Source organism: Luteimonas sp. J29 (genome assembly GCF_000472505.1).
Taxonomy (GTDB): domain Bacteria; phylum Pseudomonadota; class Gammaproteobacteria; order Xanthomonadales; family Xanthomonadaceae; genus Luteimonas.
This window is the reverse complement of sequence record NZ_AWZR01000004.1, coordinates 1-111223: the sequence shown is the minus strand read 5'-3', so window position 1 is coordinate 111223 and position 111223 is coordinate 1. Positions and strand designations below refer to the sequence as shown.

At 73.2% G+C, this 111223-nt stretch carries 104 protein-coding genes, 1 tRNA gene and 3 pseudogenes (1 of these 108 cut by a window edge); 30 read left to right on the top strand and 78 right to left on the bottom strand.

Features of this window, described 5'->3' with window-relative positions; genetic code table 11:
• Window positions 1-207: the 3' portion of a YceI family protein gene (locus LUTJ29_RS0107505; protein WP_051322817.1), read on the top strand. It extends 387 nt beyond the left edge of the window; the window shows 207 of its 594 coding nt (coding positions 388-594); the start codon falls outside the window, past its left edge; its stop codon occupies window positions 205-207.
• 12 nt (window positions 208-219) lie between these two features.
• Here the strand turns inward: LUTJ29_RS0107505 and LUTJ29_RS0107500 are convergent, their stop codons facing one another.
• From LUTJ29_RS0107500 to LUTJ29_RS0107480, 4 genes are all read right to left on the bottom strand, one after another.
• Complete coding sequence (locus LUTJ29_RS0107500; protein WP_027071986.1) at window positions 220-1479, bottom strand: RNA polymerase sigma factor; 1260 nt, start codon at window positions 1477-1479, stop codon at window positions 220-222.
• Between the two features lie 577 nt (window positions 1480-2056).
• Complete coding sequence (locus LUTJ29_RS0107490; protein ID WP_027071985.1) at window positions 2057-2671, bottom strand: YbhB/YbcL family Raf kinase inhibitor-like protein; 615 nt, start codon at window positions 2669-2671, stop codon at window positions 2057-2059.
• 56 nt (window positions 2672-2727) lie between these two features.
• Entirely contained in the window at window positions 2728-3726 is a 999-nt protein-coding gene (locus LUTJ29_RS0107485) for an alpha/beta fold hydrolase (RefSeq protein WP_027071984.1), read from the bottom strand.
• Window positions 3723-4469, bottom strand: a complete 747-nt coding sequence (locus tag LUTJ29_RS0107480; RefSeq protein ID WP_043740942.1) for a lysophospholipid acyltransferase family protein — start codon at window positions 4467-4469, stop codon at window positions 3723-3725. Before LUTJ29_RS0107480 ends, LUTJ29_RS0107485 begins: the two co-directional genes overlap by 4 nt.
• 145 nt (window positions 4470-4614) lie before the next feature.
• On the opposite strand from LUTJ29_RS0107480, the gene LUTJ29_RS0107475 reads away from it, so the two are divergent.
• A complete protein-coding gene (locus LUTJ29_RS0107475) occupies window positions 4615-6795 on the top strand; it encodes a tetratricopeptide repeat protein (protein ID WP_027071982.1) in 2181 nt (726 codons plus the stop codon).
• Window positions 6796-6801: 6 nt separating this feature from the next.
• On the opposite strand, the gene LUTJ29_RS0107470 is transcribed toward LUTJ29_RS0107475, so the two are convergent.
• The 7 genes from LUTJ29_RS0107470 to LUTJ29_RS0107440 all read right to left on the bottom strand — a co-directional run bounded on the left by LUTJ29_RS0107470 (window position 6802) and on the right by LUTJ29_RS0107440 (window position 12056).
• The gene (locus LUTJ29_RS0107470; protein WP_027071981.1) at window positions 6802-7218 is read right to left on the bottom strand and encodes a hotdog fold thioesterase; all 417 of its coding nucleotides are present in this window, start codon (window positions 7216-7218) and stop codon (window positions 6802-6804) included.
• A 17-nt stretch (window positions 7219-7235) separates the two neighbouring features.
• The gene (locus LUTJ29_RS16630; RefSeq protein ID WP_051322816.1) at window positions 7236-7853 is read right to left on the bottom strand and encodes a YkvA family protein; all 618 of its coding nucleotides are present in this window, start codon (window positions 7851-7853) and stop codon (window positions 7236-7238) included.
• A gap of 111 nt (window positions 7854-7964) precedes the next feature.
• On the bottom strand, window positions 7965-8141 hold the full coding sequence (locus LUTJ29_RS18625; protein ID WP_156911551.1) for a hypothetical protein: 177 nt from the start codon (window positions 8139-8141) through the stop codon (window positions 7965-7967).
• 241 nt (window positions 8142-8382) lie between these two features.
• Window positions 8383-10326, bottom strand: coding sequence for a phospholipase D family protein (locus LUTJ29_RS0107455; RefSeq protein ID WP_027071980.1), 1944 nt, complete (start codon window positions 10324-10326; stop codon window positions 8383-8385).
• Window positions 10323-10928 (bottom strand): YceI family protein, encoded by a 606-nt coding sequence (locus LUTJ29_RS0107450; RefSeq protein WP_043740940.1) that lies wholly within the window; start codon window positions 10926-10928, stop codon window positions 10323-10325. The genes LUTJ29_RS0107455 and LUTJ29_RS0107450 overlap by 4 nt, the downstream gene beginning before the upstream one ends.
• Window positions 10928-11404, bottom strand: coding sequence for a histidine phosphatase family protein (locus tag LUTJ29_RS0107445; protein WP_027071978.1), 477 nt, complete (start codon window positions 11402-11404; stop codon window positions 10928-10930). Before LUTJ29_RS0107445 ends, LUTJ29_RS0107450 begins: the two co-directional genes overlap by 1 nt.
• 16 nt (window positions 11405-11420) lie before the next feature.
• Window positions 11421-12056, bottom strand: a complete 636-nt coding sequence (locus tag LUTJ29_RS0107440; RefSeq protein ID WP_027071977.1) for a ParA family protein — start codon at window positions 12054-12056, stop codon at window positions 11421-11423.
• A 201-nt stretch (window positions 12057-12257) separates the two neighbouring features.
• Here LUTJ29_RS0107440 and LUTJ29_RS0107435 point away from each other — a divergent pair, with 201 nt between their 5' ends.
• Window positions 12258-13748, top strand: a complete 1491-nt coding sequence (locus LUTJ29_RS0107435; RefSeq protein WP_027071976.1) for an AAA family ATPase — start codon at window positions 12258-12260, stop codon at window positions 13746-13748.
• Between the two features lie 14 nt (window positions 13749-13762).
• Here the strand turns inward: LUTJ29_RS0107435 and ggt are convergent, their stop codons facing one another.
• The 3 genes from ggt to aceB all read right to left on the bottom strand — a co-directional run bounded on the left by ggt (window position 13763) and on the right by aceB (window position 18818).
• The gene (gene ggt / locus LUTJ29_RS0107430; protein ID WP_232221187.1) at window positions 13763-15466 is read right to left on the bottom strand and encodes a gamma-glutamyltransferase; all 1704 of its coding nucleotides are present in this window, start codon (window positions 15464-15466) and stop codon (window positions 13763-13765) included.
• 336 nt (window positions 15467-15802) lie between these two features.
• Window positions 15803-17131: an isocitrate lyase gene (aceA, locus tag LUTJ29_RS0107425; RefSeq protein ID WP_027071974.1), complete on the bottom strand. Its 1329-nt coding sequence runs from the start codon at window positions 17129-17131 to the stop codon at window positions 15803-15805.
• Window positions 17132-17207: 76 nt separating this feature from the next.
• A complete protein-coding gene (gene aceB / locus LUTJ29_RS16625; protein WP_051322815.1) occupies window positions 17208-18818 on the bottom strand; it encodes a malate synthase A in 1611 nt (536 codons plus the stop codon).
• A 114-nt stretch (window positions 18819-18932) separates the two neighbouring features.
• Between aceB and LUTJ29_RS0107415 the strand changes: the two genes are divergently transcribed.
• Window positions 18933-19925, top strand: a complete 993-nt coding sequence (locus LUTJ29_RS0107415; protein WP_027071973.1) for a LysR family transcriptional regulator — start codon at window positions 18933-18935, stop codon at window positions 19923-19925.
• A 31-nt stretch (window positions 19926-19956) separates the two neighbouring features.
• Here LUTJ29_RS0107415 and LUTJ29_RS19130 read toward each other — a convergent pair whose 3' ends face one another.
• The 7 genes from LUTJ29_RS19130 to LUTJ29_RS0107380 all read right to left on the bottom strand — a co-directional run bounded on the left by LUTJ29_RS19130 (window position 19957) and on the right by LUTJ29_RS0107380 (window position 26417).
• Window positions 19957-21327: a DUF2235 domain-containing protein gene (locus LUTJ29_RS19130; RefSeq protein WP_084524762.1), complete on the bottom strand. Its 1371-nt coding sequence runs from the start codon at window positions 21325-21327 to the stop codon at window positions 19957-19959.
• A 24-nt stretch (window positions 21328-21351) separates the two neighbouring features.
• Window positions 21352-21999, bottom strand: a complete 648-nt coding sequence (locus LUTJ29_RS0107405; RefSeq protein WP_144774531.1) for a hypothetical protein — start codon at window positions 21997-21999, stop codon at window positions 21352-21354.
• A gap of 91 nt (window positions 22000-22090) precedes the next feature.
• Entirely contained in the window at window positions 22091-23128 is a 1038-nt protein-coding gene (locus tag LUTJ29_RS0107400) for an isoaspartyl peptidase/L-asparaginase (protein WP_027071971.1), read from the bottom strand.
• 89 nt (window positions 23129-23217) lie between these two features.
• Window positions 23218-23820: a lysophospholipid acyltransferase family protein gene (locus LUTJ29_RS0107395; protein WP_027071970.1), complete on the bottom strand. Its 603-nt coding sequence runs from the start codon at window positions 23818-23820 to the stop codon at window positions 23218-23220.
• Between the two features lie 31 nt (window positions 23821-23851).
• Complete coding sequence (gene arfB, locus LUTJ29_RS0107390) at window positions 23852-24256, bottom strand: alternative ribosome rescue aminoacyl-tRNA hydrolase ArfB (protein WP_027071969.1); 405 nt, start codon at window positions 24254-24256, stop codon at window positions 23852-23854.
• Between the two features lie 137 nt (window positions 24257-24393).
• Window positions 24394-25161, bottom strand: a complete 768-nt coding sequence (locus tag LUTJ29_RS16615) for a pseudouridine synthase (RefSeq protein ID WP_051322812.1) — start codon at window positions 25159-25161, stop codon at window positions 24394-24396.
• Window positions 25158-26417, bottom strand: a complete 1260-nt coding sequence (locus tag LUTJ29_RS0107380) for a sialidase family protein (protein WP_232221172.1) — start codon at window positions 26415-26417, stop codon at window positions 25158-25160. The genes LUTJ29_RS16615 and LUTJ29_RS0107380 overlap by 4 nt, the downstream gene beginning before the upstream one ends.
• A gap of 130 nt (window positions 26418-26547) precedes the next feature.
• Here LUTJ29_RS0107380 and LUTJ29_RS18040 point away from each other — a divergent pair, with 130 nt between their 5' ends.
• From LUTJ29_RS18040 to LUTJ29_RS0107365, 3 genes are all read left to right on the top strand, one after another.
• Window positions 26548-26898, top strand: coding sequence for a DUF2007 domain-containing protein (locus LUTJ29_RS18040; RefSeq protein WP_051322811.1), 351 nt, complete (start codon window positions 26548-26550; stop codon window positions 26896-26898).
• A 109-nt stretch (window positions 26899-27007) separates the two neighbouring features.
• Window positions 27008-27463: a bacteriohemerythrin gene (locus LUTJ29_RS0107370; protein ID WP_043740933.1), complete on the top strand. Its 456-nt coding sequence runs from the start codon at window positions 27008-27010 to the stop codon at window positions 27461-27463.
• Between the two features lie 115 nt (window positions 27464-27578).
• Complete coding sequence (locus tag LUTJ29_RS0107365; RefSeq protein WP_027071966.1) at window positions 27579-29930, top strand: Tex family protein; 2352 nt, start codon at window positions 27579-27581, stop codon at window positions 29928-29930.
• A 21-nt stretch (window positions 29931-29951) separates the two neighbouring features.
• Here LUTJ29_RS0107365 and LUTJ29_RS0107360 read toward each other — a convergent pair whose 3' ends face one another.
• Window positions 29952-30302: a carboxymuconolactone decarboxylase family protein gene (locus LUTJ29_RS0107360; RefSeq protein WP_027071965.1), complete on the bottom strand. Its 351-nt coding sequence runs from the start codon at window positions 30300-30302 to the stop codon at window positions 29952-29954.
• 74 nt (window positions 30303-30376) lie between these two features.
• On the opposite strand from LUTJ29_RS0107360, the gene LUTJ29_RS0107355 reads away from it, so the two are divergent.
• Window positions 30377-30694, top strand: a complete 318-nt coding sequence (locus LUTJ29_RS0107355) for a metalloregulator ArsR/SmtB family transcription factor (RefSeq protein ID WP_027071964.1) — start codon at window positions 30377-30379, stop codon at window positions 30692-30694.
• 10 nt (window positions 30695-30704) lie between these two features.
• Window positions 30705-31235 (top strand): rhodanese-like domain-containing protein, encoded by a 531-nt coding sequence (locus tag LUTJ29_RS0107350; protein WP_027071963.1) that lies wholly within the window; start codon window positions 30705-30707, stop codon window positions 31233-31235.
• Here LUTJ29_RS0107350 and LUTJ29_RS16605 read toward each other — a convergent pair.
• Window positions 31225-34209, bottom strand: coding sequence for a ligand-binding sensor domain-containing diguanylate cyclase (locus tag LUTJ29_RS16605; protein WP_156911550.1), 2985 nt, complete (start codon window positions 34207-34209; stop codon window positions 31225-31227). The genes LUTJ29_RS0107350 and LUTJ29_RS16605 overlap by 11 nt on opposite strands.
• An 86-nt stretch (window positions 34210-34295) precedes the next feature.
• On the opposite strand from LUTJ29_RS16605, the gene LUTJ29_RS0107340 reads away from it, so the two are divergent.
• Window positions 34296-34499 carry an oxidoreductase-like domain-containing protein gene (locus LUTJ29_RS0107340; protein WP_027071962.1) on the top strand — a complete coding sequence of 68 codons (204 nt, stop codon included), beginning with the start codon at window positions 34296-34298 and terminating at the stop codon, window positions 34497-34499.
• Between the two features lie 16 nt (window positions 34500-34515).
• On the opposite strand, the gene mnmG is transcribed toward LUTJ29_RS0107340, so the two are convergent.
• Together mnmG and LUTJ29_RS0107330 are read right to left on the bottom strand one after the other, a co-directional pair.
• Window positions 34516-36420, bottom strand: coding sequence for a tRNA uridine-5-carboxymethylaminomethyl(34) synthesis enzyme MnmG (mnmG, locus tag LUTJ29_RS0107335; protein WP_027071961.1), 1905 nt, complete (start codon window positions 36418-36420; stop codon window positions 34516-34518).
• Between the two features lie 548 nt (window positions 36421-36968).
• Window positions 36969-37853, bottom strand: coding sequence for a hypothetical protein (locus LUTJ29_RS0107330; RefSeq protein WP_027071960.1), 885 nt, complete (start codon window positions 37851-37853; stop codon window positions 36969-36971).
• A gap of 126 nt (window positions 37854-37979) precedes the next feature.
• On the opposite strand from LUTJ29_RS0107330, the gene LUTJ29_RS0107325 reads away from it, so the two are divergent.
• From LUTJ29_RS0107325 to LUTJ29_RS16600, 4 genes are all read left to right on the top strand, one after another.
• Window positions 37980-38945, top strand: a complete 966-nt coding sequence (locus LUTJ29_RS0107325; RefSeq protein WP_027071959.1) for a pyridoxal-phosphate dependent enzyme — start codon at window positions 37980-37982, stop codon at window positions 38943-38945.
• Window positions 38942-39553: a YdcF family protein gene (locus LUTJ29_RS0107320; RefSeq protein WP_027071958.1), complete on the top strand. Its 612-nt coding sequence runs from the start codon at window positions 38942-38944 to the stop codon at window positions 39551-39553. The genes LUTJ29_RS0107325 and LUTJ29_RS0107320 overlap by 4 nt, the downstream gene beginning before the upstream one ends.
• Before the next feature lie 61 nt (window positions 39554-39614).
• Window positions 39615-40040: a ketosteroid isomerase-related protein gene (locus LUTJ29_RS0107315; protein ID WP_027071957.1), complete on the top strand. Its 426-nt coding sequence runs from the start codon at window positions 39615-39617 to the stop codon at window positions 40038-40040.
• A 74-nt stretch (window positions 40041-40114) separates the two neighbouring features.
• Window positions 40115-41224: a glycoside hydrolase family 16 protein gene (locus LUTJ29_RS16600; RefSeq protein WP_084524760.1), complete on the top strand. Its 1110-nt coding sequence runs from the start codon at window positions 40115-40117 to the stop codon at window positions 41222-41224.
• 39 nt (window positions 41225-41263) lie between these two features.
• Here LUTJ29_RS16600 and LUTJ29_RS0107305 read toward each other — a convergent pair whose 3' ends face one another.
• From LUTJ29_RS0107305 to bioB, 6 genes are all read right to left on the bottom strand, one after another.
• Complete coding sequence (locus LUTJ29_RS0107305; RefSeq protein WP_144774649.1) at window positions 41264-41860, bottom strand: hypothetical protein; 597 nt, start codon at window positions 41858-41860, stop codon at window positions 41264-41266.
• Between the two features lie 89 nt (window positions 41861-41949).
• Window positions 41950-42894 carry a methyltransferase domain-containing protein gene (locus LUTJ29_RS0107300; protein WP_027071955.1) on the bottom strand — a complete coding sequence of 315 codons (945 nt, stop codon included), beginning with the start codon at window positions 42892-42894 and terminating at the stop codon, window positions 41950-41952.
• A complete protein-coding gene (gene bioH, locus LUTJ29_RS0107295; RefSeq protein WP_027071954.1) occupies window positions 42891-43667 on the bottom strand; it encodes a pimeloyl-ACP methyl ester esterase BioH in 777 nt (258 codons plus the stop codon). Before bioH ends, LUTJ29_RS0107300 begins: the two co-directional genes overlap by 4 nt.
• Before the next feature lie 11 nt (window positions 43668-43678).
• Complete coding sequence (locus LUTJ29_RS0107290; RefSeq protein ID WP_232221171.1) at window positions 43679-44680, bottom strand: multidrug resistance efflux transporter family protein; 1002 nt, start codon at window positions 44678-44680, stop codon at window positions 43679-43681.
• A complete protein-coding gene (gene bioF, locus LUTJ29_RS0107285; RefSeq protein ID WP_027071952.1) occupies window positions 44677-45894 on the bottom strand; it encodes an 8-amino-7-oxononanoate synthase in 1218 nt (405 codons plus the stop codon). Before bioF ends, LUTJ29_RS0107290 begins: the two co-directional genes overlap by 4 nt.
• Window positions 45895-45915: 21 nt before the next feature.
• Window positions 45916-47028: a biotin synthase BioB gene (bioB, locus tag LUTJ29_RS16595; RefSeq protein ID WP_051322808.1), complete on the bottom strand. Its 1113-nt coding sequence runs from the start codon at window positions 47026-47028 to the stop codon at window positions 45916-45918.
• 49 nt (window positions 47029-47077) lie between these two features.
• On the opposite strand from bioB, the gene LUTJ29_RS0107275 reads away from it, so the two are divergent.
• Window positions 47078-47806 carry a ComF family protein gene (locus LUTJ29_RS0107275; RefSeq protein WP_051322807.1) on the top strand — a complete coding sequence of 243 codons (729 nt, stop codon included), beginning with the start codon at window positions 47078-47080 and terminating at the stop codon, window positions 47804-47806.
• A 58-nt stretch (window positions 47807-47864) separates the two neighbouring features.
• Here LUTJ29_RS0107275 and ubiA read toward each other — a convergent pair whose 3' ends face one another.
• On the bottom strand, window positions 47865-48773 hold the full coding sequence (gene ubiA, locus LUTJ29_RS0107270; protein WP_027071950.1) for a 4-hydroxybenzoate octaprenyltransferase: 909 nt from the start codon (window positions 48771-48773) through the stop codon (window positions 47865-47867).
• A gap of 231 nt (window positions 48774-49004) precedes the next feature.
• Here ubiA and LUTJ29_RS0107265 point away from each other — a divergent pair.
• Window positions 49005-49081: transfer RNA gene (locus tag LUTJ29_RS0107265), tRNA-Arg, on the top strand.
• A gap of 134 nt (window positions 49082-49215) precedes the next feature.
• Window positions 49216-50715, top strand: coding sequence for a catalase (locus LUTJ29_RS0107260; protein ID WP_027071949.1), 1500 nt, complete (start codon window positions 49216-49218; stop codon window positions 50713-50715).
• Between the two features lie 51 nt (window positions 50716-50766).
• On the opposite strand, the gene LUTJ29_RS0107255 is transcribed toward LUTJ29_RS0107260, so the two are convergent.
• The 3 genes from LUTJ29_RS0107255 to LUTJ29_RS16590 form a co-directional block, all read right to left on the bottom strand.
• Window positions 50767-51351, bottom strand: a complete 585-nt coding sequence (locus tag LUTJ29_RS0107255; protein ID WP_027071948.1) for a copper chaperone PCu(A)C — start codon at window positions 51349-51351, stop codon at window positions 50767-50769.
• A gap of 81 nt (window positions 51352-51432) precedes the next feature.
• A complete protein-coding gene (locus tag LUTJ29_RS0107250; protein ID WP_027071947.1) occupies window positions 51433-53574 on the bottom strand; it encodes a TonB-dependent receptor in 2142 nt (713 codons plus the stop codon).
• Window positions 53575-53638: 64 nt separating this feature from the next.
• Window positions 53639-54040: a DUF2946 family protein gene (locus LUTJ29_RS16590; RefSeq protein WP_043740824.1), complete on the bottom strand. Its 402-nt coding sequence runs from the start codon at window positions 54038-54040 to the stop codon at window positions 53639-53641.
• A gap of 112 nt (window positions 54041-54152) precedes the next feature.
• Here LUTJ29_RS16590 and LUTJ29_RS0107240 point away from each other — a divergent pair, with 112 nt between their 5' ends.
• A complete protein-coding gene (locus tag LUTJ29_RS0107240) occupies window positions 54153-55100 on the top strand; it encodes a glutathione S-transferase family protein (RefSeq protein WP_027071946.1) in 948 nt (315 codons plus the stop codon).
• A gap of 177 nt (window positions 55101-55277) precedes the next feature.
• Here the strand turns inward: LUTJ29_RS0107240 and LUTJ29_RS18035 are convergent, their stop codons facing one another.
• The 3 genes and pseudogenes from LUTJ29_RS18035 to LUTJ29_RS16575 all read right to left on the bottom strand — a co-directional run.
• Entirely contained in the window at window positions 55278-55805 is a 528-nt protein-coding gene (locus tag LUTJ29_RS18035; RefSeq protein ID WP_051322806.1) for an outer membrane beta-barrel protein, read from the bottom strand.
• A gap of 345 nt (window positions 55806-56150) precedes the next feature.
• On the bottom strand, window positions 56151-56786 hold the full coding sequence (pdeM, locus tag LUTJ29_RS16580) for a ligase-associated DNA damage response endonuclease PdeM (RefSeq protein ID WP_051322805.1): 636 nt from the start codon (window positions 56784-56786) through the stop codon (window positions 56151-56153).
• Window positions 56779-57792, bottom strand: a pseudogene (locus LUTJ29_RS16575) (DNA ligase-associated DEXH box helicase); the annotation flags it as partial. The gene pdeM and the pseudogene LUTJ29_RS16575, both read right to left, overlap by 8 nt.
• Window positions 57793-57953: 161 nt before the next feature.
• Between LUTJ29_RS16575 and putP the strand changes: the two are divergent.
• Both putP and LUTJ29_RS0107215 read left to right on the top strand, forming a co-directional pair.
• Window positions 57954-59441 carry a sodium/proline symporter PutP gene (putP, locus tag LUTJ29_RS0107220; protein WP_027071945.1) on the top strand — a complete coding sequence of 496 codons (1488 nt, stop codon included), beginning with the start codon at window positions 57954-57956 and terminating at the stop codon, window positions 59439-59441.
• 51 nt (window positions 59442-59492) lie between these two features.
• Window positions 59493-59840, top strand: coding sequence for a DUF488 family protein (locus LUTJ29_RS0107215; protein WP_027071944.1), 348 nt, complete (start codon window positions 59493-59495; stop codon window positions 59838-59840).
• A gap of 9 nt (window positions 59841-59849) precedes the next feature.
• Here LUTJ29_RS0107215 and LUTJ29_RS16570 read toward each other — a convergent pair whose 3' ends face one another.
• Complete coding sequence (locus tag LUTJ29_RS16570) at window positions 59850-60920, bottom strand: DUF5694 domain-containing protein (RefSeq protein WP_084524758.1); 1071 nt, start codon at window positions 60918-60920, stop codon at window positions 59850-59852.
• A gap of 224 nt (window positions 60921-61144) precedes the next feature.
• On the bottom strand, window positions 61145-62314 hold the full coding sequence (locus tag LUTJ29_RS0107205; protein WP_027071943.1) for a class I SAM-dependent rRNA methyltransferase: 1170 nt from the start codon (window positions 62312-62314) through the stop codon (window positions 61145-61147).
• A gap of 179 nt (window positions 62315-62493) precedes the next feature.
• Between LUTJ29_RS0107205 and LUTJ29_RS0107200 the strand changes: the two genes are divergently transcribed.
• Window positions 62494-63276: a rhomboid family intramembrane serine protease gene (locus LUTJ29_RS0107200; RefSeq protein WP_027071942.1), complete on the top strand. Its 783-nt coding sequence runs from the start codon at window positions 62494-62496 to the stop codon at window positions 63274-63276.
• 106 nt (window positions 63277-63382) lie between these two features.
• On the opposite strand, the gene LUTJ29_RS0107195 is transcribed toward LUTJ29_RS0107200, so the two are convergent.
• The 15 genes from LUTJ29_RS0107195 to LUTJ29_RS16555 all read right to left on the bottom strand — a co-directional run bounded on the left by LUTJ29_RS0107195 (window position 63383) and on the right by LUTJ29_RS16555 (window position 83594).
• Window positions 63383-64204, bottom strand: a complete 822-nt coding sequence (locus LUTJ29_RS0107195) for a hypothetical protein (RefSeq protein ID WP_027071941.1) — start codon at window positions 64202-64204, stop codon at window positions 63383-63385.
• A complete protein-coding gene (locus LUTJ29_RS0107190) occupies window positions 64201-65709 on the bottom strand; it encodes a hypothetical protein (protein ID WP_051322803.1) in 1509 nt (502 codons plus the stop codon). The genes LUTJ29_RS0107195 and LUTJ29_RS0107190 overlap by 4 nt, the downstream gene beginning before the upstream one ends.
• A gap of 52 nt (window positions 65710-65761) precedes the next feature.
• A complete protein-coding gene (locus LUTJ29_RS0107185) occupies window positions 65762-67900 on the bottom strand; it encodes a TonB-dependent receptor (RefSeq protein ID WP_051322802.1) in 2139 nt (712 codons plus the stop codon).
• Between the two features lie 197 nt (window positions 67901-68097).
• The gene (locus LUTJ29_RS0107180; protein WP_027071938.1) at window positions 68098-68571 is read right to left on the bottom strand and encodes a MarR family winged helix-turn-helix transcriptional regulator; all 474 of its coding nucleotides are present in this window, start codon (window positions 68569-68571) and stop codon (window positions 68098-68100) included.
• Window positions 68572-68670: 99 nt separating this feature from the next.
• The gene (locus tag LUTJ29_RS0107175) at window positions 68671-70191 is read right to left on the bottom strand and encodes a thymidine phosphorylase family protein (protein WP_027071937.1); all 1521 of its coding nucleotides are present in this window, start codon (window positions 70189-70191) and stop codon (window positions 68671-68673) included.
• On the bottom strand, window positions 70188-72563 hold the full coding sequence (locus tag LUTJ29_RS0107170) for a xylulose 5-phosphate 3-epimerase (RefSeq protein WP_027071936.1): 2376 nt from the start codon (window positions 72561-72563) through the stop codon (window positions 70188-70190). The genes LUTJ29_RS0107175 and LUTJ29_RS0107170 overlap by 4 nt, the downstream gene beginning before the upstream one ends.
• Window positions 72564-72608: 45 nt before the next feature.
• Window positions 72609-73496, bottom strand: coding sequence for a ribose-phosphate pyrophosphokinase (locus LUTJ29_RS0107165; protein WP_027071935.1), 888 nt, complete (start codon window positions 73494-73496; stop codon window positions 72609-72611).
• Between the two features lie 28 nt (window positions 73497-73524).
• Window positions 73525-73719, bottom strand: coding sequence for a hypothetical protein (locus tag LUTJ29_RS0107160; protein ID WP_027071934.1), 195 nt, complete (start codon window positions 73717-73719; stop codon window positions 73525-73527).
• 34 nt (window positions 73720-73753) lie between these two features.
• Window positions 73754-74974 (bottom strand): acetate/propionate family kinase, encoded by a 1221-nt coding sequence (locus LUTJ29_RS0107155; RefSeq protein ID WP_027071933.1) that lies wholly within the window; start codon window positions 74972-74974, stop codon window positions 73754-73756.
• The gene (locus tag LUTJ29_RS16565) at window positions 74971-77469 is read right to left on the bottom strand and encodes a heavy metal translocating P-type ATPase (protein ID WP_255327201.1); all 2499 of its coding nucleotides are present in this window, start codon (window positions 77467-77469) and stop codon (window positions 74971-74973) included. The genes LUTJ29_RS0107155 and LUTJ29_RS16565 overlap by 4 nt, the downstream gene beginning before the upstream one ends.
• Window positions 77466-77861 carry a heavy metal-responsive transcriptional regulator gene (locus LUTJ29_RS0107145; protein ID WP_027071932.1) on the bottom strand — a complete coding sequence of 132 codons (396 nt, stop codon included), beginning with the start codon at window positions 77859-77861 and terminating at the stop codon, window positions 77466-77468. The genes LUTJ29_RS16565 and LUTJ29_RS0107145 overlap by 4 nt, the downstream gene beginning before the upstream one ends.
• A gap of 190 nt (window positions 77862-78051) precedes the next feature.
• Window positions 78052-79476, bottom strand: coding sequence for a bifunctional enoyl-CoA hydratase/phosphate acetyltransferase (locus tag LUTJ29_RS0107140; RefSeq protein ID WP_027071931.1), 1425 nt, complete (start codon window positions 79474-79476; stop codon window positions 78052-78054).
• Window positions 79473-80351 (bottom strand): universal stress protein, encoded by an 879-nt coding sequence (locus LUTJ29_RS0107135; protein ID WP_051322801.1) that lies wholly within the window; start codon window positions 80349-80351, stop codon window positions 79473-79475. The genes LUTJ29_RS0107140 and LUTJ29_RS0107135 overlap by 4 nt, the downstream gene beginning before the upstream one ends.
• A complete protein-coding gene (locus tag LUTJ29_RS16560) occupies window positions 80348-83116 on the bottom strand; it encodes an HAD-IC family P-type ATPase (RefSeq protein ID WP_051322800.1) in 2769 nt (922 codons plus the stop codon). The genes LUTJ29_RS0107135 and LUTJ29_RS16560 overlap by 4 nt, the downstream gene beginning before the upstream one ends.
• Window positions 83109-83594, bottom strand: a complete 486-nt coding sequence (locus LUTJ29_RS16555; RefSeq protein ID WP_051322799.1) for a phasin family protein — start codon at window positions 83592-83594, stop codon at window positions 83109-83111. Before LUTJ29_RS16555 ends, LUTJ29_RS16560 begins: the two co-directional genes overlap by 8 nt.
• A gap of 241 nt (window positions 83595-83835) precedes the next feature.
• Here LUTJ29_RS16555 and LUTJ29_RS16550 point away from each other — a divergent pair, with 241 nt between their 5' ends.
• Entirely contained in the window at window positions 83836-85515 is a 1680-nt protein-coding gene (locus LUTJ29_RS16550) for a M28 family metallopeptidase (protein WP_043740821.1), read from the top strand.
• 199 nt (window positions 85516-85714) lie between these two features.
• On the opposite strand, the gene prpF is transcribed toward LUTJ29_RS16550, so the two are convergent.
• Together prpF and LUTJ29_RS19015 are read right to left on the bottom strand one after the other, a co-directional pair.
• Window positions 85715-86899: a 2-methylaconitate cis-trans isomerase PrpF gene (prpF, locus tag LUTJ29_RS0107115; RefSeq protein ID WP_027071929.1), complete on the bottom strand. Its 1185-nt coding sequence runs from the start codon at window positions 86897-86899 to the stop codon at window positions 85715-85717.
• A 63-nt stretch (window positions 86900-86962) separates the two neighbouring features.
• Window positions 86963-87316, bottom strand: a pseudogene (locus LUTJ29_RS19015) (rhodanese-like domain-containing protein); the annotation flags it as partial.
• A gap of 191 nt (window positions 87317-87507) precedes the next feature.
• Between LUTJ29_RS19015 and LUTJ29_RS0107110 the strand changes: the two are divergent.
• Window positions 87508-88434: an SOS response-associated peptidase family protein gene (locus LUTJ29_RS0107110; RefSeq protein WP_027071928.1), complete on the top strand. Its 927-nt coding sequence runs from the start codon at window positions 87508-87510 to the stop codon at window positions 88432-88434.
• A 3-nt stretch (window positions 88435-88437) separates the two neighbouring features.
• Here the strand turns inward: LUTJ29_RS0107110 and LUTJ29_RS0107105 are convergent, their stop codons facing one another.
• From LUTJ29_RS0107105 to prpB, 4 genes are all read right to left on the bottom strand, one after another.
• Window positions 88438-88905 carry an SRPBCC family protein gene (locus LUTJ29_RS0107105; RefSeq protein WP_027071927.1) on the bottom strand — a complete coding sequence of 156 codons (468 nt, stop codon included), beginning with the start codon at window positions 88903-88905 and terminating at the stop codon, window positions 88438-88440.
• Window positions 88906-88983: 78 nt separating this feature from the next.
• Complete coding sequence (gene acnD / locus LUTJ29_RS0107100; protein ID WP_027071926.1) at window positions 88984-91602, bottom strand: Fe/S-dependent 2-methylisocitrate dehydratase AcnD; 2619 nt, start codon at window positions 91600-91602, stop codon at window positions 88984-88986.
• A 227-nt stretch (window positions 91603-91829) separates the two neighbouring features.
• Entirely contained in the window at window positions 91830-92987 is a 1158-nt protein-coding gene (prpC, locus tag LUTJ29_RS0107095) for a 2-methylcitrate synthase (RefSeq protein WP_027071925.1), read from the bottom strand.
• Between the two features lie 181 nt (window positions 92988-93168).
• A complete protein-coding gene (prpB, locus tag LUTJ29_RS0107090; RefSeq protein WP_027071924.1) occupies window positions 93169-94062 on the bottom strand; it encodes a methylisocitrate lyase in 894 nt (297 codons plus the stop codon).
• 95 nt (window positions 94063-94157) lie between these two features.
• Between prpB and LUTJ29_RS16545 the strand changes: the two genes are divergently transcribed.
• From LUTJ29_RS16545 to LUTJ29_RS0107055, 7 genes are all read left to right on the top strand, one after another.
• Entirely contained in the window at window positions 94158-95435 is a 1278-nt protein-coding gene (locus LUTJ29_RS16545; protein WP_051322798.1) for a citrate synthase family protein, read from the top strand.
• A 434-nt stretch (window positions 95436-95869) separates the two neighbouring features.
• Window positions 95870-96661 (top strand): ATP-binding cassette domain-containing protein, encoded by a 792-nt coding sequence (locus LUTJ29_RS0107080; protein ID WP_027071923.1) that lies wholly within the window; start codon window positions 95870-95872, stop codon window positions 96659-96661.
• A 211-nt stretch (window positions 96662-96872) separates the two neighbouring features.
• Window positions 96873-97622 (top strand): MlaE family lipid ABC transporter permease subunit, encoded by a 750-nt coding sequence (locus tag LUTJ29_RS0107075; protein ID WP_027071922.1) that lies wholly within the window; start codon window positions 96873-96875, stop codon window positions 97620-97622.
• Window positions 97623-97695: 73 nt separating this feature from the next.
• On the top strand, window positions 97696-98208 hold the full coding sequence (gene mlaD, locus LUTJ29_RS0107070) for an outer membrane lipid asymmetry maintenance protein MlaD (protein WP_027071921.1): 513 nt from the start codon (window positions 97696-97698) through the stop codon (window positions 98206-98208).
• Window positions 98205-98870: an ABC transporter substrate-binding protein gene (locus LUTJ29_RS0107065; protein ID WP_043740816.1), complete on the top strand. Its 666-nt coding sequence runs from the start codon at window positions 98205-98207 to the stop codon at window positions 98868-98870. Before mlaD ends, LUTJ29_RS0107065 begins: the two co-directional genes overlap by 4 nt.
• Window positions 98870-99157 (top strand): STAS domain-containing protein, encoded by a 288-nt coding sequence (locus LUTJ29_RS0107060; protein ID WP_027071919.1) that lies wholly within the window; start codon window positions 98870-98872, stop codon window positions 99155-99157. Before LUTJ29_RS0107065 ends, LUTJ29_RS0107060 begins: the two co-directional genes overlap by 1 nt.
• Before the next feature lie 184 nt (window positions 99158-99341).
• On the top strand, window positions 99342-100277 hold the full coding sequence (locus LUTJ29_RS0107055) for a VacJ family lipoprotein (RefSeq protein WP_232221186.1): 936 nt from the start codon (window positions 99342-99344) through the stop codon (window positions 100275-100277).
• Window positions 100278-100301: 24 nt separating this feature from the next.
• On the opposite strand, the gene rmuC is transcribed toward LUTJ29_RS0107055, so the two are convergent.
• From rmuC to LUTJ29_RS18370, 17 genes and pseudogenes are all read right to left on the bottom strand, one after another.
• Window positions 100302-101870, bottom strand: a complete 1569-nt coding sequence (gene rmuC, locus LUTJ29_RS0107050) for a DNA recombination protein RmuC (protein WP_027071917.1) — start codon at window positions 101868-101870, stop codon at window positions 100302-100304.
• Between the two features lie 56 nt (window positions 101871-101926).
• A complete protein-coding gene (locus LUTJ29_RS0107045) occupies window positions 101927-102331 on the bottom strand; it encodes a GFA family protein (RefSeq protein ID WP_027071916.1) in 405 nt (134 codons plus the stop codon).
• Window positions 102332-102735: 404 nt separating this feature from the next.
• Window positions 102736-103128 carry a DUF1801 domain-containing protein gene (locus LUTJ29_RS0107040; protein ID WP_027071915.1) on the bottom strand — a complete coding sequence of 131 codons (393 nt, stop codon included), beginning with the start codon at window positions 103126-103128 and terminating at the stop codon, window positions 102736-102738.
• A 71-nt stretch (window positions 103129-103199) separates the two neighbouring features.
• Window positions 103200-103589 carry a VOC family protein gene (locus LUTJ29_RS0107035; RefSeq protein ID WP_027071914.1) on the bottom strand — a complete coding sequence of 130 codons (390 nt, stop codon included), beginning with the start codon at window positions 103587-103589 and terminating at the stop codon, window positions 103200-103202.
• Between the two features lie 58 nt (window positions 103590-103647).
• Window positions 103648-103968, bottom strand: a complete 321-nt coding sequence (locus LUTJ29_RS19010; RefSeq protein ID WP_232221185.1) for a YnfA family protein — start codon at window positions 103966-103968, stop codon at window positions 103648-103650.
• 61 nt (window positions 103969-104029) lie between these two features.
• On the bottom strand, window positions 104030-104434 hold the full coding sequence (locus tag LUTJ29_RS0107025; RefSeq protein ID WP_027071912.1) for a VOC family protein: 405 nt from the start codon (window positions 104432-104434) through the stop codon (window positions 104030-104032).
• Window positions 104435-104517: 83 nt separating this feature from the next.
• On the bottom strand, window positions 104518-105054 hold the full coding sequence (locus tag LUTJ29_RS18030) for a hypothetical protein (protein ID WP_144774269.1): 537 nt from the start codon (window positions 105052-105054) through the stop codon (window positions 104518-104520).
• 71 nt (window positions 105055-105125) lie between these two features.
• The gene (locus LUTJ29_RS0107015; RefSeq protein ID WP_027071911.1) at window positions 105126-105464 is read right to left on the bottom strand and encodes a PH domain-containing protein; all 339 of its coding nucleotides are present in this window, start codon (window positions 105462-105464) and stop codon (window positions 105126-105128) included.
• A gap of 252 nt (window positions 105465-105716) precedes the next feature.
• Window positions 105717-106442, bottom strand: coding sequence for an enhanced serine sensitivity protein SseB C-terminal domain-containing protein (locus LUTJ29_RS16535; RefSeq protein ID WP_051322796.1), 726 nt, complete (start codon window positions 106440-106442; stop codon window positions 105717-105719).
• A gap of 339 nt (window positions 106443-106781) precedes the next feature.
• Window positions 106782-107195: an MAPEG family protein gene (locus LUTJ29_RS0107000; RefSeq protein WP_027071910.1), complete on the bottom strand. Its 414-nt coding sequence runs from the start codon at window positions 107193-107195 to the stop codon at window positions 106782-106784.
• Window positions 107196-107333: 138 nt separating this feature from the next.
• Window positions 107334-107669, bottom strand: coding sequence for an MmcQ/YjbR family DNA-binding protein (locus tag LUTJ29_RS18025; RefSeq protein ID WP_051322795.1), 336 nt, complete (start codon window positions 107667-107669; stop codon window positions 107334-107336).
• A gap of 338 nt (window positions 107670-108007) precedes the next feature.
• A complete protein-coding gene (locus tag LUTJ29_RS0106990) occupies window positions 108008-108535 on the bottom strand; it encodes a GNAT family N-acetyltransferase (RefSeq protein ID WP_043740909.1) in 528 nt (175 codons plus the stop codon).
• Entirely contained in the window at window positions 108525-109109 is a 585-nt protein-coding gene (locus LUTJ29_RS16525; protein WP_051322794.1) for a dihydrofolate reductase family protein, read from the bottom strand. The genes LUTJ29_RS0106990 and LUTJ29_RS16525 overlap by 11 nt, the downstream gene beginning before the upstream one ends.
• Before the next feature lie 92 nt (window positions 109110-109201).
• Window positions 109202-109573, bottom strand: a complete 372-nt coding sequence (locus tag LUTJ29_RS0106980) for a nuclear transport factor 2 family protein (protein ID WP_027071908.1) — start codon at window positions 109571-109573, stop codon at window positions 109202-109204.
• Window positions 109574-109803: 230 nt separating this feature from the next.
• Window positions 109804-110202 (bottom strand): DUF1330 domain-containing protein, encoded by a 399-nt coding sequence (locus LUTJ29_RS0106975; RefSeq protein WP_027071907.1) that lies wholly within the window; start codon window positions 110200-110202, stop codon window positions 109804-109806.
• Between the two features lie 123 nt (window positions 110203-110325).
• A complete protein-coding gene (locus LUTJ29_RS0106970) occupies window positions 110326-110754 on the bottom strand; it encodes a hypothetical protein (protein ID WP_027071906.1) in 429 nt (142 codons plus the stop codon).
• A 210-nt stretch (window positions 110755-110964) separates the two neighbouring features.
• Window positions 110965-111223 (bottom strand): annotated as a pseudogene (locus tag LUTJ29_RS18370) (integrase core domain-containing protein); the annotation flags it as partial.

Genomic DNA, 111223 nt, shown 5'->3' with positions numbered 1-111223 from the left:
ACCCTGCGCGGCGTGACGCAACCGCTCGTGCTGGAGATCCGCAGCTTCAAGTGCATGCCGCACCCGATGCACGGACGCGAGCTGTGCGGGGCCGACGCCCTCGCGCGCTTCCAGCGCGACGCGTTCGGCATCGACGCCGGCAAGGACTACGGCTTCGACATGACCGTGGTGCTGCGCATCCAGGCCGAGGCGGTGGCCGCGGAGTAGCCGCCGCCCGGCTCAGCCCGCGGCGGCTTCGGCGCGCGCGAGCAGCAGTCCGCGCTCGCGCGCGTTGCGGGTCATCCCGGCCGCGCGCACGAACTCGGCGCGTGCCTCGGCGCCGCGACCGAGCCGCTGCAGCAGGTCGCCGCGCACCGCCGGCAGCAGGTGGTAGCCGCGCAGCGCCGGTTCGCCGGCGAGCGCGTCGACGATCGCCAGGCCGTCGGCCGGTCCGCGGTGCATGGACACCGCGACCGCGCGGTTGAGCGCCACCACCGGCGACGGCGCCACCGCCTGCAGCGCGTCGTAGAGGGCGACGATCCGCGCCCAGTCGGTGTCCTCGGCACGGGCGGCGCGCGCATGGCAGGCGGCGATGGCGGCCTGCAGCGCATAGGGCCCGGGCGCGGGCGCCAGCCGCAGCGCGCGCGCCAGCGCCTCCAGCCCGCGTTCGATCGCGGCGTGGTCCCAGCGCGAGCGGTCCTGGTCGGGCAACAGCACGGGCGCGCCGTCGGGACCGGTGCGCGCGGCGGTGCGCGAAGCCTGCAGCTCCATCAGCGCCAGCAGGCCGAAGGCCTCGGCCTCCTTCGGCGCCAGCTCCACCAGCAGCCGGCCCAGGCGCAACGCCTCGGCGCACAGCGCCGGCCGCATCCAGTCCTCGCCCGCGGTCGCCGAGTAGCCCTCGTTGAACACCAGGTAGACCACGCCCAGCACCGCCGACAGTCGATCGGGCAACTCGTCGCGGCGCGGCACTTCGAACGGCACGTCGGCCTCGCCCAGGGTGCGCTTGGCGCGCACGATGCGCTGCGCGACCGTGGCTTCGGGCACCAGGAACGCGCGCGCGATCTCGTCCGTGGTCAGGCCGCACAGCAGGCGCAGGGTCAGCGCCACCTGCGCGTCGCGCGAGAGCAGCGGGTGGCAGGCGACGAAGATCAGCCGCAGCAGGTCGTCGCCGATGTCGTCGTCGAGCGCGGCCTCGCGCGCGGCGTGCAGCTCGTCGTGGACGCCGTCGAGCTCCTGCGCGATCTGCGCGTGCTTGCGCGCGAGCATGGCATCGCGGCGGAGGTGGTCCAGCGCACGGTTCTTCGCGGCGGCCATGAGCCATGCGCCCGGGTTGTCAGGGACGCCGCCTTCCGGCCAGCGCTCGAGCGCGGTGACGAGCGTGTCCTGCGCCAGCTCCTCGGCCAGGTCGAGGTTGCGCACCAGGCGCATCAGCGCCGCGATGATCCGCGGCGACTCTTCGCGCCAGACGGCGTCGATGCGGCGGTGCAGGTCGACGGGCATGGGCCTGCATCAGACCACCGCGCGGCTGTGGCGCGCAAGCGGCCATGGTCAGTCCCGCTGCCGGCGCGCAGGCGTGGCCGCGCGCTGCCGCGGGGCCGCGTGCGCCTTGCCGCCATCGGCCGCCCGCGTCGTCCCGGGCGGCGCGGACGCGGGCCTGGGGCCGGCCGCGCGCCGCACCAGCAGGGCGAGCGCGCTCATCGTGCGCGCTCCGCGCGGCGGCGCGTTCCGGGGCCAATGGAACGCGGCCGGTCGGAACCAATGCCCGGCGCGCGCGGGAAGGTGCGCGGCGCGGGCAGGGTCCGGACCGGGAAGTCGACTGTCCGTGGGGGCATGGTGGCTCCTGCGGGGGAAGACGTGGACGGGAGCGCGACAGCGGCGCGCGCCCGTCGTGTCGACGACGAGTGGTGGTGGCGGGGATCGACATCCGGCGCGCCGTCGCCTCAGGCGCGACGACGCGATCTGCGGCGCGAGCCTGCCGGCGGCGGGCCGGCGCGTATTGCACGCAAGCGCAACCGCCGGCCGTCGGCGCCGGACGTGGAGAGCCTCGGGGATGCGGGTGCGCGGACCGCGCCGGCGCTCAGCCGGCCGCCTTCGGATTGAGCGTGTAGGTCCCGTACACCGCGGCTTCGGCCAGCACATGGCCCTGGATCGCGCGCAGCACGTCGCCGGCGCCGAATCGCTGCGGCAGCCCGAGCGTCTCCACGTCGAGCGCGAACACCCGGAAGAAGTAGCGGTGCACGCGCAGGTCGTTGGGCGGCGGGTACGGGCCGTCGTAGCCGAAGTAGTCGCCCCCGAGCCCGGGGTCGCCGGCGAACCAGCCGGTGTAGTCGTTCAAGCCCTGCCGCGCACTCGCCGGCCCCGGCGGCTGCCGCTTGCCGCCCTTGGTGACGCCGTCGCTGCAGCTGCCCGCCGCGATCTCGCGCACGCCGGCCGGGATGTCGGCCATCGCCCAGTGTACGAAGTCGCCGCGCGGATGGGCGACCGGGATCTCGACGCCTTCCCTGCCCGCGAGCGAGGGATCGGTGGGAGCGTCGGTGTCGATGCAGAGCAGGGCGAACGAGCGCGTGCCGCCCGGCGCGCCATCCCAGGCCAGGTGCGGGTTGCGATTGCCGCCGAAGCCGTCCGGCGCGCCCATGGCGAACTCGACGGGGATCGGGCCCCGCGGCTGGAAGCTGTCGCTGCGGATCTCCATGTCCTGGCTCCCTGTGGTTCGGTGCCGCCACAGGATAGCCGAGCGCCGCCGCCGGCTCAGCCTCCCGCGAGCCGCTCGGCGACCCAGCGTTCGGCGTAGCCTGCCGCGCCGGTGCCGTCGAGGAAGGCGCAGTGGCCGCCCCAGGGCAGGATCTCCAGCCGCGCGTGCTCCGGCAGCGCCACCTGGTGGAACGCGTCGAGCGGGATCACCGGATCGTCGGCCGCCATCAGGATGTGCGCCGGCACCGGCAGCGCGGCGAGCCGGTCGCCGGCGACGCTGTAGCCGTCGAAGTAGCGGTCGAGCGAGCCCAGCGACGTGTGGTTGCGCACCAGCCAGTCGGTGAGCTCGCGCATGCGCAGCCGCAGGACCTTGCGGTCGAAGCCGACCCGGTCGGGGAACAGCGCGCGCTTGCGCGCCAGCGAGCTGCGCCACTTGCGTTCGAAGTAGTGCATGTAGAACCACGGCCCCTGCTCCATGCGCTGCATGGTGCCGGCCGGATCGAGGACCGGGCACACCGCGGCCACCCGCGCCAGCGGCAGCCCGGCCTGGCGCGCGCGCAGCGCCACCCGCAGGGCGAAGTTGCCGCCCAGCGAGTAGCCCGCCGCCACCATCGGCCGCGCGCCGAAGCGGTCGGCCACGTCGCGGGCGGCGTGCACCACTTCGTCGATGCGGCAGGAGTGGAAGATGTCGGGGTTGAGGTGGTGGGTCCCGCCGTGGTCGCGGAAGTTGAGCCGGAACACCTCGAAGCCGCGTTCGAGCAGCTGGGCGGCGGCCAGCTGCATGTAGCTCGATTCGGCGCTGCCCTCCCAGCCGTGCATCAGCAGCGCCAGCCCGCGCGGCTCGACCCCCGGGACCGCGCTGTGCAGTCCGTGCAGGCGCACGCCGTCGCCGCCGTCGAGCAGGTGTTCGCGGGTGACCGCGCCGGTCCGGGCCAGTACCGCGGCCGCCGCGCGCCGGCGCCAGGGGCTGCTGCCGAGCACGGTCTGCACGTGCGGGTTGCGCAGCCAGGGCGGCGGCGCGTACTGGGCCTGCGGCCGGCCGGCGCCCGCGCTCATCGCGTCATCGCCGCCACGATCCGCTCGCGCGCGGCCTCCGCGATGCGGCGCCGGCCGTCGGCGTCGCCGGGCAGGATCGGTTCCAGGAACACCACCTCGACCGGGCGCGCGGGCTCGCCGAGCAGGCGCAGGAAGTTGCCGAAGAAGCTCTCGCCGGGCTGGAACGCGACCACGGTCTGCGCGTTGCCGCCCTCGCCGTAGCGCAGCGCCACCGGCTGCACCGGCACGCCCGCCTCGACCGCGGCGAGGAAGATGCGGGCGTGGAACGGCCCGACCTCGCGGCCGTCGCGGGTGCGCCCTTCCGGGAAGACTCCGACCGCGCGCCCGTCGCGCAGCCGCGCCAGCATCTCGTGCAGGACCCCGCCCAGCGATTCCTGGCTGCCGCGCTGGTGGTAGATGGTCTCGGCGCGCGAGGCCAGCCAGCCGACCACCGGCCAGCCGGCGATCTCGCGCTTGGCGACGAAGCCCATCATCCGCTGGCTGTGCAGGGCGACGATGTCGACCCAGCTCACGTGGTTGGCCACGAACATCACCGCGCCCGCCATGGGCTGGCCGATGCGCCGCACCCGCATCCCGAACACGCGCAGCAGGCCGCCCGACCACCACCGCACCGTGCGGTGGTAGAGCGAACCTTCGGCCGTCGCGATCCGGCCCAGCGGCGGCGCCATCAGCAGCAGCGCGACCGGCAGGTCGACGAAGACGTGCCAGGCCAGCATCGGCAGTCGGACCAGGTAACGAAGCAGGCGCACGGAAGCTCGGGGGAGGTGCAGGAGGACCCGCGCACGATACCGGGCCGGCCCGCGGCCGCCAACGCATGGCGTGCGTGGCGCGGAGAATGGTGCTTCAATCCCGTCCGGAGGGCACCGGAACGCGGTCGGGGAGCGTCGCATGAAGGGGCTGCTGCGCGAGATGCGCCGCCGCAACGTGTGGCGGGCCATGCTGCTGTACCTCGGCGCCACCTGGGCCCTGGCCCAGGGGATCTCGGAACTCGCGCCCGCGATCGGCCTGCCCGACTGGGCACCCCGCGCCTTCCTCATCGCGGCGGCACTCGGCTTCCCGTTCTGGGTCGCCTTCGCCTGGCTCTACGAGTTCACGCCCGAAGGCTTCAAGCGCGAGCGCGACGTGCCGGAAGGCGAGTCCATCGCCCGGCAGACCGGGCGCAAGCTCGACTACTGGATCATCGCCGTGCTCGCCCTCGCGGTCGTGCTGCTGCTCACCGACCGGCTCATGCCCGGCCACGACGCGGCGGTGGAAGCCGGGCCGGACGACCCCCGTTCGATCGCGGTGCTGCCGCTCTCCAATGCAGGAGGCGACGACGACGGCTACTTCGCCGACGGCCTGACCGAAGAGATGATCTCGCGGCTGTCGCGCATCGACGGCCTGCGCGTGATCGCCCGCACCTCCGCGTTCGAGTTCAAGGACAGCAGGCTGCCGCGGCGGGAGATCGCCGAACGCCTGGGCGTGGCGCACCTGCTGGAGGGGACGGTGCGCCGCCACGGCGACCAGCTGCGGATCGTGGTCGACCTCGTGCGCCCGGACGACGGCACCAGCCTCTGGTCGGAGAGCTACAACCGCCGGCTGCAGGACGTGTTCGCGGTGCAGGCCGACATCGCCCAGGCGGTGGCGCGCGCGCTCGAACTGCAGCTGGGCACGCGCGACCGGGTGGACCACGAGCGCCCCCCGAACGGGAACATGGCCGCCTACGAGGCGCTGCTGCGCGGGCGCGCCAAGTACCAGGCCCTGATCATCGACGACTTCCCGGAGGCCGCCCGGCTGTACCGGGAGGCGATCCGGCTGGAGCCGGACTACGCCATGGCCTACGCCGAGCTGGCCGGCGTGCTGGCCAACCTGGCCCGCTTCCGCAGCGGCGCCGAACGCCAGTCGACCGTGGACGAGCTGCGCGACGTGGCGCACCGGGTGATGGCGCTGGCGCCCGACTTCCACGGCAGCCACCTCGCGCAGGGGTTCGTGCATGCCGCCCTGGGCGAACACGAGCGGGCGCTGGCCGCGTACCGCCGGGCGCTGGACCTGGCGCCCAACGATCCCCGCACCCTCCACAACGTCGCGATGAAGCTGGGCGAGCTGGGCCGGGAGGAAGAGGCGATCCCGCTGTCGCGGCGCGCAGTCGAGCTGGATCCGCTCAACGTCAACCTCAGGGTCACCCTCGCCGACCTCTACCAGTGGAACGGCCAGCGCGACATGGCCGGGGAGACGTTGCGCGAGGCGCTCGGGATCGCCCCGGACCACCCCAACGCGCTGGTCGGACTCGGATGGCTGTACTACACCACCGGGCAGTACGACCTGGCCGAGTCCCACATCCGGCGCGCGCTCGAGGTGGATCCGGGGCGCGAAGCCTGGAAGACCTTCCTGGCCCATGCGGTGGTCGGCGCGCGGGGCCTGGAGGCCGGCTGGCGGGTGCTCGAGGAGGCGCTGGCCGCCCAACCCGGGCATCCCGCGATCCTGGCCACCATGGCCGAGCAGCAGCTGGCCCACGGAAACACCGCGGCGGCGCTCGAATACGCCCGCCGCGGCCTCGACGCCGATCCCAACCAGTCGACCGCGGCGATCATGCTGGCGAGTGCCCTGTCCATGCTCGGCCACCTGGACGAGGCCGAGCAGGTGGCGCGGAACTTCCTCGCCCGGCGCCCCGCGGCCATGGGCCTGCATGCCGCCCTGGCCGAGGTGGCGGCGCTGCGGGGAGACGCCGATGCCGCCCTTGCCGCCGCCGAAGCCGAGCCCGAGGCGGATTCCCGGCGCTATGCGCTGGCCCTGGCCGCCGCCACCGCCGGCGAGCGCGCGGCCACCGACCGCGCGCTCGCGACGATGCGGGAGGAATGCAACGGCTACGACCTGTGTCTGGCGAACATCGCTGCCGTCCACGCCTGCCTCGGCGACACGGCGCGTCTGCACGCGACGCTGGAGGAGGCCGAGACGACCCGGTCCTACCGGCCGTTCCTTGGGTTTCCCTGCCTCGACCGCTACTACGACGACCCGCGCTTCATCGCGCACCTGGCGAAGTACGGGATGACCCCGCCGGCGCGGCTGTCGCCGCCGCGCCGCGCGCACTGAGGCGAGTCAGGGATCCGCGACCACCGCCAGGGTCAGGCGCGAGATGCAGACGAGGCGGGCGGCCTCGTCCTCGATCCGGATCTCCCAGACCTGGGTGCTGCGCCCGACGTGCAGCGGGCGCGCGGTGCCGGTCACCGTGCCGCTGCGCACGCCGCGCAGGTGGTTGGCGTTGATCTCGATGCCCACCACCCGGCGATCCTCGGGCACGCACATGCCGCCGGCGGTGCTGCCCAGGGTCTCGGCCAGCAGGACCGAGGCCCCGCCGTGCAGCAGGCCGTGCGGCTGGTGGGTGCGCGCGTCCACGGGCATGGTGCCGCGCAGGTAGTCCGGCCCGATCTCGGTGAACACGATGCCGAGCGGCTCCATCGCGGTGCCGCGCGCCATCGCGTTGAGCAGATCGACCGTGACCTCGGGCCGGAACATCGGCCGCGCCCGCGGGGTCAGCGGAAGCGGAACAGGCTCGGGCGCCAGGCGCGGGTGTAGCCGGGACGGCCGTAGCCGCTGCTGTCGCCGTAGCCGATGCCGAAGCCGCCGCCCTCGCGCTGGCGCCGGCTGTGCATGCGCTCGACCAGCTCGTCGCGGCGGGCGTCCAGCCACTCGGTGCGGCCGACCGCGGAGGGCTCCACGCCGCGCTTGCGCGCCTCGCGCTCGCGGTACTCACAGAACTCGTCGTAGGCCTCGAGCTCGTGGCGCAGCTCGCGCACGCACAGTTCCACCATGATCGCGTCGTCGAGGAAGCCCAGCACCTCGACGTGGTCCGGGATCACGTCCTTCGGGTCGGCGAAGTACACCAGCGCGGACAGGACGTGCCGACGATCCTCGTCGTCGAGGTGCCAGCCTTCGTCGCGGACCATCGCGATCATGTCGTCCAGGCGCTCGAGGCGCTCGCGGATGAAGTCCGGCAGGCGCACCTTCTGCGCATTTTCGAGCAGGGCGGCCGCGGCCGAGACGATCTCATCCGGGCTGCGGTCGCCCGCTGCCTTGTGGGCGGCCTCCAGCGCGCTCTTGAAATGCGCCAGGTCCTGGTCGTTGAGTTCGATCGTCAGCGAAAGCGACATGGGGAGCACCGGAGATGGAAAAGGACGTGCAGCCTAGGGCCGGTGCGCCGAGTGCGTCAATGCGCGGGCGCGGCCGGCGCCGCGGGGACGGCCACCGGCCGCGACGTGGTTTCAGGTGACGCGGAAGCGCGGCGCACCGGCGGGCGCATAGCGACGGCCGCTGGCATAGCCGCTGCTGTTGCCGTAGCCGACGCCGAAGTCGCGCTCGCGGCGCTCGCGCACGGGCAGGGGGCGCAGGGTGCGCGGAAGGCTGGACTGGCGGACGGGGGTGTGGGAGCTGGCGTACATGGCGTTGCCTCGTGGGGTCTGTGTCTTGGTGTGTTGGTAGACTAATACACCACATCGGTCCCGGCATGGGCCGGAAGTCACGACTCCGTCCGGAGCCGGGGTGTTCGGCCGGAACCTGTTGATCTGGATGGGGAAAGTGCCCGGATCGTCGCAGCCGCCAGGCATGACCGATGGCAGGGGCTCCGGTCGGCGACGGGCCCGGCAGGCATCCGGCGGCGCCGGGGGACGGGCGGCCGCGGCGCTAGAGGATGGGCGCCAGGCCGGCCCCGAAGGCGGTGAAGATCCGGGTCAGCAGGGTGCGGAAACCGATGTTGACCTCGGGGAAGTCGCCAACCGGCTCGTGGCAGGCGCGGAATCCGGGGTCGAACGGCGGCAGCGGCGCGGGGCATTCCGGGCCCGGCCGGAACTCGTAGCTGGTGGCGTAGCGCATCGGCCACAGGTCGAACACCGGCAGGTGCTCGGACACCTTGGCCAGCGAGTACTCGAGACCGGAAAGTACACGCGGCTTGTCGCGGCGCGCGATCACCCATGCGTTGGCCGGCGCGGTGTCGCGGCGGATGCTCGCGGCGAGCGCGCGCGCGAACGCCTCGTCCTCGATCACCACCGCGCTCTCGGTGTTGTAGGTGTCGCCGCGCGGGTCGAAGTTGTGGGTACCGACCACGCCCACGCGGTTGTCGACCACCATCGACTTGGCGTGCAGGCCGAAGCGCACGCCGGCGCGCTTGAGCGGCACGCGCTGGTGCACGCCCACGCCGGCGTAGCGCAGCGCGGCGTACTCGCGGCTGAGCGGGGGCTCGCGGCGCGCGCCGTCGTCGTCGCGCCGCGGCACCGCGGCGGCGGGCTTGCGCGGCGGACCGATCTCGACGCTGCCGTCCTCGTTCCAGGAGATCGCGACCGCGCCGGTGGCGTCCAGGTCGATCGGCGCGTCCTCCGGGAACGGCTTGAACTCGTGGATCTCGAAGCCGAAGTCGCGCAGGTAGCGGCGCTTGTACTTGTAGGACAGCGCGTAGGTGATGAAGGAGTCGGTCGCGGCGAGGCTGTTGGTCGAGACCACCACCCGCGGCCGCGGCTCGCGCTGGCGCAGGCGGCGGAACATGTCCTGGGCCTGGTCCGACAGCACCAGGTAGGGGGTCTGCAGCAGCACCTCCTCGCGCGCCGACTCGATCAGCCCCATCAGCCGCGGCGAGGCGTGCACCGCGCTGGCGGCGACCTCGGGGTCGCGGCGGTGCTTCTGCGGCTGGTCGGCGATGAACAGCACCTCGCCCACCGGGATCGCCTCGTCCGCCAGGCGCTCGCGCACCAGGTCCGGATCGTCGGCGGCGCGCGACACCGCCTCCACCCGGCCGGGGTCGGCGTACGGCCATTCCGGCAGCGGGGGCGCGCCGTTGCGCAGCAGGTAGCGGCCGACGTCGGTGAGCCGCTCCACCGGCACGCTCAGGCGCGCGTTCCAGAACGCCTCGAAGTTGGCCGCCATCTCCGCGACCACCGGGCCGCTCACCAGCACGTCGCGGTCGCGGAAGTTGTACTCGGGGTTCCAGTCGTAATAGTCGTCCTGGTAGTTGCGGCCGCCGGTCACGGCGACCAGGCCGTCGACCACCAGCAGCTTGCTGTGCATGCGCTGGTTGAGCCGGCGCCAGCAGCAGGCCGCGGCCCAGGCGTACATCGGATAGGTGATCCGGGCGCGGTCGAGCACCGGGTTGTAGATGCGCAGCTCGAAATTGACGTGCGACGACGCCAGCGCGGCCAGGGTCTCGACCTGGCGCAACGCCGAGAGCTGGTCCACCAGCACCCGCACCCGCACGCCGCGGCGCACCGCGGCCATGAGCTCGTCGAGCACGAGGTGGCCGGCGTCGTCCTCGTCGAAGATGTAGGTCTGCAGGTCGATGCTGTGGCGCGCGCCGCGGATCAGGTCCAGGCGCGAGACCAGTGCGTCCTGGCCGTAGTCCAGCAGCAGCGCGTAGTGGCGCGGCTGGCCGGGCGCGCTCTCGGCCAGCGCGCGCTCGCCCAGCTCCCGCAGCGGCGAGGCCCGGTCGCAGGCGGCGACGGCGTCGCAGGCGCTGACCCGTTCCGAGCGCGCCTGGTGCGCGATGGCCGCGGCGCGATCGCGTTCGAGGGCCGACAGGCTGGTGCAACCGCCGCAGGCCAGGACCAGCAGCGCCAGCAGGGCACGCACCGCTGCGGTCATGGCGCCCCGGAAGGACGGGTGCGCAGGTGCAGGGCGAACACCACCCGGTCGGCGAGGGCGAAGGCCCAGCGGTCCATCGCGTAGTCGCTGCGGTAGACCACGCCGGTGGCCACCACGTCGCATTCGATGGTCGGGCGTTCGCAGGCGGACGGTTCGACGCTGAACACCTCGCGCCGGCGCACGCCGCGGATGGTCAGCTGGCCACCGAGCAGGCCGCCCTCGCGCAGCAGCGCGTCGTCGTAGGGATCGGACACGAACTCCACCCAGGGATGGTGCTCGGCGTCGAAGAACCCCTTGCCGCGGGTGATCCTGGAGTACTGGGGATGCTCGAGGATCTCGACCTCGCTGGTCGGCAGCTGCAGTCGCACCCGGCGCCGCTGCGGCGTCACCTGTTCGATCACCCCGCGCCACTGCGGGAAACGGCCCTCGAGCTCCTGGCCCCAGCGGGTCCTGAGGGTGAAGCCGATCCGCGAGCGCGCGGTGTCGATCTCGGTCGTCGCCGGCGGCTCGGGCGTGCCCGCCACGGCCGGCGCCAGCGAGCCCATGCACAGCAGCACCAGCCACCACGACCGGCGCGGCTGCCATGTCGCCAGCCCGGCCATCACGGCCACCAGAACGCGGTGAGGGTGGCGACGCCCGGCTCGAGCGCGGCGTCGTCGGGCAGCGACAGCACCGCCACCGCGCCCGGCGGCATGCCGCGGTAGTCGCCCGACTGCCCGCTGTGCAGCAGCGCGACCAGCCGCTCCAGTCCCGGGTTGTGGCCGACCAGGAGCACGCGCCCGGCGTCGCGGTGGGCGTCGAGCAGCCCGGCCAGGGTGCCGGGCATGGCTTCGTAGATGGACGGCTCGAGCTGCTTGTCGAGGCAGCCGACCACCTCCATCACCGCGTCGAGGGTCTCGCGGGTGCGGCGCGCCGGCGAGCACAGCACCCGGTCGGGGACCAGGGACTTCTCCTGCAGCCAGCGCGCCACCGCCGCGGCCTCGGCCAGGCCTTCGGCCGAGAGCGGACGATCCAGGTCGGCCTGCCCCGGCCGGGGCGGTTCGGCATGGGCGTGCCGCAGCAGGATCAGTTCGCGCATCGGTGCTTCCGTCCGTTCAGGCCTTGCGCAGCCACTTGAGCAGCGGCTGCCAGTCCGCCTGGTGCTCGCGCACCTGGGCCGAGTGGTAGTCGAACAGGCTCTTGCCGAAGCCGACCAGCATCACGTAGGCCTGGCTGTCGCGCAGTTCGGCCACCAGCGGGTAGGGCCACTGCCGCAGCATGTCCATGGCCTGCTGCGAGGCGTTGGTCCACGGGCGCAGGCGGTTGCCGACCATGCCCACGCGCAGCGCGCCGCTGCGCACGCGCGGGTGCCTGGCCAGGGCGTTGAGGAAGGGCACGGTGGCGTCGATGTCCAGCGCCGAGGGCAGCACCGGCAGGACCAGCGCGTCGGCGTGCTCCAGGTACACCTCGAGGCTGTCGGGGTGGGCGCCGGCGGGGGCGTCGACCACCACCCGTTCGGTGTCCTCCGGGATCGAGCGCCAGGCGCTGCGATGGCGGCTGGCGCCGTCGATCGGCAGCACCGCGCTGTCCATGGTGGAACGGCGTTCGGCCCAACGCGTGGACGACCCCTGTGGATCGGCATCGACCAGGACGGTCTTGCGGCCCGCGAGGGCGGACTCCGCCGCCAGGTGGGTCGCGATCGTCGTCTTGCCCACACCCCCCTTGGAACTGGCCACCAGCACAGTCTTCATCCACTGCCTCCGCCATGGGAACGAGCCGCGAGCGTACACCGGCCGCGTGACGGGGGCGAAACGCGGGACGCACGCGGGGTCCGGTCTTTACGGGATCTTTACGCGGCGTCCCGGAAGCGCGGCAACGACGGCGGGCGCCATGGGCGGTCCGCGCCTGCTATCGTCGCAGGCCGCCTTCCCATCCCGACCCGCTCCTCGTCGATGAGTGACCTGCAGGACCTCGTGGCGCTGATCCGCGCCGACACCCCGCTGATCGTGGTCGAGACCCCCGACGAGATGCGCGTGGTGGAGCTGTTCCGGCAGTCGCTGACCCGGATCTGGCGGGCGCTCTACCGCTGGTCGATCACCGAGGGCCTGCGCCGGCTCGACCTCGACCGGGAGGACCCGGCCCAGGCCCCGCCCGACGCCGGCACCACCCTGGCCGCGATCCGCGACGCCGACCAGCGCGGCGTGTACCTGCTGCTCGATTTCCACCCCTACCTGGGCTACGCCGCCACCCAGCGCCAGCTGCGCGAGATCCTGCAGCGGCGCGGCTGCCTGCCGCACACCATCGTCCTGGTCGGGCACCGGGTGGAGCTGCCCGGCGAGCTCGAGGCCAGGGCCGCGCGCCTGCGCCTGCGCCTGCCCGACGGCAACGCCCTGCTCAGGATCGTGCGCGAGGAAATCGCCGCCTTCCAGCGCGAGAACCAGGGCGCGCGGGTGGTCGCCGACGACGCCGTGGTGCGCCGGATCGTGCGCAACCTGCAGGGCCTGGACGCGATGGACGCGCGCCGCATCGTGCGCCACCTGGTCCACGACGACGGAGTGCTCGGCCCCGGAGACCTGCCCGAGCTGACCCGGCTGAAGTTCGAACTGCTCAACAAGAGCGGCCACCTGCACTACGAGTACGACACCGCGCGCTTCGCCGACGTGGCCGGGGCGCGCCGGCTCAAGCGCTGGATCGACCTGCGCCGGCGCGTGTTCACCGGCGACGGCGAGCCGCCGCCGGGCCTGGACCCGCCGCGCGGCATCCTGCTGCTGGGCGTGCAGGGCTGCGGCAAGTCGCTGCTGGCCAAGGCGGTGGCCGGCGGCTTCGGCGTGCCGCTGGTGCGGCTGGACTTCGGCACCCTCTACGCCAAGTACCACGGCGAGACCGAGGCCAACCTGCGCCAGGCGCTGGAATCGACCGAGCGGCTTGCGCCGTGCGTGCTGTGGATCGACGAGATCGAGAAGGGCCTGGCCGCCAGCGGCGCCGACGGCGACGGCGGCGTGTCGAGGCGCGTGCTCGGCTACCTGCTGACCTGGATGGCCGAACGCAAGGCGCCGGTGTTCCTGGTCGCCACCGCCAACCAGGTCCACGAACTGCCGGCCGAACTGCTGCGCAAGGGCCGCTTCGACGAGATCTTCTTCGTCGACCTGCCCGACGCCGACACCCGCGCCCACGTGTTCGAGCTGCACCTGCGCCGGCGCCAGCTCCCGGCCGAACGCTTCGACCAGGCCGCGCTGGCGGCGGCCACCGAGGGCTTCTCCGGCGCCGAGATCGAGCAGGCCATCGTCTCGGCGATGTACGCGGCGCTGGCCGGCGGGCGCACGGTCGATACCGGCCTGCTGCTGGAGGAGATCCGCGCCACCCGCCCGCTGTCGGTGGTGATGCGCGAGCAGGTGCAGGCGCTGCGCGCCTGGGCGCGGGACCGTACCGTGCCGGCGGACTGACCCGCGCGCGTGCCTCAGTAGCCCGCCGCCTGCCCGTCCTTGCGCGATTCGCTGGCGCCGGTCCAGCCGCCGTGCGGGTTGCGCATGATCGCCTGGTAGCCGCCGTAGGGGCCGTCGGCGAAGCGCACGCTGTGGCCCTTGCGCATCAGTTCGCGCACGGTTTCGTACGGGAAGCCGGTCTCCAGTTCGACCCGCCCGCCGTCGGCCATCGGCGTGGCCTGCCCCGCCGGCTCGGTGGAGCCGTCGTGCTGGATGCGCGGCGCGTCACCGGCCTCCTGCAGGTTCATGCCGAAGTCGATCAGGTTGAGCAGGATCTGCACGTGGCCCTGCGGCTGCATCGCGCCACCCATCACGCCGAAGCTCAGCCACGGCTCGCCGTCCCTGGTCACGAACGCCGGGATGATGGTGTGGAACGGGCGCTTGCCCGGCGCGTAGCTGTTGGGATGGCCTTCCTTCAGCACGAACTGCTCGCCGCGGTCCTGGAGGATGAAGCCCAGCCCCGGCGGCGCCATGCCGCTGCCCATGCCGCGGTAGTTGGACTGGATCAGCGACACCATCATGCCGTCTGCGTCGGCGGTGGTGAGGTAGATGGTGTCGCCCTCGTTGAGCTGCGGGATCACGCCCGGCTCGGCCGCCGGCATCGCCCGGTCCATGGAGATCAGCCGGCCGCGCTCGCGCGCGTACTCCTTCGAGACCAGGCGCTCGACCGGAATGCGGTGGAAGTCCGGATCGGCGTAGCTCGCCGCGCGGTCGGCGAAGGCCAGCTTCTTGGCCTCGACGAACAGGTGCACGTGCTCGGGGCTGCCGAAGCCGTAGGACTTGAGGTCGTAGGGTTCGAGCAGGTTGAGAATCTGCAGCGCGGCGATGCCCTGCCCGTTGGGCGGCAGTTCCCACACGTCGTAGCCGCGGTAGCGGGTCGACACCGGTTCGACCCATTCGCCCGCGTGCGCGGCCAGGTCCTCGTAGGACAGGAAGCCGTCGTTGGCCTTGAAATAGGCGTCGATGGTGCGCGCGATCTCGCCGTTGTAGAACGCGTCGCGGCCGCCGTCGGCGATCTTCTGCAGGGTGTCGGCGAGGTTCGGGTTGCGCCAGGTCTCGCCGGTGCGCGGGGCGCGGCCGTCGATGGTGAACTGCTCGCTGAAGCCCGGCCACTTCGACAGCCGCGGCACCGAGCGCTCCCAGTAGTAGGCGATCACCTCGTGCACGGGGTGGCCCTCGCGCGCGTAGCGGATCGCCGGCTCCAGGTTGCGCGCCATCGGCAGGCGGCCGAAGCGGCCGTGCAGGGCGAACCAGGCGTCGACCGTTCCGGGCACGGTGACCGGCAGCGGCCCGTGCGACGGCACCTCCTCCAGCCCGCGGCGCCGGAACTCCTCCAGGGTCAGCGAACGCGGCGAGCGGCCCGAGCCGTTGTAGCCGTACAGGCGGCGCGTCTTCGGGTCCCACACGATCGCGAACAGGTCGCCGCCGATGCCGTTGCCGGTGGGCTCCATCAGCCCGAGCGCGGCGTTGGCCGCGATCGCGGCATCGACCGCGCTGCCGCCGGCCTTCATCACGTCCAGCGCGACCTGGGTGGCGAGCGGGTGCGAGGTGGCCGCCATCGCGTGCGGCGCGTGGACCTCGCTGCGGGTGGCGAACGGCTTGCCGGTGATGCGGTCGGCGGCAGCAGTGGTGCCGGCGACGCACGCGGCCAGCGCGACGGCCGCGACGAAACTGTGGATCCTGCGCACGCAAGGGGCCCCTGGTCCAATGGTGGGGCCCACCTTATCCCCTCGGCCCGATGCGCGCGACATCGCGCGCCGGAGCCTGGCGCGGACGACGGCAGTAAGGCGCCCACCCCGGCCCTCCGCGCGATGCGGCGGAAGGCGCCTCTCTCCCGGTTGCGGCGTCGGGCCGGCCCGGCGCCACCGCGCGCCGCGCCGCCCTGCCCGCCGCCTCCGCGCTCCGCACGGAGGACCGGGGTGGTGCCTGCTGCAGCCATGCAGGGCCGGGTGCCCCGGCGCCTCCCCGCCCCGACCGGCGGGGAGGCGCCAGGTCCCCTTCCCCCTCCCGGGCCGTCAGGCGGCCGCGTCGAACTGCGCTTCCTCGGTCGAGCCGGTCAGCGCGGTCACGCTCGAGGCGCCGCCCTGGATCACGGTGGTCACGTCGTCGAAGTAGCCGGCGCCCACTTCCTGCTGGTGCGAGACGAAGGTGTAGCCCTTCTCGCGCGCGGCGAACTCCGGCTCCTGCACCTGCTCCACGTAGTGCTTCATGCCCTGGCCGCGCGCGTAGTCGTAGGCGAAGCGGAAGGTGTTGAACCAGTTGATGTGGATGCCCGCCAGGGTGATGAACTGGAAGCGGTAACCCAGCGCCGCCAGCTCGTCCTGGAAGCGGGCGATGGTGGCGTCGTCGAGGTTCTTCTTCCAGTTGAAGCTCGGCGAGCAGTTGTAGGCCAGCAGCTTGCCCGGCTGCCTGGCGTGCACGGCCTGGGCGAACTCGCGGGCGAAGCCCAGGTCCGGGGTGCCGGTCTCGCACCACACCAGGTCGGCGTAGGGCGCGTAGGCCACGCCGCGGCTGATCGCCTGCTCCAGGCCATTGCGGACCTTGTAGAAGCCCTCGCTGGTGCGCTCGCCGGTGACGAACGGGCGATCGTTGGCGTCGAAGTCCGAGGTCAGCAGGTTCGCGGCCTCGGCGTCGGTGCGCGCCAGCACGATGGTCGGCACGCCCAGCACGTCGGCGGCCAGGCGCGCGGCCACCAGCTTCTGGATCGCCTCCTGGGTCGGCACCAGCACCTTGCCGCCCATGTGGCCGCACTTCTTCACCGCCGCCAGCTGGTCCTCGAAGTGCACCGCCGCGGCGCCGGCGATGATCATGTTCTTCATCAGTTCGTAGGCGTTGAGCACGCCGCCGAAGCCGGCTTCGCCGTCGGCCACGATCGGCAGGAAGAAGTCGATCGCGTCCTCTTCCTTCATCTTGCCGTCGCAGATGTTCTTCCACTGGATCTCGTCGGCGCGCTGGAAGGTGTTGTTGATCCGGCGGACCATCGTCGGCACCGAGTCGTAGGCGTACAGCGACTGGTCGGGATACATGGTCTCGGAGGTGTTGCCGTCGGCGGCGACCTGCCAGCCCGACAGGTACACCGCTTCCAGCCCGGCCTTGGCCTGCTGCATCGCCTGGCCGCCGCTGATCGCGCCGAAGGCGTTGACGTAGCCCTTCTTCGCCTCGCCGTTGACCAGCTTCCACAGCTTCTCGGCGCCGCGGCGGGCCAGGGTGTGCTCGGGCTGCAGGCTGCCGCGCAGGCGGACCACGTCGGCGGCCGAGTACGGGCGCTCGATCCCGGTCCAGCGCGGGTCGTTCTTCCACTGCTGCTGCAGGGCGTCGATCTGTCGGGTGCGTTCGTTGTTCATGTGCGTTCTCCGGGGGCCGGCGCCGTGCGCGGCCCGTGTGCATGGATGCGGGTGGACGGGTGCGGGAAGCGGGGCGTCAGAGGCGCTCGTACGCCGGCAGGGTGAGGAACTCCTCGAGCGTGTCGCGCAGGGTGAGTTCCTCGAGCATCGCGATCGCCTCGGGGATGCGTGCCGCGCCCGGCATCGGATGCCCGGCCAGGCGCGACGGCAGCCCCAGCAGCACGCGGTCGAACAGCGCTTCGTCGATCACGGTGCCGTCGTCCAGGTGCAGCGGGCAGCGGCCGCCGTCGGCGGCGTGCAGCCACTGCCACAGCTGGGCGCGGGCGATCTCGGCGGTGGCCGCGTCCTCCATCAGCCAGTGGATCGGGACGCAGCCGTTGCCGTCCAACCAGGCCGCCAGGTAGCGCACGCACACCTCGACGTTGTTCTCGAACCCGGCGCGGCTGATCGTGCCCAGCGAGGGCGCGAGCAGGTCGTCGCGGGTGACGATCACCTCCTCGCGGCCGACGTGGTGCTGGTTCGGGGTCGGCATGCGCTCGTCGAACACCTGGCGCGCCACCGGGATCAGCGCCGGGTGCGCGACCCAGGTGCCGTCGTGGCCGGCGGTGACCTCGCGCAGCTTGTCGGCGCGCACCCGCGCCAGCGCCTGCTCGTTGGCCTCGGCATCGTTGTTGATCGGGATCTGCGCGGCCATGCCGCCCATCGCGTGCGCGCCGCGGCGGTGGCAGGTCTGGATCAGCAGTTCGGAGTAGGCGCGCAGGAACGGCTGGGTCATCGTGACCTGCGAGCGCTCGGGCAGCACCCGGTTGCGGTGCGCGCGCAGGGTCTTGATGTAGGAGAAGATGTAGTCCCAGCGACCGCAGTTCAGGCCGACGATCCGCTCGCGCAGCGCGTGCAGGATCTCGTCCATCTCGAACACCGCCGGCAGGGTCTCGATCAGGACCGTGACCTTCATCTGCCCCTCGGGCAGGCCAAGCTCGCGCTCGATGTGGGCGAGCACGCCGTTCCACAGCGCGGCCTCCTCCATCGACTGCAGCTTGGGGATGTAGAAGTACGGGCCGCGGTCCTTCGCCGCCAGCGCGGTCGCGTTGTGCCAGGCGAACAGGCCCAGGTCGAACAGCGAGGCCGAGATGCGCTGGCCGTCGACCAGGACGTGCTTCTCGTCCAGGTGCCAGCCGCGCGGGCGCACGATCAGCACCGCGCGCTCGTCCTCCGGACGCAGCTCGTAGCGCTTGCCGCCCGACTCGAAGGTCAGGGTCCCCGCGACCGCCCCGCGCAGCGCGCGCTGGCCGGCGACCAGGTTGTCCCAGGTCGGCGCGGTCGAGTCCTCGAAATCGGCCATGTAGCAGCTGGCGCCCGAGTTCAGGGCGTTGATGACCATCTTCGGGTCGACCGGGCCGGTGATCTCGACCCGGCGGTCGCGCAGCGCGGCCGGGATCGGGGCCACGGTCCAGTCGCCTTCGCGGATCGCCCGGGTGTCGGCGCGGAAGTCCGGCAGCGCGCCGGCGTCGAACTCGGCCTGGCGCTGGCGGCGACGGGCCAGCAGCGCCTGGCGGGCGGGCTCGAAGCGCTCGTGGAGGCCGGCGAGGAAGGCCTGGGCGCGGTCGTCGAGGAGATCGGCCACGCCCGGGGGATCGGGCAGGCGGATCGGGGACGTGGCCGGGGACGGCTTCAGGACGGCGGACATGGCGGGCTCCAGTGGATGTTGCGTTGCAGCGCCAACGTCCTCCCGAGCCGAGTATTTGACAAGACAGTTTTTTCAATGTAATTCATTAGTTTTCCAAATACTGCTGACGGATCAATGCCTTCCCGGTCGAAATCGGGCCCTGAACCGCGACCGAACTCGCCCTCGCGCTTCGCCTACAAGGCCGACCGGCTCAAGCCGCTGCGCGCCTTCTGCCAGACCACCCGCCTGGGGTCGGTCTCGCGCGCGGCCGAGGCCCTGTACCTGAGCCAGCCTGCGATCACCCTCCAGCTTCAGGCGCTGGAGCGGGAGCTGGGCCACAAGCTGTTCGAGCGCAGCGGGCGGCGGCTGGTGCCGACCCGGGCCGGGGAGGTGCTGTACGAGCTGGCGCGCCCGCTGGTGGACGGGATCGACGGGCTGCCGACCGCCTTCCGCAACCAGCTCAAGGGGCTGGACGCGGGCGAACTCAACATCGCCGCCAACAGCTCCACGATCCTGTACCTGCTGCCGCCGATCGTGGAGCGCTTCCGCGAACGCCATGGCGACGTGCGCCTGAGCCTGCACAACACCGTCAGCGCCGACGGCACCGACCTGCTGCGCAGCGACGCGGTGGACCTGGTGGTGGGCTCGATGCACGAAGTGCCGGCCGACCTGGTCTACGAGCCGCTGTACCGGTTCAAGCAGCACCTGGTGATGCCGCCGGGGCACCCGCTGGCCGACAAGCCCGACCTGGAGCTGGCCGACATCGGCCAGTACGGCCTGATCCTGCCGCCCAAGCGCCAGATCACCTGGCGCCTGGTCGACCTGGTGTTCCAGCAGAACCGCGTGCCCTACCAGGTCTCGCTCGAGGTCGGCGGCTGGGAGGTGATCAAGCAGTACGTGGCGATGGGCATGGGGATCAGCATCCTGTCCTCGATCTGCCTGACCGAAGCCGACCGCGGCCGCATCGTCACCCGGCCGCTGGAGCGGTATTTCCCGCCACGCAGCTACGGCGTGATCATGCGCAAGGGCCGCCTGCCCTCGCCCCAGGCGCGCGCGTTCATGGACCTGATCCAGCCCGACCTGTTCGTGCGCCGCGACTACTACGACAGCGGGCATTCGGAGCGCTGAGCGCGCGACGGCCGCGGCGGGCGCACCCGCGTCAGCGCTGCGGCTCCAGCACCGCCGGCATCCGTTGCGTGGCGTCCTCCTGGAGCCAGCCGCGTCCCCGCAGCCCGGCTTCGCCCTCGGCCAGCCAGGCCTGTCCGGCCGGGCCATCGAGCAAGTCGAGCGAGAACCGGCGTACCGCTGCCGCGTCGTCCCGGAGGGCGGCCGCCAGCAGCCGGTCGAGCCCCGGCAGCCTTTCCGGGCCAACGGTCGTCGCCGCGGCCTGCGCGGGCGCTCCCGGCACCGGGCCGATCGGCACGCGTCGCCATTCCAGGGCCGCCGCCATCGCTTCGTTGCGTGGCTCGGCATCGCGGCAGTCGATCGCGCACAGCGGCGGTGGCGCCAGCTCCTCCTGGTGCACGCGGCCGCCGCGCCCATCGTACCTGGACGTGCGGTAGAACACCTGGTGCTGCTCGGAGCGATGGATGACGTTGAGGGCCGGATCGTCGGGTTCCGGGCGCTTCGCCAGGAACGGCCGGTCGCTGAGCGCGTTGAGGTAGTCGATCATGAGGTTGCCGCTGCGCACCGACAGGCCGTGCTGGAGGTAGCCTCCGCCGACGTCGCTGTGCGCGCCGGGCAACGCCAGGTTCGTAAAGCGCCCGTCCATGGTGATGCCGGGATCAGCCACCTGCGTCCCCTGGAACAGATTGCGTCGCTCGTGGAGTGCGGTCAGCTGGAGGCCTGATACGACCGACGGGGGCGGCCGCCGATCATGCTGGCGCGGCACGCCCGTACCCACTGGATCGAACAACCCGATGGCCTGTACGACACTTCCCGGCTCGCGGAGAGGAGGAGCCGTGAACTCGATTCGCTGGATCATCCCGTCGCGGTCCCGGGAGACCCTTGCTCCATCTGGATCCTGTATTCCCCGGCCCTCCACCATTCGGGTGAACCCGACCGCCTGCTCTGCGCCGCGACTGAATCCGATCGCGCAGACGCGGATGTCCGCCTGTGGGTTCGCGTCCATCCAGTTCTTCGCCTGTACGATGAACTGGAGGTACATGTCCTCCAGCCGCGCCTGGTACGTCCGCCCCGATGCGAGGTCACGCAATCCAGAGAGGCCTCCTTGCGTACCCACGCCTTCGACGTAGCCTGCGCGGATGTGCCCAACGCCATCCCTGTTGCGGTGGAGCACCTGCTGGTAGATCAGCGCCACGTTCGTATGGTTCGCCGGCGCGTCCTTCTTCATGCTGTTGCCGGTGCCGTCGAATGCCGCCAGGAACATGCGGTCGGTCCCGGAGTCTTCCCGCACCAGGATCGGGGCCACAGACTGGGCGAGCATCTCTCGCGCCCGGTCGAACGCCGTGAGCTGCTCGGGGGTCACCGGCACCGTCTCGACGCCGTCCGGATGGCGTTGTCCTCCCATGCTCGACCTCCCTGTCGAACCGGATCAGTAGGTGCGCGTCCAGGCCAGCACCAGGTCTTCCCGGAAATTGCCAGTGGGCAGCCCCTGCTCCCGCGCCGTCCTTGTGGGCACGCGGGCCCGCATGTATACGTTGATGGTGCGGTCGTTCACCTCTAGCAGGATGGCTGGATCCAAGATGGACACTCCCTGCCTGACGTCTTCGCGCGCCACGTTGTGCAGAATCAAGCGGTCGCGGAATATCTCGCCGATATCCACCTCGGCTTCGTGCGACATGCCGTCGCTCGACCGCCAGCTCACCCGTGCAGGAGGAGGAAAGTTGCTTACGCCAAGGTAACTGCCGTAGAGGTTGTCCGGATACCGGTCACCCAACGACGCCGACGACCGCTGCAGCTCGTCGTCGGGATCATTCGTATGATCGAACCCGTTGTAGACGACCCGGCAACCGTACGTCGAATAGCAGAACGCCCCGAAGCTGTGCTGCACGAACTTCAGCGGCCAGTCGGCCACCGTGTTGTCGATGCGTACCGCGTCTTCCGCCGGTTCCCGCCCAGGCGTCTTCGCCATGCCCTGGCACCCCGTGGTCGCCAACGCGGCGGCGATCATCGCCGCCATGGCCGGACCGCCCGGCGCCCGTGCCCCGCGCGATCGCCCCGCGCCCGGTTGCTGCTCCATGCCGACCTCCCTGTCGGCGCCGCTTGCGCGACGCGCTCCGGGCCGACCTTAGCGCCGCAGCGGGCCGGGCGCAACGGATCGCGCCGGCATTTCAGGGCGCGGGGAGTTCCTCGTCGCGCCAGATCGCCACGTGCGGCTCACCATCCGCGCCGATCCAGCCGCGGTACATGCCGCCGGTGTTGAACGGGAAGGCGACCGCGCCGTCGGCGCCGAGCACGATCGCGCCGCCGTTGCCGCCCGCGGCCGGGATCAGGCCGTTGACCACGTCGTCGGCCGCCTTCTCGATCGCGTCGCCGGACAGGCGCACCCGCGCGCAGATCTCGTGCGCGGCCGCGGTGCGGATGTAGAACTCGCCCCAGCCGGTGGCCGAGACCGCGCAGCGTCCGTCGGCCCAGGTGCCCGCGCCGATGATCGGCGCGTCGCCGACGCGGCCGTAGCGCTTGTTGGTCATGCCACCGGTCGAGGTACCGGCGGCAAGGTGTCCCTGTGCGTCCAGCGCCACCGCGCCCACGGTGCCGAAGTAGGCCTTGGCCGGCGCGGTCGAGTCCAGCGCGTGCGGCTGGCTCTCGTCGCGCAGCGCGCGCTGCAGCTGCTGCCAGCGGCGCTCGGTGCGGAAGTATTCCGGCTCGACCAGGGCCAGGCCCTGTTCGGCGGCGAACTGCTCGGCGCCCTCGCCGATCATCATCACGTGGCGCGAGCGTTCCATCACCGCGCGCGCCAGCTCGATCGGGTTGCGCACCCGGCGCAGGCCCGCGGCCGCGCCGGCGCGGCCGGTGGCGCCGTCCATGATCGAAGTATCGAGTTCGTTGCGCCCGTCGTGGGTGAACACCGCGCCGCGGCCGGCGTTGAACATCGGCGCGTCCTCGAGCACGCGGATCGCGGCGGTCACCGCGTCGAGCGCCGGGCGGCCGGCCGCCAGTTCGGCGTGGCCGGCGCGCAGCGCCTCGGCCAGCGCGGCGCGCGCCTCGGCTTCCTCCTGCGCGTCGACGTCGCCCGGCTCGACGCCGGCGCCGCCGTGGATCACGAGCAGCGGCGCGCCACGCGCGGGCGGGTCGGCCGCGAACGCAGGCAGCGCCGCAAGCAGCCACAGCAGCGCCAGGAGCATCCGGGTCGCGCGCGTTGTCGTCATTGCATCCCTCCTGTCGTTCCCCGGGCGTGCCCGGCGGGTTCCACGCGCTGCCGCGCCCCCGTCGGCGATCCGCACGACGCGCGGCCGGTTCACACCGTACCGCGGTTCCTGCCCTGCCACGGCCGGTACCACTCGCGCAGCGCGGCGAGGTCGGCCTCCATGTCGTCGCCGGTGCGGAACAGCGGCCCGAGGCCGATCACCCGCTCGGGATAGTGGAAGTACGCGGGCAGGATCGGCACGCCGGCCTCGTGCGCGATCTTCCAGAAACCGGTTTTCCAGCGTTCGACGCGCCTGCGCGTGCCTTCCGGCGCGAGCGCGTACCAGATGCGGTCGCTGGCGCGGATCAGGGCCGCCGCCTGACCGACCGTGCCCTGCGGCGCGCTGCGGTCGATCGGGATCACGCCCAGGCGCCGCATCAGCGGGCCGAGCGGCCAACGGAACAGCTGCGCCTTGCCCAGCACCCGGATCTCCAGGCCGAGCGCGAGCTTGGCGGCGAAGCCCCAGATGCCGTCCCAGTTGGAGGAGTGCGGCGCGGCGATGATCACCATCTTCGGCAGGTCGGGGAATTCGCCGACCAGGCGCCACCCGCCCAGGCGCAGGACCGTGCGGCCGAGCCAGCGGGTGAAGCGGTTGGGGGGAACCCGCGGCGCGCTGGCCGGCAGCGGCGGCACCACCTCGTAGCTGTTGCCCATGCGTCTCCTGCGTCGCGGCCGGCGTGCGGCGTCAGTCCCACTCGCGCCGGCTGCGCGATTGCTTGATCGTACTACGCTGCCGCTTCTCGCCGAGCCGCCGTTCCTTCGACGCGCGCGTGGGCCGGGTGGCGACGCGCGGCTTCGGCGCGCGCAGGCCCGATTCCACGAAGGCCTGCAGGCGCTCGCGCGCGTCCTGCCGGTTGCGCTCCTGGGTGCGGAAGCGCTGGGCCTGGATCACCAGCACCCCGGCGTCGGTCATGCGCCGGTCGCGCCGCGCCAGCAGGCGCTCGCGCACGGCCTCGGGCAGCGAGGGCGAGCGGGCGACGTCGAAGCGCAGTTCGACCGCGGTCGCCACCTTGTTCACGTTCTGGCCGCCGGCGCCGCTGGCGCGGACGAAGCGCTCGACGATTTCGTGTTCGGGAATGCGGATGTGCATGGACGTGCCGGCGGCGGCCCGGCGCCTGCACGGACCTTGCGACCCGGCGGCCTGCGGGGCCGGGGCCGACAATGTCGCACAGATCGTGCCGCTCGCGCCGCTGCTCCGGCTGCCGGACCGGAGTTCCCGGCGGACAATCATGCAGGAACCGGATCCCACGGCGCGGCGGCGATCGCCTCGGCCGCGCCCGGGAACAGCGCCACGGCCCGCATGAACGCCGCGTCCGGCGGCGCCTCGACCTGCATCCGTGCGCCGGTCGCCGGGTGCACGAACCCCAGGCGCCAGGCGTGCAGCAGCATGCGGTGGATGCCGAGCATGCGGAAATGCCGGTTGTGGCGTCCGTCGCCGTGGCTGGTGTCGCCGACCAGATGGTGCGAGGCATGCTTGAGGTGGCGACGGATCTGGCGGAAGCGCCCGGTCACCGGTCTCGCCCGCAGCAGCGCGTAGCGCGAGGTCGGGAAATTCGCCGACGGCAGGTCCAGCTCGCAGGTGGCCAGCCGCTCGAAACGGGTCAGCGCCGGCTTCTTCAGCGGCTTGCCCGGCCCGCCGTCGAGCGGATGGTCGATGCTGAAGCGTTCCTCCGGCCAGCCGCGGCACACCGCGAGGTATTGCTTCTCCACGCCTCCCGCCATCACCGCCTTGCCCAGCGCCGATGCCATGTCGCGGTCGAAGGCCAGCAGCAGGCAGCCGCTGGTGGCGCGGTCCAGTCGATGCACCAGGTGCACTGTGCGGCCGAACTGCAGGCGCAGGCGGTCGGCGAGGAAGTCGTGCTCGCCGCGCGCCAGCGCGCTCGCGTGCGCCATCAGGCCGGCGGGCTTGTCGACCACCGCCAGATGGGCGTCCTCGTGCAGCACCGCGACCGTGGCGGCCGCGCCCTCCGCCACCGGCTCCGGCGCCACGCTCATCGGCCGCGCGCGACGCGCACGCCCCTGAGGTTCGGCGTGCCGCCTGCGACGTCGGTCCACACGACCCACGCCGCGCCGCCGGCCACCGCCAGCTGCGGGAAGCCGGTGGCGCGGCCCTCGCCCTGCGGGCGGGCGATCTCGATGCGTTCGTGTTCGACCGCGAGGTCGTGGCTGCGCCGCGACAGCCAGAGCGACTGCGCGCCGGCCTCCTCGCGCTGCCACAGGATCCAGGCCTGCGTCGCGTCGATCGCCACCGCGACCCGGCCCAGCACCGCCGCGCCGGCATCGATCGCGACCGGTGCGCCGAAGCTGTCGCCGGCATCGCGGCTGGCGGCCGCGCGCACTTCCGGGCTGCCGCCGGCCTCGGTGTACCAGGCCACCACCGCGGTCTCGCCGAGCGCGGCCACGTCCGGGCCGTTGACCGGACAGGCCGGCATCACCCACCCGTCCGCGTGCACCGGCGCCGGAGTACGCCAGGTTCCATCCTCCAGGCGCGTGGCGTGGATATCGCGCACCTCGTCCTCGCCACGGCCGCGGTACACCAGCAGCGGACCCCTGGCGGTCATCGCCACCGCGGTCTGGCAGCAGTCGCACACGCGTGCGTCGATCTCGGCCTCGCCGGCGCGCTCGAGGTTGGCGTCGAACACCGCCGCGCGCAGGCTCATCGCGCCGGCGTGGCCGCCGTCGTGGCCGCCGCCGGCGGTGTGGCGGCCGTCGAGCCAGGCGATGCCCAGCGCGCCGTCGCCCTGCGCCCACATCGACACGAAGCCGTGTTCGGTGCGGGTGCGGTCGTCGTGGACCAGGACCGGCGCGGCCCAGTTGGCGCCGCCGTCGCGCGAACGGCTCAGGACCACGTCGTAGGCGTAGGGCGCATCGCCGCTCTTCTGCAGCCAGTGCGCCCACAGCGCGCCGTCGGGCGTGGCCAGCAGGTGCGGCACGTCGGCCCAGTTGACGAACATGCTGTGGCCGATCGCCACCGTGGTCATCTGGTGCATCCAGCGGCCCCAGTCGGGCGCGTAGCTGCTGAACTGGAAGACGTGGCGGCGGCCCTTCTGCGAGTTGATCCAGCCCAGCAGCAGGCGGCCGTCGGGCGTGACCGACAGGCTCGGCGACGCCGACCCGGGCAGCGTCGGCGGCAGCACCCATTCCTCGACCCGGCTGGGCTCGGACACGTCGACGGTCGCGGCCGCCTGCGGGACGTCGCCGCCGGAGCCGCCACAACCGGCCAGCGCCAGCGCGAGGGCGACCAGGGACACGGAAAGCGCGCGCTTGCACATGGGGATACCTCGTCGGGACCTGGCGACGGCGCGAATGCAGGCCCTTCGGGGCCCGGCACCGGTCGTCGCACTAGCGTAGCCTGTGGGCCAGCCCGAATCACCCGCGCGCATGCTCACCATCGTCGCCCGCTACGTGGACCCGATCCAGGCGTGGATCGCCCGCGGCCTGCTCGAGGCCGAGGGGATCGAGGCGCACGTGGGCGACGGACAGGTCGCGCTGGCGAACTGGGAATGGCGCCTGGCCATCGGCGGGGTCAAGCTGCGCGTGCCGGCCGCGCAGGCCGCGCGGGCGCGGGAGGTGCTGCGGGCGATGGACGCCGGCGAGTACGCCATCGACGACGAGGCCCGCCCGGCGACGCCCGTCGCGCCGGACCGCGAAACCGCCAGCAGCCGGCTGGCGTGGCTGGCGCTGGTGCTGTTCAACCTGCCGCTGCCCTGGCGTCGGCGCCGGGGCGACTGAGCCAGGCCCCGGGCCTCGCCGGGCACGTCAATGCGCCGGATCAATGCCGGCCGCGCGCGCCGCGCGCAGGCTGCCGCCAACCCGCAACGACGCAGACACGGTGGCAACGATGTTGGCCTGGCAGGAAGACCTCGAAACCGGCATCGACGTGATCGACGGCCAGCACCGTCGCATCGTCGACATGATCAACCAGCTCGAGGCCGCGCGCCGTGCCGGCGTGCAGGCGACGACCATGGAAGTCCTCGACGAGCTGGTGGACTACACGCTCTCGCATTTCGCGTTCGAGGAGTCGCTGATGGAACAGGCCGGCTACCCGTTCAGCGCCGCGCACCGGCGCGTGCACGAGGTGTTCGCCCGGCGCGTGCAGGACTACCGGCTGCGCTTCGAGGCCGGCGAGGACATCCTCGACGAACTGCGCGCGATGCTATCGCGCTGGCTGTTCAACCACATCCGTGGCGACGACAAGGCCTATTCGGAGACGGTCAAGCGCCATCTCAACGCGATCACCCGGTCGCCGGCGCATGCCGGCTGGCTGGGCCGCACCATGCAGCGGCTGTTCCACTGACGCCGCGCCCCGCGTCCGCCCCGTGCCGCGACGCGGCCTGCTTGTCAAGCGCTTACATCGCGCGGGGGCGGTTGCCACAATCCAGGTCCGAGCCATCGCTACCGGACCGCCGTCCATGACCGACACCACACCTGCGCTCGCGCGCAGGATCGCCCAGACCATCGCCGGCGAGATCGGCGCGCAGACGCAGCAGGTGGAAGCCGCAGTGGCGTTGCTGGATGAAGGCGCCACGGTGCCGTTCATCGCACGCTACCGCAAGGAAGCCACCGGCGGCCTGGACGACACCCAGCTGCGCAACCTGGAGGTGCGCCTGGCCTACCTGCGCGAACTGGAGGAGCGCCGCGCCGCGATCCTGGCCAGCATCGACGAGCAGGGCAAGCTGACCGACGCACTGCGCGCCGACATCGAGGCCGCCGACAGCAAGTCGCGGCTGGAGGACCTCTATCTCCCGTACAGGCCCAAACGCCGCACCCGCGCCCAGATCGCGCGCGAGGCGGGGCTCGAGCCGCTGGCCGATGGCCTGCTGCAGGACCCGACCCTGGTGCCGGAGGAGTTCGCCGCCGGCTTCGTCGACGCCGACAGGGGCGTGGCCGACGCGAAGGCCGCGCTGGAAGGCGCGCGCGCGATCCTGATCGAGCGCTGGGGCGAGGATGCGGCGCTGATCGGCGAGCTGCGCGAATGGCTGTGGAGCAACGGTCGGATCCGCGCCAGGGTGGTCGAGGGCAAGGAACAGGCCGGCGAGAAATTCCGCGACTACTTCGACCATGCCGAACCGCTGGCGAAGATCCCCTCGCACCGCATGCTCGCGCTGCTGCGCGGCCGGCGCGAGGAATTCCTCACCCTCGACCTGGAGCCGGGCGAGGACGCCGAGGCCGGGCACCAGTACGCCGAGGGGCGCATCGCCCTGCATGCCGGCATCCGCGACGCGGGGCGCCCGGCCGACGCCTGGCTGCGCAGCGCCTGCCGGCTGGCATGGAAGGCGAAGCTGCACCTGCACCTGTCGATCGACCTCGTCGCGCGTGCGCGCGAGCAGGCCGAGGCCGAGGCGATCGCGGTGTTCGGCCACAACCTCAAGGACCTGCTGCTGGCCGCGCCCGCGGGCCCGCGCCCAGTGCTGGGCCTGGATCCCGGCCTGCGCACCGGGGTGAAGGTCGCCGTGGTCGACGCCACCGGGAAGCTCGTCGCCACCGACACCATCTATCCGCACGAGCCGCGCCGGCAGTGGGACGCCTCGATCGCCACCCTCGCCGCGCTGTGCCGCGCGCACGCGGTGGAGCTGGTCGCGATCGGCAACGGCACCGCGAGCCGCGAGACCGATCGCCTCGCCGCCGACCTGATCCGGCGCCATCCCGAACTCCAGCTGCAGAAGGTGGTGGTGAGCGAGGCCGGCGCCTCGGTGTACTCGGCCTCGGAGCTCGCGGCCAGGGAGTTCCCCGGCCTCGACGTGTCGCTGCGCGGCGCGGTCTCGATCGCGCGCCGGCTGCAGGACCCGCTGGCCGAACTGGTGAAGATCGAACCCAAGGCGATCGGCGTCGGCCAGTACCAGCACGATGTCGACCAGTACAAGCTCGCGCGCGCGCTCGACGCCAGGGTCGAGGACTGCGTGAACGCGGTCGGCGTGTTCGTCAACACCGCCTCGAGCGCGCTGCTGGCGCGCGTGTCGGGCCTGTCGCCGACGGTCGCCGGGAACATCGTCGCCCACCGCGACGCCAACGGTCCGTTCCGCAGCCGCCGCGAACTGCTGCAGGTGCCGCGCCTGGGCGAGAAGACCTTCGAGCAGTGCGCCGGCTTCCTGCGCATCGCCGACGGCGACGAGCCGCTCGACGCCTCCGCCGTGCATCCCGAGGCCTATCCGGTGGTCGAACGCATCGTCCAGGCCACCGGTCGTCCGATCCAGGCGCTGGTCGGCGACGCTGCCTTCGTGCGCACGCTCGAGCCGTCGCGTTTCACCGACGAGCGCTTCGGCGAACCGACGGTGCGCGACATCCTCAAGGAGCTGGAGAAACCCGGCCGCGACCCGCGCCCGGAGTTCCGTGCGGCGCAGTTCGCCGAGGGCGTCGAAGACATCAAGGACCTGCGCGAAGGCATGATCCTGGAGGGCGTGGTGAGCAACGTCGCCGCGTTCGGCGCCTTCGTCGACATCGGCGTGCACCAGGACGGGCTGATCCACATCTCCGCACTGTCCGACCGCTTCGTGAAGGATCCGCGCGAAGTGGTGAAGGCCGGCGACATCGTCAAGGTGAAGGTGCTGGAAGTGGACGTCGCGCGCAGGCGCATTGCCCTCACCCGGCGCCTGGACGATGCGCCCGCGCGACGTGAAGCGCGCGACGAACCGCGGCGCGGCGGGCGCGGCGGGCGTGGCGACGGCGGCCAGCGCGGCGGGCGCCCCGGCGGCCCGGCACGCCCGGGCGCGCCGCCGGCCAACAACGCGCTGGCAGAGGCCTTCGCCCGCGCCACGCGCAAGTAGCATGTCGCGGGGCCGCGCCGCTCAGGCGGCCTTGCGGAAGTCCTCGAACGCGGCCTGCGCGTGCGCCGCGTACATCAGCGACGGGCCGCCGCCCATGTAGACCGCGACGCCGAGCATCTCGCGGAACTCCTCCGGGGTGGCCCCCAGCCGCGCCAGCGCCCTGGCGTGGAAACCGAGGCAGCCGTCGCAGCGGCTGGCCACGCCGATCGCCATGGCGATCAGCTCCTTGGTCTTCTCGTCGAGCGCGCCCGGCGCCATCGCGGCCTTGGCCAACGCGCCGAAGCCCTGCATCAGCGCGGGATGGTGGCTGCGCAGGTCGGTGAGGTTGCGCGAGATCGCGCGGACGTGGTCGTCGTAGGATTCGATGGACATGGCGTTGCTCCTGCCTGGATGGCCGGCAGTATATTAGATGTTGCTAATTTAGCAATACCTAATATAATGGCCGCATGAGCCCTCCCGTCTCCCGTTCCGACCGCCGTTTCATGCAGCAGGGCGCGGCCGAAGCGGCCGCCATGCTGCGTACCTTGGGCCACGAGCAGCGGCTGCTGGTGCTGTGCCTGCTCGTCGCCCACGGCGAACGCACCGTCGGCCAGCTGCTGGAAGACGTCGAACTCAGCCAGTCCGCGCTGTCCCAGCACCTGGCGCGGATGCGCGAGGACGGCCTCGTCGCCGCGCGGCGCGAGGGCCAGTGCGTCCACTACCGCATCGCCGACCCGCGCGTCGCCACCCTGGTGGCCGCGCTCAAGTCGGTGTTCTGTCCCTGAGGACCCTTCCATGCGCAACATCGATCCATGCGAGGCCAGGCGGCTGCTCGACGCGGGCGCTGTCCTGGTCGACATCCGGGGCGCCGACGAACATCGCCGCGAGCGCATCCCCGGCGCGCTCTGTGTCCCGCTCGAAGCGCTGCACGGGCCGTTGCCCCTGCCGCCCGGCGTGCCGGTGGTGTTCCACTGCCGTTCCGGGCTGCGCACGGACAGCCACGCGGCGAGGTTGGCGGAAGCGGCCGGCGACCGCGAGGCATGGCGGCTGGAAGGAGGGCTCGACGGCTGGCGGCGGGCAGGCCTGCCGACGGCGCGCGCGGCCGGTGCCCCGCTCGAGCTGGGGCGTCAGGTGCAGCTCGTGGTCGGCGCCGTGGTGCTGGTGGGCAGCGTGCTGGCCGCGATGCTCTCGCCCTGGTTCCTGCTCCTGACCGCACTGCCCGGACTTGGGCTGCTGGTGGCGGGCTCGACCGGGTTCTGCGGCCTGGCGCGGGTGCTGGCACGCATGCCCTGGAACCGCGCCCGCCCCCGGGCCGCTACCCGGTGACGATCCGATCGCGGCCCTGGCGCTTGGCTTCGTAGAGCGCGGCGTCGGCGCGCTGCAGCAGCGCGTCGATGCCTTCCTGGCCCTGGCGCTGGACCAGGCCGATGCTGATCGTGCAACAGGCGGCGGTGTCGCCGTCCAGTCCCAGCGGCATCGCCGCGACGGCGCGCCGCGCGCGCTCGAGCACCGCCACCGCGGCGTCGCGCGTGGTCTGGCCGAGCACCACCAGGAACTCCTCGCCGCCCAGCCGCGCCACGGTCAGCCCCGGCTCGCGCAGCGAGGCCTGCAGCTGCAGTGCCACCTGGGCCAGCACCCGGTCGCCGGCCTGGTGCCCGTAGCGGTCGTTGATGTGCTTGAAGCGGTCGACGTCCACGATCGCCACGCATACCGGGCCGTGGTTCGCGTCGGCCTGCTGCAGTGCCGACGCCAGCGCGCGGTCGCCGGCGCGGCGGTTGGGCAGCCCGGTCAGCGGATCATGGCTGGCCTGGTAGGCAAGCTGTTCGATCAGCAGTTCGCGCTCGCGCGAGGCGGCTTCGAGTTCGTCGTTGGTCCTGCGCAGCTGTTCGGTGCGCTGGGCGACGATCGCCTCGAGCCGGCGTTGCCGCTCGCGCAGGCGCCGCCCGAGCCCGTGGTGCAGCAGCACCAGCAGGCCCAGCACCGCGACCCCCGCGGCCACCACCACCCACGGCTGCCGCCACCAGGACGTGGCGACGTCGAATTCGATCGCGGTGGACGCGGCTGGCCGCGCCCAGCCGCCGAGCGAAGACGCGACTTCCACCTCGAACCGGAGGCGGCCGCCGGGCAGGTTGGTGTAGGTGACCTCGCGCGCGGTGCCGGCCTCCACCCAGTCCGGATCCACGCCATGCAGCCGGTAGCGGTAGCGCAGCGCACCGGGCTGGCGCAGGCTCAGCCCGGCATAGCGGATCTGCACCCGCCCCCCCGCCGGGACCAGGCCGGGCGCGGACGGCAGGCGCTCCTCGCCGTTGACCTGCAGGGCGTCGATCACCAGCGGCACCGCGCCGCGCTCGGGCGCGACCTGCGGGGCCGGATCGAACACCGCGATGCCCGCGGCGGTAGGGATCCACAGCTCGCCGTCGCGCATGCGCCAGCCGGCCGGCCAGCTGCCGCCGTTGGCCTGGCGGCTGGGCATGCCGTCGTCGCGGGTGAACAGCGCGACGTCCAGGCGATCGCGCTCGCCGCGGTCCACCGCCGCGAACGCGCTGCGCGGCACCCGCATCACGCCGTGGTTGCTGCTCAGCCACAGGTGCCCCGAGTCGTCGGCAAGCACCCGGAACACGGTGCTTCCGCCCAGTCCGTGGGCCTCGCCGTAGGCGCGGTAGCCCCCGGGGCCGTGGTGCAGCAGGCCGCGGTCGGTGGCGATCCACATCCCGCCTCCGGGATCTGGATGGAAGTCGAAGGCCGACTGCGCCGGATACGGCGACCCCGGCCGCTGCACCACCAGATGGCCGTCTGGCTCGCGCCAGGCCAGGCCGCCGAGCAGGCCGATCCACAGCCGCCCGTCGTCACCGCGGTGGAAGGCGCGCACCGGCAGTGCCGGCAGCCCGGGCAGCGGTTCGGCGTGGAGCAGGCCGTCGCGCCAGGCGACCACGCCGCGCTCGGTGCCGATCCACAGCGTGCCGTCGGGGTCCTCCAGCAGTGCGCGGACCTGTTCGGCGCCGAACGGTTGGTCCTCGGGCACCAGCGTCCGCACCGGTGCGCCGCCAGCCGCCACGTGCACGACCCCGCGGTTGTAGGTGCCGACCCAGGCTCCGCCGTCGGCGGCCGGCGCCAGCGCCAGCACGCTGCTCGGCGGCGTCCCGGGCGCGGGGTACACCTGGCGCATGCGGCCCTCGTGGAGCACGCTCAGGCCGTCCGCGTGCCCGATCCAGACCGTGCCGTCGCCGGTCTGCAGCACGCTGCGCACGTAGTCCGAGGGCAGCCCGGGCTGGCGCACGATGCCGCGCACCGGACCGTCGGCGATCCGGTACAGCCCGTGGGTGGTGCCGAACCACAGCAGCCCCTCGCGATCCTCGAACAGCGCCCCGGTGGCGTAGCCGACCACGCCGTGCTCGCTGCCCAGCCGCTCCCAGCGTCCGTTCCAGTGGCGCAGCACCGCGGCGTCCGTGGCCGCGACCCAGACCGCGCCGGCACGATCCACCAGCAGGCCCTCCGCGCGATCGGCGCGCAGGCGCACGGTACGTCCGCCCTGGTGGCGCCACACGCCCTGCTCGCCCGCGATCCAGGTCGCACCGTCGCCGTCGCGCACCAGCGCCCGCACCTCGCCGGGCGCCAGCCCCAGTCCGGCGCCCAGCGGCTCGACCTGGCCGTCGCGCCAGCGGTACAGGCCGCGCGGCAGGCCGAGCCACAGGCTGCCGTCGGCCTGGGCCAGCAGTGCGTTGACCTGGCGCCCGGCCAGGCTCTCGCCGCCCGGCACCCGTTCGCAGCGCCCGCCGGGCCGCATCCGGTACAGGCCGTCGGTGGCCGCGATCCAGGCGCCGCCCCCGGTCGCGGCCGCGAGCCGCACCGCCGGCAGCGCATCGATCCCGCGGCACGCCGGTCCGGGGGCGCCGTCCACCGGCACGCGCATCAGGCCCGCGCCGTCGACCGCCACCAGCATGCTGCCGTCGTCGTCGCGCCACAGCGTGCGCGAGGCCACGCGTCCACCGCTTGCCTCGCGCAGGCCCGGCACGGGGCTGAAGCCGAGCCCGTCGAAGCGGGCGGTACCTTCCCAGGTGGTGAGCCACAGGAAGCCGTCCAGTCCCTGGCCGATGGCGTAGACCTGGCTGTGCGGCATGCCGTCGTCGGCGTTCCAGCGCGTCAGCGTGTAGTGGCTGGCCGGGACCGCCGGGTCGAGCGCGCGCGCCGGCGGCGCAAGCGCGAAACCGGCGGCAGCCAGCACGAGCAATGCCAGCCGCCGCCATGCGGGCATGGCGCGGAACCCGGGAATCGGCATGGAAACGTACGTGCCCCTGTTCACGTCCGGCGCCAATTCTACGGGGTCGGGCCCCGGCAGGAACGTGGCGGGGGTTTGGAACCGGCGCATCGACGGGCCACCATGCGCGCATGCCGATCGAACCCGTCCCCGACCCCGCCGCCGGACCGGTGGACGCCACCGACCCGCGTCCGGTCCCACCCGAGCCGCCGTTGCCCGGCGACTGCTGCGACAGCGGTTGCGACCGGTGCGTGTACGACCTCTACAGCGAGGCTCTGCAGGATTACCGCGAACGGCTCGCGCGCTGGCGCGAGCGCCATCCGGGCGCGGACTGAGCCGGCCGCCCGGCGGTCAGGCCGCGTCGGTGCGCCGCTGGCGCGACAGGTGCACCAGCAGCAGCGAGATCGCCGCCGGGGTCACGCCCGGGATCCGCTGCGCCTGGCCCACCGTTTGCGGGCGCACGCGCTCGAGCTTCTGCCGCGCCTCGGCCGAGAGGCCGCGCACGCGCGCGTAGTCGAACCCGTCGGGAATCGGCATGCCCTCGTGGCGCAGCTGGCGCGCGATCTCCTCGCGCTGGCGCTGCAGGTAGCCGGCGTACTTGGCCTCGATCTCGACCTGCTCGGCGACGTCCTCGGCCACCGGCGACTCCGGCGCGAACACGGGCAGGGCCGCCAGGCGCGCGTGGTCCAGCTCCGGACGCCGCAGCAGGTCGAGCGCGGTGCCCTCGCGGCTGACCTCGATGCCCAGCGCCTGCGCGACCTCGCGGCCGGCGGCGTTGTTCGGCGAGACGCGCAGCGCGCCCAGCCGCGCGGTCTCGCGCCCGATCGCTTCGCGCCGGGCCTCGAATCGGGCCCAGCGCGCGTCGTCGACCAGCCCCAGCTCGCGGCCGACCGGCGTCAGGCGCAGGTCGGCGTTGTCCTCGCGCAGCTGCAGCCGGTACTCGGCGCGCGAGGTGAACATGCGGTACGGCTCGCTGGTGCCGTGGGTGATCAGGTCGTCCACCAGCACGCCGATGTAGGCCTGGTCGCGGCGCGGCGACCACGGCTCCAGGCCGCGCACCAGGCGCGCGGCGTTGACGCCGGCGAGCAGGCCCTGCGCCGCGGCCTCCTCGTAGCCGGTGGTGCCGTTGATCTGGCCGGCGAAGAACAGGCCGGACACCGCGCGGGTCTCCAGCGACGACTTCAGCCCGCGCGGATCGAAGAAGTCGTACTCGATCGCGTAGCCGGGGCGGGTGATGTGCGCGCGCTCGAATCCGCGGATCGAACGCACCATCTCCAGCTGCACGTCGAACGGCAGCGAGGTGGAGATGCCGTTCGGGTAGATCTCCACCACGTCCAGCCCCTCGGGCTCGACGAACACCTGATGGCTGTCGCGCTCGGCGAAGCGCACCACCTTGTCCTCGATGCTCGGGCAGTAGCGCGGGCCGATGCCCTCGATCTGGCCCGAGTACATCGGCGAGCGGTGCAGCGCGCCGCGGATCAGCTCGTGGGTGCGTCCGCAGGTATGGGTGATCCAGCACGACACCTGGCGCGGATGGTCCTCGCGCGAGCCCATGAACGAGAACACCGGGCGCGGGTCGTCGCCCGGCTGCTCCTCCATCACCGAGTAGTCGAGCGTGCGCCCGTCGATGCGCGGCGGGGTGCCGGTCTTGAGCCGATCGACGACGAAGGGGCGTTCGCGCAACCGCGCGGCCAGCGTCACCGCCGGCGGATCGCCCATGCGCCCGGCCGCGTACCGGGTCTCGCCGATGTGCACCTTGCCGGCGAGGAAGGTGCCCGCGGTCAGCACCACCGCCGGCGCCTCGAAGCGCAGGCCGGTGTTGGTGATCGCGCCGCGTACCGTGTCGACGCGCCCGTCGGATTCGATCACCAGGTCGTCGACCGCGGCCTGGAACACGGTGAGGCGGGGCTGGCGCTCCACCGCGCGGCGGATGAAGGCGCGGTACAGCGCGCGGTCGGCCTGGGCGCGCGTGGCGCGCACCGCCGGGCCCTTCGAGGCGTTGAGGCGACGCCACTGGATGCCGGCGGCGTCGGCCGCCCTGGCCATGATCCCGCCGAGCGCGTCGATCTCGCGCACCAGGTGGCCCTTGCCGATGCCGCCGATCGCCGGGTTGCAGCTCATCGCGCCCACGGTCTCGATGCTGTGGGTGAGCAGCAGGGTGCGGGCGCCGGCGCGGGCCGAGGCGAGCGCGGCCTCGGTCCCGGCGTGGCCGCCGCCGATCACGATGACGTCGTAGCGATGGAAGTCCTGGCTCATGTGGGGCATCCCGCCGGCGCGCACGGGGGCCCGTCCGCGCCGGGATTGTTGGCGTGCGGCGGCCGCGGCGCAAGCGCGCGGACCCGCGGTCGCGGACAGGTTGGCACGGTTCCTGCGTGCCTCTCCGTTGCACCCGGGCTGGCAGCGTCAAGGGGGGCGCGGCCGGAGATTGGAACAGGGCTGGCCATGCACGGCCCGGGGAAGCAAAGGGGCCGGATGTCGGGGGACATCCGGCCCCATTCTTTTTTCGCCTTCCAGCGCCGCGTCCCGGTGGCCGCGGGTGCGCGCATGCGCGCGAACCGGGCCCGGGGGCCGCATCGCCGATGGGGAAGGCCGTGGCCGGCATCCGGGGCCTGGCGCTCCGGGGCGCCCTCGAAGGGCGCCGACGCCCGGCGGGAGCGGAACAGGGGGGATCCGGTATCCCCCGCCGGGTGTCGACATCTGAAACCGATTTTTTGTCTTTCCGGACCGCGAGCGTCGAAATCCGACGCAGCCCGTCAGCCCGGCTAGCTTGAACGTCCCCGCGCCCGAGCGCAAGGGGTTCGGGTCTAATCCTCCTGCCTCGGGCGCGGCGTCGGGGCGCGTCGCTCCGCGGCAGGCGCGCTCCTCTGGACCGGCGCCGGGCGCGGCGCGGACACGGCCGGCGCACGCGGGGCCGACGACGGCTGCGTCCGCGGCGCCGGCGCCGGGGCCAGCGGCCGCGACGGCGCGCTCCTGGCCGGCGCGGAGGGCGCCGCGGCGGGCGTGGGCCGGACGGTGGGCGTCGCCATGGGCTGGCGGCCCTCGCGGCGCACCGGGGTCGGGGGCGTCGTCCGGCCCGGGGTCGAGGTCGGCGCCGGCTGCGCCGGGGGAGTCGCCAACGGCCGGCTCGGGATGCGGCGCACCGGACTCGTCGCCGGCGCGGTCACCGGCGCCGGCCGGACACCCGCCGGCGCCAGCGGCTGCGACGACTCCCGCCGGACCGGCGCGGGCGCCACGCGGGCACGCTGCGGCGCCTGCGCCTGCGGAACCGTGCGCCGGCGCGGCGGCAGGTTGCCGCCGGTGCCGCGCTCGACCTCCGGCGCCGACGGGGTGTCGGGCGGTCGCGGCGGCTGCGGCGGACGCGGACGCACCGGGTAGTGGGGCCAGTAGTGGCCGCCGTACGGCCAGAACCGGTAGGCGCTGCCGCCGTAGCCGTAGACGTAGGGGTAGCCGTAGCCGAGGCCGCCGTACCAGCCGCTGCGGCTGTAGCCGAGCAGACCGTACGAGCCGCCGTAGTAATAGGACGGTCCGCCGTAGTAGTAGCTCGACGCGCCACCGCCGTACGGATCGCCGAAGCGGTCGTGGTAACCGTAGTCGTCGCGGTAGTAGCCGCCGCCGTCCGGGTAGTAGTAGCTGGCACAGCCGGACAACCCGCCGAGCAGCAGCAGGGCAACGAGAAGCTTGCGGACCATGCCGGATCCCCCGAATCAGCGAGGGCCCAGCATCCGGCCGCTGCTTTGAATCCGTGCTTAACCCTTCCGGCGAGGCATTCGGGTTGCTGAACACGCCCCGCGCCCGGTCGGATAGGCTGTTGCGCCATGTCCCCCAGCACGCCGCTGCCGCGATTCGACGACGTGCTGGACGCGGCGGCGAGGATCGCACCGCACGCCCGCGTCACGCCGGTCCTGCGCGCCGACGCGCTCGACCACGCCGCCGGCGCGCGCCTGCTGTTCAAGGCCGAGGGCCTGCAACGCTCGGGCGCGTTCAAGTTCCGCGGTGCCTGCAACGCGGTCTCGAGCCTGCCGGACGCCGTGGCCGCGCGCGGGGTCGTCACCCATTCCTCGGGCAACCACGGCGCCGCCCTGGCGCTGGCCGCGCGCCTGCGCGGCATCCCCTGCCACGTGGTGGTGCCGGAAGGCGCGACCCGCACCAAGCTCGCCCTCGTCGCCAGCCAGGGCGCGATCCTGCACCGCTGCGCGCCCGGCCTCGACGCGCGCGAGGCGCGCTGCGCCGAAGTCCAGGCCGCGACCGGCGCGACCCTCGTGCATCCCTACGCCGATCCGAAGGTGATCGCCGGCCAGGGCACCGCGACCCTGGAACTGCTCGCGGCGGCGGGCGACCTGGACGTGGTCGTGGTTCCGGTGGGCGGCGGCGGGCTCGCCTCCGGCGCGGCGCTCACCCTGGCCGGGCGCGCGCCCGCCACCGCGCTGGTCCTGGCCGAGCCGGCAGGCGCGGCCGACGCCCTGCACGCGTTGCGCACAGGCCGGCGCGAACCGGTGCCCGCGCCCGGCACCGTGTGCGACGGGCTGCGCGCCACGATCGGCGAGCCCAACTTCCGCATCCTCCAGGCACACGGCGCCGAAGTACTCGCGGTCGAGGACGGCGACACCATCGCCGCGATGCGCCGGCTGCTGGCCGAACTGCGGATGCTGGTGGAACCGTCGTCGGCGGTGGCGCTGGCGGCGGTGCTGGCCCACCCCGCGCGCTTCGCCGGCAAGCGCGTGGGCATCGTGCTCAGCGGTGGCAACGTCGATCCCGACGCGCTGCCCTGGATGCCGGCATGAGCCGCGATCCGCGCGCGCGCCGACCGCTGCTGCGCTGGCTGGTGCGCCTGGCGGTGCTGGGCCTGCTGTGGCTGGCCGGGGTGGCGGCGTGGATCCACTGGGTGGGCCAGCGCGACGAGGCACGCGCGGCCGACGCGATCATCGTGCTCGGCGCCGCGGCCTACGACGCCGTACCGTCGCCGGTGTTCCGGGCGCGGATCGAGCACGGCCTCGACCTGTACCGCGCCGGGCACGCGAAGGTGCTGGTCTTCACCGGCGGCTACGGCGGTGGCGGCGCGCGCTTCGCCGAGTCGCAGGTGGCACGGCGCTACGCGATCCGCGCCGGGATCCCCGAGGACGCGATCCTGATCGAATCGACGTCGCAGACCACCTACCAGAACCTGTTCGAGGCGCGCAACCTGATGCTCGAGCACGGCCTGCGCGACGCGATCGTGGTGAGCGATCCGCTGCACATGGCGCGCGCCCTGCGCCTGTGCCGCCAGCTCGGCATCCGCGCCTACGGCTCGCCGACGCCGCGCACGCGCTTCCGTTCGTTCCGCACGCGCTGGGAGTTCCTCGCCCGCGAGGTGTACTTCTTCCACCGCGACCTGGTGGTGCGGCCGCAGTAGCCCGCGGTGGCGCGCTATCATGGCCGCGCGCCGGCCCCCACCCGCGCGCCCGGATCCCGCCATGCGCATCGACGGCAGCCGCCTCCACGACCGCGCCACCGAGCTGGTGCTGGCCTACTACGCCGCGTTCAACCGCGGCGACCGCGACGCGATGCTGGCGCTGCTGGCCGACGACGTGGTCCACGACCTCAACCAGGGCCCGCGCGAGACCGGGCGCGAGGCCTTCGCCGCGTTCATGGCGCGCATGGACCGCTGCTACCGCGAACAGCTGCGCGACGTGGTGGTCATGGCCACCGCCGACGGCGCCCGCGCCGCGGCCGAGTACGTGGTCCACGGCGAGTACCTCGAGGCGGACGCGGGGCTGCCCCCGGCCCGCGGCCAGCGCTACGTGCTGCCCGGCGGCGCCTTCTTCGAGATCCGCGACGGCCGCATCGCCCGCGTCACCAACTACTACAACCTCGAGGACTGGCTGGCTCAGGTACGCTGAGCGCGCGCGCCGCGGCGGCGTCCGTGGCAGGATGTCGGCGGCCGCGGGGGCGGTCGACCGGGGGAGGACTGTACATGCGGCGTCCGTCCGCGACCTTGCGACGGTTCCAGGCCTGCGCGCTCGGCGTGCTGGCCCTGGCGATGGGCTGCAGCACCGGGGCGCAGACCGCGCGCCCGGCCGGCGGCCAACTGGTGTGGGCGGACGAGTTCGAGGCCGCCGAGCTGTCCAACTGGAGCTTCGAGACCGGCGGCCACGGCTGGGGCAACCGCGAGCTGCAGTACTACACCGACGGCGCCAACGCCTTCATCCAGTACGACGAGATGGCCGGCAGCCGGGTGCTGGTGATCGAGGCGCGGCCCGGCGCACCGGCCGGCGCGGCCTGCTGGTACGGCGCGTGCCAGTACAGCTCCACGCGCATGGTCACCCGCGGCAAGCGCGAGTTCACGCACGGACGGGTCGAGGCCCGCATCCGCCTGCCGCACACCCAGGGCATCTGGCCGGCGTTCTGGATGCTGGGGTCGGACTTTCCCGACGTCGGCTGGCCCGAGAGCGGCGAGATCGACATCATGGAGCACGTGGGCTTCGAGCCCACCCTCACCCACGGCGCCCTGCACGGCCCGGGCTACTCCGGTGATCGCCATTTCAGCGGCACCCACGACCTGGGCGAGGCGGCCGACGCGCGCTACCACGTCTACGCGGTGGACTGGGACGCCGACGGCCTGCGCTGGTCGGTGGACGGCCACGAGTACTTCAGCCTGACCCGCGCCCAGGTCGAGGCGCGCGGCCGCTGGGTGTTCGACCAGCCGTTCTTCCTCCTGCTCAACGTCGCGGTCGGCGGCGACTGGCCCGGCAACCCCGACACCGGCAGCGTGTTCCCGCAGCGCATGTACGTGGACTGGGTGCGGGTCTACGACGCCGGGCCCGCGAAGCCGCGGCGGCGCAATGGCGCCCAGCCGCTGTCGCCACCGGGCGCTGCCGCGCGGGCAGCGCCCTCGCGACCGGCCTCGCCCACGGCCGCACCCGCGCGCACTGCGGCGCCGCCCGCCGCCATGGTCGAACCCGGCCGCGCGCTGCGTCCGCTGCTCCGGCTGGGCACCACGCGGGCATGGGACGAGGCCTGCGCGCCGCGCGACGCGCACGGCTGCGCCGCCCGCGACGGCGTGGATCGCCGCGACCCGCGCTGACGGGCACGGCAAGCCCCGGCGCGGGACCGGGGCACGCGCTCAGGAGTCCGTGCCCAGCCGCGCCAGGCCCTCGCGCAGCAGGTAGCGCGTCGCCGCCACGCGCTGGACGGCTTCGAATCCGTCCAGCACGTCCAGCAGCTGGCGCAGCGCGTTGCAGCGCGCGCGGCGCGCGCCGGCGTCGCCGCCTGCGCCGTTGAGGGCCGGCATGAAGCCCTCGTGCAGCATCGACGCGGTCACCGCGGCGGCCTTGAGCGCCTGTTCGCCCTCGGCCGGGTCGTAGGGCTGCGGCGGGTTCTGCAGGCCGCCGATCGCGACCGCGGCCAGGGCCTCGACGAAACGCGCCCGGCTGTCTTCCCCCAGCGCGTTCGCCGCGCGCTGCAGGCCCTGCAGGCTGCGGTCTGCGCCGGGTTCGAACAACGCGCACAGGCCGCGCGCCTCGGCCTCGTTGCGCGAGGTGGCATGCACGGCGCGGAACAGGCGATCGATGTCGGCATCGGGCGCGCGCGCGACCAGGTCGCTGGCGCCGGCGATCAGTGCCAGCGGATCGAGGGGTTCCGGTGCGCCGTGCGGGGACTGCGCGAACGCGGCGGGCGTCGTCGCCAGCGACAGGCACAGCAAGGCGGTGCGGAGTGTCATCTTCTGCGCGATCCGGCGGGAGAGGCTCGAGTCTAGGGCGGGCGGGGTGAACCGCCGCCAGCGCGCGGCACGGGCGCGTGCGCGCCCCCTCACCCCCGCCGCCGCACCCGGATCCGGTCGGCCGGGAAACTCGCGATCTCCGCGCCCTGCTCGCGGATCGGCGCGCCGGGCTCCGGCGCCCAGGCCAGCGCGGTGATCACTTCCCAGCTCGCCGGCAGCAGGTCGGCCTGCGCATCGGGCAGGCCCGCGCCGCGCAGCGGTTCGTACGCGGCGGCCGCGGCGGCGAAGCGCGCGCGCCCGGTGAGCGTGTGGCGGCGCGCGCGCAGGGCGTTGGTCGCGCCGATCGCGCGCAGTTCGTGCATCAGCGCCGGCAGGTCGCGATGGCCGCGCACCAGCACGTCGCGGTCGAGCACCGGGTCGCGGAAGCCCGCATGCATCAGCGCGTCGCCGAACTGCGCGATCGAGGCGAACGGACTCACGTGCGGCACGTCGTCGGCGCGCGCGAACGCCTCGCGCAGCTCCCACAGCGTGTCCGGCCCGAAGGTCGAGCACACCAGCGCGCCGCCCGGCCGCAGCACGCGGCGGAAGCCGGCGAACGCCGCCGGCAGGTCGTCGATCCACTGCAGGCAGAGGTTGGAGAACAGCACGTCGACGCTGCCCTCGGCCAGCGGCAGCGCGCGCAGGTCGGCGCAGACGCGGTCGACCGGGCGCCGCAGCGACAGCGCATCGCGCCAGCCGCCCCGCGGCATCTGCCGCAGCATGTCGGGCGACAGGTCGAGCGCGATCACCCGCGACCTGGGCCAGCGTTCGCGCATCGCGCGGGCTGCGCGCCCCGGGCCGCTGCCCACGTCCAGCACCACCTGTGGCGACCAGTCGCGTCCGCGCTCGGGCGCCAGTTCGAGCAGTTCCAGCGATTCGAGCAGGCGCGACTCCACCTCGCGCTGGAGCGCGGCCGCCGACGCGTAGCCGGCCGAGGCGCGCGAGAACGCACGGCGCACGTGGCGGGCGTCGAACAGCGGCGATCCGGAGTTCATGCGCCGCCTTCCCCGGCCGCGGCCGCGAAGCCGGCGAGCGCGTCGGCGACCTCGTCGGCATGGGTCAGGAACGGGGCATGCCCGGCGTGCTCGACCACGACCACGTCGGCGCGCGGCGCCAGCCCTGCGGCGGCGCGCATCGCGCGCGGATCGACCAGGCGGTCGCGGCGCCCGGCCAGCCACAGGCTCGGCATGCGCAGCCCCGGCAGCACCGGGCGCAGGTCCACGGTTTCCAGCAGTTCGAGGCCATCGGCGAGCACATGCGCCGCCGGCTCGCCGCGCGCGAACACCTCCTCGCGCAGCACCCGCATCTCGTGGCGCGCGTCGTCCGAGCCGAAGGCCTCGAGCGCGATGAAGCGGTCGAGCGTGGCGCGCCAGTCGCTGCGCAGGCCGAGCGCGAAGCCGCGGAAGATCTCCGGCGACATGCCCAGCGGCCAGTCCTCGCCGCGCACGAAGCGCGGGCTCGCGCACAGCATCGCCAGCCCGCCCACCGCATCGGGCCGGGTCGCCGCGGCGTGCAGCGCGAACAGCCCGCCCAGCGACCAGCCCGCCCACAGCGCGCGCGGCACCCGCGCCACGATCGCCTCCACCACCGGTTCCGGCGCCAGCGGCAGCGTGCTGTCGCGGCCGTGTCCGTGCCCGGGCAGGTCGACCAGGTGCAACGTATGGCGGTCGGCCAGCCGCCGCGCGAGCGCGTTGAACACGCCCGAGTGCATGGCCCAGCCGTGCAGCAGCACCAGGTCCGGGCCCTGGCCGGTCGTTTCGATATGCAGTTCCGTGTCCATCAAGCGCCCTTGTCCGTGCGCAGCGCCGCCACTTCGCCGCTGCCCGCCACCGGCCGCGCGACGATCCAGGCGAAGGCGACGATCCCGGCGACCACCACCAGCGCGCCGAGCGCGGTGCGTCCGGTCGGCCACGGCTCGCCCAGCAGCAGCACGCCCAGCAGCACCGAGAACACCACCTCCGCGCCCTGCATCGCCTCCACCGCGCCCAGCGCCAGCGGCTTGTCGCGGACCATGCCGGTGGCCTGGAAGAACAGGATCGTGGCGATCACGCCCGCCGACAATGCCACCCCCGCGGCCAGCCACGCCTGCGCCGCCTGCGGCGGGCCCGCGGTGAAGGCGGCCCAGGCCATCACCAGCAGCCACAGCGGCTGGCTGGCCAGGGTCATCCCGAACACGCGCTGGATCGCGTCGAGCGGTTCGCCACTGCGCTCGAGGTGCAGCAGCAGCAGGCGGTTGCCCAGCGGATACGCGACCGCCGAGACCAGCACGCAGCCCAGCGCGATCCACGCCGCGCGGTCGAGCGCGCCGCTGGCGTGGCCGAACTGCATCAGCAGCACGCCGGCCAGGATCATCGCCGCCACGCCCAGCCCCGCCGGCGGGATCCGGCGCCGCTGGTCGCGGTACAGCAGCGGCGCGCACAGCAGGCCGGCGATCACGGTGAACTGGAACGAGCCGGCGACCAGCCACGACGGCCCGCTCGCGGCCGCATACGACAGCAGCACGTAGAACAGCACGAAGCCGATCCCGGCGCAGCGCAGCCATGCCCACGGATGCGCGGCGATCGCGCGCAGCACCGGGCGCATGCCGCCGCGCGCGAGCATCAGCGGCAGCATCAGCGGCAGCGTGATCAGGTAGCGCAGGCACGCCACCCACGCCCAGTGGCCGCCGCCGTTGGCGCTGGCGCGGTTGAGCACGTAGGTCATGGTGAAGAACAGCGCCGACAGCAGCGCCAGGCCGACCGCCGCCAGCGCGACGCGGCCCTGGGCATTGGGCATGGTCATGCCATCCGGCTTGGCAACGGATCGGCGGCGCGGTCGCGGGCCACCGCGAGCGCGTCCGCCAGCGCATCGACCTGCGCCGGCTCGTGCGCCGCGGTGAAGGTCACCCGCAGCCGCGCCTGGCCTTCGGGCACGGTCGGCGGACGGATCGCCGCCACCCAGTAGCCGTCGCGTTCGAGCGAGGCGGCCATCGCCAGTGCGTTGGCGTTGCTGCCGCACAGCACCGGCTGGATCGGGGTGTCGGACGGCACCAGCTGCAGGCCATGGCGTTCGGCCCGGGTACGGAACCGGCCGGTGAGTTCCTGCAGCCGCTCGCGCCGCCAGTGGTCGCGGCGGGCCAGGCGCACCGCGGCGAGCGCGGCGGCCGCCAGCGGCGGCGGCAGCGCGGTGGTGTAGAGCAGCGGCCGCGCGGTCTCGGCGAGGTGGTCGACCAGGTCCGGTTCGCCCGCGACCAGCGCACCGTGGCTGCCGAGCGCCTTGCCGAGCGTGACCAGCTGCAGCGGCACCGCCATCGAGTCGAGCTTCGCCGCGGCCACCGAGCCGCGGCCGTCGGGGCCGACCACGCCGATGCCGTGGGCGTCGTCGACGTACAGCAGCGCCTGCTGCACGCGCGCGGCGATCGCCAGTTCGCGCAGCGGGGCGACGTCGCCGTCCATGCTGAACACGCCATCGGTGACGACCATCGCCGCGGCCTCGGGCATGCTGCGCAGCTGGCGCAGCGCGCCCTCCACGTCGGCATGCGGGTAGCGGCGCAGCCGGCACCCGGCCAGGCGCGCGGCGTCGATCAGGCTGGCGTGGTTGAGCCGGTCCTGCACGCACAGGTCGTCGTCGCCGAGCAGCGACTGCACCACGGCCAGGTTGGCCGCGTAGCCGCTGTCGAACAGCAGCGCGCGCGGCACCTCCAGCCAGTCCGCGACCTCGCGCTCGAGCTCGGCGTGCAGCGCGTGGTGGCCGCACACCAGCTGCGAGGCGGTGGAACCGGCGCCATCGCGCGCGGCCGCGTCCTGGAGCGCGCTCACCACCGCAAAATGCTGCGACAGGCCGAGGTAGTCGTTGCTGCAGAAGTTGAGCAGGGTGCGGCTGCCGCCCTCTGGTTCGGCGACCTCGCAGCGCACGCCATCGCGGCGCAGGACTTCGCGCCGGGCGCGGCGGCCCGACTCGGCATCACGCTGCTGGCGCAGCGCCGCCACCCGGGCGTGCAGGTCGGGACGATCCACAGGCATGGTCAGCCTCCCCCCTCAGCCGCGGCCCCCCGCCGCGCAGGTGCCGGTCCGGGCCGCGCCGTCCGCGGCGCCCCGCCCGTCCGCAATGTCGGCATGTACGGTACCACCGTGGTCGTGTCCGTCGGCATCCACCGCCACCGGCATCGCCTCCAGGCCGAGGCGGTCGAACAGGGCCTGGTCGTGGGCGGTGTCCGGGTTCGGGGTGGTCAGCAGCTTCTCGCCGTGGAAGATCGAGTTGGCCCCGGCCAGGAAGCACAGCGCCTGGAGCTCGTCGGACATCTGCTCGCGGCCGGCCGACAGCCGCACCATCGAGCGCGGCATCAGGATCCGGGCCACGGCGATCGTGCGCACGAACTCGAACGGGTCCAGTTCCGCGGTGCCGTGCAGCGGGGTGCCTTCGACCTGGACCAGGCGGTTGACCGGCACCGAGTCCGGGTGCGCCGGCAGATTGGCCAGCGCGCGCAGCAGGCCGGCGCGCTGGGCGCGGGTCTCGCCCATGCCGACGATGCCGCCGCAGCAGGTCTTGAGCCCGGCCTGGCGCACGTGCTCGAGGGTCTCGAGCCGGTCGTCGAACCCGCGGGTGTGGATGATGTCGCCGTAGTAGCCCGGGTCGGTGTCGAGGTTGTGGTTGTAGTAGTCCAGCCCGGCCTCGCGCAGCGCGCGCGCCTGCTCGCCGCTGAGCATGCCCAGCGTCGCGCAGGTCTCCAGGCCCAGCGCCTTCACCTGGCGGATCATCTCGGCGACCTTGGGGATGTCGCGGTCCTTGGGCGAACGCCAGGCGGCGCCCATGCAGAAGCGGCTGGCGCCGGCCTCGCGCGCCTGGCGCGCCTTCGCCACCACCTCCTCGGTGGTCATCAGCTTCGTCGCCTCGACCCCCGTGTGGTAGCGCTGGGCCTGCGGGCAGTAGGCGCAGTCCTCGGGGCAGCCGCCGGTCTTGATCGACAGCAGGGTGCTCACCTGCACCCGCGCCGGGTCGAAGTGGCGACGGTGGACCGTGGCCGCCCGGTACAGCAGTTCGGGGAACGGCAGGTCGAACAGGGCTTCCACCTCGTCCTGGCGCCAGTCGTGGCGCAGGACGGCATCGGCGGACGACCCGGTCTCGGGACGGAGCGGACTGACGGCAGGCATCGGGATTCCCTGACGGACGGGCGGGCGCAGGCCCGGCAGTCTGGAAAGCATGCCCGGGCCTGTCAACCTGAACGGCGCAGCGAAGGTTGACGGCTGGTGGCGCCGGCTGGGCGGCGTGCTGTGCCGCGCGCGCTGCCTGGCCTGCGGCGAGCCGGGGCGGCCGGGCGCGGACCTGTGCGATGCCTGCCTTGCCGCCCTGCCCTGGAACGACCCGGCCTGCCCGCGCTGCGCGCTGCCGCTTCCCGCCCCTGCCCCGCTCTGCGCCGCCTGCCGGCGGCGGGCGCCGCCGCTGCATGCCACGCACGCGGCGCTGCGCTACGCCGCGCCGGTGGACCGGCTGCTGCCGAGGTTCAAGTTCCACCGCGACCTGGCCGCCGGCCGCCTGCTGGCCGAGGCCATGGCCGGCCGCTTCGCCGCGCTGCCGCGCCCGGACGCCCTGCTCCCGGTGCCGCTGCACCTGGGCCGCCTGCGCCAGCGCGGCTACGACCAGGCGCTGGAGCTGGCGCGGCCCCTCGCCGGCGCGCTGGACCTGCCGTTGCTGCCCGGCGCGTTGCGCCGCGTGCGCGCGACCCGCCCGCAGTCCGAACTCGACGCCACGGCCCGTGCCCGCAACCTGCGCGATGCCTTCGCGGTCGAGGCCTCGCAACCGTTGCCGGCGCACGTGGTGCTGGTCGACGACGTCATGACCACCGGGGCCACGCTCTGCGCCGCGGCGCGCGCGCTCCGCCGCGCCGGCGCCAGGCGCGTCGATGCGTGGGTGTGCGCGCGGGTCGCGTGACGCATGGCGCGCCGCGCCCTGCCCAGCCGCTCCTACGAGGCGCCGCCCGGACGTTGCCTCAGCCCAGCGCGTAATCCAGCGCGATCCCCGCGAACACCGCCATCCCGACCCAGTGGTTGTGCAGGAAGGCGCGGAAGCAGGCCGCGCGGTCGCGGTGGCGGGCGATGAGGAACTCCCAGGCGACCAGCAGCGCCGCCACGCCCAGGCCGATCCAGTAGCACAGGCCCAGCCCCGCCTGCCGGCCGGCGAGCACCAGGGCAAGGAAGGTCAGCGCATACAGCACGCCCTGGGCGACGAGGTCGAGCTCGCCGAACAGGATCGCGGTCGACTTCGCGCCCATGCGGATGTCGTCCTCGCGATCGACCATCGCGTACCACGTGTCGTAGGCCGTGGCCCAGAAGATGTTGGCCACGTACAGCACCCAGGCCAGCGGCGGCACCGTGCCCTGGACCGCGGCGAAGGCCATCGGGATGCCCCAGCCGAAGGCCATGCCCAGGTACACCTGCGGCAGGTAGGTGTAGCGCTTGAGGTAGGGGTAGGTGGCGGCCAGGACCACGCCGACCACGCTCAGCAGCACCGTGAGCCGGTTGAGCGTGAGCACCAGGGCGAAGGCGGCCAGCATCAGCACCGCGAACACCGCCAGCGCCTCGCGCCCGGACACCGCGCCGGTGGCCAGCGGCCGCTCCTTGGTGCGCTCGACCGAGCCGTCGAGCCAGCGGTCGGCGTAGTCGTTGATCACGCAGCCGCCCGAGCGCGTCAGCCACACGCCGGCGCTGAACACGAACCAGGTCCACCACGGCGGCACGCCGCCGGCGGCGATCCACAGCGCCCACCAGGTCGGCCACAGCAGCAGCAGCCAGCCGATCGGGCGGTCGCCGCGCACCAGCTTCCAGTACAGGCCCAGCCGCTGGCGCCAGTCGGGCGCGGCGGTGGCCTGCGGCGTGTGGTCGGTCCGGTCGTGCGGCATGGGGGTGCCAGTGTATCGACCCGGCCGCGACCCGGCGCCGATGCCGGCGTGCAGCGACCGCCCGGGGTGGACGCCGTGCGCCGCCCGCCCCGCCCCGCCCCGCGACGGCCCGGCCGGGCGGCCGCGCGCGCGTTTGCCGTACAATGGCCGCCCCGCGACGGCCCGGTGATGCACCCGGCCAGCGGCGCCACGGGCCGGGAGGCCCGGCGCCACGCGGCAGGTCCAGACAACGCGCCTGTAGCTCAGCCGGATAGAGTAGTGGCTTCCGAAGCCATTGGTCGGGGGTTCGAATCCCTCCAGGCGCGCCATCCCCGCTCCACGACGCGGGCCTGCCAGGCGCTGGCCGCCTGGCGTCGCGCGCGATCGCGCGACGTCCCCGCGTAACGATTCCACCACATCGCCGGGGCGATGATCTCCAGTCCACGCCGCGATGGAGACCGCCATGGCCAGGCACGACGACGAGCACGGCACCGGTTCGACGATGAGCACCGGCGCGCCCGCGCCCAGCGACCGCCACTCCCTGACGATCGGACCGGACGGCCCGATCGTGCTGCACGACGTGCACTTCCTGGAGCAGATGGCGCACTTCAACCGGGAGAAGGTCCCCGAGCGCCAGCCCCATGCCAAGGGCGGCGGTGCGTTCGGGGTGTTCGAAACCACCGGGGACGTCTCGCGCTACACCCGGGCCGCGCTGTTCCAGCCAGGGGCCAGGACCGACCTGCTGATCCGCTTCTCCACCGTGGCCGGCGAGATGGGCAGCCCGGACACCTGGCGCGACGTGCGCGGGTTCTCGATCAAGTTCTATACCAGCGAAGGCAACTACGACCTGGTCGGCAACAACACGCCGATCTTCTTCGTCCGCGACCCGATGAAGTTCCCGCACTTCATCCGCAGCCAGAAGCGGCTGCCCGACTCGGGCCTGCGCGACAACCACATGCAGTGGGACTTCTGGACGCTCAACCCCGAATCGGCCCACCAGGTGACCTACCTGATGGGCCCGCGCGGGCTGCCGCGCACCTGGCGGCACATGAACGGCTACGGCTCGCACACCTTCATGTGGATCAACGCCGCCGGCGAACGCTTCTTCGTCAAGTACCACTTCCACACCCAGCAGGGCATGGCGTTCTTCAGCAACGCCGAGGCCATGGCCATGGCCGGCAGCGACGCGGATTTCCATCGCCGCGACCTGTTCGACGCCATCGCCCGCGGCGAGCATCCCGAATGGGTGCTGAGCGTGCAGGTGATGCCCTACGAAGAGGCGAAGCACTACCGCATCAACCCCTTCGACCTGACCAAGGTGTGGCCGCACCGCGACTACCCGCTGATCCGGGTGGGCGTGATGACCCTCAACCGCAACCCGGAGAACTTCTTCGCCCAGATCGAGCAGGCCGCGTTCTCGCCGGGCAACACGGTTCCCGGGATCGGCCTGTCGCCGGACAAGATGCTGCTGGGCCGCGCGTTCGCCTACAACGACGCGCAGCGCCGGCGGATCGGCACCAACTTCCACCAGCTGCCGGTGAACCAGCCCAGGGTACCGGTCGAGACGTACCAGTTCGACGGCCACATGGCGTACCACCACAGCGGCGCCGCGCCGGTATACGCCCCCAACAGCGGCGGACGCCCCTGGGCCGACCGCACCGGGCGGATGGACGACGGCTGGGAGGCCGACGGCGAGATGATGCGCAGCGCCTACACCCTGCGCGCGGACGACGATGATTTCTCCCAGCCCGGCGCGCTGGTGCGCGAGGTGTTCAGCGACGCCGAGCGCGATGCCCTGGTCGAGACCGTGTCCGGCGCCCTGCTCGGCGGCGTGCGCAGCCCGGTGCTCGAGCGCGCGTTCGACTACTGGAAGTCGATCGACCCCGACGTGGGCCGCCGGATCGAGGAGACGGTGCGCCGCGGCCATGCGCCCGAACCCGCGGCGGGCATGAGCGAGAGCTGAGCCCGGCCGCCAAGGCCTCCCCGCGGCGGCATGCCGCGGGGAGGCCGGGCCCTAGTGGTGCTCGTGGCCGCCTGCGGGCGACTGCGCGGCGATCGCCCGCACCTCGAACTCCACCGCCAGCTCGCCGGCGCGCTCGAAGACCAGGGTGGCCGACACGGAGCGCCCGGCCACGAAGCCATCGCCGGGGCCGATGAACATCAGGTGGTAGCCGCCGGGACGCAGTTCCACCGCCTCGCCCGCGGGCAACGGCAGGCCGTCGGGCAGCGGACGCATGCGCGCCATGCCGTCCTCGTGCCGGACCTCGTGGATCTCCACCCGCTGCGCCGCGTCGCTGCGCACCTCGACCAGGCGGTCGTCCTCGCCGCCGTGGTTGCGGATCGCCAGGTAGCCGCCGGCCACCGGCGCCGCCGGCGGAATGGCGGGCGACCAGGCGGCGGAGACCTCCAGGTCGCCCGCCAGCCAGTGGCGGCCCCGGCCCTCGTGCTGCCCGTGTCCGTCCCGGGCGGCCTGCGGGTGGTCCGCGGGCGTGGCCCGGTCCGGCGCCTGGTCCTCGGGATGCGGGGCCTGCTGCCCGTGCTGGCCGCAGCCGGCCAGCAGCAGGGCCAGGGCGGCGGCGCGGAAGATCGTGGTGTTCATCGTTCAACTCCCGGTGGCTCGAGGAAAACGTGGCTGCGGTCGCGAGCGCTGCCGGCGCGCGGGCCGGCCGCCCCGGCGCGGTCAGAATCGGACCCTCAGCCCGGCATGCAGCGTGCGCGGCATGCCGGCCTGGAGGATGGCGTCGTCCGGGCCGGCCCGGTCGCGGACGCTGAACGTGCCGACGTGGTCCCTGTCGGCGAGGTTGCGCGCTTCGGCGAACAGCTGCCAGCGCTCGCGCTCGATGCCCAGGCGCAGGCCCAGCAGACTGTAGCCGCCGACGCGGTAGCGGTTGGCGAAATCCGCATGGCGCGCGCCCACCAGGTCGAAGGTGGGCCCCGCGAAGAAGCCGCGGGCATGGCGGTACATGACTTCGCCACGCACGGCGTAGGCGGGTGCCGCCGGCAGGTCGTTGTCGCCGTAGACCGGATCGTCGTCGAACGAGAACGCGTTGACGGTGGCGCTGACCAGCGGCTCGATGCGGTGCGCGCCGCCGCCCGGCCGGAAGCTGGCGCCGACCGCCGCTTCCAGCCCCGCGTGCACGGTGCGCGCGATGTTGGTCGACAGGCTGGTGCCGGGCGCCGACGGGTCTTCCACCGACAGGATCGCGTCGCGGATGCGCGCGTAGTACAGCGACACGTCCCAGTGCCAGGCCGCGGCGGCGCCGTCCGGTGCACTGGCACCGCGCAGGCCCGCCTCGACCACCGTGCCGTGCATGGCGTCGAGCGTGGAGCCGTCGCCGCGGGCGTCGTCCTCCAGCTCGAACACCGTCGGCGCTTCATACAGGCGGCCCAGGCTTGCGAACGCCTCGCTGCCCGGGGCCAGGTGGCGGATCACGCCCAGCCGCGGATTGAACGAGGCGTAGTCGGCGCGCAGCTGGCGCGAGGCGCCGCTGGCGATGTCGGTGCTGCGCACGTCGCGGCCGGTGAGCACGCCCTGGGCGCCGTAGACCAGGGTCCAGTCCGGTGCGAAGCGCCAGCGGTCGGCCAGGAACAGCTCCACGCTGTCGGAGCGGTTGTCGATGGTGCCGGTCAGCCCGTTGCGGCGGCCGCCGTCGTTGCGGTGGTTGCCGCCGGTCTCGCGGGTGTCGGCCAGGTCGATGCCGGCCAGCAGGTCGTGGTCGCCGAGGCGCACGCCGTAGCGCAGCATGCCGCCGGCCGTGCGCTGGTCGGTCATCTTGAGCAGGCTGAACACCTCCACCGGCGGCATCGGCCCCGGCCCGTCGAAATCGACCATCACCTTGTCGACGATCGGGTGGTACAGGTGCTGCTCCTCCCACGACAGGCCCGCCTCCAGTCGCCGGCCGTCGCCCGGGTCCCAGTCCGCCTTGCCCGCCAGGCGCGTGGTGCGCACGTCGAGCTGGAAATTGCCGCTGACCGCCGAAGGGTTGGCCTGGTAGGGATCGGCGTCGAACTGCGCGCGGCTCAGGCCGCCGGCCAGCTCCTCCTCGCTGTCGATGTAGCTGGCGAACAGGCGCAGCTCCAGCGTGGGCGTGGCGCGCCAGCCGGCGTTGGCATACAGCCCGGCGCGGTCCTGGCGGCTGTGTTCGCGGTGGCCGTCGCGGCCCAGCGCTTCGAGCGTCAGCATTCCATCCAGATCGCCCGACACGCCGCCGGCGGTCAGTCGTCCGCTCCACAGCCCGTGGCTGCCGGCGGCGAACGCGGCCTGCGCCGGCGGGCTGTTGCGCGCGGTGGGCGTGATGAAGTCGATCGCGCCGCCCAGGTTGCTGGCACCGTAGGTCAGCGCATTGGCGCCGCGCACGACCACCACGTGCCGGGCCGCCACCGGGTCGAGGAAGCGGTTGTGGTTGTTGCCGTCGGCCGTGGACACCGGCAGGCCGTCCTGGAACAGCTTGACCCCATTGCCGTCGTAGCCGGTGGCATCGAGGTTCGAGCCGCGGCTGGAGAGGAACACGGCATCGCCCCCGGTGCTGCTCTCGACCCATACGCCGGGCACGTAGCGCAGCGCGTCGGCCAGGTTGGTGACCGGGCGCAGGTGGAAGCTGTCGCCGTCGACGACGCTGACGCCGCCGGGCGTGAGCGCGCGTTCGGCGTCGATGGGGCTGCGGTGGCCCTGGACCTCGACGGCATCGAGCGTCCGCGCGTCCGGCGGCGGCCGGTGCCCGGGCGCGGCCCCGGCGAACGCGGTGGCAGACAACGACAGCGCGGCCAGCACGGCCGCGCACGGGCGCGGCGCACGCGGCGCCCGCCGGGATGGGATCGGCATGTTCTGCTCCTGAAGCACGAAGGCGCGGCGCGAAGGCCGCGCGCGGACCGGTCGGACGTGCGGTTCAGGACAGGACGGGTGGCGCCTGGGAGCCCAGCCCGCGCAGGTTGCGCAGCGGCCGTTGCGCCAGCGCGTAGCGGCGATCGGCGGGCGGCGCGGGCCTCCACGCCAGCGCGGCCAGCAGCAGCGCCAGCACCACCAGCAGCGGGGTGGCGAGCACACAGTAGTCGCAGGCCGGCGCCATCGGCGAGGCCGGCGGTGCCGGCTGCTCGTCGGCCGCGCCAATGAACGGCGAGACATCGACCAGCTTGATGCCCGCCACCGTGCACATTTCCATCAGGATCGGCGCGCCCTTCGCCGTGGTGGCCGCCACCGCGCGGCTCACCGTCGGCGCCAGCGCCGAGAGCAGCACCGCCAGCAGGGCGAGCACGGCCAGATGCCTGAAGGTGGACGATTGGCGGACCATTGCCGCGGAAGTATACGGCTGCACCGCCTCGCCCCATGCAGGGCGGGTGAACGTGCGGGCTGTCGGCGACTGGCATCATCGTTGTTCCATGCGCACGCGCAGGAGGCGTCCGATGGGCCTGTTGATCGAAGGCGAATGGCACGACAAGTGGTACGACACCAGCGGCGACGGGCGCTTCAAGCGCGAGGAGGCCAGCTTCCGCGACTGGCTGGGCGCGGACGGCGGCCCCGGGCCCGACGGGCAGCGCGGATACCGCGCCGAACCCGGCCGCTATCGCCTGTACGTGAGCTACGCCTGCCCCTGGGCGCACCGCACCCTGATCGTGCGCGCGCTCAAGGGGCTCGATGACCTGCTGCCGGTGTCGGTGGTGCACTGGCGCATGCGCGAGCACGGCTGGACGTTCGAGCCCGGCCCCGGCGTCGGCCCCGAGCCGGTGATGGGTGCGCGCTACCTGCACCAGCTCTACGCGCGCGCCCGTCCCGGCATGACCGGCCGCGTGACCGTGCCGCTGCTGTGGGACCAGCAGACCGGCAGCATCGTCAACAACGAGTCGTCCGAGATCATCCGCATGCTCAACACCGCCTACGACGGACTGGGCGCGACACCGGGCGACTTCTACCCCGGGCCGCTGCGCGCGCGGATCGACGCGGTCAACGAGCGCGTCTACCACACGGTCAACAACGGCGTGTACCGCGCCGGCTTCGCCACCACCCAGGAGGCCTACGAGGAGGCGGTGCTGCCGCTGTTCGAGACCCTCGACTGGCTGGAGCAGCAGCTCTCGGGCCGCGACTGGCTGGTCGGCGACGCGATGACCGAGGCCGACATCCGCCTGTTCACCACCCTGATCCGCTTCGATCCGGTCTACCACGGTCACTTCAAGTGCAACCTGCGGCGGATCGCCGACTACCCCGCGCTGCACGCCTTCACCGCACGCATGATGGGGGTGCCGGGCATCCGCGACACCGTGCACTTCGACCACATCAAGCGCCACTATTACGAGAGCCACACCACCATCAATCCGACCGGGGTGGTGCCGGTGGGTCCGGAACAGCCGTTCTGATCCCCGACCCGCGGTCCCGGCCGCGTGCGCCTGCGCCCGGCCCGCGGCTTTGCCACGGCACCCCGGCCCGCGCGTGGCCGGCGACGCCCGGGCGCCAAGGACAGGCAATGAAAAGGCCCGGTGCTGGCGCGCACCGGGCCGTGCGGAGTGTCGCCGGCCGTGCCGGCGTGGCGCGGATCAGAAGTCGAACCGCACCTGCACCTGGGCGGTGTCGACGTCGGCGTCCTCGAACTCGCTGCGGACGTACTCGCCGCGCAGCGCCACCGCGTCGGTGAAGCGGTACTGCAGGCCGAGGCCGTACAGCGGATCGGTGCCGTCGCCGCTGGTGGTGCCGGTCAGGCCGGGCAGCGAACCGTCGATGTCCCAGCGCTGCAAGCCGGCCTTGGCGTAGCCCGAGAACTTCTCGGTGAACGGCAGGATGCCGACCGCGGCCAGCGAAACCGACGACGCCTCGAGGTTGGCGCCTTCGCCGCGCGGCTCCAGCTTGCCGAAGTCGGTGTAGCCGAGCTCGAGCGCGAAATTGCGATGGAACTGGTAACCGCCGAAGACCGAGAACGCGGCGTCCTCGTCGTCGTAGCCGCGCTCGTCGACCAGCGCCTGGCCGGCACCGACGCCGGCGTACCAGCCGGTGTCCTGGGCGTGGGCGAGGGACGCGCCGCCCAGCAGCACGGCGGCGAGGGTGGTGGCAAGAAGCTTGGAACGCATGGTGTCTCTCCTGGTTGGGGGATTGGAGCAATCACTCCGCCGCAGGCCGTCGCAAGGGGCGACGCCACCGCGGCGTGTCCAGAAGATGGGTGCGCGGACCCGGCGCCCAATGCCTTCGTCGTGGATTCTTTATCCCGCGTGCGGGACCAATCGAAAGCGTTTGTTCAGCGGCGGTGCGGTCTCGCCGCCACGGTGGCGGGCCGCTGCCTGCGGGCGATGCGACGCCCGCCTCGCCACCCGGCCCTGGCGATGCCACCAGGAGGTCGATCACGCAGCTGCGACGCCGTTCGCGAGCGGCGCCACCACGACGCGGCGCCGGCCGCGGTCCGGGTCGGGATATGGATCCTAGGGCAGGCGCAGCAGCTGGCGGCCGTTGCACAGCACGCTGCCGCGGCCTTGTGCACGCGGCACCTGGTGGCCGCCGGTGAACGCGGCGAAGGCCGGCAGCACGGTGATGCCGTCGCGCAGCCAGAACAGGGGGTGGCGGCCGGCACCCGGCAGGCGCAGCACCGGATGGACGTGGCCGCAGACCACGTGCGAAGCGGTGGCCTGCGACGGCGGTGCATGGCGGAAGGCGAACGGGCCGTCGACGATGCCGTCGGGAAGCCGCTCCACGCCCGCCGCCTCCGGATCGAAGGCGTGGTCGTGGTTGCCCGGGACCACCGCCATCGCGATGCCGGCGTGCGCATCGCGGAACGCGCGCCAGGCGGCGTCCACCGCGTCCGTGCGGCGCGCGTGCAGGAAGTCGCCCAGGATCCACAGCTCGCGCGCACGGGTGTGCCCGACGAGCGCATCCAGCCGCGACAGGTCGTGCGCGGTGCCGCCGCTGGGCACGGCAATGCCGGCGGCGCGGAAGGTGTCGCCCTTCCCCAGGTGCAGGTCGGCGATGAGCAGCCGCTGGCGCGCGGGCCAGTACAGCGCGCGGTCGGCCAGCAGCCGCACCGGTTCGCCGGCGATCGCGAGCTCCAGTGCCTCAGCCATGGCGCTTTTCCAGGCGCTCGGCCACGCGCTGCACGCGCGTGCGCCAGTCCTCGCTGCTGTGCGTGCCGCGCATGCCTTCGGCCCACAGCGGGAACGACAGCGGCGTCAACGTCTTCGGCCGGTGCAGGTCGATGCGCGCGGCATGGCAGCGTTCGAGCACCGACTGCAGCGCGCGCGCCTCGAGCTGGGACTCGAAGACTTCGCGCTCGGCCTGCTCCAGCAGCAGGTGGCCCGGGTCGTGGCGCCGCAACACGTCGAACAGCAGGCCGCTGGAGGCCTGCAGCTGGCGCAGGCTGCGCAGCGCGCGCCCTGGCAGCGACGGCGGCAGGAGGCCGGCCACGCGCGCGATCTCGCGGAACTGGCGCCGCGCCAGCTCGCCCAGGTTGGCACCGTCGCGCAGGTCGTCGAACAGTTGCGCAGGGTCGAGCAGCGCGCGCAGCGTGTCCGCGTCCATCTGCGTCTGCGCGTGCGCGGTCAGCGCCAGGCCGTAGTCGTTGACCGCGAAGCCGAAGGTATTGGGCGCCAGCCGGCTCCAGCGCAGCGCCAGCAGCGCGGCCAGGCCTTCGTGCACGCCGCGTCCGGCGAAGGGATACAGGAACAGGTGCCAGCCTTCGCGCGTCTTCGCGGACTCGGCCAGCAGGCCGTCCGCGGCCGGCAGCGCCGAGATCCGCGCCTGCAGTTCCAGCAGCGGCGCCAGCGCGCGCAGCTCGGGGCTGTCGAGCGGACCGGCCAGGACCTGCGCCACGCGCGCCCCGAGTTCGCTCGACATCGGCATGCGCCCGCCCTGCCAGCGCGGCACGATGCCGTCGGCCTTCTTCGCGATGCGCACGTACGCGGTCATGTCCTGCAGGCGCACCAGTTCCAGGGTGCGCCCCGCGAACTGGAAGCGGTCGCGCGGGCGCAGGCGCGAGAGGAAGCCCTCTTCCACGCTGCCCAGGCTGCCGCCGCGCAGCAGCTTGACCTGCAGCGCGCCATCGCTGGTGATGGTGCCGATGCCCAGGCCGTACGCCGCGGCATGCCATCGCCCGATGCGGGCGGCACCGGCCGCCTCCGCCCGCCGTTCGCCGTCCGGTTCCGGGGGCGAGGCGCATGCCGGGGGCCATTGGCGCCGGCGGCACCACATCGGCCACACTCTGCGCCCAGTCCCGACCGCCGGTGCCGCACTGCATGTCCCTGACCTCGCCGCTGTTCATCACCTTCGCCGCCTACCTGCTGCTCATGCTCGGCCTGGGCTTCGTCGCCTGGCGCCGGACTCGCACCTTCGACGACTACATCCTCGGCGGGCGCTCGCTCAACAGCTACGTGACCGCGCTCGCCGCCGGCGCCTCGGACATGAGCGGCTGGCTGATGATGGGCCTGCCCGGCGCGCTGTACCTGGGCGGCGCGTCGGAGTCCTGGATCGCGATCGGGCTGGTGATCGGCGCCTGGGCCAACTGGCGCTTCGTCGCCGGCCCGCTGCGGGTGTACACCGAACGCACCCACAACGCGCTGACACTGCCGGACTACTTCACCCACCGCTTCGAGGACCGCAGCCGGCTGCTGCGGATCCTGTCGGCGCTGGTGATCCTGGTGTTCTTCGCGATCTATTGCGCCTCGGGCATCGTCGCCGGCGCGCGCCTGTTCGAGAACATGTTCGGCCTGCCGTACGGCCAGGCGATGCTGTGGGGCGCAGCGGTGACCATCGCCTACACCTTCATCGGCGGCTTCCTGGCGGTGAGCTGGACGGACACGGTCCAGGCCACGCTGATGATCTTCGCCCTGCTGCTGGTACCGGTGTTCGCGATCATCGGCGTCGGCGGGCCGGTACAGGCTCTGTCGCTGATCGACCAGGTGGATCCCTCGCGACTGGACTGGTTCGCCGCCGGCGGCGCGATGGCGATCGTCTCGCTGCTGGCATGGGGCCTGGGCTACTGCGGCCAGCCGCACCTGCTGGCGCGATTCATGGCCGCCGACAGCCTGGCCACCATCCCGCGCGCACGCCGCATCGCCATGACCTGGATGGTGCTGTGCCTGGCCGGGTCGATGGCCACCGGCTTCTTCGGCATCGCCTGGTTCGCGTCCCATCCCGAGCATGCCGCGCCGGTGGAGGCCAACCCCGAGCGGGTGTTCATCGTGCTCTCCGAACTCCTGTTCAACCCGTGGATCGCGGGCGTGCTGCTGTCGGCGATCCTGGCCGCGATCATGAGCACGCTGGCGGCGCAGCTGCTGGTGTGCTCGAGCGCCCTGACCGAGGATTTCTACCGCGGCTTCCTGCGTCCGCGCGCAGGGCACCGCGAGCTGGTCTGGTTCGGTCGCGCGATGGTGCTGGCGGTGGCCGCGCTGGCGATGTGGATCGCGCGCGATCCCGAATCGCGGGTGCTGGGCCTGGTCGCCTACGCGTGGGCGGGGTTCGGCTCGGCGTTCGGCCCGGTGGTGGTGCTCTCGGTGTTCTGGAAACGCATGACCCGCAACGGCGCGCTCGCCGGCATGCTGGTGGGCGCGGCCACCGTGCTGCTGTGGAAGCAGACCGGCAGCGCGCTGTACGAGATGGTGCCGGGCTTCCTCGCCGCGACCGTGGCGATCGTGGTGGTCAGCCTGCTCGGCCCCGCGCCCGCGCCAGCGCTGCAGGCGCGGCACGAGCAGGTGCGCGCGACGCTGCGCGAACAGGGCTACTGAGCGCGGCGGGCGCGGATTGATCGGCGCCGTCCATGGGCCTAGAGTCGGTCCATGGACATCCGGCTCAAGCGCGCCTATGAGCCACCGGCCCGCGCCGACGGCGCGCGGATCCTGGTCGAGCGGCTGTGGCCGCGCGGCGTCGGCAAGGAGGCGCTGGCGCTGGACCTGTGGCTCAAGGACATCGCGCCCAGCCCGGGCCTGCGCCAGTGGTATGGCCACGAGCCGTCGCGGTTCGAGGAGTTCGTGCGCCGCTACCACGCCGAGCTGGAGGCCAATGCCGCCGCCGTCGAGGAGCTGCGCGACTGGCTGCGCCGGGGCCGCACCACCTTCGTCTACGCCGCGCGCGACCCGGTGATGAACAGCGCGCGCGTGCTGCGCGACTGGCTGCTCGCCCGCTGAGCCGCGGGCTCAGTCGCCCAGCACCTGTGCGGCGTCCACCACCTCCACGCCCTGCAGCTGCCCGAGCAGGCGGTCGAACCAGGGCTTGTGCGAGACGCCGACGATGCTCAGTACCCGCACCCCGGGACGCTCGCGGAAGGTCTCGCCGATGTTGGCGACCATGCGCAGGTTGCGCAGGTCCCAGCCGGTGACGTACTGGCGGCCGTAACGCTGCGGCGAGGTGTCGGCCAGCGCGAGCGCGAAGTCGCAGCGCATCGGCACCGTCTGGTAGGCGGCGCGATTGATGTGCTGGTACAGCGGCAGCAGGTCCGGCGCCTGCCGCAGTTCGCGCAGGTACGCGTACGTTGCGGCGCATTCGGGCGGCGCGCGGTCCCAGGCGCCGCGGATCGCGGCGGCGTAGGCGTCCTCGTCGTCGATGCGCAGGTTGTCGCCGGTGTGGTCGTCCACGGGATGCACGCGCTGCAGCCCCAGGCGCACGGCCAGCGCGGCGCCGATCACCGTGTTCTCGTTGCTGGACGCGGCGCGCTTGCGCAGCGCCTGCACCAGCGCGGCGTCGAGCCCGTCGCCGGCGCGGCGCTCGGCTTCGGGCAGGTACAGCCACTGCACCAGGGCCGAGGTCGGGTCGCCCGCGGCCAGGAAGGTCGCGGCCAGGCGCCGGCGCTGCGCCGCGGTCGGCGACTGCGGCCACGCGGCCAGCTGTTCCTCCACCGAGGCGATGGCGGCCGGCACGTCCAGGCCGGTGGCGGCCCGTGCCGCGTCGGTGTCGGGACAGTAGTGCGCGATGCCCTCCTCGTCGTACACCGCCGGGTGGCGGCGCATCAGGTCGCAGGTCTCGCCGCGCATCGCTTCGACGGTGATCACCTGCGGACCGAACGCGGCCAGGCGCTCCAGCAGCCGACCGGTCTCGCGGGCGGTGACCGGACCGCCCTCCTCCTGCGCCAGGTGCACGCTGCCCAGCACCAGGACCCGCGTGGGCGGACCGGCGAAAGGCGCCCGTGGCCCGTCGTGCGGCGCAGGGGCCGCCTGCGCGCACAGCGGGCCGGTGGCCACCAGCAGGGCGGCCAGCAGGGAAAGTCGCATGGCAAGGTCTCCGGTTGCCGTCGAGCCGTGAATGAAACGCGAGCGCGGCCGGCTGGGCATGACCGGATGGTCACCGTGACGATCGACGCAGGCGCCCGGCGGTCGGGGCACGAGCCGTACCGGCAGGTCGGTGGCGCCGGCCGCGCGCTTGCCGGCCGCGCCCTCGCCGTGGGCCCGGGCGATGTCGTCGCCGGGCGCCCCGGCGCGGGGCACGGACCGGCGGTTCAATCGAGCACGCGGCAGAACACCGCCTTCAGGTAGCGCGACTCGGGCACGTGGGCCAGGAACGGATGGTCGGCACCGGCGCCGGCCACCTTCAGCACCTGCACCGTGCGCCCGGCGTAGAACGCGGCGCGGCGCAGCATGTCGAGGAACTGCTCCTCGCTCACCAGGCCGGTGCAGGAGAAGGTGGCGAACAGGCCGCCCGGCTTCACCACGCCCAGCGCCAGCTTGTTCATGTCGAGGTACTTCTTGAGCGCCGGGATCACCTGCTCGCGGTCGCGCGTCATTTTCGCCGGGTCGAGGACCACCACGTCGAACCGCTCGCCGTTGCTGGCCGCGTCGCGCAGCCACGGGAAGATGTCGGCCTGCACGAAGCGCGGCTTCACGCCGTTGAGCTTCGCGTTGCCGCGCGCGATCTCGAGCACGGCGTCGTCGATGTCGATGCCCACCACCTCGGCGGCGCCGCGCACCGCGGCGTAGATGCCAAAGCCGCCGGTGTTGCAGCACAGGTCGAGCACCCGCTTGCCGGCGCAGCGGTGCGAGAGCCATTCGCGGTTGTCGCGCTGGTCGGCGAAGAAGCCGGTCTTGTGCGCGCCAGCCGGGTCGGCACGGAAGCGGACGCCGTGCTCGGTGATGACCGCCGGCTCGGTACCGGCGGTTTCGCGGAAGTCGAACGACTCCTGCTTCTGCACGTGCTCGTCGGCCAGGGCATGGAAGCGACAGCCGGGGAACTGCGCGCGCAGGGCGTCGTGGATCCACTCGCGGTGGCGGAACATGCCGGCGCTGAAGTACTCGACCACGAGCAGGTCGTCGTAGCGGTCCACCACGAGGCCGCTGAGGCCGTCGCCTTCGCTGTGCACCACGCGCCAGGCGTTGGTGCTGTCGTCCAGGCGCAGCACCTCGCGGCGCAGGCGCACGGCCTCGGCGATCCTGCGCGAGAACCAGGCGGCGTCGACCGCGGCGTCCGGGTCGGTCTCGAGGATGCGCAGCGCGATGCGCGAATGGCCGTTGTAGAAGCCGCGGCCGATCCAGGTCCCGTCCACGCCCACGACGTCGACGATGCTGCCGGGCTTGACCCGCTGGGCCGGCTTCTCGACCAGGCGCTGGAAGATCCACGGGTGGCTGGAGCGCCAGGCGTTGCGCAGGCGGATGGTGGGGATGGGGTCGGTCATGGGCGCCAGTTTACGTGGGCGGGGCGCCCCCGCCCCGGCCCTCCCCCGCAAGCGGGGGAGCGGGTGCCCCCCGCATTCGCAGCGCGCCCGGCTGTGCCCCCCCCCGCTTGCGGGGGAGGCCGGGACGGGGGCAAGCCGCACACCCTTGCATCCCCGCGATCCGCCGCCACCCTTGGCGGATGCACCTGCACACGCCCGCCGATCCCCAGGACCCCGTGGCCCAGCGGGCCGCCGACCGGCGGCGGCTGGCCAACGCGGTCCGGGGCAGCCTCGGTTTCGTGCTGCTGCTGGTGGTGGTCTTCGGCCTCCAGGGCCTGGGCGACACCCGCGCGCTGGCGGTCGGCCCCGGTTCGGCCGCCGGACTGGTCGGCCTGCTCACGGCCCCCCTGCTGCACGGTTCGCCGGCGCACCTGGTGGCGAATGCGTCCGCGCTGCTGATCCTCGGCACGCTCGCGCTGGCGGTGTATCCGCGCGCCACCGTGCGCGCGCTGCCGATGATGTGGCTGGGTTCGGGGCTGGGCGCGTGGCTGTTGGGCGAGCCCGGCTCCTGGCACCTGGGCGCCAGCGGCCTGACCCACGGGCTGATGTTCCTGGTGTTCGTGCTCGGGCTGCTGCGCCGCGACCGCGCCTCGATCGCCGCCGGCATGATCGCCTTCTTCTTCTACGGCGGCATGCTGCTCACGGTGCTGCCGCATGAGCCGGGCGTGTCGTGGCAGTCGCACCTGGGCGGTGCGCTCGGCGGCATGGTGGCGGCGTGGCTGCTCCGGCGCAGCGACCCGATCCCGCCGCGGCGGCGCTACAGCTGGGAGATCGAGGAGGAAGAAGCCGAGCGCGCGGCGCAGGCCGAACGCGACACCTGGGAACCCGGTTCCCCGCGCGACGTGCCGGTGCTGTGGAACCGCGGGGAGCGGCGCGACGACGAACGCGGCGTGGTGCTGCCGTTCCGTCGTCGCGAGGACTGAGGCGGCCTGGGCCGGTCGCCGCGACGGATGCGGCTCCATGGCCGAACGGCGCGAGGCCAGCGGCCCGCGCCGCCCTGCCGGCTTCGCGCAGGAACCACCTCCCCGCTCAGGGGATGACCCGGACCTCGACCCGGCGCCGCGACGGCGACAGCAGCCCGTCGCTGCCCTCGAGCGTGGACGTGGACCCGTCGTGCGCGACCTTGACCACGATGCGTTCGGCGGGCACGCCCATCATCCGCAGCCAGTTGGCGACCGCGTCCGCGCGCCGGCGGGCGAGCATCGCGTCTTCCACCAGCACGTGCCCGGACACCGTCTCGGGCGTGGTCACCGACCAGCCGGTGATTTCCACCCGGCTGGCGTCGATGTCCAGCGCGTACAGCGAGGCCATGTGGGTGAAGTAGTCGCTGAGCTGGTAGACGATGAAGTCGCGGCCATGGTCGAACCACACGCCGAAGGTGCGTTCGGCGTACGGCCTGGCCGGCTGCTCGCGCGGTTCGTGGATCGGCCGGATGTTGCGCGCCGGCAGCTGGAAGCGCACGCCGGGATAGCCCTGGGCCGGGAGCATCGCGCGCGGACACGCCTGCGCGAGCACGGACACGCGCACCGGCTCGAGCACGATGCCGCCGCAGGTGTCGGCCTGCCCGGCCGACACTCTCCCTTCGACCAGTACCGCGCGGTTCCAGTCGGGCTTGGTCGGCGAGCGGGTGACGTCGTAGCGCAGGCCGTCTTCCGGGCTGTCGGCCAGCCAGCAGCCGGATTTGCGGCCGGCGTCGGTGTTGCGGTAGACCGGGCAGGTGACGAAGCGCAGCTCCGGCGAGGTCTCCGGCGCGGCGGGCGCGGCGGGCGCGGCGGGCGTGGCGCAGGCCGGCAGGGCCAGGCCGAGGGCCAGCGCCGCGGCCAGCGCGCGCAGGGGTGCGAACGCGCTCACAGGGCCTCCATCAGGTGCACCAGGTCCTGGATTTCCTGCTCCGAGTAGCCGATGTTGTAGCGGCGGTCGTAGTACTCGATCACCTCGCGCAGGGTCTTGGCCGAACCGTTCGAGAAGTACGGCGCGCGCGCCGCGAGCCCGCGCAGGCTCTGCAGGGTGATCTTGCCGACGTCGGCGCAGCGGCCGGTGGTCAGCGCGAAGCCGGGATCGTGGGTCTCGATCACGCGGCCGTAGTGCGGATGCGGCTCGCCGGTGCAGGTGATGCGGAACAGCGGCAGGTGCGGCTGCGGATCGGCGAACGGCCGGGTGGTGGTGCCCAGGTCGACCTGGCCCGGGGCCACGTCCATGCCCATCTGGCTCATGTTGTGGCAGAAGGCGCAGCGGTCGAGCACCGGGTTGCCGAAGCCCATCGGCGAGTTGATGCCGGTGGTGTCGCTGATCAGGAACATGCGCTCGCGGAAGTTCTGCGCGCCGCGCGCCACCGATTCGCGCCATGCGCGCTGCCCGGGGGTGAGGCTCGCGTCCTTGCCGGCGTCGGCCCAGGCGTTGAACTCGCTCCACACCGGCACGCCCTGGCTGCCCAGGCGCCCGGCCGGCGAGTCGCGCAGCGTCGCCGGCCCGCCCGTCGCGCCGCCGGCGTCGAGGTCGCCGCCGATGCGCGAGGTCTGCTGCGCCGCGTACACGCGCTGCTCGAAGTCGGTGATGCGCGCGATGTCCTCTTCCGAGAGGCGGCCCTTGAACTCCAGATGGGTGAGCGCCGCGTCGCGCGCCTGCGCCTCCAGGGTCAGCACGCGGCGGTCGGCCATCAGGTTGCCGGACGTCATCTGCCCGGTCTCGGGGTCGATCGGCAGCGGCTGGCTGCGCTTGGGATCGACCGCGAATCCCATCGCGAGGATGTACTTGAAGTTGGCGACCGGGCGCGGGCGGCGGTAGACCGACACCATCGGCTCGGGCGCGTTCAGGCCCCAGCGGTCGCTGAGGTTGCAGCCGGTCGGGTCGCGCACGACTTCGATCTCGAAGTCGGTCTCGATCGGGCTGCCGTCGTGGTCGCGCGGCGGCCACGGCCGCGCGATCCGGATCAGGCCGTGGTCGAGCAGCAGCGAGTGCGACTCGCGGCGCTCCTGCGGCAGGTCCGGGCAGTTGGAGCCGTCGAACGCGGCGAACAGCGGGTCGTGGTGCCCGCGCAGGTCCCACTGCCGACGGATCGAGTCGAGCGACAGGCTCATCGCGTCCGACGGCTGGTGGCAGGTCACGCAGGCGCGGCCGTTGGTCCCGAGCGGTTCGAAGAACGGATGGCCGCGGGTCTCCATCGGCCCGTCGACCAGCAGCACCCGCAGCGAGCCGGCGGCATTGGGGTAGTCGGTGCTTTCCTGCATCACCCGGCCTTCGCCGGGCTTCCACCAGCGGTCGGGCAGGTCGCTTGCGGAGAGGCCGGCGGCGGCCAGTGCGGCGGCCGCGGCGGCGAGCACATACAGCCGGGCGCGGCGGGTCGTGGGGACGTGCATGTTGTTCCTGGATGGCGGGGGCCGGCCGGGCCGGCCCCGCCACCATACTGCGTCAGAAGAAGTCGTAGCGCACCCGCACGCCGTAGTGCCGCGGCGCGCCGTACAGCGTGCCGCCGTCGGCCGACGAGGCGTTCATCAGCTGCATCGTCGAGTAGGTGTCGTCGAACAGGTTGTTGACGAACGCGTCGAAGCTGAGGTTGTCGTTGACCCGCAGGTTGACCTTGGCGTCGACCACGCTGCGCGAGGAGATCTTGGTGCGCTCGCTCTGGAACGGCGTGGAGTAGCTCTCGCTGACGTGGGTGTACTGCAGGCGCGGGGTCAGCAGCTTGTCGCCCAGCTCGATGTCGTACTGGATGCCGAAGTTGAAGGTCACGTCCGGCGAGAACGGCAGCACGTCGCCCTTGTGCACCAGCTCGTTGGCGTTGGTCAGCGTGTTCTGCAGGATCGCGTCCTCGCCGAACGCCGCGTCGAGCCAGCCCAGGCCGGCGTTGATCGTGGCCCGGCCGAGCAGCGCCACCGCCTCGAGCTCGATGCCCTTGGCCTTGCCGGAAGCCGCGTTCTGGGTCAGCGGCAGGCCGTCGGCGAGGCTGGCCAGCTGCATGTCGCGGTAGTCGGAGTAGAACGCGGCCGCGTTCAGGCGCAGGCGGCGGTCGAACAGCGTCGACTTGATGCCGGCCTCGTAGACGTAATTGGTCTCCGGACCGAACGACTCGGCGACGATCGGCAGGTTGCCGCCGCCGGCCTTGTAGCCCTTCGACGCCGAAACGTAGGTCATCACGTCGTCGGTGACGTCGTAGTTGAACGCCAGCTTGCCCGTGGTCTGCGCGGTTTCCAGCACGGTGGTGCCGGTGCCGCCGGCGCTGGCGAGGCGGTCGTAGGACTGGCGGTCCCAGCTGCGCCGCGCGCCGACCACGAGCTCGCTGCGATCGCCCACGCGCACGTTGGCCTGGCCGAACACCGACTTCGAGTTGTTGCGCATCTCGGTGATGATCGTCGAGGTCGAGCTGACGAAGTCGACGGTGCTGTTGTTGTCGCGCAGCACGGTCGCGTCGATGCGGCCGTCGAGCAGGAAGCCACCGAGCACCCAGTCCACGGGGCCGTCGCTGGTCTTGATCAGGTTGACCTCGTGGATCGCGTTCTCGATCTGGGTGTTGGTGTAGCCCACGCGGCCCGGGCCCGGGCGCGGCAGCGCGGTGTCGGTGCGGTCGCCGTCGGCCTGGTCGACGGTCTCGCCGTCCTGCCAGCTGCTCTGCCAGCGCAGGTCGAGGGTGTCGGTGAGGGCGTAGTTCACCTCCGCCGACGTGCGCGTGCCGCGCTGGCGCATGTAGGAGATCGCGTCCTCCTGGATGCTGAAGGGATCGCTGCTGACGGTGTCGTTCCAGCGCTTGACCGCGTTGTTGTCGGTGTCGCTGTCGTAGTACTCGCCGCGCAGGTTCACCTGCAGGCGGCCGTCGAAGCCGCGCAGCGACAGGTTGGCGCGCGCGCCGGTGAAGTCGGTGTTGCCCGGGTCGCTGGGGCTGGGGCCGGTGTTGGTGGTGAAGCTGTCGCGCACCTCGCGCACGGCGGCCACGCGCAGCGCGACGTTCTCGTTGATGCCGAAGTTGACCGCGCCCAGCGACTTGCTCCAGCCGTAGTCGCCCAGCGACTGCTCGACGTAGCCGAAGGTGGCGTCGTGGTCCGGCGCGGGCGTGCGCACGTAGATCGCGCCACCGGTGGAATTCTGCCCGGTCAGCGTGCCCTGCGGGCCGCGCAGGACCTCGATGCTCTGCAGGTCGTAGAAGCTTTGCGAGATCGACTGTTCCTGCGGCACCAGCTGGCCGTCGATGTAGAACGCGATGCCGGGGCTGGAGGTCGGCGCGGTCTGGGCCAGGCCGACGCCGCGGATGTTGATGTACAGCGAGCGGTTGACCTGGTTGACCGAGATCGAGGGCACCGCCTGCATCATGTCGTGCAGGTTCTGCAGGCCGCGGCGATCGATGTCCTCGGCGGTGATGACGGTGGCCGCGATCGGCACCTTCTGCACGTTCTGGCTGCGGCGCTCCGCGGTCACGCGGATCTCGTCGAGCATCTGGATGTGTTCCTCGGCGGGAACCTCCGTGGCCTCCTGGGCGTGCACGGCCGCGGCCGAGGTGGACAGTGCAAGGACGACGGCCGTGGCCAGTCGGTGATGGCGAAGCAGAGCGTGGATCACCTGGCGTTCCTCCCTGGGGAACAGGTCTTCATGGAGTGCCGTCGTGCGGGCCGAGCGGCGCGGAAATTTAGTTATTTATAACAATCATTCTGTGTTGAACCCATGTAAAGTTGCAGTGCAGCAAAACGCCGGGAAACGGCGAGGTGGCGCGGATGCGGGGCGGGCGCCCGGTCGGGCCGGGGCGCCGCGGGCGCGGCTCAGAGCTGCTGGAGGCGGCGCAGGACGCGCTCGAGCTGGTCGTGGCCGGCGTCGCCGATGGCGGCCAGGATCCCCTGCTCGAACCGGGTGACGATGGCCTCGGCCTCCACGAGGAGGCGCTCGCCTTCGGCGGTGAGGTGCAGGTGCTGGACGCGGCGGTCCTGGCGGCTGCGGGCGCGGCGCACCAGGCGCCGCTTGATCAGGCGGGTGATCACGCCCACCAGGTTGGGCGGCGAGATGCCGAGCGCATCGCCGATCTGGCGCTGGTTGATGCCGTGGTTGCTGTCGATGAGGACCAGGATCGAATACTCGACCGGACGCAGCGACACCGCGTGCAGGCGTTCGACCAGCCGGCGGTGCAGCTGCAGCTGGGCGCGGGTGAGCTGGTAACCGAGCAGTCCCTGCAGCCGCGACTGCTCGACGCTGCCTGCGTCGTCGTGTACCGCGGCCTGGCTGTCGGCATCCATCGGCATGTCGGGTGCGTGGGTGGGTAGGGGCAAGAGTCTAGCGGCAACGGGCAGGCAGTAGGAGCAGGGCCGGCGGAGGTCGCGACCCGCGCCCGCCCGCGGTGCTCACGCCACGATCTGGACGATGTCGCCCGCGTCGCGCGCGTAATCGAGCGCGTACGCCAGCTCCGCCGCGGTCTGCGCATGCAGTTCCAGCAGCGGCTGCCCGGGGGCGACCTCGTCGCCCAGGCGCACCAGCAGGCGCAGGCCGGCGGCGGGGCTCTCCGGGGCGCCGGCGAGCTTGGCCAGCCCCGACAGGCGGCGGTTGTCGACGTGCACCACGCGTCCGCCGTGGGTGGCCACCAGCGGCGCCACGCAGACGGCCTGCGGCGGGGTGCGCAGTCCGCCCTGTGCCTCGCAGATGCGCACAAAGCGTTCCCAGGCGCGGCCGCTGTCCAGCGTCTCCAGCGCCAGGCGCGGGCCGGCGCCTTCGGCGGCCACGCCACCGAGTTCGAGCACGACTCCGGCGATGTCGGCGGCGCGCTCGCGCAGGTCCGGGGGCGCGTCGTGTTCGCAGCGCAGCACCGCCAGCACGTCGCGCGCCTCCAGCGCCGGGCCGATGCCGCGGCCCACCGGCTGCGCGCCGTCGGTGAACAGGCAGCGCACCACGAGGCCGAAGCGTTCGCCCACCGACTGCATGCGCGCGGCCAGGTGGCGCGCCGCCTCGGGGCTGCGGATCTTGGCCGTGGGCCCGACCGGGATGTCGATGGCGACATGGGTGGCGCCGGCGGCGATCTTCTTCGACAGCACCGAGGCGACCAGCTGGCCCTCGGTGTCGATGTCCAGCTCGCGCTCGATGCGCACGAAGATGTCGTCGGCCGGGCTCAGGTGCATCGCCCCGCCCCAGGCCAGGCAGCCGCCTTCGCGCTCGACCACGCGCCGCAGCGTGGGCAGGTCGAGGTCGACCGGGGCCAGCGTTTGCATGGTGTCGGCGGTGCCGGCGGGCGAGGTGATCGCGCGCGATGAGGTCTTGGGCATCACCAGGCCGTTGGCGGCCGCGATCGCGACCACGATCGGCGAAGTACGGTTGCCCGGCAGGCCGCCGACGCAGTGCTTGTCGACCACGACCGGCGAGTGCCAGGACAGGCGCTGCCCGACCCCGACCATGGCATGGGTCAGGTGCACGGTTTCGTCCGCGTCGAGCGGCAGGGCCGCGGTGGCGGTGAGGAAGGCGGACAGGTGCACGTCGGTGTAGCGGCCCTGGACCACGTCGCGGACGATGGCCGCCATGTCGCCCGCGTCGAGCCGGCGGCCGTAGATGCGGCGGCGAACGCCGGTCAGCGATTCGAGCACCGGCGGATGGCGCACCTGCACCGGGTCGCCCTCGGCCAGCCCGAGCGCGCGCCACGCCGCCTCCGACAGCGCCACCTGGTCGGGCGGGAAGCGCTCGTCGTCGGTCTGGTAGAGCAGCGCCTGCACCTGCCGTGCGCCGCGGATCACCAGCACCTGGCTGCGCGGCGACAGGCCCTCGGAGCGGCAGACGTGGCAGTCGCTGCGCATCACCGCGATCGGCTGGTGCGCCGCGTGCAGCTGCAGGCGCGCGGCGCGCAGCGGCGGCAGGGACGGCGGGGGCGCGACGACGCTCATGGCGCCCTGGCCTGCAGCACGCGCGGATCGCCGCGGCCGTCGAGCGCGTCGCGCAGCGGCGCGTCGAGCAACTCCTCGCGCGGCCATCCCGCCACCGCCGTGCAGGCATCCACCGCGTGCGCCCAGGTACAGCGGTTGGCGAACAGCATGCCGGGCACGTCGAGCGTGCCGCCGCGGCTGATGTAGCCCAGCGCACGCGTGCGCGCAGGGCCCGAGTCGATGCGTCGCAGCACGCCCAGCATCGGCTCGGGGCGGGTGTGGCTGAGGAGCACGCGCGGCAGCTCCGGCGGGAACAGCGCCTGCACCCTGGCGTCGTCGGCCACGAACGCGGCCTCGATCGCGTCGCGCGGCACGCGCAGGCGTCCGGGCTCGAGCACCACGCTCACGCAGGCGCGCCGGCCGCGCGCGGCGAGGTGGCGCTGCGCGGCGAGCGCGGCGTCGAGCTGGTAGGCGCCGATCGCCACCAGCTGCACGTCGGCCTCCAGCGGATCGCCGACGACCTGGCCCGCGCCGTCGCGCACCAGGCGCTGCGCGGCCTCCGCGTCGAAGTGCTCTTCGACCTCGCGCTTGGACACCACCACGCAGGCGACCTGGCCGCGCCCGGCATAGACGTCGCGCAGCGCGGCGACCGCGGTATTGCCGTCGACGGGGAACAGCACGCGCGCGGTGTCGGACATCTCGCCCAGCAGCGCCTCGCCGATGGTCGGGTCCTGGTGCGACTGCTCGTTCTTGCTGTTCTCCCAGGTGTGCGAGGTCACCACCAGCGGCACCGGCAGCCAGCGCGGCGGTTGGCCGACCTCGCGCTGGCGACGGGCGAAGATGGTTTCCTGGCGCAGCAGGCCCAGCATCTTCACCGCGAACGCCTCGTAGCTCACCACCAGGTTGAGCCCGCCCTTGTTGGCCAGCGCCGCGGCGGCCACCGCCTCCTCGTTGAGCGCGGTGATGATCGCGCCGTGCAGATCCTCGGCCACGCCCGGCTCGGGCGCGTTGACCCGGTGCCTGAGCCGCTGCAGGGCGCCGCCCATCTTGTTGCTGGCCAGCTCGTCCGGATTGCCGATGCGCACGCGCAGGCCGGGATTGGCCTCGACCAGGGACACGAACCAGCGGTCGAGCGCGGCCATCGCGCTGGCGCTGCCGCCGGGCGGGGCCCAGTCCGGTTCCGGGAGCACCGGCGCGGGCGGGTCGCGGTGCGCCATCGGATGCAGGCTTTCCTTCACGCGGCCCTGGGCGGCGTGGCAGTCGAACGCGGCGAGCGCCGCGTCGAGTTCTTCCGGCGGCACGAACAGCGCGGCGGCGCCGCGGTTGAAGGCCTCGCGCGCGGCGGCATCGTGGCGCGGGTTGCCGTCCAGCGGCAGGTTGTGCGCGGCATTGCGGCCGGCGCCGGGGAAGCCGAACCCCTTCTCGGTCTCGGCGATCACGTACGGCAGGCGCGCGGGATAGCGGCGCTTGGGGCTGGCGGCGAAGGCGCGCAGCACGTCCTCGGCCTCGACGATCGCGCAGGCGATCGCGGACGGGTCGCGCCCGTCGACGATCACCGGGTCGAAGCCGTTGTGGCGCACGTCGCCGGCCAGCCACTGGGCCCCGCCCTCCTGCACGATCTGGGTGCGCTGCTCGATGCGGCGGCCGTTGAGGATCATCACCGGGATCGCGGCGCCGCAGTCTTCGGCGCGCCACCAGCGCGGGGCCCAGTCCTGGCCGCGCTGCTCCTCGAACGCGCCGTCGCTGAGGAAGGCGACCAGGCTCTCGCCCGGGAGCGGCATGTGCACGTACTGCAGCCCGGCGAAACCGAGGTAGCCGCCTTCGCTGACCGCGCCGGCCGTGTCCGGCCCGGCATGGCTGCCCAGCGGCACGGCGGGCCGGCCGTCGGCGTCGATCGCGTAGCAGTAGAAATCGGCGACCAGCCGCGACAGGCCTTCGGCGCTGCGGTCGTAGCGGCCGCGCTGGCGCGGCGAGACGTCGCCGGTCAGCGCGTTCACCGCCTCGATCGCGGCCACGCAGTGGCCCTGGCCCATGATCCAGCCGCGGGTCTGGCCGGTCAGGGCGTTGGCCAGCAGGTAGCCCACGAACCCCTGGACCATGTTGAGCGAGCCGCCGGTGTGGCCTTCGGGCGCGGGCTTGAAGTCGTCGGCCTCGAGCGGCGCGCCGGACAGGTCGATGCGCCGGGCATAGGTCATGTGCGCGACCACGCTCATGGCCATGCAGGCCAGGCGGTCGGCGGCGGCGAGGAGCCCGTAGGCGGCCTCGGCCGAGGCGATGCGGCCGTCCTGGAGCAGGCGCGCGACCAGGGCATCGACGCGGGCGACGGTCGCGTCGCGGTGGACGATGGGCCCATGGCCGGCGATCCAGCGGTCGCGTGACGTGTCGGTACTCATGGCGGTGGATCCTCCCTCTGGTGCGGCGCGTCCCCGCGGGACGGGTCAGTCGCGCAGGTCGCGCCGCAGCGCGTCGGCCAGCAGCGGCGCGAGCGCGATGCGGTTGCTCGGATGCGGTACGGAGTCGGTGGACGTGATGCGCGCGAACAGCTGCGAGAGTTCATCGAAGGCGGCGCCGGCGAACAGCGCGTGCACCACCACGCATTCGGCCCGGGGCAGGCCCTGCGCTTCCAGGCCCCGCGCCGCCTCGGCCAGGGTGCGGCCGGACGAGGCGATGTCGTCCACCAGCACCGGGGTGCGGTCGCGCCAGGGCGACAGGTCGGGCACGTCGATGCGCACCTCGCGGTCGCCCAGCCGGGTCTTGCGCAGCACCACGTGCGGCGCGCCGATGCGGGCCGCGATGGCACCGGCCCACTGCTCGCTCTCCTCGTCGGGGCCGACCACCAGTGGTGCGTCCACGTGCGCGGCGATCCAGTCGGCCAGCAGCGGCGCGGCCTGCAGGGTGGTGGTGGGTATGGAGTAGATCGCCGACAGCGCCGGGTGCCGGTGCAGGTGCGGGTCGACGGCGACCAGCCGGTCGACGCTCGCCGACAGCAGCCGCGCGAAGCTGCGCGAACTGACGCACTCGCCGGGGAGGAAGCGGATGTCCTGGCGCATGTAGGCCAGGTAGGGCGCGACCAGGGTGACCTCGCGGGCGCCCAGCTCGCGCGCGGCGTCGGCGGCGAACACCAGGGCCAGGAAGCCCGGGTCCGGCCGGGCCAGCGTGCACACCAGGTCCACCGGCCGCCCGGCCGGGTCGCCGTGCAGGCGCACGTAGCTTTCGCCATCGGGGAAGCGGCGGGTCTCGACCTGGCCGATTTCGCCGTCGCAGGCGCCCGCCAGCGCGGCGGCCAGGGCCTCGTTGCCCGGCATCGGCAGGATCAGCCGGCGCATGCCCCGCCCTCCCTGCACGGGCCCCCGTTCACAGGCGCACCTTGTCGAGGATGATCAGCAGCGCGCTGATGCCGGCCAGGAACAGCACCAGCACGCCGCTCCAGGCCGCGCCGACGCCGCCGCGGCGGCGCAGCAGCAGGTTGAGCAGGCCCACCACCAGCACCGGGGCCAGCAGCACCACCAGCAGCATCTTCCAGATCGAGGCGTCGAGTCCGAGCAGCATCAGGCACGTCCTTCGCGGCGGTGCCGCGGCCGGGTCAGGCCAGCGCGCGCAGCGCGTCGCGGGCGGCCACCCATTCCTCGTTGGTCGGCTCCACGCCCACGCGCACGCGGCTGGCGTCGCTGGAGATGATCGGCGCGTCGGCCGCGTTCGCGCCTTGATCCAGCGCAATCCCGAGGAAGGCCAGGTCGCGGCACACGCGCTCGCGGACGAAGGCGTTGTGCTCGCCCACCCCGGCGGTGAACACCAGCAGGTCCAGGCCGCCCAGCACCGCCGCCAGGGCGCCGATCTCGCGCACGATCCGGCGCACGTAGAGCTCCAGCGCCAGGCGCGCGCGCCCGCCGGCTTCGCCGGCGTCGTCCTCGTGGCGCACGATCACCCGCGGCTCGGACGAGATGCCCGACACGCCGAGCAGCCCGGAACGGTGGTAGAGCATCTGCCCCACCTCCTCCAGCGACAGCTTCTCGATCTCCATCAGGTACAGCAGCGCGCCCGGGTCGAGCGCGCCGGTGCGGGTGCCCATCATCAGCCCGTCGAGCGCGGAGAAGCCCATGGTGGTGGCGACGCTGCGCAGCCCCTGCATCGCGCACAGGCTGGCGCCGCTGCCCAGGTGCGCCACCACCACCCTGCCCCGCGCGAGGTCGCCGTGGCGCTCGGGCAGCGCGGTCGCCATGTATTCGTAGGACAGGCCGTGGAAGCCGTAGCGGCGCAGGCCGCGCTGCCAGCAGTCCCAGGGCAGCGGCAGCAGCTTCTCCACGTCCGGCAGGGTGTGGTGGAAGCCGGTGTCGAAGCAGGCCACCTGCGGGATGTCGGGGCGTTCGCGCAGCAGGATCGCGATCGCCTCGAGCGCGAACGGCTGGTGCAGCGGGGCCAGCGGGATGTAGCCCTCGAGGTCGGCCAGCACAGCGGCGTCCACGCGCGTGGGCGCGAAATAGCGGCTGCCGCCGTGGACCACGCGGTGCGCGATCGCGGCCAGCCGGCGCCCGCCCAGGCGCGCCAGCACGCCCTCGCGGATGCGTTGCAGCGCCGACAGGTAGGGCCGTTCCGGGTCCAGCGAGACCGGCGCCGGCTCGATGCCGGTCTCGCCGTAGGTCGGCGACGGCCCGCCGATGCCCTGGACCTTGCCGTTCCACGCCGGCTGGCGCGGCAGCGGGTCCTGGCCGGCGTCGAACAGCGCGAACTTGATGCTCGACGAACCACAGTTGAGCACCAGCACCAGGTCGCCCCGGGTGGGATAGCGGTCGGCGGGTTCGGTCATGCGCGGGACTCTCCGGGCTCGGGCAGGGACAGGCGGCGGTGGCGCAGGCGCAGGGCGTTGCCCACCACCGAGGCGGAGCTGAAGCTCATCGCCACCGCGGCGATCATCGGCGACAGCAGCAGGCCGGTGAACGGGTACAGCACGCCGGCGGCGATGGGCACGCCCAGCGCGTTGTAGGCCAGGGCGAACAGCAGGTTCTGGCGCATGTTCGACACCGTGGCCTGCGACAACGCGCGCGCCGTGGCGATGCCGCGCAGGTCGCCCTTGACCAGGGTCACCTGGGCGCTGTCCATGGCCACGTCGGTGCCGGTGCCCATGGCGATGCCGACGTCGGCGCGGGCCAGCGCCGGGGCGTCGTTGATGCCGTCGCCGGCCATGGCCACCACCCGGCCTTCGCGCTGCAGGCGTTCGACCAGGGCCAGCTTGTCCTGCGGCCGGACCTCGCCGTGGACCTCGTCGATGCCGAGTTTCGCGGCAACGGCATTCGCCGTAGTCAGGCCGTCGCCGGTGGCCATCACGATGCGCAGGCCGGCCGCATGCAGCGCCTCGATGGCCGCCGGCGTACTGGCCTTGACCGGGTCGGAGACCGACAGCAGGCCGGCGAGCGCGCCGTCCACGGCCAGGAACATCACGCTCGCGCCCTGGCCGCGCAGGGCTTCGGCGGGTTCTCGCAGCGGCTCCGGGTCGACGCCGGCCTCGCGCATCAGCGCGGTATTGCCCAGCGCCAGCGCGCGGCCTTCCACGCGCCCGCGCACGCCGATGCCGGTACTCGATTCGAACCCTTCCACCGGCACCAGCGCCATGCTGCGTTCGCGCGCGGCGGCGACGATGGCCTGCGCCAGCGGATGCTCGCTGCCCTGGTCGAGGCTGGCGGCCAGGCGCAGCACCTCGTCGGCGCTGCCGCCCTCGACCGCGACCGCCTCGCCGAACGCCGGACGCCCCTCGGTGAGGGTGCCTGTCTTGTCCACGACCAGGGTGTCGACCTCGCGCAGGCGCTCGATCGCGGCGGCGTCGCGGAACAGCACGCCCATCGTCGCGCCGCGGCCGGTGGCGACCATCACCGACATCGGCGTGGCCAGGCCCAGCGCGCAGGGGCAGGCGATGATCAGCACCGCCACCGCGTTGACCAGGCCGTACACCCAGCCCGGTTCGGGCCCGAACAGGCCCCAGGCGAAGAACGCGACCACGGCCACCGCGACCACGCCCAGCACGAAGCGGCCGGCGACCACGTCGGCCAGTCGCTGCATCGGCGCCTTCGAGCGCTGCGCCTGCGCCACCATCTGCACGATCTGCGCCAGCAGGGTCTCCGATCCCACACGCTCGGCGCGGATCACCAGCGCGCCGGCGCCGTTGAGGGTGGCGCCGGCCACCCGGTCGCCGGCGCGCTTGCCGACCGGCAGCGGCTCGCCGGTGAGCATGGACTCGTCGACGCTGCTGGTCCCCTCCAGCACCACGCCGTCCACCGGCACCTTTTCGCCCGGGCGCACGCGCAGCCGGTCGCCGACGTGGACGTGGTCGAGCGGGATGTCCTCCTCGCCGCCGTCCTCGCGCAGGCGGCGCGCGGTCTTCGGCGCCAGGCCGAGCAGGGAGCGGATCGCGGCCGAGGTCTGCGCGCGGGCCTTGAGTTCGAGCAGCTGGCCGAACAGGGTGAGGGTGACGATCACCGCCGCGGCCTCGAAGTACACCGACACCCGGCCCATCGACGAGAAACCGGCCGGGAACACGCCCGGCGCCAGGGTGGCGACCACGCTGTAGGCATAGGCCGCGCCGGTGCCCAGCGAGATCAGAGTCCACATGTTCGGGCTGCGGTTGCGCAGCGACTGCCAGCCGCGCACGAAGAACGGCGCCCCGGCCCAGAGCACCACCGGCGTGGACAGCAACAGTTCGATCCAGCTCCGGGTGGCCGGGTCGAACCACGGCAGCCGGTGGCCGAACATGCCGAGCACGAACACGGCCGCGGTCAGCGGCAGGGTCCACCAGAAGCGGCGGGAGAAGTCGCGCAGCTCGGGGTTGTCGCCCTCGTCCAGGCTCGGCAGCTCCGGTTCCAGCGCCATGCCGCACTTGGGGCAGGTGCCCGGGTGGTCCTGGCGCACTTCCGGGTCCATCGGGCAGACGTACATCGTGCCCGGTGGCGGCGGCGGTTCGGCCGGTGGCGGCGCACTGCCGTCGTAGCGCGCGGGATCGGCGGCGAACTTCTCCGCGCAGCGCGCGCTGCAGAAGCGCCAGGCGCGGCCGCCGTGTTCCACCCGGTGCGGGGAATCCGGCTTGACGCTCATGCCGCAGACCGGGTCGCGGCCGTCCGGGAGCGCCTCGCGGCTGCCGTCGTAGCCCGACGGGTCGGCGGCGAACTTCCCGGCGCAGCGCGCGCAGCAGAAGTGCCAGGTGCGCCCGGCATGTTCGACCGTGTGCGGGGACTCCGGCGCCACCACCATGCCGCAGACGGGATCGCGCCGCTGCGTCGTCGCCGCGCGGACGGGATCTTGATGCGCGCTCACGTCGCGTCCTCCCCGGAGAGCGCGTTGAGGATCGGGCAGGCCTCCGCCCGTCCGTGGCCGGGGCAGGCAGCCACCAGGATGCGCAGGCCGTCGCGCACGCGCTCGAGTTCGGCGATGCGCGCGTCGACCTGCGCCTGCTTGCGCGCGGCCACCGCGCGGATGCTGGCCACGTCGCTGCGCTCGCCGAGGCTGAGCAGCTCGGCGATGTCCTCCAGCGAGAAGCCCAGCGCCTTGGCGCGGCGGATGAAGCGCAGGCGCTTGAGTTCGGCGCGGCCGTAGCGCCGGTACCCCGAGGCCAGGCGCGCGGCGGGCGCCAGCAGGCCGCTGCGTTCGTAGTAGCGCACGGTGTCGGTGGCGACGCCGGCGGACCGGGCGAGCTGGCCGATGCTCATACTGGACACGGGCGATCTCCGGGCGGGGCCTACAGTCTGCAGTCTGGACCTGAGTCCAGAGTCAAGGGCGGCGGCGTGCCCCTCCCCCGCACGCGGGGAGGGAGAAGAGCCGCGTCGTCAGGAGCGCCCGGCCGGCCCCTTCCCCCGCCTGCGGGGAAGGCTGGGATGGGGGCGCTGTGCGGCTGCCGGGTCAGGGCGGCGCGGTGCGGTAGCGGTGCGCCAGCATCAGGGCGATGGCGCACGAGGCCAGGCGCGACTCGCGGGAGTCGGCGCGGCTGGTCAGCACCACCGGCACCTTCGCCCCCATCACGATCCCGGCGCTGGCCGCCTCGCCCATGTACATCACCTGCTTGGCCAGCATGTTGCCGCTTTCCAGGTCCGGCACCACGAGGACGTCCGCCTGGCCGGCGACGTCGGAGACGATGCCCTTGGTGCGCGCGGCGGCGATCGACACCGCGTTGTCGAACGCCAGCGGGCCGTCGAGCACGCCGCCTTCGATCTGGCCGCGGTCGGCCATCTTGCACAGCGCCGCGGCATCGAGGGTGGCCGGCATCGACGGCGTCACCGTCTCGACCGCGGCCAGGATCGCCACCTTCGGCCGCTCGACCCCGATCACGTGCGCCAGCTCGATCGCGTTGCGCACGATGTCGGCCTTCTGCGCCAGGTCCGGCGCGAGGTTGATCGCCGCGTCGGTGACGATGAACGGGCGCGGGTAGTGCGGCGTCTGCAGCACAAAGCAGTGGCTCACGCGGCGCTTGGTGCGCAGGCCGCCGGCCGAGGACACCACCGCCGACATCAGCTCGTCGGTGTGCAGGCTGCCCTTCATCAGCGCCTCGACCTTGCCCTCGCGCGCCAGCGCCACCGCGCGCTCGGCGGCGGCGTGGCTGTGCGGCACGTCCTCGACCGCGATCCCGGCCAGGTCGATGCCGGCTTCGGCGGCCGCGGCCTGCAGTCGCGCGCGGGGCGCCACCAGCACCGGGTCGATGAGGCCCGCGTCGCGCGCGTCCATCGCGCCGGCCAGGCTGAGCGGATCGCAGGGATGCACCACCGCCACCTTCACCGGCTCGAGCGTGGCGACGTGGGCCAGCAGCCGCGACAGGCCGTCGTCGCCGGCCACGTCGAGGCGGATCTCCGGCAGCGCGGTGCGCGGGCGCTCGATGCGCTCGTCGGGCCCGATCACCTGCGCCTCGCCCTCGATCGCCACCTCGCCACGCTGGTTGGTGCCCTTGCAGGCCAGGGTCACCAGGCGCCGCCCGGGCTCGAGCGCGGTCACCGTGACCTGGATCGTGAGCCGGTCGCCGATCCGCACCGGCGCCAGGAAGCGCAGGGTCTGGCCGAGGTAGATCGTGCCGGGGCCGGGCAGGCGCGTGCCGAGCACCGCCGAGATCAGCGCCCCGCCCCACATGCCGTGCGCGATCACGCCGCTGTAGCGCGTGGACGCGGCGAACTCGGGATCGACGTGGGTCGGGTTGAGGTCGCCCGAGAGCAGGGCGAACAGCTGGATGTCCTCCTGCGCCAGGGTGCGCTCGATGCTGGCGCAGTCTCCGACCGACAGTTCGTCGAAGGTGCGGTTGCGCAGGACGCGCAGGTCGTCGTCGCGGGGCGGCAGGTTCATGCGCGCACCGCCAGCAGGTCGGCCTGGACCGTGGCCAGGATCCGCCGCGCCACGCTGCCCACCACCAGTTCGTGGATCGCGCCGCGGCCGTGGGTGCCGAGCACGACGAGGTCGGCGCCGAAGGTCTCGAGGTACTGCTGCACGAGTCGCGCGGGGTCGCCGTGCTCGACCAGCAGCTCGACCTCGTCGCCCAGGCCCTCCTCGCGCAGGAACGCGCGCCCTTCCTCGCGCAGCTGCGCGGCGGTGTCGGCCAGCGCCTGGTCGCGGGTGCTGTCGAGCAGGCCCAGCATCGGCACCGAGTAGCCGTGCAGCACGGTCATCGGCGCGCCGGGAAACAGGGCGCGCGCGCGCCGCAGCGCCGCGCGGCAGGCCTCGGAGAAATCGCTCGCGAACAGCAGCCGGCGGTACGGGCGGTGCGCGCGCTCCTTGACCATCAGCAGCGTGGCGCCGGGCCGGCGCAGCACCCGATCGACGGTCGATCCCAGCACCGCGGGCCCCACCAGGCCGTCGCGGACCGGCCCGGTGACCAGCACCGCCTCGCCCAGCGCATCGAGCAGGCCGGCCACGTGGTCGCCGGCCGCGCCCCGCGCTACGTGCACCTCCCACCGGCGCGGGGTGGCCTCGAACTCGCGCTCGAGCCGGCGCCGCGCGAGCTGCACGTCGTCCGGCTCGGTGTACCAGCCGGGCAGGTCGTGGCGCGGCACGTTGCGCGCCGAGCGCTCGAACGGCTCGACCACCGTCGCCGCCAGCGCGCGAGCGCTGCCGCCGCGCGCGAGCGCGATCGCGCGATCGGTGGCGCGGTCGCAGCGCGGCGACAGGTCGGTGGCCAGCAGCAGGTGGCTCGCCTGGATGGTCCCGGCATCGGGTGGGTTCATGCATGGGCTCCCTGGGGCGTGGACCCCGATCCTGCCACGGTGCGCAGCTCTGCGAACACGTCGAAGCGGCGCAGCAGCCATTTCTCCAGTTCCAGCAGCGCCAGCAGCACCACGCCGGTCGCCACCACCACGAGATTCTCCAACAGCGGCACCGGGCGGCTGCCGAACACCGCATGCATCCACGGCAGCCAGGTGAACGCCACCTGCGCCAGCACCACGGCCGCGATCGCCCACAGCACCGCCGGCGTGCCGCGCAGGCCCCGCAGCGAGAACGAGGTGCCGTGCAGGTAGCGCACCGCGAACAGGTAGAACACCTCCAGCACGCAGAAGGTGTTGACGACCATGGTGCGCGCGGTCTCCAGGTCGTGTCCGCGCGCGCGCGCCCAAGCGAACACGGCGAACACCAGCGCGCTGAACAGCACCGACACCAGGCAGATCCGCCACAGCATGAAGGGCGAGACCAGCGGCGCGTCGCGGCGCCGCGGCGGGCGCGACATCACCCCGGGTTCGGGCGGCTCGAACGCCAGCGACAGGCCCAGGGTCACGGTCAGCACCATGTTGATCCAGAGGATCTGCACCGGCGTCATCGGCAGCACCCAGCCCAAGGCCAGCGCCAGCACCACGGCCAGCGCCTCGCCGCCGTTGGTGGGCAGGGTCCAGGCGATCACCTTGCGGATGTTGTCGTACACCGCGCGGCCCTCGTGCACCGCGGCGGCGATCGAGGCGAAGTTGTCGTCGGCCAGCACCATCTGGCTGGCCTCCTTGGCCGCCTCGGTGCCCTTGTGGCCCATGGCGATGCCGATGTCGGCCTGGCGCAGCGCGGGCGCATCGTTGACGCCGTCGCCGGTCATGGCCACGGTGTGGCCGCGCGACTGCAGCGCGCGCACGATCCGCAGCTTGTGCTCGGGCGTGGTGCGCGCGAACACGCTGGCCTCGGCGGCGAGCGCGGGCAGGTCGGCGTCGGCCACGTGCTCGAGCTCCTGCCCGGTCACCACCCGCACCCGGTCGGCCAGCCGCAGCTGGCGGGCGATCGCCGCGGCGGTGGCGGCATGGTCGCCGGTGATCATCTTCACCGCGATGCCGGCGCCGCGGCAGTCGGCGACCGCGCGGATCGCTTCCTCGCGCGGCGGGTCGATGAAGCCGACCAGGCCGGCGAACACCAGCCCGCCCACGTCCTCCAGCGCCAGCTGCGCGGGCACGTGGTCGAGGCGGCGGAAGGCGAAGCCGAGCACGCGCTGGCCGGCGTCGCCGGCGGCATCGATCGCGGCGCGCCACGTCGACGGATCCAGCGGCGCCTGCGCGCCGTCCGCGCCGGCCTGGGCCACGCTCAACGCCAGGACCTGTTCCGGCGCGCCCTTCACGCACAGCAGCGCGCCCTCGCCGTCGACGTGCAGGGTGGCCATGAAGCGGTGCGCGGCGTCGAACGGCACCTCGTCCAGGCGCGGATGCGCGGCGCGCAGGGCCTCGCGGTCGATCCCGGCGCGCGCCGCCAGCGCCAGCAGCGCGGCCTCCATCGGGTCGCCGTCGGCGCGCCAGTGGCCGTCGGATGCTTCGCGCAGGTGGGCGTCGTTGCACAGCAGGCCGATGCGGGCGACCGCGCGCGCGGCCTCCAGCGCCGCGCCGTCGCCACCGGCCGCGTCCAGCCGCCCGTGCGGCGCGTAACCCTCGCCCTGCGCCTCCACCCGGCCGGCAACGGTCACCACGCTGCGCGCGGCCATCTCGTTGCGGGTCAGGGTGCCGGTCTTGTCCGAACAGATCACGGTGGTCGCGCCCAGCGTCTCGACCGCCGGCAGGCGCCGGACGATGGCGTGGCGCGCGGCCATGCGGCGCACGCCCAGGGCCAGGGTGATGGTGATGACCGCGGGCAGGCTTTCCGGGACCACGCCCACCGCGAGCGCCACCACCACCATCAGCGCGTCGAGCCAGGCATAGCCGCGCACGGCCAGGGCGAACAGGAACAGGGCCAGGGCGGCGACCAGCGCCGCCACCGTGAAACTGCGGCCGAAGCGGCGGATCTGGCGCAGCAGCGGGGTTTCCAGCGGTTCGATCCCGCCCAGCAGCGCACCGATCCGGCCGATCCGGCTGCGCGGACCGGTGGCCACCGCCAGCGCCACCGCCTGGCCGGTCGCCACCAGGGTGCCGGAATGGAGCATCGAGGTGCGGGCGGCCAGTTCGGCGTCGGGGGCCACCGGATCGACCTGCTTGTCGACCGGCACCGACTCGCCGGTGAGCACCGATTCGTCCACGCGCAGGCCGCGCGCGCGCAGCAGCCGGGCGTCGGCCGGCACGCGGTCGCCGGCTTCCAGCAGCAGCACGTCCCCGGGCACCAGGTCCGCGACCGGCACCGTGGCCCGGTGCCCGCCGCGCAGCACGCGCGCGGTGGGCGCGAGCATCGAGCGCAGCGCCGACAGCGCCTGCTCGGCGCGGCCTTCCTGGACCACGCCGACGATGGCGTTGACCAGCACGACGGCGGCGATCACGCCCGCGTCGGCGTAATGCCCCAGCAACGCCGACAGCACCGCGGCGGCGAGCAGGAACAGGATCAGCGGATCGTTGAACTGGCGCAGCAGGCGGCGCCAGCCGGGGACGCGCGGTGGTGGCGGCAGCGCGTTGGGGCCGTACTGTCCGAGCCGGCGCGCGGCCTCGTCCGGCGTCAGGCCATCGCCGTCCACGCCCAGCCGCGCCAGCGCCTGCCCCGGTTCGACGGCATGCCAGTCGTCGGGCGCCGGTGCGGCCGGCGCGGCGGGCGGCGCGGGCTCAGCCACTGCGCCGGCGGGCCCCGCCCTTGCCGCCGCCGGGCTGCATCGCCGCCGCGGCCTGCTCCAGGCCCGCCATCAGCGCTTCCCAGGAGCCCGCGGTGGCGGAGGCGAGCCCGGCGTCGATGCCCGCTTCGGTCCACGCCCGGGCCAGCTGGCGCTGCCATTCCTGCAGCGCGTCGGCGAGGCCGGCGACGAAGCGCTCCTGGGCCTGCAGCGCGGCCTCCGCGGCCGCCTTGCCCTCGCCCAGCCCGGTCTCGGCCTGGCGCCAGAACGTCTCGAACGGCAGCGAGGCCAGCGCCTGCCAGTCGCCGGCCTGGAGCAGCTTGCGGGCGTCGGCCTGGAACTGCGCGGCGCTGTCGCCGACCGCGCGGGTGCCCAGCTCCAGCCACTGCTGCCCGCCTTCCTGCATCAGCCGGCCCAGGCGGGCCTGGAGGTCGAGATTGGCCTTCCACAGCGCCATCGGGAGATTCGAAGCCTTGTCCATGTCGTCACCTCGGGGGATCGATGTCGCGAACAGGGGAACGTGCGCCGCGCAGGGCCGCGGAGGGAGTCCGGTGCCATGCTGGCCCGCGCACGCGCGTGGCGCATTGACCGCGGTCAATCGCCACGGCCCTGCCGGTTCCGATCATAGGCAGGGTCCGTTGTCACGGCGTGTGCGGGCCCGCGGCCGGTTGTCGCGTCCGCCGCGCCGGTGCTAGCGTCCGCTCGGCCTCCCGGAGTCCCCCATGACCATTCGCCTCCCTTCCGCGCTGCTGCTTGGCGCCTGCCTGGCGCTGGCCGCCTGCCAGCGCACGCCCGCCCCGCCTGCCGACGACGCCGCCGGGCCGGCCGTGCCCGCCACCCCGAAGCCGGCCAACGACACGCCTGCAGGCCAGCGGATCGAGGCCGACGTCGAGGCGCTGGCAGACGACGCGATGGAAGGCCGCGAAACCGGCACCCCGGGCTACGACCGCGCGGCCCGCCATGTCGCCGACCGCTTCGCCGGACTGGGGCTGGAGCCGGCCGGCGGCGACGGTGGCTGGCTGCAGACGGTGCCGCTGCTCAAGGGCACCGCGCTGGCCGACGGTGCGCGCCTGGAGATCCGCCGCGACGGCCAGGCCACCGCGCTGGAGCTGCGCACCCAGTTCCTGCCGGGCGCCGACTTCAACCGCGAGCGGTCGGAGGTCGAGGCGCCGGCGGTGTTCGTCGGCCAGGCGGTGCACGCGCCGGAGCTGGGCCACGACGATTTCGCCGGGCTGGACCTGCGCGGCAAGATCGCGGTCGTGTTCGGCGGCGCACCGGGCACCTTCGACGACACCCGCCGCGCGTTCCATTCCTCGTACCGCGAGAAGCTGCGCAACCTCGTCGAACGCGGCGCGGTCGGCGCAGTGATGGTGAACACCGCCGACGACGAGGCGCGCTACCCGTGGGCGCGCGCGGCCGAGCAGTTCGGTCGCCCGGCCATGCGCCTGCGCGGGCCCGACGGACGGGCCATCGACACCTGGCCGCAGCTGCAGGCCACCGCGGTGGTGAGCGCAGCGGCGGCCGATCTCCTGTTCGAGGGCAGCGAACTCACCGCGGCCCAGCTGTTCGACGCCGCGCGCGAGGGCCGGCTGCGCGGCTTCGACCTGCCCGGCACGCTCGCGCTGGCCGGACGCACCCGGCTCGAGCCGGCGGAATCGGCGAACGTGGTCGGCCGGATCCGCGGCAGCGACCCGGCGCTGGCCGCCGAGCACGTGGTCTACACCGCGCACCTGGACCACGTCGGCATCGGCGCCGGAGTGGACGGCGACGCGATCCACAACGGCGCGCTCGACAACGCCCTGGGCGTGGCGATCATGCTCGAGGCCGCGCGCGAGCTCGCGCAGGGGCCGGCGCCGAAGCGCTCGCTGCTGTTCGTCGCCCTCACCGCCGAGGAGAAGGGGCTGCTGGGCGCGGAGTGGTTCGCGCGACACCCGCCGGTCGAGGGCGCGCTGGTGGCCAACATCAACATGGACATGCCGGTGCTGACCGCGCCGACCACCGACGTGGTGCCGATCGGCGTGGCCCATTCCGACCTCGACGCGGTGCTCGAGCAGGCCGCCTCCGAGATCGGCGTGGCGCTCTCGCCCGACCCGTTCCCCGAGGAAGTGGTGTTCGTGCGCAGCGACCAGTACGCCTTCGTCCGCGCCGGCATCCCCGCGGTCTACCTGATGGGCGGCGTGGTCGGCGCCAACCAGGACCAGGACCCGAAGCTCGCGATGACCTGGTTCCTGCGCAACTGCTACCACCGCCCCTGCGACGACACCTCGCTGCCGATCCACTACGGCGACGCCGCGCGCCTGGCACGGCTCAACGCCCGCATCGGGCAGCTGGTGGGCGATGCACCGCAGCGCCCGCGCTGGAAGCCGGGCGACTTCTTCGGCGAGCGATTCGGCAAGGAGTGACGCGGGCGAGACGCGCCCGCTTCCACCTTCCCCGTTCCAGCGCCTTCGCTGCGCCCGCCCCCTTCCCCCGCTTGCGGGGGAAGGTTGGGATGGGGGACGCGCCGCAGGCGCGGAAAGGACCTGGGCGCCCGCTTGCCCCCACCCTGGCCCTCCCCCGTGCACGGGCGAGGGGGTCATGGCGGCGGGGATGCGGCCGGGGTCAGGCGACCACGTCGGCCGGCACGCGCACCCAGCCTTCCATCAGCACGCGGGCGCTGCGGCTCATCACCGCCTTCGTGACGCTCCAGCGTCCGTCGACCTGTTCCACCGAGGCGCCGACCTGCAGGGTGCCGGAGGGATGCCCGAAGCGCACCACGTCGCGCCGGCCGCCGCCGGCGGCCAGGTTCACCAGGGTGCCGGGCACCGCCGCGGCGGTGGCGATCGCGACCGACGCGGTTCCCATCATCGCGTGGTGCAGCTTGCCCATCGACAGCGCGCGCACGTTGAGGTCGATGTCGGCGGCGGCGATCGCCTTGCCGCTCGAGGCCACGTAGTCCTTGGGCGGTGCGACGAAGGCGACCTTGGGCGTGTGCTGGCGCGTCTGCGCCTCCTCCGGCGTGCGGATCAGGCCCATGCGCAGCGCCCCGGCGACGCGGATCGCCTCGAGCATCCCGAGCGCCGCCCGGTCGTCGTTGATCGCCGGCTGCAGCTCGGTGCCGTCGTAGCCGATGTCGGCCGCGTTGACGAACACGGTCGGGATGCCGGCGCTGATCAGCGTCGCCTGCAGCGGGCCGATGCCGGGCACGTCCAGGGTGTCGACCAGGTTCCCGGTCGGGAACATCGCGCCGCCATCGCCGTCGTCGGAGGGATCGACGAACTCGAGCACGATCTCCGCCGCCGGGAAGGTCACGCCGTCGAGCTCGAAGTCGCCGGTCTCGCGCACCTGGCCGTCGACCACCGGCACGCGGGCGACGATGGTCTTGCCGATGTTGGCCTGCCAGATGCGCACGGTGCAGGTGCCGTCCTTCGGCACGCGCGCGGGATCGATGAGCCCGTTGGCGATCGCGAACGGCCCGACCGCCGCCGACAGGTTGCCGCAGTTGCCGCTCCAGTCGACGAAGGCGCTGTCGATCGAGACCTGGCCGTAGAGGTAATCGACGTCGTGGCCGGGCACCGTCGCCTTCGACAGGATCACGCACTTGCTGGTGCTCGAGGTCGCGCCGCCCATGCCGTCGGTGTGCTTGCCGTAGGGGTCGGGCGAGCCGATCACGCGCATCAGCAGCGCGTCGCGCGCCGGGCCGGGCACGCGCGCGGCCTCGGGCAGGTCCTCGAGGCGGAAGAACACGCCCTTGGAGGTGCCGCCGCGCATGTAGGTGGCCGGGATGCGGACCTGGCCGCCCGCCAGCGGCGTGGCGGCGGCCGGCGCGCGCGTCTCCTTGCGCGCGACCTCGCCGCCCGCCGCCTTCCAGGCATGGAAACCGCCGGCGACGTGGGCCACGCGCGCCAGGCCCATGTCCTGCAGCGCGGCGGTCGCCAGCGCAGAGCGCCAGCCCGACTGGCAGTACAGCACGAAGCGCCGGTCCTGCCCGAACACCGGCTTGAAGTACGGGCTGTCCGGATCGGCCCAGAACTCGAGCATCCCACGCGGCGCATGGAACGCGCCGGGCACCAGGCCCTCGCGCTCGAGCTCGCGCACGTCGCGGATGTCGACGAACTGCACGTCCGGGTCCCCGAGCAGCGCCCTGGCCTCCTCCACCGGGATCGTGGTGATGCGCGCGTTGGCCTCGTCGACCAGTTGCCTGATGCCCTTCTTCACTGCCATGGGAGGTGTCCTGCACTGCTGCGCGCCTGGCGCGCTGCCCGCGGCCGGCGGGCACGGTTGGAGGGAGCCTTGGCGCGGATTGTCCCGCAGCCGGGCGGCGCCGGGGACGCGGCGGCGCGACGTCCGTCGCGCGGCCCGCGGCGTAGGATGGGGGGCGACGGCGCCACGCGCGCCACGGGCCACGCGCCGCCATGTGCTATTCCGCCCAGATCAAGGCCGAGTACGAGAAGTACCGCCGCCTCACCGGCGCGGACATGGACATCCGCACCTTCGTGCGCACCTTCTGGTGGAAGGAGGGCGCGCAGCCGTCGCGCCGGCCGCGGGTGCCGCGCGCGGTCGAGCGCGACCTGCTCGCGAACGGGCCCGAGGAGGTCGCGGTGCTGGTCCGGCGCTGGGACGCCTGGGAAACCGACCGCCTCACCCGCGAGGTGTTCGCGCAGCGGCGCCGGGTCGCCGACGCCGAGCGCGCGCTGCAGGCGCGGGACACGAAGAAGGCGCGCGAGGACGCGCGCATCGGCAGCGCCAAGGTGGCGGCCGCGCAGCGCCGGCTCGACGCACTCAAGGGCCGCGAGGGCGAGGACGACCGCCGCATCTACCCGGGCAGCTGGTGCCCGGTCGTGGTCGCCGAGGGCGGGCGCCGGCTGGTGCGGCTGATGCGCTACCAGTGCCGGCCCGCCGGCAAGCCCGCCTCCTTCGACCGCAGGTTCCCCGGCACCTACAGCGCCCGCCGCGACAGCCTCGAAGGCTTCTGGGCGGGGCTGTTCGGGCGCCGCCACGCGGTGATGATCGCCGACCGCTTCTACGAGAACGTCGAGGTGGACGGCCGCAACCGGGTGCTGGAGTTCGCGCCGCGCACCGGCGAGCCGATGTACATCGCCTGCCTGTGGTCCGAATGGACCGATCCGGCCGGCCGCGAGCCCGACCTGCTCTCGTTCGCCGCGATCACCGACGACCCCGAGCCCGAGGTCGCGGCCGCGGGCCACGACCGCACCATCATCAACCTCAAGCCCGAGCACCTCGACGCCTGGCTCGATCCGGACCCGCGCGACCTCGCGCGCCTGTACGCCATCCTCGACGACCGCCAGCATCCGTACTACGAGCATCGCATCGCCGCCTGAGCCTCAGGGCCCGTCGGGGATCTCGGCTTCCACCAGCTGCGCCAGCAGCTCCAGCGACTGCTGCCAGCCGGCGTAGCAGAAATCGACCGGAACCGCCTCGGGCAGGCCCTCCTGGCGGATCCGCAGCACGGTGCCCACGGGGCCGGGTTCGAAGGTGACGGTCACCTGCATCTCGCCGGGCAGGCCCGGGTCCTCGAACGCGTCGGTGTAGCGGATGCGCTCGCCCTCGACCAGCTCGACGTAGCGGCCGCCGAAGGTGTGGCTGGTGCCGGTGGAGAAGTTGGTGAACGACATCCGGTAGCCGCCGCCCACGCGCACGTCGCTCTCGTGGACCACGCCGGTGAAGCCGTGCGGCGGCGACCACTTCGCCATCGCCGCCGGATCGACGAAGGCACGGTACACGCGCTCGGGCGGCGCGCGCAGCACGCGGTGCAGGGTGACGGTGCCGGTGTTGTTGTTCGCGTCGGACATGCTCGGTCTCCTGGGTGGGTATGCAGGGATCCGACGAACGGCGCGGCCGGGAATCGACCACCCGGCCGCGACCGGCGTTCAGGCCGTCCGCGACCGGGCCAGGAAATCCTGGGCGAAGCGCTGCAGCACGCCGCCGGCCTCGTAGATCGACAGCTCCTCGTCCGAGTCGAGGCGGCAGGTGACCGGGACCTCGACGCTGCTACCGTCGCGGCGACGCACCACCAGGGCCAGCGTCGCGCCCGGCGCGGGCGTGCCGACGACATCGAACGTCTCGGTGCCGTCGATGCCCAGGGTCAGGCGGGTCGTGCCCGGCTGGAACTGCAGCGGCAGCACGCCCATGCCGATCAGGTTGGTGCGGTGGATGCGCTCGAAGCCCTCGGCCACGATCGCCTCCACCCCGGCCAGGCGCACGCCCTTGGCGGCCCAGTCGCGCGAGCTGCCCTGGCCGTAGTCGGCGCCGGCGATGATCACCAGCGGCTGGCGGCGCTGCATGTAGGTCTCGATCACCTCCCACATGCGCATCACCTGGCCTTCGGGCTCCAGCCGCGCCAGCGAGCCCTGGACCACGTTGCCGTCGTCGTCGCGCACCATCTCGTTGAGCAGCTTGGGGTTGGCGAAGGTCGCGCGCTGCGCGGTGAGGTGGTCGCCGCGATGGGTGGCGTAGGAGTTGAAGTCCTCCTCGGGCAGGCCCATCGAGGCCAGGTACTCGCCCGCCGCGCTCGACGGCAGGATCGCGTTCGACGGCGAGATGTGGTCGGTGGTGATGTTGTCGCCGAGCACCGCCAGCGGGCGCATGCCGCGCAGGGTGCGCTCGCCGGCCAGCGCGCCTTCCCAGTACGGCGGGCGGCGGATGTAGGTGCTCTGCGGGCGCCAGTCGTAGAGCGGGCTGGCCGGTTCGCCGCCCTCGACCTTGAGCCGGAACATCGGCCCGTACACCGCGCGGTACTGCTCGGGCTTGACGCTGGCCTTCACCACCGCGTCGATCTCGGCGTCGCTGGGCCAGAGGTCCTTGAGCGTGACCGGATTGCCGTCGGCGTCGAAGCCCAGGGGATCCTTCTCGATGTCGAAGCGCACCGTGCCGGCGATGGCGTAGGCCACCACCAGCGGCGGCGAGGCCAGGAAGGCCTGCTTGGCGTAGGGATGGATCCGGCCGTCGAAGTTGCGGTTGCCGCTGAGCACGGCCACCGCGTACAGGTCGCGGTCGACGATCTCCTGCTGGATCTTCGGGTCCAGCGCGCCGCTCATGCCGTTGCAGGTGGTGCAGGCGAAGCCGACGATGCCGAAGCCCAGCTGCTCCAGGTGCGGCAGCAGGCCGGACTCCTCCAGGTACAGCTGCACCGCGCGCGAACCCGGCGCCAGCGAGGTCTTCACCCACGGCTTGCGCGCCAGGCCCTTCTGCACCGCGTTGCGCGCCAGCAGGGCGGCGGCGATGACGTTGTGCGGGTTGCTGGTGTTGGTGCAGGAGGTGATGGCGGCGATGATCACCGCGCCGTCGGGCAGCTGGCCCTCGCGCTCGGCCGCGCGCGCGGCCTCGAGCTTGGCCGGGTCGGCGATGCCGCGCTCGGCCAGCGCGCGCGTGGGCAGGCGCCGGTGCGGGTTCGACGGGCCGGCCATGTTGCGCTCGACCGCCGACAGGTCGAAGTGCAGGGTCCGCTCGTAGCGCGCGTCGGCGAGGTCGTCGGCCCACAGGCCGGCCGCCTTCGCGTAGGTCTCGACCAGCGCCACCTGCTCCTCGCTGCGGCCGGTCAGGCGCAGGTAGTCGAGGGTATTGCCGTCGATGAAGAACATCGCCGCGGTGGCGCCGTACTCGGGCGCCATGTTGGAGATGGTGGCGCGGTCGCCCACGGTCAGCGCCGCCGCGCCTGGGCCGCGGAACTCCAGGTATGCGCCGACCACGCGCTGCTGGCGCAGGAACTCGGTCAGCGCCAGCACGATGTCGGTGGCGGTGATGCCGGGACCGGGACGGCCAGCCAGCTCGACCGCGACGATCTCCGGCGTGCGCATCCACGAGGCGCGCCCGAGCATCACGTTCTCGGCCTCCAGGCCGCCGACCCCGATCGCGATCACGCCCAGCGCGTCCACGTGCGGGGTGTGCGAGTCGGTGCCCACGCAGGTGTCGGGGAAGGCGACGCCGTCGTGCACGTACACCACCGGCGACATCTTCTCCAGGTTGATCTGGTGCATGATCCCGTTGCCCGGCGGGATCACCTCCACGTTGTCGAACGCATGCCGGCACCACTCGATGAAGTGGAAGCGGTCGGCGTTGCGGCGGTCCTCGATCGCGCGGTTCTTCTCGAACGCCTGCGGGTCGTAGCCGCCGCATTCGACCGCCAGCGAGTGGTCGACGATCAGCTGCACCGGCACCACCGGGTTGACCGCGGCCGGGTCGCCGCCCTGGTCGGCGATCGCGTCGCGCAGGCCGGCCAGGTCCACCAGCGCGGTCTGGCCGAGGATGTCGTGGCAGACCACGCGCGCCGGGAACCAGGGGAAGTCGAGCGTGCGCTCGCGGCGCACCAGCTGGCCGAGGTAGTCGTTGATGCGCGCGGGGTCGGCCCTGCGCACGATGTTCTCGGCATGCACGCGCGCGGTGTAGGGCAGGCCCGCCCAGGCGCCGGGCTGCAGCGCCTCGACGGCTTCACGCGCGTCGTACCAGTCGAGCTGGGTGCCGGGAAGGGGTTTGCGGTGCAGGCTGTTCATGGCGGGCGACTCGAAGCTGGGGAGTTGGCCCCTTCCCCCGCGAGCGGGGGAAGGTCGGGATGGGGGCGCGCGCTCAGCGCGCGTCCCGGGCAGCGATGCGGCCGCTGGCCCCACCCCGGCCCGTCCGGCCCGGCGCAGGGCGCCGGTCGTCCGGGCATCCTGCACGGCATGCCGTGCAGGCAGGATGTCCCCACCCCCGCACGCGGGGGAGGGAGTAACGCGGTGGGTCAGGGCCGCTGGTCGATCGGCACGAAGGTCTGGTCCTCCGGACCGGTGTAGTTCGCGCTCGGGCGGATGATCTTGCCGTCGATGCGCTGCTCGATGATGTGCGCGCTCCAGCCGGAGGTGCGCGAGATCACGAACAGCGGGGTGAACATGTCGGTCGGCACGCCCATCATGTGGTAGCTGACCGCGCTGAACCAGTCGAGGTTCGGGAACATCTTCTTGATGTCCCACATCACCGATTCCAGGCGTTCGGCGATGTCGTACATCTTCGTGTTGCCCGCTTCCTCCGACAGCTCCTTCGCGACCTGCTTGATCACCTTGTTGCGCGGGTCGGACACGGTGTAGACCGGGTGGCCGAATCCGATGATGACCTCCTTGTTCGCGACCCGGCGGCGGATGTCGGCCTCGGCCTCGTCCGGGGTCTCGTAGCGCTTCTGGACCTCGAACGCGACCTCGTTGGCGCCGCCGTGCTTGGGCCCGCGCAGGGCGCCGATGCCGCCGCAGATCGCCGAGTACATGTCCGAGCCGGTGCCGGCGATGACGCGGCAGGTGAAGGTCGAGGCGTTGAACTCGTGCTCGGCGTACAGGATCAGCGAGGTGTGCATGGCGCGCACCCAGCTGTCCTTCGGCTTGCGCCCGTGCAGCAGGTGCAGGAAGTGGCCGCCGATCGAGTCGTCGTCGGTCTCCACCTCGATCCGCCTGCCGTTGTAGGCGTAGTGGTACCAGTACAGCAGCATCGAACCGAGCGAGGCCATCAGCCGGTCGGCGATGTCGCGCGCGCCCGGGTGGTTGTGGTCGTCCTTCTCCGGCCGGACGCAGCCGAGCACCGACACGCCGGTACGCATGACGTCCATCGGGTGTGCCGACGGCGGCAGCTGCTCGAGCGCGGCCTTGACCGCGGCCGGCAGCCCGCGCAGCGACTTGAGCCTGGCCTTGTAGGCGGCCAGCTCGGCGCGGTTGGGCAGCTTGCCGTGCACCAGCAGGTGGGCGATCTCCTCGAACTCGCAGGTGGTGGCGAGGTCGAGGATGTCGTAGCCGCGATAGGCGAGGTCGTTGCCGGTGCGGCCGACGGTGCACAGGGCGGTGTTGCCGGCGGCGGTCCCGGACAGGGCGACCGACTTCTTCGGCTTGAACGGCGTGGCGGGGGTGGCTTCGGTCATGGGGAACCTCCTGGATGGGCGGCCGCCTGCCCGGGGATGCGCGTCCGCTTTCTGGCGGCGGCTGCGTTGACTGGATCGAAGCGGCGATCGCGCCGCGCCGGAACGCGCCGGAGGCAGCCGGTCGGGGTGCATGCCCCCGCCGGCCCGCCGGCCGACCAGCCCGACGGCGGCCGCCGCGCGTTCACCGCCCGGCGGCGAACAGCGCGTCGAGCCTGCGCTCGAACTCGTGGTAGCCGATCCGCTCGTAGAGCTCCTCGCGGGTCTGCATCATGTCGACCACGTTCTTCTGGTGGCCGTCGCGGCGGATCGCCTCGTACACGGCCTCCGCGGCCTTGTTCATGGCCCGGAACGCCGACAGCGGATAGAGCTGGATCGCGACCCCGGCCGAGGCCAGCTCGTCGCGGGTGAACAGCGGGGTCTTGCCGAACTCGGTGATGTTGGCCAGCACCGGCACCTTCACCGCGTCGACGAAGCGGCGGTAGGTGTCCAGGTCGTAGGCGGCCTCGGCGAAGATGCCGTCGGCGCCGGCCTCGACGCAGGCGATGGCGCGCTCGATCGCCGCGTCCACGCCCTCGACCTGGATCGCGTCGGTGCGCGCGATCAGGAAGAAATCCCTGTCGGTCTTCGCGTCGGCCGCGGCCTTGACCCGGTCCACCATCTCCGCCTGAGGCACGATCTCCTTGCCCGGCCGGTGGCCGCAGCGCTTGGCGCCGACCTGGTCCTCGATGTGGCAGGCGGCCGCGCCGGCCTTGATCAGCGACTTGACCGTGCGCTCGATGTTGAACGCGCTCGGGCCGAAGCCGGTGTCGATGTCGACCAGCAGCGGCAGCTCGCACACGTCGGTGATGCGGCGCACGTCGATCAGCACGTCCTCGAGCGTGTTGATGCCGAGGTCGGGCAGGCCCAGCGACCCCGCGGCCACGCCGCCGCCGGACAGGTAGATCGCGCGGTAGCCGGCGCGCCTGGCGAGCAGCGCATGGTTGGCGTTGATCGCACCGACCACCTGGAGCGGGGATTCGGCGGCGAGCGCGGCGCGGAACCGGGCGCCGGGAGAGGCACTGGAGGGCTGGGTCATGGCTGCGGGCCTCGGACGGGGATGTCCCGGGGGCGGCCAATGTGGCACCCTTCCTGGGGTTGATCAATCTTGATCGAACGAATCAAGCTGACTCCATGCCCCGATCCACCGCCCGAGGCGGCGACCTGATCCCGGCCCGCGAGGCCTGCGCCCTGCTCGGGATCAGCCCTGCCACCCTGTACGCCTACGTCAGCCGCGGCCTGGTCGAGTCCCGGCCGGGGCCCGACCACCGCAGCCGGCTCTACCTGCGCCGCGACATCGAGCGCCTGGCCCAGCGCAAGCAAGCCGGCCGCGGGGCCGCCCGCGGCGCCGCGCAGAGCCTGGACCGGGGCCTGCCGGTGATGGAGACGGCGATCTCCCTGATCCGGCCCGACAGCCCCTACTACCGCGGCCGCGCGGCGGTGGCGATGGTGCGCGAGGGGTCCACGCTCGAGGACGCCGCGCGCCTGCTCTGGGACTGCGGCGACAGCGACCCCTTCGACCCGCCGCCGGCCCGCGGCTGGCCGGCGCGGGTGGCGCCGATCGCCGGCGACGCCAGCCTGCCGCCGCTCAAGCGGGCGATGGCGGCGATCCCGCTGCTGGCCGTGGACGAACGCGACTCGCTCAACGCCGCCCCGGCCACGCGCCGCCGCATCGCCGCCACCCTGCTGCGCCAGAACGCCGCGCTGCTGGTCGGCGCCTCGCCCGACGCGCGACCCGTGCACCGGCTGCTGGCTGACGCCTGGCGCCCGGGCGACGAGGCCTTCGCGGACCTGGTGCGCGCGGCGCTGGTGCTGTGCGCAGACCACGAGCTCAACGTCTCGGCCTTCGCCGCGCGCGTGGTCGCCTCCACCGGCGCGCACCTGCACGGCACGGTCTGCGCCGGACTGGCCGCGCTCTCCGGCCCGCGCCACGGCGGCGCCACCGCACGCGCCTACGCCCTGCTCGCCGACGCGGCGGCCGCCGGGTCCCCCGCCGCCCACGTCGACGAGCGCTGGCACCGCGGCGACGAGCTGCCCGGCTTCCACCACGTGCTCTATCCGGACGGCGACCCGCGCGGCGCCGAGGTACTGGCGATGCTGCGCCGGTACCGCGCCGGCGACCCGCGCATGGCCCACGTCGAGGCGGTGGTGGAGGCGGCGGCGCGGACCAGCGGCCGGCTGCCGAACATCGACGGCATGCTCGCGGCGATCTGCTACGTGCACCAGCTGCCGCCGGCCCCGGCGCTGGTGATGTTCGCCGCCGGACGCCTCGCCGGGTGGCTGGCGCACGCCCAGGAGCAGCAGGCGGCCGGGCGGCTGATCCGCCCGCGCGCGCGCTACAACGGCGTGCTGCCGGAAACGCCGGCGGCCGATGGGCCGGGAGGCGGGGAGGCCGTTGCGGGGACTGGCTGACGGGGCGGTCGCGGGACGGCGCGGGCCGTCCGGTCACCTTGGCCGGGGCGGCTGTCGGGCCGGACCCCGACGGCCCCCCTCCCAGCCTCCCCCGCGAGCGGGGGGAGGGGCCGCGACGCCTTGTCCTGCCCGCTCCCCCGCGCCTTGGGCCTGCCCGCTCCCCCGCGCCTTGGGCCTGCCCGCCCCCTCCCCCGCCTGCGGGGGAGGGTTGGGGTGGGGGCAACCGGCGCGATCGCTCCCACGCGCGATCCTCCACTCCACGCCACGACCTGGTCAGGACACCCATCCGCCCCCCCCCACCACACCGGCCCCGGGCCTGCTTTCCGCCGCCACCCCCAACCCCAATGCCCGTGACGGCTCCGTCAAGGTTCAGCCGCATTCCGCCATCCTTGACCGCTTCCGGGTCCTCCGGACCCGTCGTCGTGCCCTCCCCCATGACCGACGTCTCCCGCGACCCCGCCGTGCGTTTCGACGCCGTCCGCCTCGACCGTGGCGGACGCACCATCCTGTCCGGCATCGACCTGGTCGTGCCGCGCGGCAGCGTCACCGCGATCCTGGGGCCGTCGGGCTGCGGCAAGTCCACCCTGCTGTCCGCGCTCACCGGCGAACTGGCACCGGCCGCCGGCCGGGTCGAGGTGTTCGGGCGGGCGGTGCCGCAGCGCACGCGCGAACTGCTGGAGATGCGCAAGTCGATCGGCGTGCTGCTGCAGGGCAACGGCCTGCTCACCGACCTCACCGCGGCCGAGAACGTGGCCCTGCCGCTGCGCACCCACACGCGGCTGCCGCGCGCGGTGATCGACCGCCTGGTCGAGATGAAGCTGCACGCGGTGGGCCTGCGCGCGGCCGCGGACCTGTATCCGCGCGAACTCTCGGGCGGCATGGCCCGGCGCGTGGCCCTGGCCCGCGCGATCGCGCTCGACCCCCCGCTGATGGTGTACGACGAGCCGCTGACCGGGCTCGACCCGATCGCCTCGGGCGTGATCATGAACCTGGTCTCCGAGCTCAACGACCGCCTCGGCCTGACCAGCCTGATCGTCACCCACCACGTGCACGAGACCCTGCCCATCGCCGACCGCGCGGTGGTGCTGGCCAACGGCGGGATCGTGTTCGACGGCACGCCGGACCAGCTCCAGGCCACGCAGGACCCGCTGGTGCGCCAGTTCCTGCGCGGCGAGCCCGACGGCCCGATCGCCTTCGACAGCGCCCCGCGCAGGGAGGCGGCGTGAGCGTGGCGGCGGTGGCCCCCCTCCCGGCCTCCCCCCGCAGGCGGGGGGAGGAGCATTCCCGCCCCCTCTGCCGCCAGCTCGATATGGCGCATTCCCGGCCCCTCTGCCGCCAGTTGGATGTGGAGCGTTCCTCCCCCCTCCCCCGCATTGCGGGGGAGGGCCGGGGTGGGGGCAGCAGCCCAACCGCCGGCAGCACGCGGAGGCGCCGCTGATGGCCCTCGCCGCCACCCTGCGCTCGGTCGGCCGCGCCGGCCTGTTCTCGCTGTCGGTGCTGCGCGCCTCGCGCCCGACCGCCGACCTGTTCGCCGAACTGGTGCGCGAGATCTACAAGATCGGCGCGCGCTCGCTGCCGATCATCGCGGTCGGCGGCGCCTTCGTCGGCCTGTCGCTGACCCTGCTCGGGTTCCGCGCGCTGGAGACCTACGGCGCCGCGAACCAGGTCAGCGTGCTGATCGGACTGGGCCTGTACCGCGAGCTGGCGCCGGTGCTCACCGCGCTGCTGTTCGTGGGCCGGGCGGGTTCCTCGATCGCCGCCGAGCTCGGCCTGATGCGCGCCACCGACCAGATCACCGCGCTCGGCCTGATGGCGATCGACCCGGTGGCCAAGGCGGTCGCGCCGCGGTTCTGGGCCGCGGTGGTGACCGTGCCGCTGCTGGTCGGCTTCTTCGCCAGCTTCGCCATCGCCGCCAGCTGGTTCCAGGCGGTGCAGGTGCTGGGCATCGACAACGGCACGTTCTGGCAGACGATGAAGGACGCGGTGGATTTCCACGACGACTTCGTCCCGGCGTTCACCAAGGCCGCGGTGTTCGGCGGGACCGCCGCGCTGGTGGCCTCGTACGTCGGCTACCACGCCGAGCCGACCATCGAGGGCACCTCGGTGGCGACCACGCGCGCGGTGGTCAATGCCTCGCTGCTGGTGCTGATGTTCAACTTCGTGCTCTCGGCCTTCCTGTTCCGGTGAACCGCATGCGCCGCGTCCACTCCCCTTCCGCAACGAGCAGTCCGCCGCGCCCCGCGGCGTCGAGGTGACCCCAATGGCAACCCGTGGCCCCCGTCTTGAATTCGCCGTCGGCGCCTTCCTGGTGCTGGCGCTCGCGTCGCTGCTGGTGCTGGCGATCGCGTCCACCAACAGCCGCTTCGGCTTCGCCGGCGACAGCTACGAGCTGGTCGCGCGCTTCACCCAGATCGGCCAGCTGCGGCCCAACGCGCCGGTGAAGATCGGCGGCGTGACCGTGGGCCGGGTATCGAAGATCGACCTCGACCCGGAACGCTTCGATTCGCTCGTCACCCTGTCCATCGACAGCCGCTTCGACCAGATCCCGGTCGACACCTCGGCCAGCATCCTCACCGGCGGACTGCTCGGCGAGAGCTACGTCGGCCTGCAGCCGGGCGGCGACCTCGAGGTGCTCAAGCCCGGCGAGGAACTGGCCTTCACCACGCCGGCGGTGGACCTGATCCAGATGGTCGGCAAGTACATGTTCAGCGGCGGCGGCGACAATGCCGCACCCTCCGCGCCCCCCGCCACGGAAGAAGGAACGACCCCATGATCCGCCTCCCCCGCAACGCCATCGCCATCGCGATCGCCGCGACCCTGCTCGCCGCGGCGCCCGTGGTCGCCACCGCCCAGGCGCAGCAGGCCGCGCCCGCGGCCATGCAGGGCTCGCCGAGCGAGCTGGTGCTCAACAACACCCGCCGCGTGCTCGAGACGATCGAGGCCCGCCGCGCCGAGTTCGCCGGCGACCGCGCCGCGCTGCAGGCGTTCATGATCGGCGAGTTCGAGAACATGTTCGACCGCGACTACGCGGCGCGCCAGGTGCTCGGCCGCCACGGCCGCGGCGCCTCGGACGAGGAGGTGAAGGCGTTCGGCGACGCCCTGGCGCAGAACCTGATGCGCCGTTACGGCTCCTCGCTGATCGACTTCAACACCCGGCTGCAGGTGCGGATCAAGTCCGAGACCGCGCTGCCGCGCGGCCTGGGCGTGAAGGTGTCGAGCGAACTGCTGCGCCAGGGCGGCGAGCCGATCCCGGTCGACTACCTGCTGCGCCGCGCCGGCAACGGCTGGCGCGTGTTCGACGTGATGGTCGAGGGCGTGTCGTTCGTGCAGACCTTCCGCCAGCAGTTCGACGCGGAACTGCAGCGCAAGTCGATCGCCCAGGTCACCCAGGAGCTGCGCAGCGGGCAGCTCTCGCCCGCCACCGGCGGCAACTGATGGCGGCCGCGGCCACGGTCCGGCGCGAGGCGGGCACGCTGGCGTTCGCCGGCGCGCTCGACCGCGCTGCGGTGCCCGCGCTGTGGCCGCGCGCGCTCGACGTGCTCGCGGGCGTGGAACGCTTCGATCTGACGGCGGTGGCCTCGGTCGACAGCGCGGGCCTTGCGCTGCTGGTGGAACTCGCGCAACGTGTCGGAGGCGTGGAAGTGGCCGGCGATCCGCCCGGTCTCGACGGCCTGCGCCGCGCCTACCGGCTCTCCCCCTCCCTGTCCTTCGCGCGGGCATGAGGCCCGCGCGGCCACGCCGACGGATCGCCCGATGACGCCGCGCCGCCCCCCACGCCTGCTCCCGTTCCTGCTGCCCCTGCTGCTGGCCGCATGCGCCGGCACCGGCGGCACCCGCGACCCTGCGCCCGCACCGGCCGCGATGCCAGACGCCACGCCCGACGCCACGCTCGATGCCGGCGACGCGATGGACGCCGCGTCGGTGCCCGCATCGCCCGGGGCCGGGGACACCGGTGCAGCCGCGCCGGACGCGCTGCCGCCGTCCGGGGCGACCGATGCCGCCGCACCGGACGTGGCGATGCAGGGCGACGCGTCCGTGCCCACCCAGGCCGAACTCGACTACGCCGCGATCTACGGCCAGGCGCCCTACGACCCGGTCGCCGATCCCACCCTGCCCGAACCGGCCCAGCTGCCGGTCAGCTACGATCCGTGGGAAGGCTGGAACCGGCGCGTGCACCGCTTCAACAACGCCGTCGACCGCTCCATCGCCAAGCCGCTGGCGAAGTTCTACGTGCGTGTGGTGCCGCGCCCGGTGCGGCTCGGGGTGGGCAACTTCTTCAGCAACCTCGGCCAGCCGGTGAGCGCGCTCAACGCGCTGCTGCAGGGCCGCCCGGGACATGCCGGGCAGTCGCTGGGCCGGTTCCTGGTCAATGCCACGATCGGCATCGGCGGGCTGTTCGACCCGGCCACGAGGATGCGGATCCCCAACCGCAGCGAGGATTTCGGCCAGACCCTGGGCGTGTGGGGCTGGAAGAACTCGCGCTACGTGGAACTGCCGCTGTTCGGCCCGCGTACCCTGCGCGACACCTTCGGCCTGCTCGGCGACGCCCCGCTGTCGCCGATCCGCCAGGTCGAGGACGACCGGGCCCGCTACTTCCTCCAGGGCCTGCAGCTGGTGGACCTGCGCACCCAGCTGTTCGCGGTCGACGCGATGCGCGAGGGCGCGGCCGACGAGTACGCGCTGGTGCGCGACGCCTGGATCCAGCGCCGCAACTACCTGATCCAGTCCGACCGGCGCAGCGAGCAGTCCGAGGACCTGCCCGACTACCTGCTCGAGGACGAGACCAACCCCACCGTGCCGGTGGACGTGATGCCGATCGTGCCGCTGTCGCCCACGCCCTGAGGCGCGGGCGCCCGCCGCGCGGGATCATTCCCGGGCGTCGTCCTCGTCGTCGCCGTTGGCGGCATCGCCGAGCAGGCCCGCGGCCTCGGGGCCGGAGAGCGTCTCCACCCCGCGCAGGTGGCGCTCGATGGTGCGGGTCTTGCGGCTGGCGTCGCCCAGGCTCCGGCCGACCGTGGTGATCTGCTTCTCGGCCCGCTCGAGGATGCCGGCGAACTTGCCGAACTCGTTCTTCACCGCGCCCAGCAGCTTCCACACCTCGCTCGAGCGCTGCTCGATCGCCAGGGTGCGGAAGCCCATCTGCAGGCTGTTGAGCAGGGCGGTGATCGTGGTCGGCCCGGCCACCACGATGCGATGGTCGCGCTGCAGCGCGTCGGTGAGCCCGGGACGGCGGATCACCTCCGCGTACAGGCCTTCGGTGGGCAGGAACATGACCGCGAAGTCGGTGGTGTGCGGCGGCACGATGTACTTCTCGCAGATCGACTTCGCCTGGATCCGCACCGCCTTCTCCAGCTGCGCGCCGGTGGCGCGCACCAGGTCCGGATCGGCCTGCTCCTGGGCGTCCACCAGCCGCTCGTAGTCCTCGCGCGGGAACTTGCAATCGATCGGCAGCCATACCGGCGCGTCGCCGCTGCCGCGCCCGGGCAGGCGCACCGCGAAGTCCACCGCCTCGGCGCCGTCGGGGCGCACCCGCACGCTGCGCGCGTACTGTTCGGGCACCAGGGTCTGCTCGAGCAGGTTGTCCAGCTGCACCTCGCCCCAGGTGCCGCGGGTCTTGACGTTGGTCAGCACCCGCTTGAGGTCGCCCACGCCCGTGGCCAGCTGCTGCATCTCGCCCAGCCCGCGCTGGACCTGCTCCAGGCGCTCGGAGACGAGCTTGAACGAGGAATCCAGGCGCGTGGTGAGCGTGCTCTGCAGCTTCTCGTCCACGGTCTCGCGCATCTTCTCCAGCTTGGCGGCGTTGTCCTCCTGCAGCGCGCGCAGCTGCTGGTCGAGGGTGGCGCGCATCTCGCCGATGCGCTGCTCGTTGCGCTGGGTGAGTTCGGACAGCCGCGCGCCCAGCGCCTCGGCGAAGCGCTGCTGCTGCTCGGCGCCCTCGCCGCGCGAGCGCGCCAGTTCCTCGGCCAGCGCCTGGCGCAGCGCGGCCATGCCCGCGTCCACCCGCGCGACCAGTTCGGCCTGCTGCTGGGCGAAGGCCTGCATGCGCGTCTCCTGCTGCCGGCCGAACGCGTCCATCTGCTCGCGCATCGCCTGCAGCCGCTGGCCGAGCGCCAGTTCGAACCGGTGCTGCTGCTCGGCGTGCTCGCCGCGCGCCTTGCGCGCGTCCTCGGTCAGCGCCTCGCGCAGCACGTCCAGGCGCTGGTCGGTGCGCAGCGCCAGGTCCTCCAGGCGCCGGCCGAAGGCTTCGTTGCGCTGCTCCTGCAGCGCCGACAGCCCGTCGAGCTGCTGGCGCAGTTCGGCCCGGCCCTCGCGCTGCTCCTCGCGCAGCGCGCGCTCGAGCAGCGCGCCGGGGCGGCGCAGCACCAGCACCACGAGCAGTCCCACGGCCAGCAGCAGCAGGACGGCGATGACGATCAGCAGGGCGGTCGGTTCCATCGGCACAGTCTAGGGCGCGGCCGTCTCATGGCGCGATCCCGCCGCGCCCATGACGGTCAATAGCCGCGCGAGGGCGGCGCCCCGGGGTGCTGTGGCAGGCCGTCGGCGATGACCACCCACGGCTGGCGCGAGGAGACCCAGATATGCATGTCGGGACGGAACCGGGACGGGTCGTCGAGGCTGCCGGCGGTCAGGCCCATCACGCCCGCGCTGGCGCGGCGCGAGAACAGGGTGCAGCCGCAGCGCGGGCAGAAGCCGCGCTCAAGGTCCGCGGACGAATGGAACCAGGCGCATTCCCCTTCGATCGCGACGTCGTCGATGCGCGCCAGCACCCGCGCGTTGAACGCCGCGCCGATCGCCTTCTGGCACAGCCTGCAGTGGCAGATGCGGTGGTTGATCCCCTCGCCGCGCGTCGCGTAGCGCACCCCGCCGCACAGGCAACCGCCCGTCAATCCGTCCATTCCTGTCCCACCGGACTCAGTCGAGGCCTTGCATCGTAGCGCCGCGCCCGTCCAGCGCGTGCAGGTGCGCGCACACCCGGTCCCGGCAGCGCCCGATCTCGCGCGCGACCGCGCCGCCACCGGGCCGGCGCGCCGGGCCGCTGCACGGCCGCAGGTTCGCGGCCAGCCGGCCCACTCGCCCGCCACCGAGCGCAGGTTCCACCCGAGCACGGGGAACACCCCGTTCCAGAGGATCGCCTCGGCCTGCTCGATCGCGACGCCGGACGCGCGGACCGCGCGTGCCAAGTCGCGGAAGGTCGCCTCGCCGGGCTCGTGGTCCAGGAACAGCGCCGAGAACGCGTCCCAGAGCGGCAGGCGCTGACGGACCCCCTCGTCGGCGCCGCCCCGCGCGTCCATCCGCGCGCCTAGCGCAGGCGCTCCAGACGCCCCTTGCGCCTGGCCAGGTTGCGGTAGTCCCACTGGATGTCGCGCGCCTTGCCCAGCCAGCGCCGCAGGGCCGCGACGTCGACCTCCCCGGCCTCGCGGTAGGACACCGAGGCGTCCCGGAACTTGCCGCCCCGGACGTCGAGCGCGGGTTCGTCGAAATCCGCGCCGCTCCAGAACATCAGCCGCACGCCCTTCTTCTCCAGGCTGTAGCCGACGATCGGGTTGTCGTCCAGGAACCAGACCGGATGGCCATGCCAGACCTTGTTGGCCGCGCCTTCGAGGCCGGCGTCGATCTCCCGCGCCAGCAGTTCGCAGACCTCGCGGTGCGGCGACGCGAGCGCGGCGTTGTACTGCGTGGTGTCGTTATGCATCGTTGCTCCCGCCAGGCGCCGTGCTGCCGGGCCGCCCGCGGCCGCGGGGCGACGCGCCGGTGGCCGGCCCGTCAGCGATTGTTGGCGCCGGCGTCCGCCTGCGCAAGCATGAGCACGTAGCCGTCGGGATCCTCGAGCCTGAACTCGCCGCCCGGCATGTGCGGCGGATGCCGGATCGGGCCGGGCGCGTGTCCCAGGCGCACCAGCGCGGCGTGCGATGCCCGCACGTCGTCCACGTACAGGTAGAACAGCACGGCCTGCGCGGACGGATCGACCGGCGCGGACGCCTGGCCCAGCATCAGCCGCGCCGCCTCGCTTTCGAGCCAGGCCCAGACCGGCGCGGTGCCGCCCGGCGGCACCGTGCGCGCGGCGCGAAAGCCCAGGTCGGCGTAGAAGCGGATGCTGCGCGCGACGTCGGCGACGTGCGCGAAGGCGACGAGCGATCGGATCCGTGCGGCCATGTTGCCTCCAGTCGATGGCGCGGCGCGCGCCGCAGGGCGCCCGCCCTTTGCGCGGGGGTCAGGCCTTCGGCCCCAGCATGATGATCCCGGCGCCGAGCAGGCACACGCCCACGCCGATCCAGTCGGTGACGCTCGGCCGCACCGCGTCCACGGCCCACAGCCACGCCAGCGCCACGCAGATGTACACCCCGCCGTACGCCGCGTACACGCGCCCGGCGGCGTGCGGGTGCAGCGTGAGCAGCCAGACGAATACCGCCAGGCTCAGCGCCGCGGGCAGCAGCAGCCACGCGGGCTTGCCCTGCTTCAGCCACAGGTACGGCAGGTAGCAACCGACGATCTCGGCCAGCGCCGTGGCGACGAACAGCCCCAGGAGCTTCAGCGCGTCCACGCCCGTCGCTCCGTCGATGCACGGGCCGCACCCCCGCGGGCCGGTGCCGCGGTCATGCCTGGTGCGGACAGACGATTTCCCACAGGTGTCCGTCCGGATCGGTCGCGTATCCGATGTAGCCGCCCCAGGCCGGGTCGAGCGCCGGTTGTCCGGCGTGGCTGCCGCCATGGCCCTGGGCCCGTTCCAGCGCGCGGTCCACGTCCTCGCGGGTCTCGACCGCGCAGCTGACGATCGCCGGCGCGTCGGCGCCCGGCAGCAGCGCGGTGCGGCCGGCCTTGCGCGAATACGCCTCGAACCCGTCGCGTTGCATCAGGAACAGCGAGAGGTTGGGCAGCTCGAGCACGATCGTGTCGCCGTCGGCCTTGGCGTCGTCGCGCTCCAGGAACGCCCGGTAGAACCCGAGCGACCGCTGCAGGTCGGTGACGGGAAGGCAGACCACGGTCGTCTTCACTCGCATGCCGATGGCTCCATGCGCGGGGACGTGCACTGTAACCCGGGCGCGGCGCCGTGGCCGTCGACGGCCGACCGGCCGCCTGGTCCCTAGGCGCGGAACTCCGCCACGATCGCCGGCGCGCACAGGCGCCTGATGATCCAGCCGAACAGGACGGCAATCGCGACGCTGACCGCGCTGCCGGCCACCATGCCGACGACGAACACCGCCCGCAGGTCCGGCTCGCCCGCCATCGTGATCGCCGGCAGCTGCTCCATCATCGCCTTGGTGAGGCCGATGTTCAGCACCACGGCCGCGATGTTCCAGGCGATCCCCAGCGCCATCATGGCGATGAAGGCGACCCGTCCCCAGTTGCGCCGCTGCAGCAGGCCGATCGCGCTCGCGAACGTGGCGACATTGGCCAGCAGCATGGCCGCGAACATGGCCGGCATCGCGCGGAACATCCACCTGAACACCTCGGGCATGTCCGAAGGCACCGGCGCATGCACGACCGCGGCCAGTTCCTCGCGCATCAGCAGCAGCATCACGCCCTGCATGATGCCGACCAGCGTCCCGAATCCCGCCAGGACGAGGAAGATGCACGCCACCACGGTCACGAACGTCGAGCGTTGCTGCAATCGGTCCAAGTCGCGTCCTCCCTTGTCGATGCCGTTCCCCGCGCCACGGCCAACCGCGAGCGGCCGCCGGTCCCGCGCCGCTACGCCACGGCCTCGCCGGCGTGCGCCCTGATCGCCTCGATCCAGGCATTGCGGTCGAACACCACGAAGCGGTGCCGGGCGCCGTCCCACGTCCGGACCTCGATCGCGTTCGGCGCGACCGGGAGCACGCCCAGCAACCGGGTCCAGCACGCACGGACCCCGCGCACGCCGTCCAGCGGGATCTCCTCCGGCCGCGTATGCAGGTTGAGCCCGTGCGGCTCGAACACCAGACGCCGGTCGGTCAGCAGCAGCGCGCCGCCCACGCTCTCCGCGCCGCGCTGCAGGTTGGCCGCGCCTTCGCGCAACCGTCGCTCGCCTGGAAGCAGTCTGCTCGTCATCCACGTCGTTCCCGTGCCGTGGGTCCACGCTGGACCCGCGATGCCAAGACGTGTCCGGGCGCCGGCGTGTGACCGGGCGGCGGCGCGTGGACGCGCCGCGTACACCGGGGCGCACGGACGTGGCCAGCGACCGGCCGCAGCACGACGCAGCCCGCGGAGAACGCCCATGCCGCGGTGCGCTCGATCCTGAGGGCGGCCAGCGCGGCCGCGAACCCCGCGCGCGTGGACCGGTTCGCGCGCGCATGGGCCGGGTCAGGTCCGCTGGTAGAACGGCGTGACCGACCCGGTGAAGTAGTCGCCCAGCGCGCCGTCGCCGCGCCGCACCTCGACCAGGTCCACCGGCATGCCCTGCGGCACGGTGTCCGCGGCCACCATGCCCACCTCCTGCATGACCGCATCGAGCGCCCCCTCGCCCTCGATGCCGACGACCAGCGACGCGCTGCCGTCGGGCTGCTGCATCAGGCACAGGTAGGCCGCCGCGACCGGCGCGTGCCCGGCCAGCAGCGACGACAGCCCCGACACCAGGGCCTCGGGGTACTCGGCGGGCTGTCCCAGCAGCACCCGCGCCTGCTCGCCGACCGTGCGCTCCCGCACCACCGGCGCCACGCCGAGCAGCGCGTCGATCTCGGCGGGCAGGAATTCCTTGCCGGTGGTCGAAGTCGGGTTGAGGACCAGGGTGTTGCCGCGCGTCATCCCGAACAGCTGGCGCGCCGGCAGCGCCACCGCGCGCGTTTCCTCGTCGAGCAGCGGCTGCAGCGCCTCGGCGCTGGAGAAGAACGGGATGAACCGGTCGCCCCCCTCCCGGGCGAAATGCGCGATCGACAGGCCCGGGTCCGGATCCTCCGACCCTGGGGCGGGAACCAGGCCGATCGCATAGACCTCGGACTCGAGCAGCAGGCGATAGAACGCCGGCCGGGCGCCCGGGTCCTGGGCCGCGCGGGCCAGCGCGTCGTCGAGCGGATGTGCGGTGGTGTTCATGGGGTCTCCGGCGTGTTCCGCCCGATGGCGACTGGATGCGTGGCGCGCCAGTGTATGCCGCCGGTGCGCGCCGCGTCCCGCCTGGCCGCGCACGCCGGGCCCACGGGCTCAGCCGCGGCGCGCGAACTCGCGGATCGCGTTCAGCGCGCCGACCACGAGCAACAGCCCGCCACCCAGCTGCAGGCCTCCGTTGTCGGTGCCGGTTCCCACCACCAGCCACAGCACCCCGCCACCAGCAGGGCGATGGTGCCGGCTCCGATGCGCTTTACGGCCATGTCGGCTCTCCCGCGTGGACAGGCACTGGTGACGGCCATCGCGCCGCGATCCGGACGGCGCCCCTCACAGCGCGCGCAGCAGCGCGAAGGCCCAGTACAGGCCGATGCCCAGCTGCACGGCGAAGAACAGGAAGCGGATGGTGACCGCGGTCGCCGAGACCGAGGCCAGGTGGACGAGCGACTGGCACACGCGCGCGCCGAGCAGCGGCCAGGCCAGCGGATCGGTGACCGCGGCATGTCCCGTGGCAATGGCGACGAGCAGCAGCCCGCCCAGCACCGGCAGGTTCTCCACGCAGTTGGCGTGGGCCCGGGCGAGGCGCTGCATGAAGGGCGACAGGCCCGCATTGTCGGGCGTGAAGCGGTTGGCAGGCACCCGCCGGCCCAGCACGAGGCCGGTGCGGATGCCCTCCATGAGCGCGAGCAACAGCAGCGTCCATGCGATGAAGCCGGTCAGTGCGAAGGCGCTGGGCGAAGACATGGCCGATTCCTCCGCTGGAACATGGCGCGCGGTCCGCCCACCCGCCGCAGGCCGCGCCATCGCGCCGGCAGCGGTGGCGCGTCCCGCGTCACCGCGACGATCCGCCTGCCCGGTATGCGGCGGCCGCCGGCGACCGCATCAGGAGGCGTCCCACGCCGCCACCAGCCGGCGCGGCGCCTTGTGGCGCCAGGCCTGGCGGACGAGCCCCGCCACGACCGGGAGTTCGGCGTGCGAGAGCGCGACGCGCAGCCCGACCACCCTGGCGCCCCACGGCAGCCTGGCGACGAATTCCGGGTACAGCGCCAGCGCCTGCTCGCGTGGCTCCTCAGGGACGAACACGTGCACGTGCAGCCCGTCCGGCGGCACCGTCGCGAAGATCCTGCCGTTGACGCGGAACGAGACGTAGTCGAAGTGCGGCTGCTCGGTGACGCCCGGCAGGCCGGTGGCGATGGCTCGGACGTCGTCGAGGTTCATTGGCATCACCGGCCCGGACGCGAGGCGACTGCCCGCCATGGTACGCGGTGTACAGGCCCGCGGTCCGGGCTGGGGCCCGGCGCGGCCAGGTGTCCGCCCGGGATCACGCCCAACCGGCGCAGCCGCCATGCGCGCGCTGCGGATCGCTTTGCCTGCGGCGCCGCCGGCGCAGCTCCCCGGACCGGCCGCACGCCGGCCCCCGGCCACCTGCGCGGCAAGCGGCCGACCCGACCAATGCCCGCCGCGGGCGGCCACCCGCCTGGTGTCGCGGGGCCACGGCGACGCCGCGGCCTCCGGATCGCACGCTGCCGCGAGGCGGGCCGGGCCGCGACCGGCCGTCAGCCGGCGAGCGGCAGTCCCATCACCCGGTCGTCGTAGGCCTTGCCGCCGACGTTGAACTGCCGCGTGGCGACGTCCACGAAGCCTTGCTTGCGGTAGAACCCGATCGCGGCGTGGTTGCCCGCGTACACGCCGAGCAGCAGCCGGGCCGCGCCGGCCTCGCGCGCGTGCCCGATGGCGCCGGCGAGCAGCCGCTTGCCGGTGCCGCCGCCGTGGTAACGCGCGAACAGGTAGATCCGCTTGAGCTCCAGGTCGCGGTCGGGATCGGCCGAGGGAAGGTCCGGGGCCGTGACCAGCGCGTATCCCACCGGCGCGCCTCCCGGCGCCTGCGCCAGCCACGCCGCGCAGGCCGGGTCCGCCAGCCAGCGCGCGTACTGGTCGGCGGCGTGCGCCTTGCGGCAGTGCTCGATGATCGCCGCGCCATCGAGTATGCCGGCGAAGGTTTCCAGGAACGTGGCCTGCCCGACCAGCGCGAGCGCGGCTTCGTCGCCAGGCCTCGCCCTTCTCACGGCGACTTCAGTGGCCATCGGTTCCTCCATTGCCGCGTGTGCCGGCATTCACCCGGTAGTGCAGTTCCGCGAAGCCCGCGCCCACCTGCCTGGCCGAGACCAGCGACAGCGACGCATCGGCAAGCCGGCGCGGGAAAAGCGGCTTGCCCGCGCCCAGGGTCACCGACCCGACCTGGACGATGATCTCGTCCAGCAGCCCGGCATCGTGGAACTGCCCCGCGAGGTCGCCGCCCCCGACGATCCAGATGTTCCTGCCCGCGGCGGCCTCGCGCATCCGCGCATGCACCGGCCGCACGTCGCCCCGCACGAAGCGGAGGTCCGCGCCCGGAATCGCAGGCAGCTCGCGCGACGAGAACACCCACGCCGGCTGCGCATACGGCCAGGCCGAGCCGGTCTGCGCCGCCACCGCCCCCGCGTTGCGCAGCATCCACTCGTACGTGGACGATCCCATCGCCAGCGCCCCGACCTGCGCGATGAAGCCCGGGTAGCTGGTGTCGTCGAGGTCCCCGAGCGGGAACAGCCAGTCGAGCGAGTCGTCCTGCGTCGCGATGAAGCCGTCGAGGCTCGATGCCGTGAAGTACCGGGTTTTCATGGGCCTCCCTGTGCCAAGTCGCACCGTCCCGCATCGCCTGGCGCCGGCCGGCGCAGGCCATGCCCCGCCGCGGCGCCTGGCCGCAACGGCGGTCAGGTCCCGAGGTAACGCTCGGGCACCGCGATTCCCTGCTGCCGGAAGAAGCTGAGCTGGTCGAAGTAGCCCCGCTGGAAGACGATCCGGCCATCGCGCACGTGGAAGAAGCCGCAGCCGCGCAGGCCGGCCGGATCGCGCCATTCGAGGATCGCCCACTCCCCGTCCTGGAACAGGTTCTCGACCATGCAGTGCATGGTCGCCCGCCCGAATTCGACCTCGAACATGCGCCGGATCGCCTCGCGGCCCTGCAGCGGGTCCATCACCACCTGGTGGTTGACCGCGTCGTCCGCGTAGAGGGACGCAAGCCCTTCCACGTCGCCTGCGTTGAAGCGACGCACCCATTCCTCGACGATCCGCTTCGGCGACACCTGCCTTTCCCTCTTCCATGCAGCGGGCCTGGGCCCGGGATCCGCGACCGGGCCGGATGCTGCCCGAAGCGGCTTCGGATGATACGCACCGCAGGACGGCGCGGTCGCACCGCGATGCGCATCGCGACCGCCCCGCTGGGCGATGCCCTCGCCGTCGTCACCGGACGCCCGCGCTGGCGACGCCGGCATGCAGCAACACCGCACTCGATGGCTCGACCCGGGCCGCAGGCCTACGTCGCATGCGGCGTGATGGGCACGAGCCGGGAGTCCGCAAGTGCCGCGGTGCGATGGCGCACGCAGGCCTGGTACTCCGGCATGGACAGCATGGCACGGAACGCCGCGGCCGACGGATAGCGCACCAGAAAGACCTGGTGCCAGGTTTCCCCGGACGGCGCGATGAGCGGCTCGTGCGCCCTGCCGCTGAAGATGACGCTCGCCCCGATGGCGGACATCGCCCGGAGCGCCGTCTCCGAGTAGCGCCGGTAGGCCTCGCGCCCGCTGCACGCCTCGGCGGGATCGCTGTAGGCGGCCTGGTCGCGGAAGCGCAGCAGGTTGAGCATCACGACCGGCGTTCCCTCCGGCAGGGCGTCGAGCACCTGGCGTTGCTCGGGCGAAAGTGCGTCCGTCATTGGTTCCATGTGGCTCTCGCATGAAGGTGGCCGGCCTCGGGGGCGAGATGCGCACCGCCCGCCACCTGGCGTCCTGGCGGGTGGATCAGGCAGGCGCCGCGGTGCGACGGCCGGCCGGCAAGGTCAGGTGCGGCTGCATTCGTACACGACCAGGGCCACCCAGATCGAGGAGAACAGCAGCGGAAGGCCGATGTCCATCTTGAGCCGGGTCCGCCGCCAGTTGGTGGTGATGCCGAACAGCTGGTTGGCGCGGGCGCGGCGCTCGGCGTCGTGTACGTAGTCGTGCTCGGAGCACAGCTGGGCCCGGTCGTCGTCGGACAGGTTGGTCGAGTACTTGTAGTAGTCGACGATCCGGTGCCGCGCCCGCACGACCGGGAACCAGATGGACCAGGTCACCAGGATGCCGACGGCCGCGGTCACGTAGACCAGTGCGGAACTCTTGCCGATGACGATCGCCCCGACGGCCAGCAGGAACGCCTGGGACGAGATGAACATCGAGCGGTACGACTGCAGGAGCGACTCGTTGATCGCCCATCGATTGATCGTGCTCACGGAGACCCCCGGTTGGCCGGGTTGATTCTACTGCGTGGCCCGGAGCATGCCTCGCCACGATCCGGCCGGACGCATCCATGGCCTCGATCGCCAGGACGGCGTCCCGGCTCCGTTCGCCCTGCGCCACTGACCTGAGTATGGAACTTGTAGCCGATCAGGCAGTGAGTCCGGGGTGATGGTATCGGGTTCCGACCAGTTCCGGCGAACGGTCGCCGGGGGTTTGTAGCCATGGGCGCTGTGCGGCCGCTGCTCGTTGTAGAACTGCCGCCAGCGTTCGATCAGCACCTTCGCTTCGGCGCGGCTGCGGAACCATTCCCGGTTCAGAAGCTCGTCCCGAAGCTTGCCGTTGAAGCTCTCGACGAACCCGTTCTGCCAGGGGCTACCCGGCGCGATGAAGGCCGGGCCGATCGCCGCGTCGCGCAGCCAGCGCATCACCTTGGCCGCGGTGAACTCGGCGCCGTTGTCGGAG

Excerpts from the sequence above, each read along its gene's own strand:
- LUTJ29_RS0107500 (WP_027071986.1), bottom strand. The coding sequence starts at position 1,479 with ATGCCCGTCGACCTGCACCGCCGCATCGACGCCGTCTGGCGCGAAGAG.
- LUTJ29_RS0107490 (WP_027071985.1), bottom strand. The coding sequence starts at position 2,671 with ATGGAGATCCGCAGCGACAGCTTCCAGCCGCGGGGCCCGATCCCCGTC.
- LUTJ29_RS0107485 (WP_027071984.1), bottom strand. The coding sequence starts at position 3,726 with ATGAGCGCGGGCGCCGGCCGGCCGCAGGCCCAGTACGCGCCGCCGCCC.
- LUTJ29_RS0107475 (WP_027071982.1), top strand. The coding sequence starts at position 4,615 with ATGAAGGGGCTGCTGCGCGAGATGCGCCGCCGCAACGTGTGGCGGGCC.
- LUTJ29_RS0107470 (WP_027071981.1), bottom strand. The coding sequence starts at position 7,218 with ATGTTCCGGCCCGAGGTCACGGTCGATCTGCTCAACGCGATGGCGCGC.
- LUTJ29_RS16630 (WP_051322816.1), bottom strand. The coding sequence starts at position 7,853 with ATGTCGCTTTCGCTGACGATCGAACTCAACGACCAGGACCTGGCGCAT.
- LUTJ29_RS18625 (WP_156911551.1), bottom strand. The coding sequence starts at position 8,141 with ATGTACGCCAGCTCCCACACCCCCGTCCGCCAGTCCAGCCTTCCGCGC.
- LUTJ29_RS0107455 (WP_027071980.1), bottom strand. The coding sequence starts at position 10,326 with ATGACCGCAGCGGTGCGTGCCCTGCTGGCGCTGCTGGTCCTGGCCTGC.
- LUTJ29_RS0107450 (WP_043740940.1), bottom strand. The coding sequence starts at position 10,928 with ATGGCCGGGCTGGCGACATGGCAGCCGCGCCGGTCGTGGTGGCTGGTG.
- LUTJ29_RS0107445 (WP_027071978.1), bottom strand. The coding sequence starts at position 11,404 with ATGCGCGAACTGATCCTGCTGCGGCACGCCCATGCCGAACCGCCCCGG.
- LUTJ29_RS0107440 (WP_027071977.1), bottom strand. The coding sequence starts at position 12,056 with ATGAAGACTGTGCTGGTGGCCAGTTCCAAGGGGGGTGTGGGCAAGACG.
- LUTJ29_RS0107435 (WP_027071976.1), top strand. The coding sequence starts at position 12,258 with ATGAGTGACCTGCAGGACCTCGTGGCGCTGATCCGCGCCGACACCCCG.
- aceA (WP_027071974.1), bottom strand. The coding sequence starts at position 17,131 with ATGAACAACGAACGCACCCGACAGATCGACGCCCTGCAGCAGCAGTGG.
- aceB (WP_051322815.1), bottom strand. The coding sequence starts at position 18,818 with ATGTCCGCCGTCCTGAAGCCGTCCCCGGCCACGTCCCCGATCCGCCTG.
- LUTJ29_RS0107415 (WP_027071973.1), top strand. The coding sequence starts at position 18,933 with ATGCCTTCCCGGTCGAAATCGGGCCCTGAACCGCGACCGAACTCGCCC.
- LUTJ29_RS19130 (WP_084524762.1), bottom strand. The coding sequence starts at position 21,327 with ATGGGAGGACAACGCCATCCGGACGGCGTCGAGACGGTGCCGGTGACC.
- LUTJ29_RS0107405 (WP_144774531.1), bottom strand. The coding sequence starts at position 21,999 with ATGGAGCAGCAACCGGGCGCGGGGCGATCGCGCGGGGCACGGGCGCCG.
- LUTJ29_RS0107400 (WP_027071971.1), bottom strand. The coding sequence starts at position 23,128 with ATGACGACAACGCGCGCGACCCGGATGCTCCTGGCGCTGCTGTGGCTG.
- LUTJ29_RS0107395 (WP_027071970.1), bottom strand. The coding sequence starts at position 23,820 with ATGGGCAACAGCTACGAGGTGGTGCCGCCGCTGCCGGCCAGCGCGCCG.
- arfB (WP_027071969.1), bottom strand. The coding sequence starts at position 24,256 with ATGCACATCCGCATTCCCGAACACGAAATCGTCGAGCGCTTCGTCCGC.
- LUTJ29_RS16615 (WP_051322812.1), bottom strand. The coding sequence starts at position 25,161 with ATGAGCGTGGCGCCGGAGCCGGTGGCGGAGGGCGCGGCCGCCACGGTC.
- LUTJ29_RS18040 (WP_051322811.1), top strand. The coding sequence starts at position 26,548 with ATGCTCACCATCGTCGCCCGCTACGTGGACCCGATCCAGGCGTGGATC.
- LUTJ29_RS0107370 (WP_043740933.1), top strand. The coding sequence starts at position 27,008 with ATGTTGGCCTGGCAGGAAGACCTCGAAACCGGCATCGACGTGATCGAC.
- LUTJ29_RS0107365 (WP_027071966.1), top strand. The coding sequence starts at position 27,579 with ATGACCGACACCACACCTGCGCTCGCGCGCAGGATCGCCCAGACCATC.
- LUTJ29_RS0107360 (WP_027071965.1), bottom strand. The coding sequence starts at position 30,302 with ATGTCCATCGAATCCTACGACGACCACGTCCGCGCGATCTCGCGCAAC.
- LUTJ29_RS0107355 (WP_027071964.1), top strand. The coding sequence starts at position 30,377 with ATGAGCCCTCCCGTCTCCCGTTCCGACCGCCGTTTCATGCAGCAGGGC.
- LUTJ29_RS0107350 (WP_027071963.1), top strand. The coding sequence starts at position 30,705 with ATGCGCAACATCGATCCATGCGAGGCCAGGCGGCTGCTCGACGCGGGC.
- LUTJ29_RS0107340 (WP_027071962.1), top strand. The coding sequence starts at position 34,296 with ATGCCGATCGAACCCGTCCCCGACCCCGCCGCCGGACCGGTGGACGCC.
- mnmG (WP_027071961.1), bottom strand. The coding sequence starts at position 36,420 with ATGAGCCAGGACTTCCATCGCTACGACGTCATCGTGATCGGCGGCGGC.
- LUTJ29_RS0107330 (WP_027071960.1), bottom strand. The coding sequence starts at position 37,853 with ATGGTCCGCAAGCTTCTCGTTGCCCTGCTGCTGCTCGGCGGGTTGTCC.
- LUTJ29_RS0107325 (WP_027071959.1), top strand. The coding sequence starts at position 37,980 with ATGTCCCCCAGCACGCCGCTGCCGCGATTCGACGACGTGCTGGACGCG.
- LUTJ29_RS0107320 (WP_027071958.1), top strand. The coding sequence starts at position 38,942 with ATGAGCCGCGATCCGCGCGCGCGCCGACCGCTGCTGCGCTGGCTGGTG.
- LUTJ29_RS0107315 (WP_027071957.1), top strand. The coding sequence starts at position 39,615 with ATGCGCATCGACGGCAGCCGCCTCCACGACCGCGCCACCGAGCTGGTG.
- LUTJ29_RS16600 (WP_084524760.1), top strand. The coding sequence starts at position 40,115 with ATGCGGCGTCCGTCCGCGACCTTGCGACGGTTCCAGGCCTGCGCGCTC.
- LUTJ29_RS0107305 (WP_144774649.1), bottom strand. The coding sequence starts at position 41,860 with ATGACACTCCGCACCGCCTTGCTGTGCCTGTCGCTGGCGACGACGCCC.
- LUTJ29_RS0107300 (WP_027071955.1), bottom strand. The coding sequence starts at position 42,894 with ATGAACTCCGGATCGCCGCTGTTCGACGCCCGCCACGTGCGCCGTGCG.
- LUTJ29_RS0107290 (WP_232221171.1), bottom strand. The coding sequence starts at position 44,680 with ATGACCATGCCCAATGCCCAGGGCCGCGTCGCGCTGGCGGCGGTCGGC.
- bioB (WP_051322808.1), bottom strand. The coding sequence starts at position 47,028 with ATGCCTGCCGTCAGTCCGCTCCGTCCCGAGACCGGGTCGTCCGCCGAT.
- LUTJ29_RS0107275 (WP_051322807.1), top strand. The coding sequence starts at position 47,078 with ATGCCCGGGCCTGTCAACCTGAACGGCGCAGCGAAGGTTGACGGCTGG.
- ubiA (WP_027071950.1), bottom strand. The coding sequence starts at position 48,773 with ATGCCGCACGACCGGACCGACCACACGCCGCAGGCCACCGCCGCGCCC.
- LUTJ29_RS0107260 (WP_027071949.1), top strand. The coding sequence starts at position 49,216 with ATGGCCAGGCACGACGACGAGCACGGCACCGGTTCGACGATGAGCACC.
- LUTJ29_RS0107255 (WP_027071948.1), bottom strand. The coding sequence starts at position 51,351 with ATGAACACCACGATCTTCCGCGCCGCCGCCCTGGCCCTGCTGCTGGCC.
- LUTJ29_RS0107250 (WP_027071947.1), bottom strand. The coding sequence starts at position 53,574 with ATGCCGATCCCATCCCGGCGGGCGCCGCGTGCGCCGCGCCCGTGCGCG.
- LUTJ29_RS16590 (WP_043740824.1), bottom strand. The coding sequence starts at position 54,040 with ATGGTCCGCCAATCGTCCACCTTCAGGCATCTGGCCGTGCTCGCCCTG.
- LUTJ29_RS0107240 (WP_027071946.1), top strand. The coding sequence starts at position 54,153 with ATGGGCCTGTTGATCGAAGGCGAATGGCACGACAAGTGGTACGACACC.
- LUTJ29_RS18035 (WP_051322806.1), bottom strand. The coding sequence starts at position 55,805 with ATGCGTTCCAAGCTTCTTGCCACCACCCTCGCCGCCGTGCTGCTGGGC.
- pdeM (WP_051322805.1), bottom strand. The coding sequence starts at position 56,786 with ATGGCTGAGGCACTGGAGCTCGCGATCGCCGGCGAACCGGTGCGGCTG.
- putP (WP_027071945.1), top strand. The coding sequence starts at position 57,954 with ATGTCCCTGACCTCGCCGCTGTTCATCACCTTCGCCGCCTACCTGCTG.
- LUTJ29_RS0107215 (WP_027071944.1), top strand. The coding sequence starts at position 59,493 with ATGGACATCCGGCTCAAGCGCGCCTATGAGCCACCGGCCCGCGCCGAC.
- LUTJ29_RS16570 (WP_084524758.1), bottom strand. The coding sequence starts at position 60,920 with ATGCGACTTTCCCTGCTGGCCGCCCTGCTGGTGGCCACCGGCCCGCTG.
- LUTJ29_RS0107205 (WP_027071943.1), bottom strand. The coding sequence starts at position 62,314 with ATGACCGACCCCATCCCCACCATCCGCCTGCGCAACGCCTGGCGCTCC.
- LUTJ29_RS0107200 (WP_027071942.1), top strand. The coding sequence starts at position 62,494 with ATGCACCTGCACACGCCCGCCGATCCCCAGGACCCCGTGGCCCAGCGG.
- LUTJ29_RS0107190 (WP_051322803.1), bottom strand. The coding sequence starts at position 65,709 with ATGCACGTCCCCACGACCCGCCGCGCCCGGCTGTATGTGCTCGCCGCC.
- LUTJ29_RS0107180 (WP_027071938.1), bottom strand. The coding sequence starts at position 68,571 with ATGCCGATGGATGCCGACAGCCAGGCCGCGGTACACGACGACGCAGGC.
- LUTJ29_RS0107175 (WP_027071937.1), bottom strand. The coding sequence starts at position 70,191 with ATGAGCGTCGTCGCGCCCCCGCCGTCCCTGCCGCCGCTGCGCGCCGCG.
- LUTJ29_RS0107170 (WP_027071936.1), bottom strand. The coding sequence starts at position 72,563 with ATGAGTACCGACACGTCACGCGACCGCTGGATCGCCGGCCATGGGCCC.
- LUTJ29_RS0107165 (WP_027071935.1), bottom strand. The coding sequence starts at position 73,496 with ATGCGCCGGCTGATCCTGCCGATGCCGGGCAACGAGGCCCTGGCCGCC.
- LUTJ29_RS0107160 (WP_027071934.1), bottom strand. The coding sequence starts at position 73,719 with ATGCTGCTCGGACTCGACGCCTCGATCTGGAAGATGCTGCTGGTGGTG.
- LUTJ29_RS0107155 (WP_027071933.1), bottom strand. The coding sequence starts at position 74,974 with ATGACCGAACCCGCCGACCGCTATCCCACCCGGGGCGACCTGGTGCTG.
- LUTJ29_RS0107145 (WP_027071932.1), bottom strand. The coding sequence starts at position 77,861 with ATGAGCATCGGCCAGCTCGCCCGGTCCGCCGGCGTCGCCACCGACACC.
- LUTJ29_RS0107140 (WP_027071931.1), bottom strand. The coding sequence starts at position 79,476 with ATGAACCTGCCGCCCCGCGACGACGACCTGCGCGTCCTGCGCAACCGC.
- LUTJ29_RS0107135 (WP_051322801.1), bottom strand. The coding sequence starts at position 80,351 with ATGAACCCACCCGATGCCGGGACCATCCAGGCGAGCCACCTGCTGCTG.
- LUTJ29_RS16555 (WP_051322799.1), bottom strand. The coding sequence starts at position 83,594 with ATGGACAAGGCTTCGAATCTCCCGATGGCGCTGTGGAAGGCCAATCTC.
- LUTJ29_RS16550 (WP_043740821.1), top strand. The coding sequence starts at position 83,836 with ATGACCATTCGCCTCCCTTCCGCGCTGCTGCTTGGCGCCTGCCTGGCG.
- LUTJ29_RS0107110 (WP_027071928.1), top strand. The coding sequence starts at position 87,508 with ATGTGCTATTCCGCCCAGATCAAGGCCGAGTACGAGAAGTACCGCCGC.
- LUTJ29_RS0107105 (WP_027071927.1), bottom strand. The coding sequence starts at position 88,905 with ATGTCCGACGCGAACAACAACACCGGCACCGTCACCCTGCACCGCGTG.
- acnD (WP_027071926.1), bottom strand. The coding sequence starts at position 91,602 with ATGAACAGCCTGCACCGCAAACCCCTTCCCGGCACCCAGCTCGACTGG.
- prpC (WP_027071925.1), bottom strand. The coding sequence starts at position 92,987 with ATGACCGAAGCCACCCCCGCCACGCCGTTCAAGCCGAAGAAGTCGGTC.
- prpB (WP_027071924.1), bottom strand. The coding sequence starts at position 94,062 with ATGACCCAGCCCTCCAGTGCCTCTCCCGGCGCCCGGTTCCGCGCCGCG.
- LUTJ29_RS16545 (WP_051322798.1), top strand. The coding sequence starts at position 94,158 with ATGCCCCGATCCACCGCCCGAGGCGGCGACCTGATCCCGGCCCGCGAG.
- LUTJ29_RS0107080 (WP_027071923.1), top strand. The coding sequence starts at position 95,870 with ATGACCGACGTCTCCCGCGACCCCGCCGTGCGTTTCGACGCCGTCCGC.
- LUTJ29_RS0107075 (WP_027071922.1), top strand. The coding sequence starts at position 96,873 with ATGGCCCTCGCCGCCACCCTGCGCTCGGTCGGCCGCGCCGGCCTGTTC.
- mlaD (WP_027071921.1), top strand. The coding sequence starts at position 97,696 with ATGGCAACCCGTGGCCCCCGTCTTGAATTCGCCGTCGGCGCCTTCCTG.
- LUTJ29_RS0107065 (WP_043740816.1), top strand. The coding sequence starts at position 98,205 with ATGATCCGCCTCCCCCGCAACGCCATCGCCATCGCGATCGCCGCGACC.
- LUTJ29_RS0107060 (WP_027071919.1), top strand. The coding sequence starts at position 98,870 with ATGGCGGCCGCGGCCACGGTCCGGCGCGAGGCGGGCACGCTGGCGTTC.
- LUTJ29_RS0107055 (WP_232221186.1), top strand. The coding sequence starts at position 99,342 with ATGGACGCCGCGTCGGTGCCCGCATCGCCCGGGGCCGGGGACACCGGT.
- rmuC (WP_027071917.1), bottom strand. The coding sequence starts at position 101,870 with ATGGAACCGACCGCCCTGCTGATCGTCATCGCCGTCCTGCTGCTGCTG.
- LUTJ29_RS0107045 (WP_027071916.1), bottom strand. The coding sequence starts at position 102,331 with ATGGACGGATTGACGGGCGGTTGCCTGTGCGGCGGGGTGCGCTACGCG.
- LUTJ29_RS0107040 (WP_027071915.1), bottom strand. The coding sequence starts at position 103,128 with ATGCATAACGACACCACGCAGTACAACGCCGCGCTCGCGTCGCCGCAC.
- LUTJ29_RS0107035 (WP_027071914.1), bottom strand. The coding sequence starts at position 103,589 with ATGGCCGCACGGATCCGATCGCTCGTCGCCTTCGCGCACGTCGCCGAC.
- LUTJ29_RS0107025 (WP_027071912.1), bottom strand. The coding sequence starts at position 104,434 with ATGCGAGTGAAGACGACCGTGGTCTGCCTTCCCGTCACCGACCTGCAG.
- LUTJ29_RS0107015 (WP_027071911.1), bottom strand. The coding sequence starts at position 105,464 with ATGACGAGCAGACTGCTTCCAGGCGAGCGACGGTTGCGCGAAGGCGCG.
- LUTJ29_RS16535 (WP_051322796.1), bottom strand. The coding sequence starts at position 106,442 with ATGAACACCACCGCACATCCGCTCGACGACGCGCTGGCCCGCGCGGCC.
- LUTJ29_RS0107000 (WP_027071910.1), bottom strand. The coding sequence starts at position 107,195 with ATGTCTTCGCCCAGCGCCTTCGCACTGACCGGCTTCATCGCATGGACG.
- LUTJ29_RS18025 (WP_051322795.1), bottom strand. The coding sequence starts at position 107,669 with ATGAACCTCGACGACGTCCGAGCCATCGCCACCGGCCTGCCGGGCGTC.
- LUTJ29_RS0106990 (WP_043740909.1), bottom strand. The coding sequence starts at position 108,535 with ATGGCCACTGAAGTCGCCGTGAGAAGGGCGAGGCCTGGCGACGAAGCC.
- LUTJ29_RS16525 (WP_051322794.1), bottom strand. The coding sequence starts at position 109,109 with ATGAAAACCCGGTACTTCACGGCATCGAGCCTCGACGGCTTCATCGCG.
- LUTJ29_RS0106975 (WP_027071907.1), bottom strand. The coding sequence starts at position 110,202 with ATGACGGACGCACTTTCGCCCGAGCAACGCCAGGTGCTCGACGCCCTG.